Source organism: Nocardia abscessus (genome assembly GCF_015477775.1).
Classification (GTDB): Bacteria; Actinomycetota; Actinomycetes; order Mycobacteriales; family Mycobacteriaceae; genus Nocardia; species Nocardia abscessus_A.
Genome location: NZ_JADLQO010000008.1, coordinates 173,015 through 284,656 on the forward strand (window position 1 = coordinate 173,015; position 111,642 = coordinate 284,656).

The 111,642-nt window shown below is 68.5% G+C and carries 113 protein-coding genes, 2 tRNA genes and 2 pseudogenes; 67 read left to right on the forward strand and 50 right to left on the reverse strand.

All coding sequences use genetic code 11. The annotated features are described in order from the left end of the window. Nucleotides 1-149: 149 nt before the first annotated feature. Nucleotides 150-560 carry a VOC family protein gene (locus IU450_RS21355; protein WP_195151507.1) on the reverse strand — a complete coding sequence of 137 codons (411 nt, stop codon included), beginning with the start codon at nt 558-560 and terminating at the stop codon, nt 150-152. A gap of 97 nt (nt 561-657) precedes the next feature. Between IU450_RS21355 and IU450_RS21360 the strand changes: the two genes are divergently transcribed. Together IU450_RS21360 and IU450_RS40980 are read left to right on the forward strand one after the other, a co-directional pair. After that, nucleotides 658-1,626: a helix-turn-helix transcriptional regulator gene (locus IU450_RS21360; RefSeq protein ID WP_195151508.1), complete on the forward strand. Its 969-nt coding sequence runs from the start codon at nt 658-660 to the stop codon at nt 1,624-1,626. A 187-nt stretch (nt 1,627-1,813) separates the two neighbouring features. After that, entirely contained in the window at nt 1,814-2,146 is a 333-nt protein-coding gene (locus IU450_RS40980; RefSeq protein ID WP_324197764.1) for an FAD-dependent monooxygenase, read from the forward strand. Nucleotides 2,147-2,285: 139 nt separating this feature from the next. Here the strand turns inward: IU450_RS40980 and IU450_RS21370 are convergent, their stop codons facing one another. Both IU450_RS21370 and IU450_RS21375 read right to left on the reverse strand, forming a co-directional pair. Beyond that, on the reverse strand, nt 2,286-2,969 hold the full coding sequence (locus IU450_RS21370) for an SGNH/GDSL hydrolase family protein (protein ID WP_195151509.1): 684 nt from the start codon (nt 2,967-2,969) through the stop codon (nt 2,286-2,288). Nucleotides 2,970-2,977: 8 nt separating this feature from the next. After that, a complete protein-coding gene (locus IU450_RS21375) occupies nt 2,978-4,387 on the reverse strand; it encodes an MFS transporter (RefSeq protein WP_195151510.1) in 1,410 nt (469 codons plus the stop codon). 102 nt (nt 4,388-4,489) lie between these two features. On the opposite strand from IU450_RS21375, the gene IU450_RS21380 reads away from it, so the two are divergent. Beyond that, nucleotides 4,490-5,110 (forward strand): TetR/AcrR family transcriptional regulator, encoded by a 621-nt coding sequence (locus IU450_RS21380; RefSeq protein WP_195151511.1) that lies wholly within the window; start codon nt 4,490-4,492, stop codon nt 5,108-5,110. Between the two features lie 34 nt (nt 5,111-5,144). Here the strand turns inward: IU450_RS21380 and IU450_RS21385 are convergent, their stop codons facing one another. From IU450_RS21385 to IU450_RS41335, 9 genes are all read right to left on the reverse strand, one after another. Further along, nucleotides 5,145-6,617: an ABC transporter substrate-binding protein gene (locus IU450_RS21385; RefSeq protein ID WP_195151512.1), complete on the reverse strand. Its 1,473-nt coding sequence runs from the start codon at nt 6,615-6,617 to the stop codon at nt 5,145-5,147. Continuing rightward, nucleotides 6,617-8,638 carry a hypothetical protein gene (locus IU450_RS21390; RefSeq protein ID WP_195151513.1) on the reverse strand — a complete coding sequence of 674 codons (2,022 nt, stop codon included), beginning with the start codon at nt 8,636-8,638 and terminating at the stop codon, nt 6,617-6,619. The genes IU450_RS21385 and IU450_RS21390 overlap by 1 nt, the downstream gene beginning before the upstream one ends. A 367-nt stretch (nt 8,639-9,005) precedes the next feature. Then, nucleotides 9,006-9,692, reverse strand: a complete 687-nt coding sequence (locus IU450_RS21395; RefSeq protein WP_195151514.1) for a hypothetical protein — start codon at nt 9,690-9,692, stop codon at nt 9,006-9,008. Between the two features lie 87 nt (nt 9,693-9,779). Then, complete coding sequence (locus IU450_RS21400; protein ID WP_195151649.1) at nt 9,780-10,568, reverse strand: sirohydrochlorin chelatase; 789 nt, start codon at nt 10,566-10,568, stop codon at nt 9,780-9,782. A gap of 76 nt (nt 10,569-10,644) precedes the next feature. After that, nucleotides 10,645-11,940 carry a sulfate adenylyltransferase subunit 1 gene (locus IU450_RS21405; RefSeq protein WP_195151515.1) on the reverse strand — a complete coding sequence of 432 codons (1,296 nt, stop codon included), beginning with the start codon at nt 11,938-11,940 and terminating at the stop codon, nt 10,645-10,647. Between the two features lies 1 nt (nt 11,941). Next, nucleotides 11,942-12,874, reverse strand: a complete 933-nt coding sequence (cysD, locus tag IU450_RS21410) for a sulfate adenylyltransferase subunit CysD (protein WP_195151516.1) — start codon at nt 12,872-12,874, stop codon at nt 11,942-11,944. Between the two features lie 109 nt (nt 12,875-12,983). Further along, nucleotides 12,984-13,700, reverse strand: a complete 717-nt coding sequence (locus tag IU450_RS21415) for a phosphoadenylyl-sulfate reductase (protein ID WP_181721292.1) — start codon at nt 13,698-13,700, stop codon at nt 12,984-12,986. A gap of 20 nt (nt 13,701-13,720) precedes the next feature. After that, on the reverse strand, nt 13,721-15,535 hold the full coding sequence (locus IU450_RS21420; RefSeq protein WP_228834900.1) for a nitrite/sulfite reductase: 1,815 nt from the start codon (nt 15,533-15,535) through the stop codon (nt 13,721-13,723). 124 nt (nt 15,536-15,659) lie between these two features. Beyond that, nucleotides 15,660-15,752, reverse strand: coding sequence for an Ms4527A family Cys-rich leader peptide (locus IU450_RS41335; protein ID WP_368854281.1), 93 nt, complete (start codon nt 15,750-15,752; stop codon nt 15,660-15,662). Between the two features lie 213 nt (nt 15,753-15,965). Here IU450_RS41335 and IU450_RS21425 point away from each other — a divergent pair, with 213 nt between their 5' ends. From IU450_RS21425 to IU450_RS21465, 10 genes are all read left to right on the forward strand, one after another. Further along, nucleotides 15,966-16,373, forward strand: a complete 408-nt coding sequence (locus IU450_RS21425) for an SgcJ/EcaC family oxidoreductase (RefSeq protein ID WP_195151517.1) — start codon at nt 15,966-15,968, stop codon at nt 16,371-16,373. 181 nt (nt 16,374-16,554) lie between these two features. Continuing rightward, nucleotides 16,555-17,763, forward strand: coding sequence for a radical SAM family heme chaperone HemW (gene hemW, locus IU450_RS21430; protein WP_195151518.1), 1,209 nt, complete (start codon nt 16,555-16,557; stop codon nt 17,761-17,763). 221 nt (nt 17,764-17,984) lie between these two features. Then, on the forward strand, nt 17,985-18,200 hold the full coding sequence (locus IU450_RS21435) for a hypothetical protein (protein WP_195151519.1): 216 nt from the start codon (nt 17,985-17,987) through the stop codon (nt 18,198-18,200). Nucleotides 18,201-18,216: 16 nt separating this feature from the next. Then, nucleotides 18,217-18,465 (forward strand): hypothetical protein, encoded by a 249-nt coding sequence (locus tag IU450_RS39845; protein WP_228834901.1) that lies wholly within the window; start codon nt 18,217-18,219, stop codon nt 18,463-18,465. A 71-nt stretch (nt 18,466-18,536) separates the two neighbouring features. Continuing rightward, the gene (locus IU450_RS21445; protein ID WP_195151520.1) at nt 18,537-18,686 is read left to right on the forward strand and encodes a hypothetical protein; all 150 of its coding nucleotides are present in this window, start codon (nt 18,537-18,539) and stop codon (nt 18,684-18,686) included. A gap of 212 nt (nt 18,687-18,898) precedes the next feature. Continuing rightward, nucleotides 18,899-19,024: a hypothetical protein gene (locus tag IU450_RS40620; RefSeq protein ID WP_267470580.1), complete on the forward strand. Its 126-nt coding sequence runs from the start codon at nt 18,899-18,901 to the stop codon at nt 19,022-19,024. Nucleotides 19,025-19,126: 102 nt separating this feature from the next. Next, entirely contained in the window at nt 19,127-19,930 is an 804-nt protein-coding gene (locus tag IU450_RS21450; RefSeq protein ID WP_195151521.1) for an alpha/beta fold hydrolase, read from the forward strand. A 246-nt stretch (nt 19,931-20,176) separates the two neighbouring features. Further along, nucleotides 20,177-21,208, forward strand: a complete 1,032-nt coding sequence (gene hrcA, locus IU450_RS21455) for a heat-inducible transcriptional repressor HrcA (protein ID WP_195151522.1) — start codon at nt 20,177-20,179, stop codon at nt 21,206-21,208. Nucleotides 21,209-21,359: 151 nt separating this feature from the next. Next, nucleotides 21,360-22,511, forward strand: a complete 1,152-nt coding sequence (dnaJ, locus tag IU450_RS21460) for a molecular chaperone DnaJ (RefSeq protein WP_043721902.1) — start codon at nt 21,360-21,362, stop codon at nt 22,509-22,511. Beyond that, complete coding sequence (locus IU450_RS21465; protein ID WP_195151523.1) at nt 22,512-23,252, forward strand: 16S rRNA (uracil(1498)-N(3))-methyltransferase; 741 nt, start codon at nt 22,512-22,514, stop codon at nt 23,250-23,252. It begins immediately after the preceding gene. Nucleotides 23,253-23,297: 45 nt separating this feature from the next. On the opposite strand, the gene IU450_RS21470 is transcribed toward IU450_RS21465, so the two are convergent. Continuing rightward, nucleotides 23,298-24,539, reverse strand: coding sequence for an MFS transporter (locus tag IU450_RS21470; protein WP_195151524.1), 1,242 nt, complete (start codon nt 24,537-24,539; stop codon nt 23,298-23,300). A 100-nt stretch (nt 24,540-24,639) separates the two neighbouring features. Here IU450_RS21470 and IU450_RS21475 point away from each other — a divergent pair, with 100 nt between their 5' ends. From IU450_RS21475 to era, 6 genes are all read left to right on the forward strand, one after another. After that, on the forward strand, nt 24,640-25,542 hold the full coding sequence (locus tag IU450_RS21475; RefSeq protein ID WP_195151525.1) for a LysR family transcriptional regulator: 903 nt from the start codon (nt 24,640-24,642) through the stop codon (nt 25,540-25,542). A 152-nt stretch (nt 25,543-25,694) separates the two neighbouring features. Next, nucleotides 25,695-26,756 carry a PhoH family protein gene (locus IU450_RS21480; protein ID WP_195151651.1) on the forward strand — a complete coding sequence of 354 codons (1,062 nt, stop codon included), beginning with the start codon at nt 25,695-25,697 and terminating at the stop codon, nt 26,754-26,756. Between the two features lie 62 nt (nt 26,757-26,818). Further along, nucleotides 26,819-27,373 (forward strand): rRNA maturation RNase YbeY, encoded by a 555-nt coding sequence (gene ybeY / locus IU450_RS21485; protein ID WP_195151526.1) that lies wholly within the window; start codon nt 26,819-26,821, stop codon nt 27,371-27,373. Next, nucleotides 27,370-28,734, forward strand: coding sequence for a hemolysin family protein (locus IU450_RS21490; RefSeq protein ID WP_195151527.1), 1,365 nt, complete (start codon nt 27,370-27,372; stop codon nt 28,732-28,734). The genes ybeY and IU450_RS21490 overlap by 4 nt, the downstream gene beginning before the upstream one ends. Continuing rightward, nucleotides 28,731-29,117, forward strand: a complete 387-nt coding sequence (locus tag IU450_RS21495) for a cytidine deaminase (RefSeq protein WP_195151528.1) — start codon at nt 28,731-28,733, stop codon at nt 29,115-29,117. The genes IU450_RS21490 and IU450_RS21495 overlap by 4 nt, the downstream gene beginning before the upstream one ends. Beyond that, nucleotides 29,110-30,027, forward strand: coding sequence for a GTPase Era (era, locus tag IU450_RS21500; protein WP_195151529.1), 918 nt, complete (start codon nt 29,110-29,112; stop codon nt 30,025-30,027). Before IU450_RS21495 ends, era begins: the two co-directional genes overlap by 8 nt. A gap of 6 nt (nt 30,028-30,033) precedes the next feature. Here era and IU450_RS21505 read toward each other — a convergent pair whose 3' ends face one another. Then, nucleotides 30,034-31,464 (reverse strand): amidase, encoded by a 1,431-nt coding sequence (locus IU450_RS21505; protein ID WP_195151530.1) that lies wholly within the window; start codon nt 31,462-31,464, stop codon nt 30,034-30,036. Nucleotides 31,465-31,872: 408 nt separating this feature from the next. Between IU450_RS21505 and IU450_RS21510 the strand changes: the two genes are divergently transcribed. From IU450_RS21510 to recO, 8 genes are all read left to right on the forward strand, one after another. After that, nucleotides 31,873-33,354 (forward strand): hypothetical protein, encoded by a 1,482-nt coding sequence (locus tag IU450_RS21510; protein WP_195151531.1) that lies wholly within the window; start codon nt 31,873-31,875, stop codon nt 33,352-33,354. Further along, a complete protein-coding gene (locus IU450_RS21515; protein ID WP_195151532.1) occupies nt 33,351-33,737 on the forward strand; it encodes a DUF5955 family protein in 387 nt (128 codons plus the stop codon). The genes IU450_RS21510 and IU450_RS21515 overlap by 4 nt, the downstream gene beginning before the upstream one ends. Before the next feature lie 169 nt (nt 33,738-33,906). Continuing rightward, the gene (locus IU450_RS21520) at nt 33,907-34,494 is read left to right on the forward strand and encodes a hypothetical protein (protein WP_195151533.1); all 588 of its coding nucleotides are present in this window, start codon (nt 33,907-33,909) and stop codon (nt 34,492-34,494) included. A gap of 83 nt (nt 34,495-34,577) precedes the next feature. Beyond that, nucleotides 34,578-35,444 (forward strand): alpha/beta fold hydrolase, encoded by an 867-nt coding sequence (locus tag IU450_RS21525; RefSeq protein WP_195151534.1) that lies wholly within the window; start codon nt 34,578-34,580, stop codon nt 35,442-35,444. After that, nucleotides 35,431-36,036, forward strand: a complete 606-nt coding sequence (locus IU450_RS21530; RefSeq protein WP_195151535.1) for a TetR/AcrR family transcriptional regulator — start codon at nt 35,431-35,433, stop codon at nt 36,034-36,036. The genes IU450_RS21525 and IU450_RS21530 overlap by 14 nt, the downstream gene beginning before the upstream one ends. A 117-nt stretch (nt 36,037-36,153) precedes the next feature. Then, nucleotides 36,154-36,567 carry a hypothetical protein gene (locus IU450_RS21535; protein WP_195151536.1) on the forward strand — a complete coding sequence of 138 codons (414 nt, stop codon included), beginning with the start codon at nt 36,154-36,156 and terminating at the stop codon, nt 36,565-36,567. Further along, nucleotides 36,564-36,764 carry a DUF6186 family protein gene (locus tag IU450_RS21540; protein ID WP_195151537.1) on the forward strand — a complete coding sequence of 67 codons (201 nt, stop codon included), beginning with the start codon at nt 36,564-36,566 and terminating at the stop codon, nt 36,762-36,764. Before IU450_RS21535 ends, IU450_RS21540 begins: the two co-directional genes overlap by 4 nt. A 369-nt stretch (nt 36,765-37,133) precedes the next feature. After that, entirely contained in the window at nt 37,134-37,961 is an 828-nt protein-coding gene (gene recO, locus IU450_RS21545) for a DNA repair protein RecO (protein WP_324197758.1), read from the forward strand. Here the strand turns inward: recO and IU450_RS21550 are convergent. Beyond that, nucleotides 37,918-38,298, reverse strand: coding sequence for a DUF1870 family protein (locus tag IU450_RS21550; protein ID WP_195065370.1), 381 nt, complete (start codon nt 38,296-38,298; stop codon nt 37,918-37,920). The two genes, recO and IU450_RS21550, sit on opposite strands and share 44 nt — an antisense overlap. 122 nt (nt 38,299-38,420) lie before the next feature. Between IU450_RS21550 and IU450_RS21555 the strand changes: the two genes are divergently transcribed. Next, nucleotides 38,421-39,239, forward strand: coding sequence for an isoprenyl transferase (locus IU450_RS21555; RefSeq protein ID WP_043688759.1), 819 nt, complete (start codon nt 38,421-38,423; stop codon nt 39,237-39,239). Between the two features lie 14 nt (nt 39,240-39,253). Further along, nucleotides 39,254-39,667 (forward strand): YbjN domain-containing protein, encoded by a 414-nt coding sequence (locus IU450_RS21560; RefSeq protein ID WP_195151538.1) that lies wholly within the window; start codon nt 39,254-39,256, stop codon nt 39,665-39,667. A gap of 68 nt (nt 39,668-39,735) precedes the next feature. On the opposite strand, the gene IU450_RS21565 is transcribed toward IU450_RS21560, so the two are convergent. Continuing rightward, nucleotides 39,736-40,353, reverse strand: a complete 618-nt coding sequence (locus IU450_RS21565) for a TetR/AcrR family transcriptional regulator (protein ID WP_195151539.1) — start codon at nt 40,351-40,353, stop codon at nt 39,736-39,738. Between the two features lie 102 nt (nt 40,354-40,455). Here IU450_RS21565 and IU450_RS21570 point away from each other — a divergent pair, with 102 nt between their 5' ends. Continuing rightward, the gene (locus IU450_RS21570) at nt 40,456-41,427 is read left to right on the forward strand and encodes a hypothetical protein (protein WP_195151540.1); all 972 of its coding nucleotides are present in this window, start codon (nt 40,456-40,458) and stop codon (nt 41,425-41,427) included. Nucleotides 41,428-41,725: 298 nt separating this feature from the next. On the opposite strand, the gene IU450_RS21575 is transcribed toward IU450_RS21570, so the two are convergent. The 3 genes from IU450_RS21575 to IU450_RS21585 are packed head-to-tail and all read right to left on the reverse strand — an operon-like array spanning nt 41,726 to nt 42,651. Beyond that, nucleotides 41,726-41,893, reverse strand: coding sequence for a hypothetical protein (locus tag IU450_RS21575; protein ID WP_195151541.1), 168 nt, complete (start codon nt 41,891-41,893; stop codon nt 41,726-41,728). Then, entirely contained in the window at nt 41,863-42,297 is a 435-nt protein-coding gene (locus IU450_RS21580) for a Fur family transcriptional regulator (protein ID WP_043688762.1), read from the reverse strand. The genes IU450_RS21575 and IU450_RS21580 overlap by 31 nt, the downstream gene beginning before the upstream one ends. A gap of 3 nt (nt 42,298-42,300) precedes the next feature. Next, nucleotides 42,301-42,651, reverse strand: a complete 351-nt coding sequence (locus IU450_RS21585) for an ArsR/SmtB family transcription factor (protein ID WP_043688763.1) — start codon at nt 42,649-42,651, stop codon at nt 42,301-42,303. Between the two features lie 193 nt (nt 42,652-42,844). On the opposite strand from IU450_RS21585, the gene IU450_RS21590 reads away from it, so the two are divergent. Beyond that, nucleotides 42,845-44,236: a glycine--tRNA ligase gene (locus IU450_RS21590; protein ID WP_324197759.1), complete on the forward strand. Its 1,392-nt coding sequence runs from the start codon at nt 42,845-42,847 to the stop codon at nt 44,234-44,236. A gap of 155 nt (nt 44,237-44,391) precedes the next feature. Here IU450_RS21590 and IU450_RS21595 read toward each other — a convergent pair whose 3' ends face one another. Beyond that, nucleotides 44,392-45,042 carry a TenA family protein gene (locus IU450_RS21595; protein ID WP_195151543.1) on the reverse strand — a complete coding sequence of 217 codons (651 nt, stop codon included), beginning with the start codon at nt 45,040-45,042 and terminating at the stop codon, nt 44,392-44,394. A gap of 70 nt (nt 45,043-45,112) precedes the next feature. Between IU450_RS21595 and IU450_RS21600 the strand changes: the two genes are divergently transcribed. Further along, complete coding sequence (locus IU450_RS21600; RefSeq protein ID WP_195151544.1) at nt 45,113-46,375, forward strand: phthiocerol/phthiodiolone dimycocerosyl transferase family protein; 1,263 nt, start codon at nt 45,113-45,115, stop codon at nt 46,373-46,375. Nucleotides 46,376-46,427: 52 nt separating this feature from the next. On the opposite strand, the gene IU450_RS21605 is transcribed toward IU450_RS21600, so the two are convergent. Together IU450_RS21605 and IU450_RS21610 are read right to left on the reverse strand one after the other, a co-directional pair. Further along, nucleotides 46,428-47,246 (reverse strand): MerR family transcriptional regulator, encoded by an 819-nt coding sequence (locus IU450_RS21605; RefSeq protein WP_195151545.1) that lies wholly within the window; start codon nt 47,244-47,246, stop codon nt 46,428-46,430. A gap of 48 nt (nt 47,247-47,294) precedes the next feature. Further along, nucleotides 47,295-49,268 (reverse strand): TPM domain-containing protein, encoded by a 1,974-nt coding sequence (locus tag IU450_RS21610; protein ID WP_195151546.1) that lies wholly within the window; start codon nt 49,266-49,268, stop codon nt 47,295-47,297. Nucleotides 49,269-49,298: 30 nt separating this feature from the next. Here IU450_RS21610 and IU450_RS21615 point away from each other — a divergent pair, with 30 nt between their 5' ends. The 3 genes from IU450_RS21615 (at nt 49,299) to IU450_RS21625 (ending at nt 52,062) form a co-directional block, all read left to right on the forward strand. Further along, nucleotides 49,299-49,976, forward strand: a complete 678-nt coding sequence (locus IU450_RS21615; protein ID WP_324197760.1) for an MBL fold metallo-hydrolase — start codon at nt 49,299-49,301, stop codon at nt 49,974-49,976. Nucleotides 49,977-50,115: 139 nt separating this feature from the next. Beyond that, a complete protein-coding gene (locus tag IU450_RS21620; protein ID WP_195151547.1) occupies nt 50,116-50,796 on the forward strand; it encodes a YdcF family protein in 681 nt (226 codons plus the stop codon). A 6-nt stretch (nt 50,797-50,802) separates the two neighbouring features. Next, nucleotides 50,803-52,062, forward strand: coding sequence for a deoxyguanosinetriphosphate triphosphohydrolase (locus IU450_RS21625; protein WP_195151548.1), 1,260 nt, complete (start codon nt 50,803-50,805; stop codon nt 52,060-52,062). A 28-nt stretch (nt 52,063-52,090) separates the two neighbouring features. Here IU450_RS21625 and IU450_RS21630 read toward each other — a convergent pair whose 3' ends face one another. Next, nucleotides 52,091-55,621: a hypothetical protein gene (locus tag IU450_RS21630; RefSeq protein WP_195151549.1), complete on the reverse strand. Its 3,531-nt coding sequence runs from the start codon at nt 55,619-55,621 to the stop codon at nt 52,091-52,093. A gap of 374 nt (nt 55,622-55,995) precedes the next feature. On the opposite strand from IU450_RS21630, the gene IU450_RS21635 reads away from it, so the two are divergent. From IU450_RS21635 to dnaG, 3 genes are all read left to right on the forward strand, one after another. Continuing rightward, the gene (locus IU450_RS21635) at nt 55,996-57,150 is read left to right on the forward strand and encodes an FIST signal transduction protein (RefSeq protein WP_195151550.1); all 1,155 of its coding nucleotides are present in this window, start codon (nt 55,996-55,998) and stop codon (nt 57,148-57,150) included. Next, nucleotides 57,147-57,896: a Mut7-C RNAse domain-containing protein gene (locus tag IU450_RS21640; RefSeq protein WP_195151551.1), complete on the forward strand. Its 750-nt coding sequence runs from the start codon at nt 57,147-57,149 to the stop codon at nt 57,894-57,896. Before IU450_RS21635 ends, IU450_RS21640 begins: the two co-directional genes overlap by 4 nt. Nucleotides 57,897-58,021: 125 nt before the next feature. Continuing rightward, nucleotides 58,022-59,941, forward strand: coding sequence for a DNA primase (gene dnaG, locus IU450_RS21645; RefSeq protein WP_195151552.1), 1,920 nt, complete (start codon nt 58,022-58,024; stop codon nt 59,939-59,941). Nucleotides 59,942-60,026: 85 nt separating this feature from the next. Here the strand turns inward: dnaG and IU450_RS21650 are convergent, their stop codons facing one another. After that, entirely contained in the window at nt 60,027-60,272 is a 246-nt protein-coding gene (locus tag IU450_RS21650) for a hypothetical protein (RefSeq protein ID WP_195151553.1), read from the reverse strand. Between the two features lie 203 nt (nt 60,273-60,475). On the opposite strand from IU450_RS21650, the gene IU450_RS21655 reads away from it, so the two are divergent. After that, a tRNA-Asn gene (locus tag IU450_RS21655) sits at nt 60,476-60,548 on the forward strand. A 980-nt stretch (nt 60,549-61,528) separates the two neighbouring features. After that, nucleotides 61,529-62,434 (forward strand): DUF5655 domain-containing protein, encoded by a 906-nt coding sequence (locus IU450_RS21660; RefSeq protein ID WP_195151554.1) that lies wholly within the window; start codon nt 61,529-61,531, stop codon nt 62,432-62,434. 242 nt (nt 62,435-62,676) lie between these two features. Here the strand turns inward: IU450_RS21660 and IU450_RS21665 are convergent, their stop codons facing one another. Both IU450_RS21665 and IU450_RS39850 read right to left on the reverse strand, forming a co-directional pair. Next, complete coding sequence (locus IU450_RS21665) at nt 62,677-62,820, reverse strand: hypothetical protein (RefSeq protein WP_195151555.1); 144 nt, start codon at nt 62,818-62,820, stop codon at nt 62,677-62,679. Then, nucleotides 62,820-63,227: a hypothetical protein gene (locus IU450_RS39850; RefSeq protein WP_228834904.1), complete on the reverse strand. Its 408-nt coding sequence runs from the start codon at nt 63,225-63,227 to the stop codon at nt 62,820-62,822. Before IU450_RS39850 ends, IU450_RS21665 begins: the two co-directional genes overlap by 1 nt. A gap of 408 nt (nt 63,228-63,635) precedes the next feature. Here IU450_RS39850 and IU450_RS21675 point away from each other — a divergent pair, with 408 nt between their 5' ends. Further along, nucleotides 63,636-64,241, forward strand: coding sequence for a restriction endonuclease (locus IU450_RS21675; protein ID WP_195151556.1), 606 nt, complete (start codon nt 63,636-63,638; stop codon nt 64,239-64,241). Nucleotides 64,242-64,454: 213 nt separating this feature from the next. Here the strand turns inward: IU450_RS21675 and IU450_RS21680 are convergent, their stop codons facing one another. Beyond that, nucleotides 64,455-64,853, reverse strand: a complete 399-nt coding sequence (locus tag IU450_RS21680; protein WP_228834905.1) for a DUF6010 family protein — start codon at nt 64,851-64,853, stop codon at nt 64,455-64,457. A gap of 260 nt (nt 64,854-65,113) precedes the next feature. Here IU450_RS21680 and IU450_RS21685 point away from each other — a divergent pair, with 260 nt between their 5' ends. Next, entirely contained in the window at nt 65,114-65,365 is a 252-nt protein-coding gene (locus IU450_RS21685; RefSeq protein ID WP_043722032.1) for a CsbD family protein, read from the forward strand. On the opposite strand, the gene IU450_RS21690 is transcribed toward IU450_RS21685, so the two are convergent. Then, a complete protein-coding gene (locus IU450_RS21690) occupies nt 65,362-66,387 on the reverse strand; it encodes an FAD-dependent monooxygenase (RefSeq protein ID WP_195151557.1) in 1,026 nt (341 codons plus the stop codon). The genes IU450_RS21685 and IU450_RS21690 overlap by 4 nt on opposite strands. A gap of 277 nt (nt 66,388-66,664) precedes the next feature. Then, complete coding sequence (locus tag IU450_RS21695) at nt 66,665-67,873, reverse strand: lipase family protein (RefSeq protein WP_195151558.1); 1,209 nt, start codon at nt 67,871-67,873, stop codon at nt 66,665-66,667. A gap of 197 nt (nt 67,874-68,070) precedes the next feature. Between IU450_RS21695 and IU450_RS21700 the strand changes: the two genes are divergently transcribed. Beyond that, nucleotides 68,071-69,072 (forward strand): YdcF family protein, encoded by a 1,002-nt coding sequence (locus IU450_RS21700; protein ID WP_195151559.1) that lies wholly within the window; start codon nt 68,071-68,073, stop codon nt 69,070-69,072. A gap of 1 nt (nt 69,073) precedes the next feature. Here the strand turns inward: IU450_RS21700 and IU450_RS21705 are convergent, their stop codons facing one another. After that, complete coding sequence (locus IU450_RS21705; protein ID WP_195151560.1) at nt 69,074-69,820, reverse strand: glucose 1-dehydrogenase; 747 nt, start codon at nt 69,818-69,820, stop codon at nt 69,074-69,076. Between the two features lie 426 nt (nt 69,821-70,246). Here IU450_RS21705 and IU450_RS21710 point away from each other — a divergent pair, with 426 nt between their 5' ends. After that, entirely contained in the window at nt 70,247-71,143 is an 897-nt protein-coding gene (locus tag IU450_RS21710) for an alpha/beta fold hydrolase (protein WP_195151561.1), read from the forward strand. Nucleotides 71,144-71,189: 46 nt separating this feature from the next. Here the strand turns inward: IU450_RS21710 and IU450_RS21715 are convergent, their stop codons facing one another. Beyond that, nucleotides 71,190-72,581, reverse strand: a complete 1,392-nt coding sequence (locus tag IU450_RS21715; protein WP_195151562.1) for a WS/DGAT/MGAT family O-acyltransferase — start codon at nt 72,579-72,581, stop codon at nt 71,190-71,192. 196 nt (nt 72,582-72,777) lie between these two features. Between IU450_RS21715 and IU450_RS21720 the strand changes: the two genes are divergently transcribed. The 3 genes from IU450_RS21720 to IU450_RS21730 are packed head-to-tail and all read left to right on the forward strand — an operon-like array spanning nt 72,778 to nt 76,583. Further along, nucleotides 72,778-73,680 (forward strand): metal-dependent hydrolase, encoded by a 903-nt coding sequence (locus tag IU450_RS21720; RefSeq protein ID WP_195151563.1) that lies wholly within the window; start codon nt 72,778-72,780, stop codon nt 73,678-73,680. Nucleotides 73,681-73,682: 2 nt separating this feature from the next. Then, complete coding sequence (locus IU450_RS21725; protein ID WP_195151654.1) at nt 73,683-74,780, forward strand: PDR/VanB family oxidoreductase; 1,098 nt, start codon at nt 73,683-73,685, stop codon at nt 74,778-74,780. 30 nt (nt 74,781-74,810) lie between these two features. Further along, nucleotides 74,811-76,583 carry an SDR family oxidoreductase gene (locus IU450_RS21730; RefSeq protein ID WP_195151564.1) on the forward strand — a complete coding sequence of 591 codons (1,773 nt, stop codon included), beginning with the start codon at nt 74,811-74,813 and terminating at the stop codon, nt 76,581-76,583. Nucleotide 76,584: 1 nt separating this feature from the next. On the opposite strand, the gene IU450_RS21735 is transcribed toward IU450_RS21730, so the two are convergent. Next, complete coding sequence (locus IU450_RS21735) at nt 76,585-77,097, reverse strand: hypothetical protein (RefSeq protein ID WP_416382892.1); 513 nt, start codon at nt 77,095-77,097, stop codon at nt 76,585-76,587. Nucleotides 77,098-77,143: 46 nt separating this feature from the next. Between IU450_RS21735 and IU450_RS21740 the strand changes: the two genes are divergently transcribed. From IU450_RS21740 to IU450_RS21750, 3 genes are all read left to right on the forward strand, one after another. Further along, nucleotides 77,144-77,569, forward strand: coding sequence for a hypothetical protein (locus IU450_RS21740; protein WP_195151565.1), 426 nt, complete (start codon nt 77,144-77,146; stop codon nt 77,567-77,569). A gap of 80 nt (nt 77,570-77,649) precedes the next feature. After that, nucleotides 77,650-78,645 (forward strand): zinc-binding dehydrogenase, encoded by a 996-nt coding sequence (locus IU450_RS21745; RefSeq protein ID WP_195151566.1) that lies wholly within the window; start codon nt 77,650-77,652, stop codon nt 78,643-78,645. Between the two features lie 64 nt (nt 78,646-78,709). Then, a complete protein-coding gene (locus tag IU450_RS21750; protein WP_195036332.1) occupies nt 78,710-78,874 on the forward strand; it encodes a hypothetical protein in 165 nt (54 codons plus the stop codon). On the opposite strand, the gene IU450_RS21755 is transcribed toward IU450_RS21750, so the two are convergent. Continuing rightward, a complete protein-coding gene (locus IU450_RS21755) occupies nt 78,859-79,308 on the reverse strand; it encodes a nitroreductase/quinone reductase family protein (protein ID WP_195151567.1) in 450 nt (149 codons plus the stop codon). The genes IU450_RS21750 and IU450_RS21755 overlap by 16 nt on opposite strands. A gap of 113 nt (nt 79,309-79,421) precedes the next feature. On the opposite strand from IU450_RS21755, the gene IU450_RS21760 reads away from it, so the two are divergent. Together IU450_RS21760 and IU450_RS21765 are read left to right on the forward strand one after the other, a co-directional pair. Then, nucleotides 79,422-79,495, forward strand: a tRNA-Ile gene (locus tag IU450_RS21760). 266 nt (nt 79,496-79,761) lie between these two features. After that, entirely contained in the window at nt 79,762-80,370 is a 609-nt protein-coding gene (locus tag IU450_RS21765) for a VanZ family protein (protein ID WP_195151568.1), read from the forward strand. Between the two features lie 96 nt (nt 80,371-80,466). On the opposite strand, the pseudogene IU450_RS21770 reads toward IU450_RS21765, so the two are convergent. Beyond that, a pseudogene (locus tag IU450_RS21770) lies at nt 80,467-81,072 on the reverse strand (DUF3237 domain-containing protein). A gap of 320 nt (nt 81,073-81,392) precedes the next feature. Here IU450_RS21770 and IU450_RS21775 point away from each other — a divergent pair. Further along, entirely contained in the window at nt 81,393-81,719 is a 327-nt protein-coding gene (locus tag IU450_RS21775) for a hypothetical protein (protein ID WP_195151569.1), read from the forward strand. A 65-nt stretch (nt 81,720-81,784) separates the two neighbouring features. On the opposite strand, the gene IU450_RS21780 is transcribed toward IU450_RS21775, so the two are convergent. From IU450_RS21780 to IU450_RS21790, 3 genes are all read right to left on the reverse strand, one after another. Next, nucleotides 81,785-83,218, reverse strand: a complete 1,434-nt coding sequence (locus IU450_RS21780) for a gamma-aminobutyraldehyde dehydrogenase (RefSeq protein WP_195151570.1) — start codon at nt 83,216-83,218, stop codon at nt 81,785-81,787. Nucleotides 83,219-83,667: 449 nt separating this feature from the next. Beyond that, the gene (locus IU450_RS21785) at nt 83,668-83,862 is read right to left on the reverse strand and encodes a hypothetical protein (RefSeq protein ID WP_195151571.1); all 195 of its coding nucleotides are present in this window, start codon (nt 83,860-83,862) and stop codon (nt 83,668-83,670) included. Then, nucleotides 83,859-84,020 (reverse strand): hypothetical protein, encoded by a 162-nt coding sequence (locus IU450_RS21790; protein ID WP_195151572.1) that lies wholly within the window; start codon nt 84,018-84,020, stop codon nt 83,859-83,861. Before IU450_RS21790 ends, IU450_RS21785 begins: the two co-directional genes overlap by 4 nt. A gap of 141 nt (nt 84,021-84,161) precedes the next feature. Between IU450_RS21790 and IU450_RS21795 the strand changes: the two genes are divergently transcribed. After that, nucleotides 84,162-85,349 carry a helix-turn-helix domain-containing protein gene (locus IU450_RS21795; protein WP_195151573.1) on the forward strand — a complete coding sequence of 396 codons (1,188 nt, stop codon included), beginning with the start codon at nt 84,162-84,164 and terminating at the stop codon, nt 85,347-85,349. Nucleotides 85,350-85,476: 127 nt separating this feature from the next. Here IU450_RS21795 and IU450_RS21800 read toward each other — a convergent pair whose 3' ends face one another. The 6 genes from IU450_RS21800 to IU450_RS21825 all read right to left on the reverse strand — a co-directional run bounded on the left by IU450_RS21800 (nt 85,477) and on the right by IU450_RS21825 (nt 94,018). Beyond that, nucleotides 85,477-86,448 carry a hypothetical protein gene (locus IU450_RS21800; protein WP_195151574.1) on the reverse strand — a complete coding sequence of 324 codons (972 nt, stop codon included), beginning with the start codon at nt 86,446-86,448 and terminating at the stop codon, nt 85,477-85,479. Nucleotides 86,449-87,340: 892 nt separating this feature from the next. Next, nucleotides 87,341-89,056 (reverse strand): ABC transporter ATP-binding protein, encoded by a 1,716-nt coding sequence (locus IU450_RS21805; RefSeq protein ID WP_195151575.1) that lies wholly within the window; start codon nt 89,054-89,056, stop codon nt 87,341-87,343. Next, the gene (locus IU450_RS21810) at nt 89,053-90,954 is read right to left on the reverse strand and encodes an ABC transporter ATP-binding protein (RefSeq protein WP_195151576.1); all 1,902 of its coding nucleotides are present in this window, start codon (nt 90,952-90,954) and stop codon (nt 89,053-89,055) included. The genes IU450_RS21805 and IU450_RS21810 overlap by 4 nt, the downstream gene beginning before the upstream one ends. 30 nt (nt 90,955-90,984) lie before the next feature. Then, nucleotides 90,985-91,914: an alpha/beta hydrolase gene (locus IU450_RS21815; protein ID WP_195151577.1), complete on the reverse strand. Its 930-nt coding sequence runs from the start codon at nt 91,912-91,914 to the stop codon at nt 90,985-90,987. Nucleotides 91,915-92,120: 206 nt separating this feature from the next. Then, nucleotides 92,121-92,798 (reverse strand): response regulator transcription factor, encoded by a 678-nt coding sequence (locus IU450_RS21820; RefSeq protein WP_195151578.1) that lies wholly within the window; start codon nt 92,796-92,798, stop codon nt 92,121-92,123. After that, nucleotides 92,795-94,018 (reverse strand): histidine kinase, encoded by a 1,224-nt coding sequence (locus tag IU450_RS21825; RefSeq protein WP_195151579.1) that lies wholly within the window; start codon nt 94,016-94,018, stop codon nt 92,795-92,797. Before IU450_RS21825 ends, IU450_RS21820 begins: the two co-directional genes overlap by 4 nt. A 164-nt stretch (nt 94,019-94,182) precedes the next feature. On the opposite strand from IU450_RS21825, the gene IU450_RS21830 reads away from it, so the two are divergent. Together IU450_RS21830 and IU450_RS21835 are read left to right on the forward strand one after the other, a co-directional pair. After that, nucleotides 94,183-94,599 carry a DUF6220 domain-containing protein gene (locus IU450_RS21830; protein WP_195151580.1) on the forward strand — a complete coding sequence of 139 codons (417 nt, stop codon included), beginning with the start codon at nt 94,183-94,185 and terminating at the stop codon, nt 94,597-94,599. After that, nucleotides 94,596-96,551, forward strand: coding sequence for a multicopper oxidase family protein (locus IU450_RS21835; RefSeq protein WP_195151581.1), 1,956 nt, complete (start codon nt 94,596-94,598; stop codon nt 96,549-96,551). The genes IU450_RS21830 and IU450_RS21835 overlap by 4 nt, the downstream gene beginning before the upstream one ends. An 80-nt stretch (nt 96,552-96,631) precedes the next feature. Here the strand turns inward: IU450_RS21835 and IU450_RS41340 are convergent, their stop codons facing one another. After that, the gene (locus IU450_RS41340; RefSeq protein WP_416382895.1) at nt 96,632-96,862 is read right to left on the reverse strand and encodes a DUF6374 family protein; all 231 of its coding nucleotides are present in this window, start codon (nt 96,860-96,862) and stop codon (nt 96,632-96,634) included. 19 nt (nt 96,863-96,881) lie between these two features. Beyond that, entirely contained in the window at nt 96,882-97,484 is a 603-nt protein-coding gene (locus IU450_RS21840) for a TetR/AcrR family transcriptional regulator (RefSeq protein ID WP_195151582.1), read from the reverse strand. A 57-nt stretch (nt 97,485-97,541) separates the two neighbouring features. Here IU450_RS21840 and IU450_RS21845 point away from each other — a divergent pair, with 57 nt between their 5' ends. Both IU450_RS21845 and IU450_RS21850 read left to right on the forward strand, forming a co-directional pair. Further along, a complete protein-coding gene (locus IU450_RS21845; protein WP_195151583.1) occupies nt 97,542-98,468 on the forward strand; it encodes a DAPG hydrolase family protein in 927 nt (308 codons plus the stop codon). Nucleotides 98,469-98,808: 340 nt separating this feature from the next. After that, nucleotides 98,809-99,267 (forward strand): SRPBCC family protein, encoded by a 459-nt coding sequence (locus IU450_RS21850; RefSeq protein ID WP_195151584.1) that lies wholly within the window; start codon nt 98,809-98,811, stop codon nt 99,265-99,267. Between the two features lie 26 nt (nt 99,268-99,293). Here the strand turns inward: IU450_RS21850 and IU450_RS21855 are convergent, their stop codons facing one another. Continuing rightward, on the reverse strand, nt 99,294-101,150 hold the full coding sequence (locus IU450_RS21855; RefSeq protein WP_195151585.1) for a DNA/RNA non-specific endonuclease: 1,857 nt from the start codon (nt 101,148-101,150) through the stop codon (nt 99,294-99,296). A gap of 224 nt (nt 101,151-101,374) precedes the next feature. Here IU450_RS21855 and IU450_RS39855 point away from each other — a divergent pair. Next, nucleotides 101,375-101,509 (forward strand): annotated as a pseudogene (locus tag IU450_RS39855) (SDR family oxidoreductase); the annotation flags it as partial. A gap of 74 nt (nt 101,510-101,583) precedes the next feature. Here the strand turns inward: IU450_RS39855 and IU450_RS21860 are convergent. Further along, nucleotides 101,584-101,997 (reverse strand): DUF5994 family protein, encoded by a 414-nt coding sequence (locus tag IU450_RS21860; RefSeq protein ID WP_195151656.1) that lies wholly within the window; start codon nt 101,995-101,997, stop codon nt 101,584-101,586. A 60-nt stretch (nt 101,998-102,057) separates the two neighbouring features. Then, nucleotides 102,058-102,525, reverse strand: a complete 468-nt coding sequence (locus IU450_RS21865) for a DUF5994 family protein (RefSeq protein ID WP_195151586.1) — start codon at nt 102,523-102,525, stop codon at nt 102,058-102,060. Nucleotides 102,526-102,826: 301 nt separating this feature from the next. Here IU450_RS21865 and IU450_RS21870 point away from each other — a divergent pair, with 301 nt between their 5' ends. The 3 genes from IU450_RS21870 to IU450_RS21880 all read left to right on the forward strand — a co-directional run bounded on the left by IU450_RS21870 (nt 102,827) and on the right by IU450_RS21880 (nt 105,147). Next, a complete protein-coding gene (locus tag IU450_RS21870) occupies nt 102,827-103,549 on the forward strand; it encodes a TetR/AcrR family transcriptional regulator C-terminal domain-containing protein (RefSeq protein ID WP_195151587.1) in 723 nt (240 codons plus the stop codon). A gap of 146 nt (nt 103,550-103,695) precedes the next feature. Next, a complete protein-coding gene (locus tag IU450_RS21875) occupies nt 103,696-103,869 on the forward strand; it encodes a hypothetical protein (protein ID WP_181720651.1) in 174 nt (57 codons plus the stop codon). Between the two features lie 72 nt (nt 103,870-103,941). Then, the gene (locus tag IU450_RS21880) at nt 103,942-105,147 is read left to right on the forward strand and encodes a fatty acid desaturase family protein (RefSeq protein ID WP_195151588.1); all 1,206 of its coding nucleotides are present in this window, start codon (nt 103,942-103,944) and stop codon (nt 105,145-105,147) included. Nucleotides 105,148-105,212: 65 nt separating this feature from the next. Here IU450_RS21880 and IU450_RS21885 read toward each other — a convergent pair whose 3' ends face one another. Further along, the gene (locus tag IU450_RS21885; RefSeq protein ID WP_195151589.1) at nt 105,213-106,184 is read right to left on the reverse strand and encodes a GlxA family transcriptional regulator; all 972 of its coding nucleotides are present in this window, start codon (nt 106,182-106,184) and stop codon (nt 105,213-105,215) included. A gap of 152 nt (nt 106,185-106,336) precedes the next feature. Between IU450_RS21885 and IU450_RS21890 the strand changes: the two genes are divergently transcribed. The 4 genes from IU450_RS21890 (at nt 106,337) to IU450_RS21905 (ending at nt 108,844) form a co-directional block, all read left to right on the forward strand. Beyond that, entirely contained in the window at nt 106,337-106,762 is a 426-nt protein-coding gene (locus IU450_RS21890; protein ID WP_195151657.1) for a VOC family protein, read from the forward strand. A gap of 109 nt (nt 106,763-106,871) precedes the next feature. Further along, complete coding sequence (locus IU450_RS21895; protein ID WP_195151590.1) at nt 106,872-107,363, forward strand: DUF4254 domain-containing protein; 492 nt, start codon at nt 106,872-106,874, stop codon at nt 107,361-107,363. Between the two features lie 241 nt (nt 107,364-107,604). Next, entirely contained in the window at nt 107,605-108,042 is a 438-nt protein-coding gene (locus IU450_RS21900) for an ATP-binding protein (protein WP_043725884.1), read from the forward strand. After that, the gene (locus IU450_RS21905) at nt 108,035-108,844 is read left to right on the forward strand and encodes an RNA polymerase sigma factor SigF (protein WP_195151591.1); all 810 of its coding nucleotides are present in this window, start codon (nt 108,035-108,037) and stop codon (nt 108,842-108,844) included. Before IU450_RS21900 ends, IU450_RS21905 begins: the two co-directional genes overlap by 8 nt. A 31-nt stretch (nt 108,845-108,875) precedes the next feature. Here IU450_RS21905 and IU450_RS21910 read toward each other — a convergent pair whose 3' ends face one another. Next, a complete protein-coding gene (locus IU450_RS21910) occupies nt 108,876-109,385 on the reverse strand; it encodes a MarR family winged helix-turn-helix transcriptional regulator (RefSeq protein ID WP_228834906.1) in 510 nt (169 codons plus the stop codon). An 87-nt stretch (nt 109,386-109,472) separates the two neighbouring features. On the opposite strand from IU450_RS21910, the gene IU450_RS21915 reads away from it, so the two are divergent. Then, nucleotides 109,473-111,602, forward strand: coding sequence for an MMPL family transporter (locus IU450_RS21915; RefSeq protein WP_195151592.1), 2,130 nt, complete (start codon nt 109,473-109,475; stop codon nt 111,600-111,602). Nucleotides 111,603-111,642 lie beyond the last annotated feature (40 nt).

Consider the following 111,642-nt stretch of genomic DNA (forward strand, 5'->3'; position numbering starts at 1 on the left):
CCAGCATGGGCATCTTGCGCCCGAGGCGCCGGTAGCTCATCTTCGGGCGACCGCAGCATCGCCCGGAGTCGCGTGGCCGGTTTCCGCTGTGTGGCAAGGCGTCGGAGCTCTTCGGCATGCCCCGACGCCACGTAGTCCCACCTTTCCGGTTACGCGGGACCGGTTTTGGCGAGGACCTCCAGGTAGTGCGGGTTGGACATGAGACCGAGGACGTTGCCGAACGGGTCGACCACGGAGGCGGTGACGAAGCCCCCGCCGTTCCCCCTGGGAGTGACGGGGTCGTAGACCGTCGCGCCGAGCTCCAGCAGCCGGTCGAATGTCGCCTGCAGGTCGTCCACGTGCCAGTTGACGATCGCGCCGCCGGGTGCGTTGCGCGCGCCCGCCGGTGCGTAGGCGCGGTTCACGATGCCGAACTCGTGCTGGTAATCGCCGATGCGGAACTCGTAGTAGCCGCCTGCGACGTGGTAGTACGGCTCGATGCCGAAGAACTGGGTGTACCAGTCCTTGGCGGCCTCCAGGTCGTCGGCGTAGAAGGTGCTCGTCGCCATTCCTCGCAGCATTGTGGTTCTCCTTCGAGTTGTTCTCTCGTGCTTGTACAACCATCATCCGAGCAAAAGTGCGCACCGAATGAGCACTTTCCGCGGCAGAATTGTGCGCATGCGAGCGGACCGATTGGTAGCGATCCTGCTGATGATGCAGACCCGGGGGCGGGTAACGGCGGCGCAGGTCGCTGCGGAACTCGAGACCTCGGTGGCCACCGCGCGCCGGGATCTCGAGGCCCTCTCCGCCGCTGGTGTGCCGGTGTATCCGCAGCCGGGCCGCGGCGGCGGATGGTCGCTGGTGGGCGGCGCGCGCACCGATTTGAGCGGGCTGACGGCGGGGGAGGCGCGGGCGTTGTTCCTACTGGCGGGTCCCTCCGCGGGTGCGGTGCCGGAGGCGAGATCGGCGCTGCGCAAGCTGGTCAGGGCACTGCCGCAGACCTTCCGTGGCGACGCGCAGGCGGCCGCCGACGCCGTGGTGATCGACCCGGCGGGCTGGGGTGCGACCGATCGTGAGCTGCCGCCGGTGGTGGCGCTGCTGCAACGAGCTGTCGTGCAGCGCAACAAGGTGCGGCTGCGCTATGCGAACCGCACCGGCGCGCGGTCCGAGCGACTCGTGGATCCCTGGGGCCTGGTGGACAAGGACGCCGTCTGGTATTTGGTCGCCGGAACCGAGCGGGGGCAGCGGACGTTTCGCGTCGACCGGATCTCCGAGGCGTCGCTCACCGACGAACCGGCTCACCGCCCGGACGATTTCGATCTCGCCGCTGCTTGGGCGCAGGTGGTCGAGGAGATGGAGCAGCGGCGCTCGACCACCGCCGCCACCGTGTTGATCTCCGACCGCCTGTTGCCGATCCTGCGTGACCAGCAGGGCAGGAACTGCGTCGTGGACGGCCCCGCCGACGACGGTCGCATCCAGGTCCGGGTCACCGCGCCGACCGCCTGGATGCTCGCCCAGCAGTTGGCCGGTTGGGGCGGCTCGATCGAGGTCCTCGGTCCTGCCGAAGTCCGCGCCGAACTGGCCCGCCTCGCCGCCGAACTGCTCGAGCGCTATGGACCGGACGGTGGGCCCGGCGCGGCATCGTGACAATCCCTCGAGCGGTTCCGCCGCCCCTCGCGGCCGGTGCCGATGTCAGCCGGAGCGCAGGCCCATCCGCCGGTACGGAGCCTGGGTGACCTGCTGAGTACAGCGCTGGCCCGACCCCATACCGGCGCTGCTCGATGCCGCGCGCCCGGATGCTGTCCTGCAGCACGACACCTAGGAACTGCCGAAGCTGCCCACCTATGTCCACGGGCGGGTCGCGATCCTCGGTGACGCCGCGCACGCCATGGCTCCCAACCTGGGGCAGGGCGCCTGCCAGGCGCTCGAGGACGCGGTCACGCTGGCCGCCGCCGTGGACACCCTCGGCGTGGACGCGGGACCGGCGGAATACGATCGCCTCCGCAGGCCGCGCACCCAGATGATCGCCCGGCTTTCGCGCCGGGTCGGCGCTCCGGCGCACTGGCGGTCACCAGCGCTGGCGACGCTGCGCGACACCGCTCTACCGCTGCTGCCCAGCGCGCTCTCGGGCCGATCGATCACCCACGCCTACACCTGGACGATCTGACGGTCGTCGGCCTGCGCGAGGTGCGCCATCGGCCTCGGGTCGTGGTGGTGGGCCGGATCGTCTGCGCTCGATGCGTGACACTCGGCCGGACATGTGGTGGAGGCACCCGCCCGCCGGTGCCTCCACCACGCCGGTCCGGTCAGCGCGGCGCGGGAACGTGATCGGCCAAGGTGCGCACCATGTCCGAGGCGAGGACGGCGTGGCCACTCATGCTGAAGTGGATCAGGTCGGCGCTCATCAGATCGAGGCGCAGGCGCAGCGGGTGGTCCCAGAGTTCGAGCAGCAGCGCGTCGTAGCGGTCGGCCAGCTCACGGACCAAGTCGTTGAGCGCGGCCATTCGCTCGCGCATCGGACGCATCGGCGCCATGCGCTCGACTTCCCAGACGTCGGCGAGGGTGAAGGTGACGACCTGCGCTCCCGTGCGGGCCAGCGTCCCGAACAGTGTGTCCAGATTGGCCCGCAGTTCGGCGAGATCGCCGCCGGGCATGAACAGGTCGTTGCCACCGCAGCTGAGATGCACCAGGTCGGGTCGGAATTCGAGCACCGTCGGCAACTGCTCGGCCAGAACCTGGGCGGAGGTGGCGCCGATCCGGCCGGTGTTCAGGTAGGCCAGGCCCGGGCGCACCGCGGTGAGCACAGCGGCGACGCGGTCGGCCCAGCCCACCGGTTGGTAACCCGGGCTCGGGTCGCCGACGCCCTGCGCGATGGAGTCGCCGAGCACCGCGTAGCGCTGCCACGGGGCGTCGGCGAGCAGGCGTCGCTGTTCGGCGGGCGGCAGCAGCAGGGGATCGTTGGCTTCGGTGCGGACGGTGTTGTCGCTCACGGTGTTTCCTAGCTATCGATGGAGAAGGACGGGGTGCGGGCGGGTAGGGCGGCCAGGCAGGCGGCCACGGCGGCGATGCCCGCGCACACGGCGAAGAGGGTGTGGAACGCGACGAGCGGAGCGTCCGGCCGCGCCGCGAACACGGCGGCGAGGACGGCCACGCCGAGCGCACCGCCCACTTGCCGCGCCGTCAGATTCATGCCGGTACCGGCGGCGAACTGCTGCGGCGGAAGGGAACTGGCGGCCGCGGTGCCCAGCACCGTGACGACGAACCCGATGCCGCCACCGCCGAGCACGCCGGCCGGAATCCAGACCGACCACAGGGCAGCGGTGGAACCGAAGGCATCCGTGCTCATCCACACGGTGCACGCCACGAACATCAGCGCCCCGAGCACACCGAGCCATCGCCTGACCGTGGGTGAGCCGACCCGTCCCGCCACGGTGGCCGTCACCATCGAGGCCACCGCGCCGATGGTCATCGCGCCCGCCGAGCCGAGCACCGAGTAGCCCCAGACCGCGTCCAGGAACAGTGGTCCCGCCAGCAACCAGGCGAACATGGCGGCGCCGAAGACGAACGAGGTCGCGTTGGCCAGCGCGTACGACCTGCTACGCCAGAGGTCCACGGCGACGGCGGGATCGTGGTGCCGCGCCGAACGCGCGAGCGCGGCGACGACCAGCAGTCCGCCGCCGATCAGGGCGGCCAGTGTCCCCACCGAGGTCCAGCCCCAGCGCTGCCCCTCGGTGACGCCGGCGACCAGTCCGCCGAGACCGAGTGCCACCGCGATGGTGCCGATCGGGTCCGGTAGCGCACCGCCCGAAGGGCGAGCGTCCGCCGGAATGCGCGTCGCCGCCGCGATGAGCAGCAGCGCCACCGGCACGTTGATCACGAAAACCGCTCGCCAGTCGAATCCTTCGACCAGCGCGCCGCCGAGCGCGGGACCGACCACGGCGGCGAACCCGCCCGCAGCCGACCACGCCCCGATGGCCGCGCCGATCTTCTCGCGTGGCGTGGCGGCGAGCACCGAGCCGAGGGCGGACGGGACCATCAGCGCCGCCGTCGCGCCTTGCAGTATCCGGCCCGCGATGAGCCAGCCCGCTGTCGGCGCGAGCCCGCACAGCAGGGAGGTGAGGGCGAATCCGGCCAGCGCGCCGAGGAACAGCCTGCGCCGCCCGAGCGTGTCGGCGAAACGGCCTGCCGGAGTGAGCAGCGCGGCGAAAGCGACCGCGTATCCGCTGACGACCCAGGTCAGCGTGGTGGTGGCCGTGCCGGGGAAGTCCCGGGCGATGGAGGGGAAGGCGATGTTGACGACCGAGAGGTCGAGGAAGGCGATGAACGCCGCACCACAGGCGATCAGCAAGGTGCGGGTAGCCGCGGTCGCGGTCGGCGGGCTGTCGAGCCGCACGGACGCGTCGGTCATGGGAAGTCCTTCGGAGCAGGGAAACAAAACGCACGATCGTTCGTTCAGTTAAAGTACGACCATACGTTCGTATGTGCAACTGCGGAGTGAAAGAATGACGTCATGAGCGAGTCCGTCACCACAGGCCGGCCGCACGACACCGATCAGCGGTTGGCCAAAGGCGCCCGGGCGCGTGCGTCGATCGCCCGCCGCGCCGCCGACGTGGCATCGGTCGAAGGGCTCAACGGCCTCAGCATCGGCCGGTTGGCCGCCGACTTGGGCCTGAGCAAGAGCGGCATCGCGACCCTCTTCGGCAGCAAGGAGAGTTTGCAGCTCGCAGCGGTGAAGTGCGCGCGGCAGGTTTTCATCGATGAAGTCATCACTCCGAGCCGGGGTGAACCCGCCGGACTACCGCGTCTGCGCGCCCTGGTCGAGCGCTGGTTCGGTCAGGTCGCCCACCCGGCGTTTCCCGGCGGGTGCTTCCGTGTCGCGACCCTCGCGGAGTTCGACAGCAAGCCGGGACCGGTGCGCGATGCCATCGCCCAGGATCGCCGGGACTGGCTCGACTTCCTGGTCGAGGAGATTCGCCGCGCGCAGGACCAGGGCCATTTCGGTGCACGCAGCGCCGACGCGGTCGCATTCGAACTGGACGCGGTGATCGCCGCGGCGCACACCGCCCGGCAGATGGGGGACGAGCGGGGCGTCGCCACCGCCCGCGCCATAATCGACGACCTGCTCGGCTGAACCGAGACAGCTCGGGTCATGGTCGCCACGGATCTCAGCTGCCGGGCCAGGCCAGCCCCTCGAATTTCGGTGGCTGATCGGGAAGCAGTTTCAACATCGCGACCGGCTTGTCGACCGGGTTGCCGGACTCGTCGAACGACATCATGCCGCTGGCGCCTTGCACCGCGGTCTGGCCGCGCAGCCGGGGCAATGTCTGCAACACATCCCCTGCTGTCACCTTGTGGCCCTCGTTACCCGCGGCGCGGCGAATCGCCTGTACCGCCGTCAGCACCGAGTCGTACGCGATGATCGCGACGGCGTCGTCCAGCAGGTCCGCCGACAAATGGCGGTAGCACACCTCCCCTTCGCACTCGTCGCCGAACTGTTTGATCGAAGCCGGGTTGAATATGTTCGGGGGAGCCCCGTCCCACGCCTGCGGGTGCGCCAGTTCGGTGAAGAAGACCGAAACGCCGGTGGACAACGCCGTTCCCACCGCGTGGTCGGGAATCGGGGAGAACGTCATGTCGTCGCCGGTGAGCACCTTGATCGGCTTGTCCCGGCAGTTTCGGGCCGCCAATGCCTGGATGAACGTCGTCGCATGCCGTGCCCGCCCGGCGAAGAACACCACGTCGGGCGCGGCATGGCAGATATTGGGCATCATGTGGGGGAAGGTGTTGTCCACCCCGGAATTCAGCGAATTGTACGGCTCCGTGTGACCGGTGAATTCGTCTCCGAGATACTTCGCGAATTCGTCGCCGAGCGTCACCGAATAGTGATCGTGCGGGTTGCGGTCCCGCACCAGCACAACACGTTTCGCGCCCGTGCCGACGGCATAGTTGGCGGCCGCCTGCGCCAGCGCCGCATTGGTCGGCGCCACCCGCAGAAAGCCGCTGACGCCTGCCAGCGGATGCGCGGTCACCGTGGACCCGATCATCGGCATCGGCAACTGTGCCAGCCGTTGCATCGCGTGCACCGCGTTGTCGACACTGAGACCGATACCGGTCACGGTGACGATGCGTTCTTCGGCGCGACGCTGCTCGAGCTCTTCGAGCGCCGCACGCCACTGGGTCAGTCCGCTACCCGCGTTCGCCAGCAGCAGCCGGATCAACGGTGTGTTCCCCGTGCGCCGCTCCTTGTTGGCCGCGAGCTGGGCCAAGTGCGCGCCCTCCAGGTGATGGCGGACCCACGCCGCGGAGACCACATCGTCCTCGCGAACCGTCATCGGCAGCAGGACCACAACACTCACATAGTCCGCGCCTCGCTCGATGACATCGCTGTTCTCCTTGCGGATCCGCTCTTCGACATCGGCCAGCTCCGGCGCGAACACCACGCTGCCATCGGTCAGTCCGACACATTCGTCGTGCGGACCTACGCGCGAGACACCGTCACCGCAGCGTTCGGTCCACGCCACCACGTTGGGCACCACGACCAGCGCGGCCACCAGGCCGACGGCCACGGCGAAGACCACCCCGGCGGCCAGCACCCATCGCCGCCGCCGCGGTCGAGGCACCACGATCGGATCACTCATCAGTACCTCCCGGCTCGTTCGTGCAACAGGACAGAACCGGGGCCCCGGCCACGGGCCAACTCCCGGAACTGGCCGGCGATGGTCTCGTTCAACGTCTGCTCCGGATCACCGAGCGGGTCACTGCGCACCCAGAGGCTCGCGATCAGCCAGGCCAACGCGTCGTCCTTGCCGAACCCGCTGCCGCGCACGAGGTCGCGAACCTGGTCGATCGGCGCCCGCCCGGCGTCCGAGCGATTCGGCGCCGAGGTGATCAGATCCAGCTCCGTCAGCCAGATCCGCGCGCTCGGCACATCGATCTCGTCGTCGGCGCGGCGAAACGGCCGTCCCAGGTAGTCGACCACGGCGGTGAGATTCCCCAGCGCCAGCTCGTGATAGCACACCCCGACCTCCTGCCCGCCGCGGCGATAGACCTCCCGGCAGAGCTCATGTGTCCGCGCCCAGTCCCGCGGATCGGTATCGTCCCGGGCGGCCAGCTCACGCAGCAGGATCCGGCGCAACCAAGGATGGATCTCCAGCTCCGTCGGCGCGCCGTCACGCTCCCGGATCCACAAATGGTTACGCAGCGTCTCCAGCAGCCCCTCCCCGTTGGGCACCTCCGAGTCCAGCACCTCGGGCCGATACAGCATGTCCACGTTGCGTGCGGCGCTGGCGGTGACCAGATCGCGCCTGTCCGGCAGCACCGCGAAGTCCCGCAGGAACCGCTCGAGCATGTCTTCGTGCACGGTCCGCCGGGAATCGTCGGTCGCGGCGTCGGGTGGCCTCGGACGCGGCTGGTCGAGCACCCGGCGGGCCGTCGCCAACCGCGCCCGATAGTCGGTCCGGGCCAGCACGGCGAGAATCTCGGAGCTGCCACCCGGATGTCCCGCCGTCAAGCCGCGCACGAAATCGGCGATCCGCGGGGTGTCGTAGAGGCCGCGATCCGCCGCCAGCTGGGCGATGTCCTTGGCCGTGAGCCTGCTCAGATCCAGCAGGTACCACGGACTCCACGGACACTCCGCCGCGGGATCCCGCGGCCAGTCGCTCTCGATGTCCGACGGCCTGCGCGGCGCGGGAAAGCTCAGCGTTCCGGTCCGGTGCTCGGGCGGGCGTTCCTCGTCGCGGTCGAACCGATATCCACCGGGCCGGTGCCAACTATCGCTCCAATAGGGGATCCACGTGCGGCTGGCCGCGATCACCACCATCGGATCGAACGCCGTGCCCGCCCTACGCCGTGCCTCCTGCAGCGCCAGCAGAAACTTCCGCCCCGCCGGAGTGTGCACATTGTCCAGCAGGACAAGGCAATTCAGCGTGCGCCGTGCTCCCGCGGACCCGGTGTATGCGCGCCGGAGATCGCCGAGGAACGCCTCGCAGAACAGTGCGTCGGCCTCGGCGCGCAGGTCGGCGTTGCCATCGGCGTCCGTGTCGTTGTCGTGCGACCACATGGCCAGGTCGATGAGCGCGTCCTCGGGGCCTGCCTGCGCGCCCGGTGCACGTGGCACGCCTCGCAGTAACCGCCTGCGGTCCAATCGACCCAGGCCGCGCAGCAGCACGTCGACGGCAGCAGCCGTCCAAGGGGGCAGGCCCCCTGCGGTCCCGGTCAACGCCACCAGCTCGACGATGCTCTCGCGATTGCGTTCGATCGGCCGGGCCTCCAGCAGAATGCGGCGCAGTTGGCGCAGCGCTTCCCGGCGATCGTCGGCCTGCGTGTGCAGTGTGCTGCCCACCACCAGCAGGCACACCGACAGCTGGGGGAAAGCCGGCCTGCCGAACTGGCCCCACTGCTTGCTCAGCTCGAAGGCCAGCTTCCCGAGCACTTCTCGCGGCTCCCGCTGCCCGCTCTCGAAGTCCAGGTAGGCATGCGGGACCAGCTCGCACCGAGACTTCATCGCGCGCAACAGCTCCGTCTTACCGGTGCCACGCGGGCCGAGCGCGACGACGACCGGTAGCTTGCGGCTGCGCCCCTCCGGCCGCTGCAATAGATGCTCGAGCAGCCACCCGGTGACAGCGTGCAACCCGCTCAGACCCCACTCGTCTCTGGGCATCGCCCTCTATCCCGCGTTCGTCCGGCGCTACTACTGACTGGAGCGTTTCGTCGTGGAGACCGAATCACGCGGGTACTCGAGCGATTTCGCGGATTCGGCACTTGCCGTCGCCCCCACACGATGGCTGCCCTATTCCCACCGTAGGCAATACTCGTCGTGCATCGATCACTATAATCGGCCGCCGCTCCCATCGCGCGCGGCGGCGGCCGGGCCGCCGAACTATCGGAAGAATCTCGACAAATCCACGCGCGCACTGACATTCGACGAAAAGATCCGGACGCTACACGGTGAAGTTACGCGGACCATCGACTACGTTGTGGTCGCCGAGCGGGACACCGCCGTCGTTCCGGATCTGCCGGTCGGCCGACTAGTCCGCCGGCGACCCGTTGACCAGGTAGTCCAGGTAGGAGCCCGGGATGGGAGACAATTCGACGCCGTCGGCGTCCACGATGTGCGGCCGGATGGTGCCGGTGGGCGTGATCTCGGGGCTTTCGATCAGCACCGTGGTCGAAACGGGCAGCGCGAGGAACTGCACCGCGAACGGCATGGCGGCGGCCAGCTCGAGCAGCGTGGTGTAGTACGACGAGCGGTGCGTGTGCTCCTCGAAGCATTCCACCGACCAGCCGGAGAATTCGGGGTCGCCGGGCTCGGTGCGGGTCAGCACCAGCACCGGCGACTCGAGCCCGCACGACGAGACGATCGCCTGCTGGTCCTCGCCGGGGAAGTCGATACGGTCGGCGAGGCCGGCGCCGGCCGCCACTTCGCGCTGGAACCAGACGTCGCGCAGCGTGCGGTCGACCTGCTCGACCCAGGTCTGCGCGTCGGAGCGTTCGGCGAGCCCCAGTGTGCCGTCCGCGCGCTCACGCACCCGGACGAGGTTCCAGCCGATCCGGATCGTCTCGCCGGGGCGGTATCGCGTGCCCGCCGCGACCGACGACTCCAGGTAGGACAGCAGCCAGCTCGCCGTGCCCGGCAACTGAGCCTCCGCGAAGACCACGGTGAATTCGGGATGTCCGTGGTCGGCGCAGGAGGTGGTGCTGAACGTGTCGGCCATGGCACGTTCTTAGCACGACCGGTCGTCACCGGGACGCTCCCACGACGGGAGTCCGGCTCGCCGCAGCAGGCGAGGAGAACACTCCGATCAGGCCGAAAGGGCGCGCGTCTCCTCGTTGGCCGCGTGATAGCGATCCAGGACGACCTGGGTGAGTGCCGGATGCGCGCCGAGGACCCCGGCGTGGATCGCCTGCGGCGCCGCGTGGGCCAAGCGATCGGTCAGCAGACCGGGCGCGAGGAACCAGGGGGCCACCAGTACCTGTTCCGCACCGCGGGCGCGCAGTCGCGAAATCGCCTCGGTCACCGACGGTTCGGTGGTCGCGAAGCAGATCTCGGTGCGCCAGCCGGTGCGGGCCGCGAGCCGGGTGGCGACCTCGGCGGTGCGGGCGTTGCCCGCGACCGACGACGAGCCGACCGCCGCGACCGCGACGCCGAGGCGACGATCCGCCGAGGCGTCCCCGCCAACGGCGGCGAGGACACGGTCGCGGAGAGCGCCGATCAGCCCGGCGTCGGCGCCGAGCACGTCGGCCTGGGTCAGGCGCAGCCCGGGCCGGCGGGCGCGGGCGGCGGCGAGCAGGCCGGGCAGGTCGACCCTGGCATGGAAGGCGCTGCCGAGCAGCAGCGGTGTCACCACCGCGTGGGTATGTCCGTCGGCGGCAACGGCATCCACGACCTGTTCGACCGAAGGGGCGGTGAGATCGAGGAACGCCGTCCGGACGTCCAGGTCGGGCCGCGCGGCCGCGAGGGCGCCGACCACCTCCGCGACGGTCGCCGCCGACCGCGGATCACGACTGCCGTGGGCTACCGCGATCAGCGCGGGTGGCCGCGCCGCGCTCGCACCGAACAGGGCCGCGTGATGACCGGCTCCGGATGTCATCGGCCCCGAGCGACCCGCCAGGGCGCTCGCGCGCAGGACCGGCGGAGTGCCGAAAAGGGCTCGTGACACCGGCATGTCAGGCTCCGGTGCCGACCTCGACGGCGGTCAGCACGTCGCCGACCAGACCGGCCGCCAGCGTATTGCCGCCGGCCGGGTCGATCAGCAGGAAGCTGCCGGTGTACCGGTTCACCCGGTAGTCGTCGGCCGCGATCGGCTCGGCGACCCGCACCGAGATGCGCCCGATGTCGTTGAGTTCCAACGACTCCGGGTTCGGATCGGCGGCCAGGCGCTGCTCATCGAAGCGCTCCAGCAGCGCGCCGACGATCGCCTGAGTGGTCCGGGTGCCGTGCTTGAGCAGCAATCGCGCGCCGGGCCGCAGCGGCTTGTCGCCCAGCCAGCACACGGTGGCGTCGAAGGTGTCGACCGGCTCCGGTGCGTCGGCGGTCGAGGCGATGATGTCGCCGCGGGAGACGTCGACGTCGTCGACCAGGATCAAGGTGACGCTGCGCCCGGTCTGCGCCACCGCGAGTTCGCCGTCGGGGGTGTCGATCCGCTCGACGGTCGTGCGGACCCCCGAGGGCAGCACCACGACCTCGTCGCCCGGAGCGACCGCGCCCGCCGCGATCTGCCCGGCGTAGCCCCGGTAGTCCGGGTGTTCGGCGGTGCGCGGCCGGATCACGTACTGCACCGGGAACCGCAGGCCCAGCGCGTGATTGCCGGTGCTGTCGGCGTCGACCGGCACCGATTCCAGGTGCTCGATCAGCGAGGGGCCGTCGTAGTAGGGGGTGTTGTCCGACCGGGTGGCGATGTTGTCGCCGTGCAGCGCCGAGACCGGGATCTCCAGCACGTCCTCGCTCGACCAGCCCAGAGTGCTGGTGAGCTCGCTGAACTCCGCGGAGATCGCGGCGAAGACACTGGCCGCGTCGTCCACCAGATCGATCTTGTTCACCGCGAGCACCAGCTTCGGCACGCCGAGCAGCGCGAGGACGGCGGCATGCCTGCGGGTCTGCTCGATGACGCCCTTGCGCGCGTCGACGAGCAGGATCACCAGCTGCGCGGTGGACGCGCCGGACACGGTGTTGCGGGTGTACTGCACGTGCCCGGGGGTGTCCGCGAGCACGAAAGAGCGGCGCGGAGTGGCGAAGTAACGGTAGGCGACATCGATGGTGATGCCCTGTTCGCGTTCCGCGCGCAACCCGTCCACGAGCAGCGAGAGATCCGGGGTGGCGAGACCTTTGTCCACCGACGCGCGGGTGACGGCGTCGATCTGGTCGGCCAGAACGGATTTCGTGTCGTAGAGCAGGCGTCCGACCAGAGTGGACTTGCCGTCGTCGACAGAACCGGCGGTGGCCAGCCTCAATAGGTCGGACATGTCAGAAATAACCCTCTCGTTTGCGGTCTTCCATCGCGGCTTCGGAAACCCGGTCGTCGCCGCGGGTGGCGCCTCGTTCGGTCAGCCGGGACGCGGCGACCTCGGCGAGGATCGCCTCGTTGTCGGCGGCATCGGAAAGCACGGCGCCGGTGGAGGAGCCGTCGCCCACGGTGCGGTAGCGCACCGACCGGGTCTCCAGCACCTCGCCGTCGCGCGGGCCGCCCCACACGCCGGGCGTCATCCACATGCCGTCGCGCTGGTACACCGGACGCTGGTGCGCGTAGTAGATGCTCGCCAGATCGATGTCCTCGCGGGCGATGTAGCGCCAGATGTCCAGCTCGGTCCAGTTGCTCAGCGGGAACACGCGCACGTGCTCGCCCGGCGCGTGGCGCCCGTTGTAGAGGTTCCACAGCTCGGGACGCTGCCGCTTCGGGTCCCACTGGCCGAAGGCGTTGCGCAGCGAGAAGATCCGCTCCTTGGCGCGCGAGCGCTCCTCGTCGCGGCGGCCGCCGCCGAACACGGCGTCGAACCGGTGCTCGCTGATCGCGTCCAGCAGCGGGACGGTCTGCAGCGGATTGCGGATACCGTCGGGGCGCTCGGTGAGCCTGCCGTCGGCCAGGTAGTCCTCCACCTTCGCCACGTGCAGGCGCAGCCCGTAGCGCTCGACGACCTTGTCCCGGAACTCCAGCACTTCGGGCAGGTTGTGCCCGGTGTCCACGTGCAGCAGCGCGAACGGCAGCGGCGCGGGCCAGAACGCCTTGAGCGCCAGATGCAGCAGCACGGTGGAGTCCTTGCCGCCGGAGAACAGGATCACCGGCCGCTCGAACTCGCCCGCCACCTCGCGGAAGATGTGGATCGCCTCGGACTCCAGCGCGGCGAGGGTGTCGAAATCGCTGATGCCGAGCGAACGCTCGCCTCGAATGGTCTCGGTCATGCTGTGCCCTTCTCTGCATGCCCGAGGGGCCCTACGTGGTTACGCACGCTGCCTCCTTCGGGCCCTGACTCGGTCATGCTGTGCCCTTCGGTCATGCTGTGTCTCCGGGTCATGCGGTGTGCAACCCGCATTCGGTCTTGGCGAGGCCGGCCCAGCGGCCGCTGCGCGGATCGGATCCCGGCTCCGGCTTCCGGGTGCACGGAGCGCAGCCGATCGACGGATAACCCTCCTCGACCAGGGGATTGACGAGGATGCCGTGCTTTTCGATGTAGTCCTGCATCTCGTCGTCGGACCACGGGGCGATCGGGTTGATCTTCACCAGTCCGAATGCCTCGTCGAACGAGATCAGCGGCGCGTTCGCCCTGGTCGGCGCCTCCACACGGCGAATGCCGGTGACCCAGGCGTTGTATCCCGCCAGCGACTTCTGCAACGGGAGGACCTTGCGCAACCGGCAGCACTCGTTCGGCTCGCGGGCGAACAGATCCTTGCCCAGCAGTTGATCCTGTTCGGCCACCGTGTGTTCCGGCCGGACGTTGACCACGTTCACCCCGTACACGGCCTCCACCGCGTCCCGGGTGCCGATGGTCTCGGCGAAATGGTAGCCGGTGTCCAGGAACAGCACGTCCACGCCGGCCCGGATGCCCGCGGCCAGGTGCACCAGCACCCCGTCCTGCATGTTGGAGGCCACGATGTAGTTCGTGCCGAAGGTGTCCTCGGTCCACTGCAGGAGTTCGGTCGCCGAGGCGCCGTCCAGTTCGGCTGCGCCACGCGCGGCGATGGCGCGGAGCTCGTCCTCGGACAGCTTTTCCGCGAGTTCGGTTGTCACAGTTGATCTCCCGTCGACACTTATCTCAGGTCGGCCTCGTCGGCGCGGACCGCCCACTGGGCGAACCGTTCGCCGTCCGCACGGTGCTTGACGAAATTGCGCACCACCCGCTCGACGTAGTCGCCGAGTTCCTGGGTGGTCACTTTGTGCTGGCGCAGCTTGCGTCCGAAGGCGCTGTCGAAGCCGAGGCTGCCACCCAGGTGAACCTGGAAGCCCTCCACCTGATTCCCGGCGCCGTCGTCGACCAGCTGGCCCTTGAATCCGATGTCGGCGATCTGCGAACGGGCGCAGGAGTTCGGGCAACCGTTGATGTTGATCGTGATCGGAACGTCCAGCTGCGCGTTCAGATCCGCCAGCCGCTCCTCCAGCTCCGGCACCAGCGCCTGGGACCGCTTGCGGGTCTCGGCGAAGGAGAGCTTGCAGAACTCGATGCCGGTGCAGGCCATCAGATTGCGCCGCCACAGCGAGGGCCGCGCCTGCAGGCCGAGCGGCTCCAGCTCGTCGATCAGCGCGTCGACCTTGTCGTCGGGAACATCGAGCACGATCAGTTTCTGATACGGGGTGAACCGGATGCGATCGGAGCCGATCCGCTCGACCGCGGCGGCGACCTCGGTCAGGACGGTGCCCGAGACCCGGCCCGCGATGGGGGAGAAACCGACGGCGTTGAGCCCGTTGCGCAGCCGCTGCACGCCGACGTGGTCGATCGGCTTGGTCGGCTGCTCCGGCGCGGGGCCGTCGATCAGCTTGCGCTTCAGGTACTCGTCTTCCAGCACCTGGCGGAACTTCTCGATGCCCCAGTCCTTGATCAGGAACTTCAGGCGCGCTTTGGTGCGCAGGCGGCGGTAGCCGTAGTCGCGGAACACGGACACGACCGCTTCCCAGACGTCGGGCACCTCGTCCAGCGGCACCCAGACGCCCACCCGCTTGGCGAGCATGGGGTTGGTGGACAGGCCGCCGCCGACCCACAGGTCCAGACCGGGGCCGTGCTCGGGGTGCACCACACCGACGAACGCGACGTCGTTGATCTCGTGCACCACGTCCTGCTGGCCGGAGATCGCGGTCTTGAACTTGCGCGGCAGGTTGGAGTACTCCTTCTTGCCGATGTAGCGGCGCACGATCTCGTCGATCGCGGGCGTCGGGTCGATGATCTCGTTCAGCGACTCGCCGGCCAGCGGGGAGCCGAGCACCACGCGCGGGCAGTCGCCGCACGCCTCGGTGGTCTTCAGGCCGACCGCCTCGATCCGCTTCCAGATCTCGGGGACGTTCTCCACCTCGATCCAGTGGTACTGCACGTTCTCGCGGTCGGACAGGTCGGCGGTGTCGCGGGCGAACTCGGTGGAGATCTGGCCGAGCGTGCGCAGTTGGGCGACGTTCAGCGCACCGCCGTCGCAGCGGACGCGCATCATGAAGTACTTGGCCTCGAGCAGGTCGATGTTCTCGTCGCCGGTCCAGCTGCCGTCGTAGCCCTGCTCGCGCTGGGTGTACAGACCCCACCAGCGGAACCGGCCGCGCAGGTCGCCCTTGTCGATGCCGTCGAATCCGGTCTTCGAGTAGATGTTCTCGATCCGGGCGCGGACGTTGAGCGGGTTGTCGTCCTTCTTGGACTGCTCGTTCGGGTTCAGCGGCTCGCGGTAGCCCAGCGCCCACTGGCCCTCGGCCTTGCGGCGCACGGGCTTGCCGGTACGCACGCGCGGTCCCGTGGACGTCGCCTCGGGACGCGGGCGGTCCGGACGGACGCGGCGTTCGGAGGCCGGGCGTTCGGGGCGCGCGCGGTGGCCCGGCTGGGATTCGGGCGTTGGCTGATCGGTCGGACCGGCGTCGGTGCTCGACGTCATGGGGTCGCTCCTGCTGGGTGGGTGGTACATCCTGCTGAGGGCGCGAGGGGCTGACTCACGCCTACGGTGTCAGCGGGCCGATGAAGTCGGGATCGCCGGGGATCCGGGGATCGGGCGCGCTGAGCTACCGGAGGGAACCGGGCAGACAGCAGGCGCTGCAGACGCGCTTGTAATCGACGTGGCGACGTGCCACAAGTCGTACTCCGAAAGCGCGCATGCGGCCTATTGTGCCACGTCAGCCATGGCCTTCCGACCCCGCATTCGGTATTTCCCGCTGTTCGGCGGGAAATCCCCTGGACCGCGGACCAGGTTTGTGACGGCAGTCATAGTAAGGAGGCCTCGGGGGGCGGGTGATACGGCCGCATCGGCGGCTGTGATGCCTCGCACGCCGCTTGACCTCGAGCGCGGTCGAGGTAGCAAGCTCGTCGCCATGAGTACCACAGTTGCCGACACCGCCGCCGAGATCGAGGCCATCCGCGCGGTGGTCGCGCGCGTCCAGCACGTCCAGCAGAACGAACTCGTCGACGAATTCGCCGCGCTGTTCCGGGCGGACGCGATCTGGACCACCGGCCACGGCAAACGCCTCTTCGGACGCGCCGCCATCGCCGAGTTCACCGCCGGAGTGCTGCCGGGAGCGAGTGCGCACGGCACGGCGACCTACGAGATCGAGCACATCCTGTTCATCCGCCCCGATGTGGCCGCGGTCAAGGTGCGCCAGCGCTATTTCACCCCGGACGGCGCCTTGGCCAGCGAAGGCACCCCGATGTACGTGATGTCCAAGGAGGACGGCCGCTGGTTGCTCACCGCCAACCAGAACACCCCCGTCGTGGCGGACTGAAGCCGTCGTCGTTCGCCCCGACGGCCTGCCGGGCCCGCGATCCGGTGGGCCGTCGGGTGTCGTGATCGACAGACCACGACAGTTGTGGGCGCCATATGACCGGAACCGGCGATAGGAGGTTGTGGGGGCGCTGTGGAGTCCCGGGCGTCGGCGCGTTCCCGGCGGCGTTCACACTGGACAGGTGAGTTCTTCCGCCGCGTCTGCCAGCACCGACACCTCCGCGCCGGTGCTGCGCGATTTCGGCGCCGGGCCGTTCGGCATCTACGTGCACGTGCCGTTCTGCGCCACGCGCTGCGGTTACTGCGACTTCAACACCTACACCGCGGGGGAACTCGGCACGTCGGCCTCACCGCAGTCGTGGCTGGCCGCATTGCGGGGCGAGCTGGCCGCCGCCGCGCGGGAGTTCGCCGCGTTGCCGAGTTCCACGCCCGAGGTGGCCACCGTCTTCGTCGGCGGAGGGACGCCCTCGCTGCTCGGCGGCGACGGGCTCGCCGCGGTGCTGGACGCCGTGCGCACCGAGTTCACCCTCGCTGCCGGGGCCGAGGTCACCACCGAATCCAATCCGGAATCCACCTCGCCGGAATTCTTCGAGCGCATCCGGGCGGCCGGGTTCACCAGGGTGTCGCTGGGCATGCAGTCCGCCGCGCAGCACGTATTGCGGGTGCTCGACCGCACGCACACCCCCGGCCGTGCGGTGGCCGCCGCCCGAGAGGCGCGCGCCGCCGGCTTCGACCACGTCAACCTGGACCTGATCTACGGGACGCCGGGCGAGCGGGACGCCGACCTGGACGCCAGCCTGGACGCGGTGCTCGACGCGGGGGTAGACCACGTCTCGGCCTACTCGCTGATCGTGGAGGACGGCACCGCGCTGGCCCGGCGGGTGCGCCGCGGCGAACTGCCCGCGCCCGACGACGACGTGCTCGCCGCCCGGTACGAGCGCATCGACGCGCGCCTGCGTTCGGCGGGGCTCGGCTGGTACGAAGTGTCGAACTGGGCGGCGGGCGACGCCGCGGTGTGCAGGCACAACCTCGGCTACTGGGACGGCGGTGACTGGCTCGGCGCCGGGCCGGGTGCGCACAGTCATGTCGGCGGCGTGCGATGGTGGAACGTGAAGCACCCCGCGCGGTACGCGGATCGAGTCGGCGCGGGCGGCTTGCCCGCCGCGGGCTGGGAGGCGCTCGGCGCGGACGAGCGCTACATGGAGCGGATCATGCTCGCCGTCCGGCTGCGCAGCGGCCTGCCCCTGACCGACCTGGCGTCTTCCGCCGTCCCCGCGGTCGACCGCGTGGTCGCCGACGGCCTCGCCGTGCGTTCGGACGGCGATCGGCTCGTGCTCACCGACCGCGGCCGTCTCCTCGCCGACGGCGTCGTCCGCGAACTGCTCGGATGAACCACCCGGCGCGCGCGACACAACGCGATCGGACCTGGCGATTCGGGCACGACCCCTCCGGAAACAGCACTGGCGCAACCGGTGCCGCGGGCGGTCCCGCGCCCGGCCGCATCGGTCCGATTCCGGCCCGTGGCTTCGGTGGTTGCGCGAACCGCCCCTCCGATTCCGGTAACGCGGCGCCGACCGGCCGCGTAGTCTGCGACCAACCCCCAAGGAGACTCATGGCGTCGGCACGGCACATCACCCTTATCCATGAACCGGGCGAATTCGCGGAGGCGCGAGCGGCGGAGAAAGCGGAGAATGCGCGCCAGTGCGCCGTCGCCGCCCGCACCGTGGCCAGCTACGCGCAGAACGCCACCGACTGCGAGTCGCTGCTGGCGATGCTCGGCCTCGACGCCCTCGCGGGCAAACAGGCGAGAACCGCCGATCGCGGCTGACCGCTACGGCTCGTCCGTGGCGAGCGTGATCCTGCGCCATTCCGGGGCGAGAGTCCGTAGGCGGCGCGAAGCGCCGGGCGAAATGGCTCGGATCGCGAAAACCCCAGCGTCGCGCGATCATCGCGATCGTCCGGTGCTTCTGATCCGGTTGCGCCAGATCGCCGCGCACCTTCTCCAGCTGCTGGCTGATGATCCACTGTTCGAGGCTGTATCCCGCGTTCGCGCAGACCTCGGCAGCCGCCGGACCGACATGTTGTGCGCCTAGGCGATTTGTTCGTGCCGAGGTCGGGATCGGTCAGGTTGCGCCGGGCGTAGGCGCGGATCCGGGACAGCGGGATGTCGGTCGGGACGACGGGACCATTGCCGTCGTCGCTGCTCGCCGACGACAGCAGGCTCCGGATCAATTCGATGCCGGCGCAGCCGGACAGCGCGGCCGCCGGGTCGGCGTTGAGCGCGTCGGCGTCGGCGGTCAGCTGGACGATGTGACCGGCCACCAGCCGGTAGTGCGGTCTGTCCTGCACCCTGGTCACGGCGGTTGCCCGTCACACGCTGTCGAACGTCGATCGACAGGGTACGATCGCGGTTCTCCGCAGGCGGCAGCGGTGAAGCGGCGTCTGATGATAGTCGTGCACGGTCTGCGGAGACGCCGCAGTGGGATTGCACAGAGTTTGCTGTAGGTGGGATCGGGGATCCTTTCCATGCCCGGTTTTCGTCGCCGCGCTGCCGAGCATCGATATTGCTGGTCGCACGGCGACGAAGACCAGATCGTGCCGTTCGCCGCCGCGGGCGCCGAGACGGCGACGTTCTACCGCGAGCACTGCTGAGGATGTATCCCGGCGCTCCGCACGGCCTTTGTGGCGATTACGAGAAGGCGTTCGATGCCGATCTGCTGGACTTCGCGACGAACTGAGGAGGACAGACATCCGATGACGAACAAGCGCAGTCTGCGCGGCGCATTGGCGGCGCTCGCCGTCGCACTCGCCGCCACCGTCTCGGCCGGGTCCGCGCAGGCCCAGGCCCTGCCCACCATCGTGCTCGTGCACGGCGCCTTCGCCGACTCCACCAGCTGGGACGGCGTGGCCGCCGTGCTGCGCGAACGCGGCTATCGCGTGGTGACGCCGGAGAACCCGCTGCGCGGCCCCGCGTACGACGCCGCGGCCGTGCAGCGCACGCTGGACACGATCAGTGGTCCGGTCGTGCTGGCGGGGCATTCCTACGGGGGTTTCGTGATCAGCAACGTGCGCGATCCGAAGGTCGAATCCCTGGTCTACATCTCCGCTTTCGCGCCGGTGCAGGGCGAGGTGGCCCAGCAGGCGCTCGACCCGATCCGCTTCCCGGGCAGCCAGCTGCTGCCGCCCGCGCTGCAGGTGATGGTCGTCGACGACGCCACGGGGATCGCGGGGAGGAACGTGGACGGCTATCTCGCTCCCGCCAGCTTCAATGCCGTCTTCGCCCAGGACGTCGATCCGGCGACCGCTGCCGTTTTGCTCGCCCATCAGCACTCCATCGCCGTGAAGGCCAATCTCGAACCGTCCGGGCCGCCCTCGTGGTCCGGCACCCCGAGCTGGTATCTGGTCTCGGGGGCCGACCGGGTGATCCCCCCGTCCTCCCAACGCTTCATGGCCCAGCGCATGGGGGCGCGAACCAGCGAGATCGACGCCTCGCATGCCTCGCTGGTCTCCCGGCCCGACGCCGCGGTAGCGGTGCTCGAAGCCGCGGCTGCGCGCTGATCGCCGCACCGAGCGGGGTGATCGTGGGTCCACCGACCGCACGGTCACGTCCCACTCGGCGGTTTCCGGGCCGGTGCGTCACGGCCCTCCCGCCGTCCCGGGGAGCGTTGTGGGCGAGCGATTCGCCTTTCGACAATTAGACTGGATAAAGAGACGAACCGTGATTCGCCCGCATCGGGTCGTGGGCGCGGGGCGTCCTGCGCCGGGTACGGCGCGACCGGAGACGCAAGCGAGGAGGTGGGGCCGATGTCGAGCACCGAGGATCGGCGCTTCGAGGTCCTGCGCGCGATCGTCGCGGACTATGTCGCGACCAAGGAGCCGATCGGGTCGAAGACGCTGGTCGAGCGGCACAATCTGGGTGTTTCCAGCGCGACGGTGCGCAACGACATGGCGGTGCTCGAGGCCGAGGGCTACATCACGCAGCCGCACACCAGCTCCGGCCGCATTCCCACCGACAAGGGCTATCGGCAGTTCGTGGACCGGATCTCCGAGGTGAAGCCGCTGTCGCCGGCCGAGCGCAGGGCGATCATGGAGTTCCTGGAGTCGGGCGTCGACCTCGACGACGTGCTGCGCCGCGGCGTTCGCTTGCTGGCCCAGCTGACCAGGCAGGTCGCGGTGGTGCAGTACCCGACGGTGTCGGCGTCCACGGTGCGGCACATCGAGGTGGTGGCCCTCAATCCGGCGCGCCTGCTGCTGGTGGTGATCACCGACACCGGCCGGGTCGACCAGCGTCTGGTGGAACTCGGCGCGGTGATCGACGACGAGGATCTGGCCGCGCTGCGCGGCATGCTCGGCGGGGCGATGGACGGCAAACGGCTGGCCATGGCTTCGGCGGCGGTCGCGGAACTGCCCGAGCACGCGCCGGTGCGGCTGCGCGACGTGCTGGTGCGGGTGTCCACGGTGCTGGTGGAGACGCTGGTGGAGCACCCGGAGGAGCGGTTGGTGCTCGGCGGCACCGCCAACCTGACCCGCAACGCCGCCGACTTCGGTTTCCCCGGTTCGCTGCGCGCTGTCCTGGAGGCGCTGGAGGAGCAGGTGATCGTGCTCAAGTTGCTCGCCGCGGCGCAGCAGCCGGGAACGGTTACGGTGCGCATCGGCGAGGAGACGCAGGTCGAGCAGATGCGCGGCACCTCGGTGGTGTCGACCGGCTACGGCGCGGCGGGTGCGGTGCTCGGCGGTATGGGGGTGCTCGGCCCGACCCGGATGGACTACCCGGGCACGATCGCCTCGGTGGCGGCCGTGGCCCGCTATATCGGCGAGGTCCTCGCCGAGCGCTGACCGGAAACCCGGTCGGCGACGCCACTGCTACGCTCGACCCTTCGGGCGGATAAAGTTGAGTGCACGAGACTAATGCTGTTGTCGGCGCGCTTCCTACGCGGCGCGGCACCGGCGGCACCGTCGAGAACGACCAAGGACTAGAGAACTCAAAGTGGCACGGGACTACTACGGACTGCTCGGCGTCGCGAAGAACGCGACCGATCAGGAGATCAAGCGGGCCTACCGCAAGCTGGCGCGTGAGCTCCACCCCGACGTCAACCCCGACGAGGCGGCGCAGGCCAAGTTCAAGGAAGTATCGACCGCCTACGAGGTGCTGTCGGATCCGGAGAAGCGGCGCATCGTCGACATGGGTGGCGACCCGCTGGAATCGGGCGGCGGCGGAGCCGGCTTCAACGGCGCGGGCTTCGGCGGGCTCGGCGACGTCTTCGAGGCGTTCTTCGGCGGGATGAGCGGCACGACCGGCGCGCGCAAGCCGCGCGGTCGCGTCCAGCCGGGCGCAGACTCGCTGATCCGCACCCGGCTGAGCCTGGCCGAGTGCGCGGTCGGCGTGACCAAGCACCTGACCGTGGACACCGCGATCCTGTGCGACATCTGTCAGGGCTCGGGCACCAACGGCAACTCCAAGCCGGTGCGCTGCGAAACCTGCGGCGGCGCGGGCGAGGTCCAGTCCGTGCAGCGGTCCTTCCTCGGCCAGGTGCTGACCTCGCGCCCCTGCCCGACCTGCCGTGGCGCGGGCGAGACCATCCCGGACCCGTGCCACAAGTGCGGCGGCGACGGCCGGGTGCGGGCGCGCCGCGAGATCGCCGCGCCGATTCCGGCCGGTGTGGCGAACGGCATGCGGGTGCGGTTGGCCGCGCAGGGCGAGGTCGGCCCGGGCGGCGGTCACGCGGGTGACCTGTATGTCGAGATCGTGGAGCAGCCGCACGACGTGTTCGTCCGGGACGGCGACGACCTGCACTGCACCATCCGGGTGCCGATGGTCGACGCGGCGCTGGGCACCACCGTCGTGATCGACACCATCCTCGACGGTCCGACCGAGCTGACCATTCCGCCGGGCACCCAGCCCGGCGAGATCTCGGTGCTGCGCGGTCACGGTATGCCGCGGCTGCGCTCCGGCGCACGCGGTGACCTGCTCGCGCACCTGGACATCGTGATCCCGGCCAAGCTGGACAGCAAGCAGACCGAGCTGCTGCGCAAGTACAAGGGAATGCGCGAGCGCGAGCGCGCCGAGGTGATGTCGGCACAGTCCGAGCACAACAGCGGCTTGTTCGCGCGGCTGCGGGCCTCGTTCAGCGGGCGCTAGGTGGCCGCGACGGTCTTCTACCTCGACGAGGTGCCCGAGCCGGGCGGGGTCGCGGTGCTGGACGGCCCGGAGGGCAGGCACGCCGCCACGGTGCGCCGCATCCGGGTCGGCGAGCCGATCACCCTCTCCGATGGGCGCGGTGTGCTGGCCGAGTCGGAAGTCGTCGCCGCGCAACGCGACCGGCTCGAACTCGCGGTGCGCAACCGGGTGCTGGCGGCTCCGCAGGCGCCGCCGGTGACCGTCGTGCAGGCGCTGCCGAAATCCGATCGTTCCGAACTCGCGGTCGAGCTGATGACGGAGGCGGGCGCGGACACCATCATCCCGTGGCAGGCCGCGCGCTGCGTCGCGAACTGGGAGGGCAAAGCGGCCAAGGGGGTCGACAAGTGGCGAGCCGCGGCCCGCTCGGCCGCTCGGCAGTCCCGGCGGGCCTACATCCCGGCGGTCACCGATCTGCACCGCACGAAGGACCTGCTGGAGCTGGTCCGTACGGCGAAGGCCGACGGCGCGGTCATCGCGGCGCTGCACGAGTCCGGCTCCGCCCGCTTCGCGGGATTGCCCTTCGCCGAGGCCACCGCGATCGTCCTCGTGGTAGGCCCGGAAGGCGGGCTGGACGACGCGGAACTGGCCGCCTTGGCCGAGGCGGGTGCGGAAGTGACCCTGCTCGGCCCGACGGTTCTGCGTACCTCCACCGCGGCAACGGTCGCGCTCGGCGCGCTCGGCGCGCTGACCCCGCGTTGGTGAATGCCCCCGAGGGCGGGTCCACCCGGCGTCGGCAGGTGGACGCGGTCAGACCTCGACAGGAACCGCTACCGCGATGCTGCGGGTGTGCTCCGCGTGGCGCTGCGACCGATGCGATACCCACAGCAGCACCACCGCGATGACCAACAGGAATCCGATACCGCAGGCCAATCCGAGCCACCCCGCACGGGCGTAGGCGAGGCCCGCCGCGCCGCCGACCAGCGCGCTGCCGAGGTAGTAGGCGAACAGATACAGTGACGACGCCGCGCCCCGGTTGCCCCGGGCCATCGCGCCCACCCATGCGCTCGCCGCGGTGTGCGCCCCGAAGAATCCCGCGGTGTAGAGCAATACGCCGAGCAGCACGGTGCCGACATGGTCGGGAACGGTCACCACGAGCCCGATCGTCATCACGCCGAGCGACACCGTGAGCACCCGCGGCCTGCCGATCCGATCGGTCAGCCGCCCGGCCGCCGCCGATGCCGCCGTACCGGCCAGATACAGCACGAACACCAGCCCCACCAGCGCTTCCGGTAATGCGAACGGCGCCGTGGTGAGCCGGTAGCCGAGGTAGTTGTACATCGAGACGAACCCGCCCATCAGGACGAATGCCAGCCCGAACAGCGCGAGCAACCCGCGATGACGCAGCTGGCTCGCGAGATCGCCGAGCATCGTCTGGATACCGGCGGACCGCGGGACGAAGCCGCGAGACGGCGGCAGCCACCGGACGAACCACACCGTGCAGCCCGCGGCGGCGATCGCGGCTGCCGCCTGCGCCCAGCGCCAGGACGCCAGGTCCAAGGTGAACGCCGGAATCAACCGACCGGCCAGCCCGCCGATCGTGGTGCCCGCCACGTAGATGCCCATCGCGGCGCCCAGCCCTTCCCCGTCGATCTCCTCCGCCAGGTAGGCCATCGCCACCGCGGGCACGCCGGCCAGCGCGATGCCTTGCAGCGCTCGTCCGGCGAGCAGCAGTTCCAGCGACGGGCTCAGCGGCAGCAGCAGGCCGATCGCCGCCGACGCGACGGCGGAACCGGTCATCACCTCGGTCCGGCCGAGCCGCGCGGAGAGCGCGCTCACCGGGATGATGGCCAGCGCGAGGAAGCCGGTCGTGAGCGACACCGCCAGCGCCGCCTTCGCCGGCGCCACGCCGAACGCGGCCGAGAGACTCGGCAGCAGCGCCTGAGCGCTGTACATGGACGCGAAGGTCGTCAGACCCGCCGCGAACAGCGCGAGGGTGATCCTGCGCTCATGGGTGGCCCCCGCTGTCGGCGCGCTCTGTCTCGTGCTCATGGCTTCCTCCTTTGCTTCAGCGTCTGCGCCCGGGCTTAGGAAAGGAAATGAATAATGAGAGGTAAATTGATGCGGCAGACGCATATAGGGAGGTAGGGCAATGCTGGGCGAGGATCTGGAGTGGTTCACGACACTCGCCGAACTCGAACGGGTCGGCGCGGCCGCGGATCGGTTGCACCTCGCGCAGCCCACCCTGTCGCGCATGCTGGCCCGATTGGAGCGCAGGGTCGGCGTCGAACTGTTCGACCGGCACGGCAAGCGGATCAGCCTGAACGAGTTCGGCCGGATCTACTACGAACACGCCCGCCGCGCGCAGGCCGAGCTGGACGCGGCGGAACAGGCCATCGCCGATCGCTCCGATCCGGCCGGGGGCGTCGTGCGCCTGTCCTTCCAGCACTCCTTCGGCGGTTCGCTGGTGCCGCAGCTGATCAGCGGCTTCCGGCGCGTCTCCGGGCGGATCACGGTCACGCTGTGGCAAGGGGCGGCCGAGGCGGTGACCGAGCGGGTGCTGGCCGGGGATGCCGATCTCGGCCTCGTCTCGCCTCGTCCGGCCGTCACCGGCGTCGGCTGGCGCACCGTGCTGCGACAGCCGCTGGTCCTGGCGGTGCCGCCGGAACACCGTCTGGCCGGGCGGCGGCAGGTCCGGCTCGCCGAAGTGGCCGACGCGCAGTTCGTCACCATGCACCACGGATTCGGGATGCGGCGCATCTTCGACGAACTGTGCGCGGCCGCGGATATCCGGCCGAGAATCGCGTTCGAGTCGAGCGATCTGGTCACCGTGGCCGGGCTGGTGTCCGCGGGATTGGGGGTGGCGATCCTGCCGGGCGAAGACCCGCCGTCCACGGGGCCGCTGTCGGGCCCGGTGACGGTGCCGCTGACGGACGCGGGTGCCGCTCGCGCGGTAGGGCTGATCTGGCCCGCCTCGGCGACGCCGTCGGACGCGGTGCGCCGTTTTCGTGACTTCGTCGAGGATCGGGCGCGGCGACGTGATGGAATCCCGTGAGGAACCGGGCCGGTCGGCGGCATATTCACTGGGCGGTGTCGGTGGGGCGCGTTAAACTTCTCTCCATACAGCAGTCGAGACCGGAAAGCAGGCTATAGCCACTTTTGAGAACACAAGGCGAGATCGGCGACCCGGCCACCCCAGCGGCGGGCATCGGCGCCGGCGACAACGGTTCGGGTCCCGCAGCGCGCACCGTGCGCTCGAGTATCGAACTCGCTCCCGAATCCGTGTTCCCCTTCCTCGGTTCGGCCGACCAGAACCTCCGTGAACTGGAAACGCTGCTCGACGCGGACATTCACGTCCGCGGTAATTCCGTGACCCTCACCGGCAAGGCGGCCGACGTCGCGCTCGCCGAGCGGGTCATCGAGCAGTTGGTCGCGCTCACCGGCCGCAACCGCGTGGTGACTCCGGAGGCGGTGCGGCACACCGTCTCGATGCTCACCGAGGGCTCCAGCGAGTCTCCCGCGGAGGTGCTCAGCCTGGACATCCTGTCCCGGCGGGGCAAGACCATCCGGCCCAAGACGCTGAACCAGAAGCGCTACGTCGACGCGATCGACGCCAACACCATCGTGTTCGGCATCGGCCCCGCCGGTACCGGCAAGACCTATCTGGCCATGGCCAAGGCGGTCCAGGCGTTGCAGACCAAGTCGGTCAACCGGATCATCCTCACCCGTCCCGCGGTCGAGGCGGGGGAGCGGCTCGGATTCCTGCCGGGCACGCTGAACGAGAAGATCGATCCGTACCTGCGCCCGCTCTACGACGCGCTGCACGACATGATGGATCCGGAGGCCATTCCGAAGCTGATGGCGGCCGGCGTCATCGAGGTCGCGCCGCTGGCCTACATGCGCGGCCGCACGCTGAACGACTCGTTCATCATTCTCGACGAGGCGCAGAACACCACCGCCGAGCAGATGAAGATGTTCCTCACCCGTCTCGGGTTCGGATCGAAGATCGTGGTCACCGGTGACGTCACCCAGGTCGATCTGCCGACCGGCGCGCGGTCGGGTCTGCGCGCGGCCAGCGAGATCCTCACCGAGATCGATGACATCCACTTCGCGGAGCTGACCAGCAGTGACGTGGTCCGCCACCGGCTGGTCTCGGACATCGTCGACGCCTACGACCGCTTCGAATCGGAGACGCGGCCCCCGGTCGCCCCGCATTACGGCGGCAATCGGGCGCAGCGCCGCGCGGCGAGCCGGGCGGACCGGCGGTAATTCGTTTCGCCGGGCGGGGCTCCGCTCCGGCGACGCGATCGCCGGGATCGTAGTCTGTTCGGGTGAGCATCGAGATCGCCAACGAGTCGGGTATCGACGTGCCCGAAGAAGAGCTGGTCAGCGTCGCGCGGTTCGTGATCGCCCGGATGGACGTGCACCCGGCCGCGGAGCTGTCGATGGTGCTCGTCGATCTCGACACCATGGCCGACCTGCACATGCGCTGGATGGACCTGCCCGGTCCGACCGACGTCATGTCCTTTCCGATGGACGAGCTCGAGCCGGGCGGACGGCCCGACAGCCCGGAACCGGGCCCGTCCATGCTCGGCGACATCGTGTTGTGCCCGGAGTTCGCCGCCGGACAGGCGCGCAAGGCGGGGCACGCGCTGGACCACGAGCTCGCGCTGCTCACCGTGCACGGCGTCCTCCACCTGCTCGGCTACGACCACGCCGAGCCGGACGAGGAGAAGGAGATGTTCGCGCTGCAGGCCCGGCTGCTCGAGGAGTGGTACGAGAGCCTGCGCGAGGCACGGCGGCGCGCCGAACTCGCCGAGCGCGACGCACGGTTGCTGGGCAAGGCGGGCTTCACCACACCGGGTGACTCCCTGGGCTCCGCGTGAATTCCCTGACCCTCGTTCTGCTCGCCGTCCTGCTGGTCTCGGTGGGCGGGGTGTTCGCCGGTGTGGATTCCGCCCTGAACACCATCTCGCCCGCCCGCGTCGATGACCTGGTGCGTGCCGACCGGCCCGGGGCGATACGGCTGACCCGCATCGTCGCCGACCGGGCGCGCTACGTGAATCTCATGGTGCTGCTGCGGATTCTGTGCGAGATCGGCGCCACCGTGCTGCTGGCGGCAGGCCTGATGACGGTCTGGGGGAAGAACTGGGCGCTGCTGGTCACCGCGCTGGTGATGGCGCTGGTGTCCTACGTGGTGATCGGCGTCGGCCCGCGCACTCTGGGTCGTCAGCACGCGTACTCGATCGCGCTGGCCGCGGCGCTGCCGCTGCAGTTCATCGGCGCACTGCTCGGTCCGTTGAGCAGGCTGCTGATCCTCGTCGGCAACGCGATCACCCCGGGTAAGGGTTTCCGCAACGGCCCCTTCGCTTCCGAGATCGAGCTGCGCGAAGTGGTCGAGATGGCCGGTGAGCGCGGCGTGGTGGCCGACGACGAACGGCGCATGATCCAGTCGGTCTTCGAACTGGGCGACACACCGGCGCGTGCCGTGATGGTGCCGCGCACCGAGATGGTCTGGATCGAGGCGGACAAGACCGCGGCGCAGGCGATGTCGCTCGCGGTGCGGTCGGGGCATTCCAGGATCCCGGTGATCGGCGAGAACGTCGACGACATCCTCGGCGTGGTCTATCTGAAAGACCTTGTGCCGTATGCCGATCGCAGCCGCAAGGTGCGGGTGCGCGAGGTGATGCGGCACGCGGTGTTCATGCCCGACTCCAAACCGCTGGACAGCCTGCTGGACGAGATGCAGCGCAGGCGCAACCACATGGCGCTGCTGGTGGACGAGTACGGCGGAATCGCGGGTCTGGTGACCATCGAGGACGTGCTCGAGGAGATCGTCGGTGAGATCGCCGACGAGTACGACACCGACGAGACCCCGCCGATCGAGGATCTCGGCGACGGTCGCTACCGGGTTTCGGCCCGGCTGCCGGTGGAGGATCTCGGCGAGCTGTACGGGCTGGAGATCGAGGAGGAGGACGTGGACACCGTGGGCGGCCTGCTCGCCCACGAGCTGGGCCGGGTGCCGCTGCCGGGGTCGAAGGTCGTGGTCCACGGGCTGGTGCTGCGCGGCGAAGGCGGAGCCGACGCGCGGGGCCGGATGCGGGTGAACACCGTAGTTGTACGCAAAGCGCGCGAGAAGGTCCCCGCCGGGAAGACCAACGGCGACAATCCCAATGGCAAGCGCAAGGCCAACGGATCGGAACGGGAGATCCCGGCCGATCGCGACGAGGACGGAGACACCGAATGACCGAACTGGACGCCGAGGACAACAAACTGGTCGTGCTGGCCCGCGGTGCGCTGAGCCGCACCGGCGGGGCCAGCGGAGCGGCGATCCGTGACACCGACGGCCGCACCTACGCCGCTGGCGAGGTCACGCTGACCGCGCTGCGGCTGACGGCGCTGCAAGCCGCGGTGGCCGCCGCGTTGTCCAGCGGCGCCGAGGGATTCGAGGCGGCCGTGGTGGTCGGCGGGCGCTTGTCCGACTTCGGTGTCACCGCGGTGCGTGAGGTCTCGGCCGAGGCGCGGATCATCTTCACCGACCGCGACGGCGCGGTGTTCGAGATCGTCGACGACTCCGCCGACGCGGTGGACGCGGTGAGCGCCGACGCGGGCGAGGTCCGCGGTGGCTGACGCGCGGGAGAAGGGCGAATTCCGTTCCGGGTTCGTCTGTTTCGTCGGTCGCCCGAACACCGGCAAGTCGACGCTGACCAACGCGCTGGTGGGCGCGAAGATCGCGATCACCTCCTCGCGTCCGCAGACCACACGGCACACGATTCGCGGCATCGTGCACCGCGAGCACACGCAGCTGATCCTGGTCGACACCCCCGGCCTGCACCGCCCGCGCACCCTGCTCGGGCAGCGCCTCAACGACCTCGTCCGCGACACGTATTCGGAAGTCGACGTGATCGCGCTGTGCATCCCGGCCGACGAGAAGATCGGTCCGGGTGACCGCTGGATCGTGCAGCAGATCAAGCAGATGGCGCCGAAGACGACGCTGCTCGGCGTGGTCACCAAGATCGACAAGGTGAGCCGCGACCAGGTCGCCGAGCAACTGCTGGCCGTCTCCCAACTGCTCGGCCCGGAGGCCGACGTGGTGCCGGTGTCGGCGGTCAAGGGCGAGCAGGTCGAGGTCCTCGTCGACGTCATCGCCTCGAAGATGCCGGAGGGACCGGCGTTCTACCCCGACGGCGAGCTCACCGACGAGCCCGAGGAAACGCTGATGGCCGAGCTCATCCGCGAAGCCGCGCTGGAGGGCGTGCGCGACGAACTGCCGCACTCGCTGGCCGTCGTCATCGAGGAGGTCCTGCCCTACGAGGAGCGTGAGGACATGCTCGACGTGCACGCCCTGCTCTACGTCGAGCGCCCCAGCCAGAAGGCCATCGTCATCGGCAAGGGCGGCTCCCGGCTGAAGGAAGTCGGCACCAACGCCCGCAACCAGATCGAGCACATCCTCGGCACCCGCATCTACCTGAACCTGCACGTGAAGGTGGCCAAGGACTGGCAGCGCGACCCGAAGCAACTCGGCAAACTCGGCTTCTGACCGCGCTCACCACCACGGGGTGGGGCGGTGGCGCTGCCACTGGAGTTCGGATTCGAGCTGGGCGGCCAAGGAGATCAGCAGGGGTTCGGAGTTCGCCGTGCCCATCAGCTGGGCGCCGACGGGGAGGCCGGCGTCGGTGAACCCGGCGGGGACGTTGACGCTCGGCCAGCCGAGGACGTTCCACGGCCAGGTGTAGGGGCAGGCCGCGGTGATGAGGTTGTTGGTGGCGTTGACGCCGATGCCGTCGATCTCCTCGGCCCGCGGCGGCGCGGTCGCGGTGGTCGGTGCGAGGACGACGTCGTAGTCACGGAAGAAGTGGCCGATTCGCCTGTGCAGCAAGGGTTCCAGCTGCCGTGCCGCGTAGAGGGCGGGGCCGTCGAGCACCCGCCCGATCCGGGCGTTGGCGGCGGTACGAGGATCGACCCGCAGGCCGGGCGTCCGGTGGTACACCCGCCGGATCCCGGCGAGCGAACGCGGCAGGAACGAGGCGCCGATCATCACGCCGTAGTGCAGGTCGGCCACGGTCACGGTGTGCCCGAGACCGCGCAGCGTGTCGGCGGTGCGCCGCACCGCTTGCTCGACTTCGGGATCGAGCGCGGTTCTGGTCGCGGTGAACGGAATCCGCAGCGACAGGGCGATGCGCAATCTGCCAGGGTCACGGCCGACAGCGTCCGAGGCGGTGATCGGGGCCGGTGTGTGCAGGTCACCGGGGTGCGGCCCGGCCGCCGCGTCCAGCAGCAGCGCGGCGTCCGCGACGGTGCGCGCCAGCGGCCCGTTCACCGTGAGCCCGTAGAACGCCTCGGCCTCCGGCCAGGTGGAGATCCGTCCGCGCTGTGGCTTGATGCCGACCAGGTTCGTCCACGCCGCGGGGATGCGGATGGAGCCCGCGCCGTCGGAACCCAGGGCGGCGGGGACCAATCCGGCCGCGACGGCCGCCGAAGCCCCGCCGGAGGAGCCGCCCGGCGTCCTGGTGCGGTCCCAGGGGTTGCGGGTGTGCCCGAACCACGCGGCGCTGGTGAACGGCCACTGCCCGAGCTCGCAGGTATTGGTCTTCCCGACGATCACCGCGCCCGCGGCGCGCAGGCGGCGGACCGATTCGGCGTCCTCGGTCTTCGGCGCGAAGTCGCCGCCGCACCCGAACGCGGTCGGCTCGCCCGCGATATCGGTGTCGTCCTTCACCGCGACGGGCACGCCCAGCAGCGGCAGCCGTTCCCCAGCGGCCAGCCGCCGGTCGGCGTCGGCGGCCTCCGCCAGCGCACGTTCCCGTCGCACGACCCGGAAGGCGTTGAGCGTGTCCTGTGCGGCGTCGATCCGGTCCAGTGCGCCGCCGACGGCCGCGGCCGACGTGATCGCGCCGCCCGCGATCGCGGCCGCCGATTCGGCCAGCCCCAGCTCGCGGGTGTCGGGCGGCAGCCGGGTCGGATCGGACACGGTCATGTCAACTCCCTGTCGTTCGATTTCGATCAACCGTAGCGGCCAACTGGTCAAGCGTCCATAATGTGTCTCAAACGCGGATGCGGGCCCGGTCCGTCGATTCCGTGGGCGAACAGCCCCGTGCGCACCCGCGAGTTGGCGGGAACTCGATTGCCCGCCGTGCAAGATCTTGCTCACCGAGGTCGGGTCGAGGTGTGAATTGCACTCATCCGGCGTGGTGTGGATCAGAGTTGGTACAGCGCAGGCATTTTCGTAGACCGGATGCTGACCGAATGCTTGGCTCGTCCTGTGCGATGCCCAGAATGCGAACAATCGAATCCCGAAGACGCCACGTTCTGTGGGAACTGTGGTGCGCGGTCGCGCGGAACGGAGTCAGCGGAAGCGTCGAGGGAGACCGGTGAAACCGGTGCGGTGCGCGGGGAAGAAGCGACCCGCTATCTCTGCGCCGCGGTTCATTTCGACAGCGCGCTGGCCTCCGAGGTCGTCGAGAAGGTGCTCGAGGAACCGTTGCGATCGGTGGCCCGGTCGCCGGGTGTCGATCTCGTCGCGGTGGCGAAGCACGCGGTGGCCGCCCGGGAGCGGCAGCTCGCGCGCAATCTGGTGATGATCGCGACGATGGTGGTCGTCGTCGGGAACCAGCTTGCCGCAGCCGATTTCGACGCCGGGCCGCTGGGCCTGCTCATGGTCCTCGATCCGACCCGCTTGCTGTCGCCGCTGTCGTTGGGGGCTCTGTTCGTCGGGTGGCTCGCCGTCTGGGGCGAAGGGTGCATCGCGCGCTGGGGCGGGGCGGCGAATTCGTTGCGGCGCGGCACGTTTCGCTCCTCGGCGGCTCCGACACCGCGCAAGGCCTCGGTCCGGCAACAGATCGAGCACGTGGCGGCCTATTCCGACGGCAATGTGACGGCGTATCACGGCTACCAGCCGTTCCTCGGTCACGGCTGGCCGCTGTCGGCGTGGTCGATGGCATTGGACATCACCAGGCCGGGATCGGATCAGGAGCCGGTCCGGCCGTTCACCGCGGTCGAGTTGAACGAACGTCTCCGCAAGGAGATCACACAGCTCGACATGCGGCTGAACGTCTACAACCGGCTGTTCGTCAACGGCGGGGATATCCACCACGACGGGCGATTCCTGCCGGATCCCACCGGCAGGCCGGTGGATCGCGTCCCGGAGACGACGATCGAGGCGTTGATGACGTCCCCAGAGGACCGGGCGCGTCCCTATCTGACCGCGGAGATGGTCGGCTGGGGCGGGGAGGTGGTGTGGACCGCGTTCGTCCGCCTCGCCGTGAGCACGTCATCGCTGTTCGTGGAGGCGAACTACTGCGCCCTGCCGCCGTTGCGGCAGGTTTACCACGAGATCGATGATCTGCTGCTGCGCCCGCAACCGTCACAGGTGCTGCGCCTGGCCTGGCGCAGCCTCCGGAGCCTGCCCCGGACCTACTGGCACGCGGTGCCGGACGCCGTCCGGCAACTGCTCGGCGATTTCCGCAGGGAACGCAAGCACGCCCGTCAAGTGAGTGAGATCAGCCAGGTGTTCACGTTCGATCACGGCGCGCTCATCAGCGTCCGCGAGGCGGCGGGCGATCTGCGGGTCGACCGGCGTGGCCGCTCGATCCGCTACCACCGCTACTTCCAGCTGCTCGACCAGGAGATGTTCACCAAGACGGTCGAGAAGAAGATCTTCGAGACGCTGGCGGAGTTCCTGACCGAACGAAATGTCGATCCGGACGAACTGATTCGCCGTGGCGAGCAGATCATCAACAGCAGCGTAACGATCAACGGCGACGCCAATCTGCTGAATTCCGCTATCGGCGGCGCTTCCGCGCGGGTCGCTTCCGCACCCGCCGAATCATCGAGAAATAGTCCACTGCGCAGAAGGGAAAGCGAATGAACAAGAATGTCGGCAGTAATACCGGAGTTTCCATCGGTGGGGGCGCGAATCTGAGCGGGTCCGTCGTCGCGGGCCGTGACGGCACGGTGTCGAACACCACCGCCGGGGCAGCCGCGATCCCGGTTCCGCAAACCGTGGCCGAATTGCGTTCCGCCCTGGACGATCTGCTCGATCGGATCAGCCGGTACGACGCGGAATTGCCGGACCGGCAGTTGGTCGAGGACACGACGCGGCAGGCGGTGGCCGAGGCGGCGAAAGAACGGCCGAACCGGCTGGTGCTCTCGGGTTTCCTGCACGCGGTCGGGCGGTCGGTCGCTGGCATCGCCTCGCTCGCCGCTGTGGTGAGCGCGCTGGAAATCGCGGTCAAGGCCGTCCTCGGCTGAGCACTGCGTGGTGCGAGGGTCATCCATGGCGAACTGCTGGAGATGCCGGGAACCGCTGGCCGGCGGGCGGCAGCGGCACTGCACCGCGTGCGGCGCGGGCGTGTGCTGGAGCTGTGGGCACGAGCCGGGCGGCGGGGCGGGGCGATTCTGCACCAGGTGCGGCGCGAGCGTGGCCGCGCTGGTGCGGCCGCCGAATCGGACGCCGCCGGTCGAGGGCGCCCCACCTCGCCGGAACCCCGCCGTCATCACGGGCGGAGTTCTGCTCGCCGCCGCCGTAGCGGTGGCGGTGGTGCTGGTCGTGGCTCCCGGGGACAAGCCGACGGCCGAGCAGGGGCCGTCGGCGGTCGGACTCGCGCTGACGACCACAGGCGCCCGCACCGTGACGACCACGCCGTCGCGCACGGGCGCCCGCGCCGCCGCGACAACGCCCTCGCGCAGCAGCGCGCGCTCTACGACGACGACCACGCAGGCCCCGGCGAGCGGTCCGGCGCGGACCGTCACGGCGTACTTCGACGCCATCAATCGGCGGGACTACGGCCGCGCGTGGGAACTGGGCGGTCGGAACCTGGATACGAGCTACGAGCACTTCGTGGCAGGTCTTTCGACGACCGCGCACGAGACGGTGCGGATCACTTCGGAGAGTGGGGACATCGTGCATATCGAGCTGTCGGCCCGCCAGACCGACGGATCGGTGCGGATGTTTTCCGGCTACTACATCGTCCGCAACGACGTCATCGTCGACGCGGTCATCCGCTAGGGCCGGGCGAAACGTCCACCTATAGACATACATACCGTATGTATGTAAGGGTGGATGTATTCGTTCGGGACCGGGAGGACCTCATGGCAACAAGCACATCACTCGGGCGCACTCGCGAGGTGGACCTGCCCGGCGGCCGCATTCGCTACCACGAGACGGGGGAGGGCGCTCCGGTCGTCTTCGTGCACGGCCTGCTCGTCAACGCGGATCTCTGGCGCAAGGTGGTGCCCGCCGTCGCGGCAGCCGGATACCGCTGCTTGGCGCCGGACCTGCCGCTCGGCTCGCACGAGATCCCGGTGCCGGACGCGGAGCTGACTCCGGTCGGCGTGGCGGACCTGATCACCGCGTTCCTCGAGCGTCTCGACCTCAGCGACGTCACCCTGGTCGCCAACGACACCGGCGGCGCGATCACCCAGGTGCTGCTCACTCGCGACCGGTCCAGGATCGGCCGCGTCGTCCTCGCCTCGGTGGACAGCTACGAGGGCTTCCTGCCGCAGCCGTTCGCCATGCTGCCACTGCTGGCCGAGGTTCCCGGCTCGCTGCGGCCGGTGACCGAGTTGCTGCGCATCCGGGCGCTGCACCGGCTGCCGTTGGCCTTCGGCTGGGTCACCAAGCGGCCCGTCCCGCCGGAGATCGTCGACTCCTACCTGCTGCCGAGCCGGAACTCCTCCGCGATCCGCAAAGATCTGCGGCGCTTCCTGAAGTCGGCGCATCGCCGGTACACGCTGGAGGCCGCGCGCCACTTCGGCGAGGTCGACATCCCGGTGCTGCTGGCCTGGGCGCGTGAGGATCGGCTGTTCCCGGTGTCGTTCGCCGAACGCCTGGCTCGTGATCTGCCGAACGCGACACTGAAACTCATCGACGACTCCTACACCTTCCTTCCGGAAGACCAGCCCGAGTTGCTCACCGAATCGATTCTGGAGTTCACTCGGCTGCATGCCACGCCGTAGCCAGGAAGACCGCTCTCGGGCGACCAGAGCCGCGCTCGAACAGGCGGGACGCCGCCTGTTCACCGAGCGCGGCTTCGCGGGAACCTCGGCCGAAGAGCTGGTCACCGAGGCCGGGGTCACCCGGGGCGCGCTGCACCACCACTACGGCGACAAGCGCGGCCTGTTCCTCGCGGTGCTGGAGCAGATCGAAGTCGAGACCACCGAGGAGATCGAAAAGGCCATCGCCGCGGTCGACTCCGATGACGTGATGGCAGGCATGACCGCGGGGCTCGGCCTGTTCCTGGAGATCTGCCAGCGCCCCGCGATGCTGCGGATCGCCCTCACCGACGCTCCCGCCGTGCTCGGCTGGCAGGCCTGGCGCGAATTCGAGTCCGCCCACGGCCTCGGCTTGATCACCGCACAGCTCGAGCGCGCCCGCGCCGCGGGGTTGATCGCCGACGCCCCCGTTCCCGTCCTCGCCCAACTCGTGGTCAGCGTGGTCAGCGAGGCAGCCCTGATCGTCGCGCACGCGACCGACCGCGACCTCGCGCGTGCGCAGACCCAGCAGTCGGTGCTGCTGTTGATCTCCGGCCTCCTGCGCACCAGCGGCTGACGGCTCGCCTGCGCCGGGCGCGCGTCGACTTCGGCGACGGATCGATAGCGCCGCTCGATCGGATGTTGCGGTGCCTGCCTGCCCGGCTCCGGCCATTCAGGGCCTTATCCTGCGCATATGACGGAGCAATCGGCATGGTCGGCAGGTCGATTTCGGTGGCGCGTGACGCTGCTGACCGTGGGTCTCGTGCTGGCGGTGTCCGGTGCCGCGACCCGGCCGTTCAGCTGGCCGGCGACCGCGATCGTGGCGGTAGCGGCGCTGGGCGCGCTGGTGCTGGCCTTCCGCGTGCGAATCGAGCGGCCTGCGCGCACCACCCGGCTCGGGCACGGGGTCGCTGTGTGGTCGGCGCTGCTGGTCGCGGCATCGGCATGGGAGGTCTACGCACTGCTGCGGCAGCCCGCCCTGAACCAGCCGAGCCGAGAACACCCGAGCTTGTCCACGCTGCTGGATCCGGCGCTCGAACAGTGGCCGCTGCGTTTCGCCGGATGGCTCATGTGGCTGGGCGCCGGGTGGTGGCTGGTGTCGAAATGAGCGACCGGGCCATAGTCATCACCGGGTTCTGCCTGCTCTTGGCAGTTGCGCTGGCCGCGGCCGCGGTCACACGGTTGCGCCGGGATCAGGTCGCGTCTCTGGGGGAGACGATCGTGTACCTGACCAGCACCCGGACCACGAAGATCACCGCCGTGCTGGTGTGGGCGTGGCTCGGCTGGCACTTCTTGGCGCGGTGACCCCGCACACCGAACCGCCCTCACGTTGCGCGGTCTGCCGCTGCTGCCCGGCGATGAAGCCCACTCGGCCACGCCGAACCGCGTGTCGCGTGCCCCATGCCCCATGCCCCATGCCCCATGCAGTATGCCCGGAGCCCGGAGCCCAGGCCCCAGGGCCCGGACACCAACGCGCCGGCTCACAACGCCCCCGGCTCACCCCAACCCCAGGTTTCGAGCGAAGCGAGACCGAGCATGCGCCGTTCGCGGCCCGGCTCGCGTTTGCGCGGCCGCCGCGTACGCGACGAAGGAGCAAGCGGCGGCCGCGCAAACGCGAGCCACAAAGGGGCCGCGAACACGCCGCGACGAAGTCGCGGCATTTAAGCTGAGCACGTGCGTTTGTATCGGGACGAGGCGGTAGTGGTGCGCCAGCACAAGCTGGGTGAGGCGGATCGCATCGTCACGCTGCTCACACGGCAGCACGGTCTGGTGCGCGCGGTCGCCAAGGGGGTGCGGCGCACCAAGTCGAGGTTCGGGGCCCGGTTGGAGCCGTTCTCCTACATCGACGTGCAGCTGTATCCGGGGCGCACGCTGGAGACCGTCACCCAGGTGCACACGATGGAGGCGTTCGCCGCCGACATCATCGACGACTACGGGCGCTACACCACCGCGTGCGCCGTGCTGGAGACCGCCGAACGCCTGGCAGGCGAGGAACACGCGCCCGCGCCCCGGCTGCACGCGCTCACCGCGAGCGCCCTGCGCGCGATCGCGGCCAAGCAGCGGCCGCACGAACTGATCCTGGACGCGTTCCTGTTGCGCGCCATGGGTTTCGCGGGCTGGGCGCCCGCTTTGGACGAATGCGCCAAGTGCGCGACGCCGGGTCCGCATCGGGCTTTCCATGTCGCGGCTGGTGGCGCGGTGTGCGTGCATTGCCGCCCACCCGGCGCGGCGACGCCCGGCCCCGGAGTGCTCGAACTGCTGGTCGCGTTGTTGCGCGGGGACTGGGAGCGCGTCGAGACGACGCCGGACACGGTGCGCAGGCAGGCCAGCGGGCTGGTCGCGGCGCATTTGCAGTGGCATCTGGAACGTCAGCTGCGCACCCTGCCGTTGATCGAGCGGTCCGGGGCGCCGCAGGAAAGGGCGCGTCCGGAGGAAGTCCGTCCCCAGCCCGCGCCGCCTACTCCACGAATTGCAGCTCTACCTGGGGCAGCTCGCTCATGACGCGGGCGCACACCGCGCGGTGCCAGGTGGCCGGGTAGCGAGTGTCCGGCTCGTGCTTGGCGTAGTCGTCGTTGGTGCGGTAGGTGTGCAGGCGGGGTGAGATCTCCCCGGCGTCGATGGCCTCGACCATCGCCTCGACCACCTGCTCGGTCTCGTCGGCCAGCGCGGCGAGTTCACGAGCCACGCTGTCGGGAATCTGGAAGGCCCCTTTCTCCCATCGCTCGACAGTGCGCTCCGCGACCGCGAAGAATCGCGCGCACCAAGGAACCGGGAGGCCGAGTAATTCGCGAGTGGCCCGGAAACCTGCCGCCGTTCCGGTGCCTGGTAAATCGGTCACGTCCGAGAAACCCCTCCCCAGTATCACGATTAGGAAAAAGAATAAGTCACCGGCGCCGGTGGGAACTGGGGAATTCCTCAGGAAGCAACGCGGCGGCAGGGCAGCGGCGGCGATCGGGCAGTATGGAGGCCGTGATCCTCCGCCGAGACTCCGCTACCGCGACCGAGCTCAAGCCCGCGGGCGCCGTCCGCCCGCCCTCGCCGCATCCGTCGGGAGCTCGACCGCCGCAATTGCCGCCGGAACTGGTGCCCAGCCATGTGGCGCTCGTCATGGACGGCAACGGGCGCTGGGCTCAGGAACGCGGATTGCCCCGCACCGCCGGGCACGAGCGCGGCGAGGCGGTGCTGATGGACACCGTCGAGGGCTGCATCGAGATCGGCGTGAAGTGGCTGTCGGCCTACGCCTTCTCCACCGAGAACTGGCGGCGCAGCCCCGAGGAAGTGCGCTTCCTCATGGGCTTCAACCGTGACGTGATCCGCCGCCGCCGCGACGAGATGCACGAGATGGGCGTGCGGGTGCGCTGGGCGGGTCGCCGCCCGCGCCTGTGGCGCAGTGTGATCAAGGAACTGGAGATCGCCGAGGAACTCACCAAGGACAACACGGTGATGACGCTGACCATGTGCGTCAACTACGGCGGCCGCGCCGAAATCGCCGACGCGGCAAGGGAGATCGCGCGCCGGGTGGCGGCGGGGGAGATCGATCCGGAGAAGGTCACCGAGGCGACGGTGGCGAAGTACCTGGACGAACCGGACATGCCGGATGTGGATCTGTTCCTGCGCCCCTCGGGCGAATTCCGCAGCTCCAACTTCCTCATCTGGCAGTCGGCCTACGCCGAATTCGTCTACCAGGACACGCTTTTCCCCGATTTCGATCGGCGCAACCTGTGGGAGGCATGTCTGCAGTACGCTTCGCGGGACCGCCGTTTCGGCGGCACCAAGTGAACGGCGGCACGGACATGGACGCAGCGGTGACCCCGGATCAGGAGCTGCAGGCACGGGCCGGAGCCTGCCTGTCGAGCTACGGCATCGACGTGCGCGTCGACCCCGAAGGGTCACTGGGATTCGAGTACGAGGGCGCGCTGTGCTCGCTGCGCGCGGTGAACCTGGCGCCCGGCTTGGACGTGGTGAGCCTCACCTGTGTGCTGGCCTGGGACCGTCCGCTGAAGCCGCAGCTGCACAAGCGTGTGGCCGAGCGCAACAACGCGCTGCAATTCGGTTCGCTGACCGTGATCGGCCGTGGCCGGCTCGCCGACGTCATCCTGCGCTACACCTTCCCCGCCGCGGGCTTGGACGACCAGGCCCTCACCACGATGCTGCTGCTCGTGCTGTCCAACGCGGGCCGAGCCAGGCAAGGGCTGCTACTGCCCTGACTTCGGCGACCACCACCGCGTCGGTCCCGAGTCCGGCCCGCGTGCGCAGGCCTGCTGTGACGGCCGGATCAGCCGATGTCCGTGTGAGTCGTTTCACCGTAGGGGAGCAGGGTGCGCACGCCGCGCGCCAGCGTCTGCGGGTCGAGGTCGCCGAGGATGAGGTGCTGGAGGATGAACCCCGGTAGCAGCCCGATGATCGCTTTGGCCACGGCGTCGACGTCGGCGTCTTCGGGTAGCCAGCCTTTGTCGCGCATGCGTTCGGCGTAGGTCACCCACAGCGCGCGCATCGCGATCATCGTCTCGCGGACCATCACCGCCGCGCCGGGATGCACCAGGGCCAGCGCCCAGGCTTGCGGCGCCAGCCGCACCGGCCCGTCGGGCCCGCTGCGCCGCACCACCTCCTCGGCGATCATGGTGATCAGTTCGGCGGGCGTGGGGAGCGGGTCGCGACTTATCGCCTGGTCCATGGCGATGCGCAGCGACACCGTCGTCTCCGTGGCGAGCGCGGTGACCAGCTCGTCCTTGCTCTTGAAGTAGCGGTACACCGCCCCGGCCGAGAGTCCGGATTCCGCGAACACGTCCTGCATGGAGGTCTCGTAGAACCCCTTGCGGGTGAAGCAGCGCCGCGCGCCGTCCAGGATCTGTTGCCTGCGGCGTTCGAGGTGCTCTTCGCTGACTCGGGGCATGGTCCAAAAATAAAACGAATATCCGTTCTTGACAACCGAGAGGTCGCGTGCGACGGTAGGCGCAACTAAAAAGAACGAGCATTCGATTTTTAGGAGTAGGCCATGAACACCACGCAGCGGGCGTTCGCTCTCGGTCTCGGCGCCGCCCTGCTTCAGGCGCTGATGCTGATCGCGTTCGCCTGGCCGGCCGCCAACATCGAACCCCGTGACCTGCCGCTGGCCGTCACCGGTCCGCAGGCCGCGATGGTCACCGGCAAGCTCGCCGAGCACAGTCCGGGCGCCTTCGAGATCAGCACCCCCGCGGACGAGGCCGCCGCCCGCGTCGCGATCGAGGACCGGGAGGTCTACGGGGCCATCGTCACCGGCGACGGGCCCCCGCGCGTGCTGGTCGCCTCCGGCGCGAGTCCCGCTGTGGCGCAACAGCTCACCCAGATCGGGCAGCAGCTCTCCGGCGCGCCCGCCGCCCGGGTCGAGGACGTGGTGGCGGCCGACTCGGACGATCCGCGCGGCGCCGCGTTCGGTGCGATGGTGCTGCCGCTGGTGATGTCCGGTATCGCCGCCGGGGTGCTGCTGGCCCTGTTGATTCCCGCGATCGGCGGCAGGGTGATCGGGCTGGTCACCTTCGGTGTCGTCGGCGGATTGCTCAGCATGGCGATCATTCAGGGCTGGATGTCGGTGGTGCCCGGGTCGTACCTGGTGCTCGCGTCGGTCGCCGGACTGGTGTCGTTCGCGGTCGCAGGCGCGGTCGTCGGGTTCGCCGCCGTGCTCGGGCGACCCGGCATCGGCATCGCCGCGCTCACCATGCTGCTGATCGGCAATCCGTTCTCGGCGGCCACCTCGGCGCCCGAGCTGTTGCCGCAGCCGTGGGGCGCCGTCGGACAGCTGCTGCCGCCTGGAGCCGCTGGGTCGCTGCTGCGCTCGGTCGCGTTCTTCGACGGCGCCGCCGCGACCGGCCCGCTGGTGGTGCTGCTGGTCTGGAGCGCCGCCGCGCTCGCACTGCTCGGCGCGGGCGCGCTGCGCGGTCGTCCGGCCGACACTCCGGCTCCGACGCGGAACCCGGTGCCGGTCAGCTGAATTCGGTCACCGCGGCGGCCCGCCCTCGGAAGAGCGCGGGCCGCCGTCGGTGTGGAAGGCGACCCACATCCGCCGCCTGTGAGCGACCCGGCCGCCGTGCGGCGCCGGGTCGCTCTCACGTGCCGCGATGGCGAACTCCGCGGCACGGTTCGGCCGACCACGGGCCGCGTCGCGGCGTCGAGCAACGCCGCCTGCTCCGCCTCCTCGGGCCCGCGGGCAGGTCGCCGGACTTGGAAGGACTCGGTCGGCATCGCAGACGTTTCGTCGTCGCGATGCCCGGCGAAAGGCTCAGGGGGATTCAGCCGATGGTGAACGTCAGGGTGGGTGCGGTCGCGGCGCCCTCCTGCTTCTGGGCGTTGTAGGTCACCGTGTAGGGGCCGGTGCCGGGGGAGGGGACCACTCCGCGTTGACCGGATGCGCCGGGCAGCGGAGCGATCACCCGTTGCGTCGGCGCGCCGTCCCGCATGTCGTGCAGGTGCCGAACACCTCGAGGGTGTGGCTGATCTCGGTGAAGCCGTGCTCGTGCGCGATCGCCTCGGCCCACGCCTCCACAGTCGGACCCTCCACCTCCACGGTGCGGCCACAATGCCTGCACACCAAGTGGTGATGGTGGCCGGTGGAGCACTGCCGGTAGACCGACTCGCCGGAGTCGGTGCGCAGCACATCCACCATGCCCGCGTCGGCCAGCGACTGCAGCGTCCGGTAGACCGTGGTCAGCCCGATTCCCTCGCCACGTTTGCGCAGCTCGTCGTGTAAGTCCTGGGCGGAGCGGAACTCATCGATGTCACCGAGCAGCGCGGCGATGGCGCTGCGCTGCCTGGTGCTGCGGATACCGACCGGTTTCTGCGGAGCGGCCGTGTTGTCTGGCACGAATCACCCTTCCTCGGCGTGCGCGACGGCGTCGACGACGATGTGCGCCAGATGGTCGTCGACGAGTTCGTAGAGCACCTCGCGACCCGAACGCTCACCGTGCACGACACCGGCGGCCTTGAGGATACGCAGATGCTGACTGACCAGTGGTTGCGTGACCCCGAGCGCGTCGACCAATTCGTGGACGCAGCGCGGCGACTCGCGCAACTGCAGCACGATAGCAATCCGCACCGGCGCGGCCAGTGCCCGCAACAACTCACCCGCGTCCTCCAGCACGGTGCGGGCGGGCACCGGCGCCGGGCCGGGCGACCGATACGGGTTGTGCGGCGGAGCCGCGGCGGTCTCGGCGGTCATGTCACCAACTCCTTAATGGAAAGCATTACCAGTTTGCGTATGCACAGGTGCGCATGTCAAACGGGCGCGCCGAACCGTGCGGTTGAAACCGGCGCCGGGCCTGCCGATAGGCTTGGCACAATCGCAGCCTCGACGCAAAACTATCGTGTCGAGGCGACACGAATCCGACTCGCAGTGGATGGAGAATTCTCGCGTGGCACCCAAGTCGAAGGTGGACACCGTTGCCAACCTCGCCAAGCGCCGGGGTCTGGTGTACCCGTGCGGTGAGATCTACGGAGGCACCAAGTCGGCGTGGGATTACGGTCCGCTGGGTGTCGAGCTCAAGGAGAACATCAAGAAGCAGTGGTGGCGCGCCATGGTCACCAGCCGTGAGGACGTCGTCGGCCTCGACTCCTCGGTGATCCTGCCCCGCCAGGTGTGGGTGGCCTCCGGCCATGTCGGCGTGTTCAACGACCCGCTGGTCGAGTGCCTGAACTGCCACCACCGCTTCCGGCAGGACCACCTGCAGGAGGCGTACGCGTTGAAGAACAAGATCGATGACCCGGACACGGTCTCGATGGAACTGCTCGCGTGCCCGAACTGCGGCACCGTCGGCCGCTGGACCGAGCCGCGCGACTTCAACATGATGCTCAAGACCTACCTCGGCCCGATCGAGTCCGAGGAGGGCCTGCACTACCTGCGCCCGGAGACCGCCCAGGGCATCTTCGTCAACTTCGCCAATGTGATGACGACCGCGCGCAAGAAGCCGCCGTTCGGCATCGCGCAGATCGGCAAGAGCTTCCGCAACGAGATCACCCCGGGCAACTTCATCTTCCGCACCCGCGAGTTCGAGCAGATGGAGATGGAGTACTTCGTCAAGCCGGGCGAGGACGTGGAGTGGCACAAGTACTGGATCGAGACCCGGTTCTCCTGGTACACCGATCTCGGCATCGCCGCGGAGAACCTGCGGCTGTTCGAGCACCCGAAGGACAAGCTCTCGCACTACTCGGCGGGCACCACCGACATCGAGTACCGCTTCGGCTTCCAGGGCAACGAGTGGGGTGAGCTGGAAGGCATCGCCAACCGCACCGACTTCGACCTGAAGACGCACTCCGAGCACTCCGGCACCGAGCTGAGCTTCTTCGACCAGTCCACCAACGAGCGCTACATCCCGTACGTGATCGAGCCCGCGGCGGGCCTCACCCGCTCGCTGATGGCCTTCCTGGTCGACGCCTACGCCGAGGACGAGGCGCCCAACGCCAAGGGCGGCGTGGACACCCGCACGGTGCTGCGCCTGGATCGCCGCCTCGCGCCGGTGAAGGCGGCGGTGCTTCCGCTCTCGCGCAACGCCGATCTCACGCCGAAGGCGAAGGATCTGGCCGCGCAGCTGCGCAAGAACTGGAACGTCGAGTTCGACGACGCGGGCGCCATCGGCCGCCGCTACCGCCGCCAGGACGAGATCGGCACGCCGTTCTGCATCACCGTCGACTTCGAGACGCTCGAGGATCAAGCGGTGACCATCCGCGAGCGCGACACCATGACCCAGGAGCGCATCGCGCTGGACAAGGTGGAGGGCTACCTCGCCCAGCACCTGATCGGCGCCTGAGTTCGCCGTCGCGTCCCGTGGTCGTAACCGGCCGCGGGACGCTGTCGTTCAGCAGCTCTTCTTGCGCGTGGTGATGCCGATCGTGGTCGGAATGAGCAGCGCGAGCCCCCAGGGCACGGCGACCCAGAACGGCCAGAAGTAGCCCGCGCCGGTGTTCACTCGGCCGATGGCGCGGGGTGACCTTGTGTGCCAGAGGGATTCAGCGGAACGTCCCAGAACGCCAGCTCGTGCCGCAGCCCTTCGCGGAACAGATCTTCCGCGCGTGCCGGGTCGGCGCCGGACTCGTCGATCATCTGGGCGCAGCGGCGGGTGAGGGCGGCGAATCCCGGATCGGCATAGGTGTCGACCCAGCGGCGGTAGCGCGGTTCGCCGGGCGGGCGCTGGGCCAGCCGCGCGCCGAGCGTCGAGTACCCCCACATGCACGGGTAGAGGGCGGCGAGGCCCTCGCCGTAGGACGCGGCCGAGTCCAGGAGAAACGCCGTGTACGCCGCGCACGGCGCGCCTTTGGCGGCGCCGTCGAGGTCGGCGCCGAATTCGGCGGCCAGCGAGCGGTGCAGTGACAGTTCCTCGTGGTAGGTGGCGTGCGCGAGGTCGACCAGGTCGCCCAGATGGGCCGCCGGAGCCTGCCACGCGAGACGGGCGAACACGCGGACGTAGTCGAGCAGGAACAGATAGTCCTGCTCCAACCAGGACCGGAAGACCGGCTCGGGCAGGGTGCCCTCGGCGATACCGGCCACGGTGGGGTGGGCCAGCTGTTCCTCCACCGAAGGCAGACCGATCTTCTCCAGATGTGCCGCGAGACTCATACCGGCAGTCTTCCGCATCCGTCCGCCCGGTCGGTTTGCACCCGTGCCGGTGGTGCCGCACTCTTGCGGAATGTTGTGGGATGAGGACGCTCCGATCCGGCCGTTGGCGCCGTCGGAGCAGCGGTTCGTGCGGCACGGCACCTACACGGGCCGGTCGGTGTCGGTGCGCGGCGTGCTCGACGTGACCGCGATGGGGGAGGCATTCACGGCGTTGCGCCGCGCGTATCCGGTGATCGGCTGTCGCATCGCGGAAGACGCTGCGGGACAGGGTTATCTGCTCGAAGCGGACGAGGGCGCATGGGTACCGGCTTCGGTGCGGGAAGGTGACGTGGCGGCGATCGTCATCCCCGCTGTGGATCCCGCGGTTCAACTGGCCTATCTGGACGCGGTGGGCACGGGCGCGGACGAATGGCGGGTCACCCTGTTCGCTCACCACAGCGTCGCCGATGCGGGGCATTGCGTCGAACTGCTGGCGAGACTGTGGGACTGCTACACCGGCATTGTCGAGGATCAGCGTAGAAGCCTTGTCCCGCAGGCGATTCCGCAATCCCTGGAGTGGTATGTCGCCGCGCGGGGCATCGCAAGGGCCGCGGTCTCCGGATTCGAGGACGTGACCGAGCCGCTTCCGTCCGAGGAGACGACAGCGCCGCCCGACAGCGCGCAGCCCGCGCAGAGCACGCTCGCCCGCCCCCCGCGCGTGCGGCTGGACCGAGACGCGACCGCACGGATCGTGGATCTGGGCCGCAAGACCGGCGTGACGGTGAACGGCCTGCTCACCGCGGCGCTGTTGCGGGCGTACGCACGGGCCGCCGTCGGCGGCGCGACCGAGCTGGGCTGCCTGTACCCCGTGGATCTGCGCACCCGGCTGGAGCCTCCGGTCGCCGCCGCGGCGGGCACCAACATGGCCGGGCTGGCTTCGTTCGCGGCGGAGGTGGATCCCGGGGCGAACGTTCTCGAACTGGCACAGCGCGTTTCATCCCGGTTGACGCACGATCTGGCCGAAGGGGTCGTGCAGCAGTCGGTGTTGCATTTCCCGGACTACTACGGTGTGACGAGGATCCACTCACTGGCCGGGCATGTCGCGGTGACCAACACCGGAGTGGTGCCCGCGTTCCGCATGCCCGCCGGTCTCGAACCGACCGATTACGAGATCGTCTATCTCTCCGCGCATCCCCGCCCCTCCGCGGGCGCGTCGGCCGCGGTCACCTATCTCGTCTACACCTTCACGGGCAAGCTGACCGTCGGCGTGCTCGGTGGCGGCGTGCACACCGAAGACCTGCTCGAGGAGGTACGGGCCGAGCTGACCGCGTTGTCGGCAGTGTGCGCGAGCTGATCCGCCTGGGCAGGCCGTGGCAGCCGAGCTTCGCGGCAGCCACGGCCTGGTCTCATTTCGGCTGGACTGGCTCTTGCAACTCGGTGACCCAGCCCGCGGTGTCCTCGGTGTAGACCAGGGTCACCTCGCGGCTGGGCCCGGTGATGCGGTAGCCGTTGTCGTCGATCCAGCGTCCGAGCGCCTGCCAAGGTTCCAGGACCAGGTCCATGCTGCCGCGATGCACCACGGTGGCGGCCCGGTCGATCGCGGGCAGATCCACCACCGCGAAATCGTGTCCGCCGTCCGGATCGAGGTCGACGGGCATCGCGGCGTGGGCGAGAACCGTGCCGTCGTCGCGCTGTTCGTAGTACGCGATGCCGGGACCGACCGGCGTGACCTCGGCCCGCGCCAGCCGCGCGCACAGGTCCTCGAACAACGGACCGATCACCGGCCCGATCGACCCGGGTTCGAAGTCGCCCGCGACACCGGTCAACTCGGCTACTCGGACGGCGGGGACGGATTTGATCACCACATCGTGGGCAGGCATGAAGCCCTCCTTCTCGATGACGCGGAGCCTCGTCTCGACCTGGGTCAGGCGTGCGCGGTCGCTGGTGATGCGCTGCTCGAGCTCGGCGCGGCGGAGCATGAGCATGCCGCGCAGTTCGGCGCCGCCCACCCGCTCGTCCAGGATCCGGCGCACCTGTTCGAGGGTGAAGCCGAGATCCTTCAGCGCGACGATGCGATTGAGCCGTGCCAGCTGTCCCGCTTCGTAATAGCGGTAACCACTGGCGGCGTCGACCCGCGCGGGCCGCAGCAGCCCGATCGCGTCGTAATGGCGCAGCATGCGCACCGACACCTGTCCGTGCCTGGCGAAGTCTCCGATACTCAACATGACGGGTCCCGGTCTACGTTCTCACACGGTGTCAGGGTCAAGACGTGGTCAGAATCTTCCGCCGCGACCGATCCGCCGGGAGCCCGACGAACCGCCGAACGAGCCCGGGCTCCAGCCGCCCCCGGATCGCCGTCCGCCACCCGCCGCCCCGCGTAGCAGCCCTTCTAGCAGGATGCCGCCCAGCACCGCCCCGGCCTGCGCGCCGCCGGACGGCCCCTGGCTCGCCTCCCAGGCGCGCACGCCGGCCTGCGCCGCCTGCAGTGCGCGCCCGGCCAGATCCGCCGCCGCCTGCGCGTGCCGCAGTGCCGCGGCCGGATCGCTCACGCTCAGCCGCCGCGCCTCGTCGAGATTGCGCTGTGCCTCCGAGAGCCGCGTGCGCGCTTCGGCGTCGACGCCGCCGCGACGAGTGGCGAGGAAGTCGGCGGCCGAACCGATCCGCGCGCCCGCGTCGGTGAGCGCGTGATCGAGCCTGCGCGCGAGGTCCTCGGCAGCGAGTTTGCGGTCGGTGGCGGCGGCGAGAGCGCGGTCGAGGGCGGCGTCGGCGGTGACCGCGTCGTGGAAGGCGCTCAGCGGGTCGGTGTCCGCCGAAGCGGACGCCTTGTCCCACACGGACTGCGCGGCGGTGCGGGCATCCGATAATTCCGGCCCACCGTAGCCGGAGAGCTCGGCGGCGGAGGCGATGTCGCGGCGCAGCTCGTCCAGCACGGCGGGCAGGCCGTCGCGGGCCTGCCGGATGGCGCCGGAGGCGTTGTCCACCGCGTCGAGCAGAGCACGCGCCTGACCGATCGCCGCTTCGGCCGACCGGATGGCGGCGACCGCGCCGCCCTGCTCGCCGACCGGCTCGGTGAGGGCGGCCCGTCCCGCGTCGATGTTCTGCTCCGCGAAGGCGATTCGCTCCCGCGCCATCCGCACGTTGTCCTCGATCGGCGCGAGCACACTCGCCGGATGGGTGGCGGCGAGCCGGTTCAGCTCGGCCTCCGAATCAGGGATCCGGGCGGTGAACTCGACAATGTCCCTGGTCAGAGCGTCCAACCGGATCGGAGCGTCGAGCAGCAGATCACGCATGGCGTCGAAGGCGGCGACCTGTGCGTCGAGTTCCCGGTCGGCGCGCCCCACCGTGCCGATCAGCTCGACCAGCAGTGCGCGCTGGTCGTCCGGAGTCTCGGGGATGGCGTCGTCGAGGCGCTGGCGGATCGCGAATGCCTCGGTGGCAGCGGCTTTCGCGCTGTCGAGGGCCGTGCGGAAGGGGGCGGTCGCGGTGGCGCCGAACTCACCCGCGGCGAGGTCGAGTTCCTCGCCGCTGGTGCGCACCGCGTTGTCGATCTCCACGAGCGCCTCACGCGAGCGGGCGTGCAGCGCGTCCAACGGCAACGCCGACAGCGCCGTGGCGTTCTCCGGGTCCACCTGCCGCGCCGCCGCCAGCTCGGCCTCGGACCGGTCACGCCGCCGTTTGCGCGCGTACCACAGGAGACCGCCCGCCCCGAGGACGACGAGCAGACCGAGGACGAGCAGTGCGCGGACGCTCACCCCGCCGCCGCGCATCGCCGCGTCCAGTCCGTCGGCCGTCGCGACCCCGGCATCGGCCCAGCGGCCGTCGCGCAGGGCGGGCTCGACCTCCCGGATCACGAGGCCGTCGAGCTCGGAATCGCTGACGCCGCTGGGCAGTTCGCCTACCAACCAGTACGCGCGGTCTTCGGTGGCGACCGCCAGCAGGAGGTCCCGCTCGCCGAACCCGGACATCGACGCGGTGCGCGCGGACCAGTCCTGCGGGGTGAGTCCGTCGAAGTCGCGCACGTACACGACCCACAGCCGGACCTGCTGGTCGGCGTAGAGCTGGTCCACCGCGTTGCGAACCTGGTCGCGCTGACTACCGTCGAGCGCGCCGGCCGGGTCCTCCACATAGGTGTCCATCCGCAGCGGTGGTTCCGCCCCGGCCGTCGCAGTCCCGGACAGGGCGATCGCGGCGAGCAGAACGCTGATCGCGAGCATGCGAGCTTGGCGGAACCGCGGCGGCGATGACATGGCACGAATCTAACTCGCTAGCATCGTTTCGTGATCACCATCGATCGCCCGTACAGCGGCCACGTGTCCCCGGATTCGAACCCGCAGCAGCGCGATGTCCCCGGCGCCCGCATCGTCAAGATGTCCGTCGGCGGCATGGACAACAACTGTTACCTGGTGCAGTGCGCCGCCACCGGCGCCGCCCTGCTCGTCGATGCCGCCAACGAGGCTCCGCGCATCGCCGCCCTCATCGAGCAGGAGGCGCCGGGACAGGTCGAGCTGATCGTCACCACGCATCAGCACCGTGACCACTGGATGGCGCTGCGGGAGATCGCCGCCGCCACCGGCGCGCCCACCGCGGCCCATCCGCTCGACGCCGACCCGCTCCCGGTCCGCCCCGACCGGCTGCTCGCCGAAGGCGACACCGTCTCGGTCGGCGACCTCGTGTTCGAGGTCATCCACCTGCGCGGCCACACGCCGGGCTCGATCACCCTCGCGCTCGCCGACGGGGCGGGCCGGACCCACCTGTTCACCGGCGACTCGCTGTTCCCCGGCGGCGTCGGGCGCACCACCTCCCCGGCGGACTTCACCTCCCTGTTCACCGACGTGTCGACCAAGCTCTTCGACCGATACCCCGACGACACCGTCGTGTACCCCGGTCACGGTGACGACACCACCCTCGGTACCGAACGCTCCGACCTTCGGGACTGGCAGGCCCGCGGCTGGTAACCGGCCTGCTCGCCGGGGCAGTCGACGCTCGGAAGGCGTTCGCCCCGCGCGAGGAGCCGGTAACCCTTCGGAGCCCGAACCGACGGTTACCGGACCGTGATGCCGCTCCTGGCAGACTTGGGGAGTGGATTTGCCAACGATGCGCACTCGAGCTCTCCCGGCTCCCGACCCGGCCCGGCCGCACGGCTTCGGCGCGGGGTTGCTGCGCTGGGCACGGCGACTGGTCGTCGGTTCGGTGGTGATGGGGGCGGTGCTGGTCGGCGGGACCGCGTTCCGCGTGTGGCAGGTCGCGCGCATCGAGGACTACACGAAGGCCGACGCGATCGTTGTGCTCGGCGCGGCGCAGTACTCCGGAACGCCGTCCTCGGTGTTCGAAGCGCGACTCGACCAGGCGTACAAGCTGTTCCGGGCCGGTGTTGCGCCGCGGGTCATCACCGTGGGCGGCAAGCAGGAGGGCGATCTGTTCACCGAAGCCGCTTCGGGCAAGAACTACCTGCAGGCGCGCGGCGTGCCCGGCGACAAGATCCTCGCCGTCGAGACCGGTTCGGACACCCTGCGCAGCGTCGAGGCCGTGGCGACGGCGATGCGGGCGCGGGACATGTCCTCGGCGGTGCTGGTCAGCGATCCCTGGCACTCGCTGCGCACCCGCACCATGGCCAGGGACGAGGGTCTGGCGGCGTGGACCGCGCCGACCAGGACCGGGCCCGCCGTCTACACGCGCGAATCCCAGGCGCACGGCATCGCCCGGGAGACCGGCGCTCTGCTCTGGTACCAGCTCACCCACTTCTCCGCGGACTTCACCTACACGGCGGGGCAGTGAGACGCGATGAGCGCCCTATACACCGATCACGACACCGAGCGCCTCGTCCTAGAGGGCGCCAAGACCGCGGGGCTCGGCCCGCCGCGCAGTGAGTTCGAAACCGGCCATCGCACCGAGTTCGCGCGTGACCGCGCCCGCGTGCTGCACTCCGCGGCCCTGCGCAGGTTGGCCGACAAAACGCAGGTCATGGGTCCCCGCGACGGGGACACCCCGCGCACCCGGCTCACCCATTCCCTGGAAGTCGCCCAGATCGGCCGCAGCATCGCCGACGGCCTCGGGTGCGACCCGGACGTGGTCGACCTGGCCGGGCTCGCTCACGACATCGGCCACCCGCCCTACGGCCACAACGGGGAGAAAGCCCTCGACACCTTCGCCGACGCATACGGCGGGTTCGAAGGCAACGCGCAGAACCTCCGCATCCTCACCCGCCTCGAACCCAAAGTGCTCGAGCCCGACGCCACCAGCGCGGGCCTGAACCTCACCCGTGCCGCACTCGACGCGGCGATCAAATACCCGTGGGGCCGAACGGGTCCCGGCACCAAGTTCGGCGCCTACGAGGTCGACATCGAGCGCCTGGAGTGGATCCGCAAGGGCGCGCCGGACCGTCGCCGCAGCCTCGAATGCCAGATCATGGACTGGTCCGACGACGTCGCCTACTCGGTGCACGACGTCGAGGACGGCGTCATCGCGGGCCGGATCGACCTGCGCGCGCTGGCCGACCCCACCGAGCAGGACGCGCTGGCGGCGCTGGGTCAGTTCCAGCACTCGCTGGCGGCCGACGAACTGATCGCCGCCGCACAACGGCTGTCGGAGCTGCCGGTGGTCGCGGCGGCGTCCGGCTACGACGGCACGTTCACCGCCTCGGTCGCGCTGAAGCGTCTCACCAGCGAGCTGGTCGGCCGCTTCGCCACGGCGGCGATCATGGCGACCAGGGAAGTGGCCGGGCCGGAACCCGTGTCCCGATACGCCGCCGACCTGGAGGTGCCGCGCATCGTCGCCGCCGAGGTGGCACTGCTGAAAACCGTCGCGTTGCGCTACGTGATGTCCGACTCGGCGCACCAGTTACGGCAGGCCGCGCAGCGTGAACGCATCCTCGCTGTGGCCGAGCGATTGCTGGCGACCGCGCCGGACAGTCTCGATCCGGTGCTGCTGCCGTTCTGGGATGCCGCGCGCGACGACACCGCCCGCGTGCGCGTCGTGGTGGACCAGATCGCCTCCTACACCGAAAGCCGCTTGGAGCGAGTGGCGGTCCACCTGAACGCCTAGATCGGAGGATGCGCGGCGGCACCGAGGGTCACGCCGACAGATCGGTGGACTCCGGTAGGTCCGTCGGCTGCGGCTCGTCGGCGGGCTCCGGCAGGTCGGTGGACTCCGCGCGCGCCATTTTCACCAGTGCCGCATGCAGTTCCTTCGCCGAGGCCCCCGCGCGATCTCCACGCAGGACCACCTCGGTGAAGCCCTCCACCAGAGCGCGGCCGGGGTCCAGCAGACCGGCCCCACTGCCGCCGCGGAGAAGGGACTCGTTGATCAACGTCCGCAACGCTTCTTGTCGAGCCCGGAAACCACCCGCGACGTCCAATGCCCTCGCGAATTCACGGACGACCGTCGAATACACCGGCCGCTCGACAGGCCCGCGCCTACGAAATATTCTTCGCGTTTGCTGCGGAGCTGCCCCGCCCGGCGTAGGTGGGGCAGCTTTATCCAGGACGATCCACACCTCGGCCGGTCCCTCCGACATCGTTGTGGGTGTCGGCCTCGGACGCGATTCCGGATCGTCGGTGAGTTCAACGCCCCGCAGCGGAATCGGGTATTTCGCCAGCAGGTCATCGATGGCGGAAGCAATCTCACGGACCGCCTGCACGTCGACATCCGCGGCATCGAACCCTACGAGTTTCAAGCCGTGCCGCGCCGACATCTCCCGGGCGATCCGACTCACCTCGGAAGCGTCGGTGGTGTCGGTCTGCGGTGTGAGTGGGGGGCGGTGCTTGGTTTCTGCGCGCTCGCTGGGTGTGGGGGCGGGTCGTTGTTCGGGTGTGGCGTGGTGGGTGCGGTTGTGTTGCGGTGCGGGGGCGGCGGTGGCCTTCCGATCTGATGCCTGGGCGGCTGCGTCAGCGGTCCGCTGCATGCGTGCCCGCTGGGCGGGAGGATCGCTCGGGTCGATTGATGCGGGGTCGGTCTGCGGTGTGGGGGCGAAGTTGCCTGTGCTGCCGGGTTGCCGGTGAGGTCCGGGATTGTTCCCGTGGGCCGAGGGGGCGTTCTCCGATCCATCCACCGGTGGGATGGGCTCCCTATGGGGCGATAGGCCAGTCCATGGAATGTCGACCGAGTCGGGGGCGGTGTCCATCAGGGGCCGAGAAGGTACGGGGCCGCCTGCGTCCGCCTGCTCGACGCGTCCGGGATGGTCGGCGGTCGCGGTGTGTTCGGGCGCCACGAATTGGTTTGTGGCTCCGGTCCGTTGGCTGAGCTCGGGGTCATCGGTGAAATCGCCCTGCTGGATATGCGAGTCTTTCGGCTGCCCGGCCGCGGAGGGGTGTATGGGGTCGGTCTGCTGGATGGTGGTCGTGCCGTCGCTCTGCTCGCCCGGTGCGGGGGCCGTCCGCAGGTCGGGCGCGAAGTCGTCGGTGTCGTCGTTTGGCGGGGCGGGGGCGGCCGTGGTCGGGGCCTGCGGACCAGGCGCCGGTTCGGCCGAAATCTGGGTCCGCTGGATGGGCGCCGGGTGATCCGGAGTGTCGCTCTCGTCGCTCGATGCGGGGTCGCTCGGCTGGATGGGGGTGGGGTCTTCGGTCCTCCCACCAGCTGCGATGCCGTCCGTGGCCTCGAACGGCCGGGCGGGTGCGGATTTGTGTGTGGTGTCAGGCTGTCGGATGGGTGCTGGGCCCCAGGGTGTGGCGAACTCGCTAGGTCTGGGGTCGGTCTGCTGGATGACGGTGGGGTCGTCGGTCCTTCTGTCGGCTGCCGTCTCGTTTGCGGCTTCGAACTGCTGGGTGAGTGCCGAATCGTGGGTGCCGGGTCGCTGGGTGGGTGCCGGATGCCATGGGGTGGCGGACTCGGTGGATCGGGGAACGGTTCGCTGGACCGACGCGAGGCAGTTCGCCAGGTCGATCGGTGAGATCAGCTCGGGGCGGCGCTCGTTATCGGCTCGTGCCCGGGAGTCGTCCGCGATGGTTCGTGCTGCGCGGCTTGAGGTGTCGGTCCGCTCGACAGCCACCGGTTCGTCGGCGGCGTCGATCGGGGGGACGGGCTCGGCGCCATGCGCGGTATCGATCTCTGGGACGGATGGCGAGGCGTCTGCGGTATCGAGCTTCCCCGAGTCGGCCTGGGGGACAGCTGAGCTGGAGTCTTTCGGCCTCGGCTCGAGGTGCTGTGCGGTGTTGGTCCGTTGTGCTGACGTGCCCTGTAGGTGTTCGGTCCTCTGGCCGGGCGTCCGGTGATGTGGAGTAGCGCTCTCTTCGACGGGCACGGCGGCGGTGCGCATGATGGGCGGGAAGCCGTCTGCCGTCTGCGGGACGGGCTCGTGGCGCGGTGCGGTATCGGTCTCTGCCGAGGCGTCAGCATTACGGCTAGGTCGGCGTGGTGTGACTTCGTCTGGATTCGTCTGTTGGACGGGCGGCTGGTGATGTGGAGTGTCGCCGTCTTCGACGGGCGCGGCTGGGGTGCGTTGATCGGGGACGAAGTCGTGGGTTGGTGGGACGGGCTCGGGGCGGGGCGCGGTTTTGCTCCCTGCTGGGTCGTCGGCAGTGTGGCTAGGGCGCGGTGTGAATCCGTCCGAATCGGTCTGCTGGGACGGTTCACGGCCGGGTGCAACACCGGTCCGTGAGACGGTCCCGATGTGGTCGACGACGCCGGTCTGTCGCGCCGCCGCCCGCTGGTGTGCGTCGTCGAGCTGGGAAGCGGGCGAGGAGTCGATCTCGGCTCGCGCGGACTCGTCGGCGAAATCGGCCTGTCGGATCGGCGCGGAGTCGCTCGGCCGGACGGGTGTGGTGAGCGCTGGGTAGCCGGTCTTCCGGATCGGTATCGAATCGTCGGCAGCAACGATCTTCCGGCGCGCTGCGAGACCGTCGGCCTGGGTGCTCCGCGCTGCGGCTTCGAGGTTTTGCGCAGTGCCGGTCTCTCGCGTGGACGCGGGGCCCGGGGTGATGGAGGTCCGTCCGGCCGACCGGGGCTCATGGAGATTGTCGATCTGTGAGATCGGTGCTCCGCCGGTGCGCCGGATCGGTGCGGAGGCGACGACATCGGTCGGTTGGATGGCTGCGGCATCGTCCTGCTGGACGGGTGCGGGGTTGTCCGCGTAATCGGTTCTCCGAATCGGCGCCGAGTCGGCTGTGACGGCGACCTGTGGGATGGACGGGGCGTCGTCGTTGTCGCTTCGCCGGACGAAGCCGGAGTCGCCGGTTCGCCCACGGGTGAACTCGAATTCCGAGCGACGCGGCGCGGCCGGTTGCCATGCGGGCGCGGGCAGTTCTGCGATCGGGACGCCTGTCGCGCGGGGCGCGGACACTCGAACCGGTGTGCTGGGCACGGTCGGGCACGGCCTGACGACGCGCCTCGACCAGGGCGTCGCCGGAGGCCGTCGCGACCACGGAGTGGGCATCACCGCGCGATCGGATTCGGCAGGCGATTCGGTGGCGGCCTCCTGGGCGATGACCGCTTCGGCTCGCGCCACAACCGGCTGTACGTCGTGCTGGTCGCCGCTGACGAGCGCCTCCGCGGACGCGATGGTCGCCTTCAACTCGCTGACCGTGCGCCCGGCCTCCGCGATGAGCCGCTCCAGTGTCGACACCATCGCGCGCAGTTCGCCCGTGTCGATCCGCGACGGCTGGCTCACGATGTCTCCCGCTTGTCCTCATCAGGTCTTGCCGCGGTGCGCTGGCCTGCGCCGACACTCTGATCTCGGATCGCCGAAAGCAGACTGTGGTGCCGGTTATTGTCACCCGAATCCACGGGACCTCTCGGGGTTGGGAAGATCGATGACGGTCGCGAGTCGCCGAGCAGCTACCGGATCGCAACATGCGCCGCGCGTCGTTGCCCGGTCGAAACCGAGGAGGCTCCAAGCGATCACGATGTGGACACGTATCCGCCGGCCGACCACTCCACCAACGGCCCTATCGCCGCGTCATCACTACCTCGCCCGGCATCGACACCGAAATGCCTTGCGCGGCAACATCATCCCCGTCGCCCCAGGTTGGCTACCATGGAAGGGTGCGGATCGGAGTAGGGCTCTCCACCGCGACCGGCGCGCGGCAGGCGGGCATGGAGGCCGCAGCGCTCGCCCGTGATCAGCTCGCGGGTGCGGCGCCGTCCCTCGCCGTGCTGCTCGCCTCCCGGGCGCATACCGACGAGGCCGTGGAGGTGCTGTCCGGCGTCCACCGCACGGTCCGGGTGCCCGCTCTGGTCGGGTGCGTGGCGCAGGCGATCGTAGCCGGTCGCCGCGAGATAGAGGACGAGCCCGCGGTGGCGGTGTGGCTGGCTTCCGGGCTGCCCGCCGCCGAGACCTTCCAATTGGAATTCCTCCGGACGGCGAGCGGCGGGCTGCTCGCCGGTTACCGCTTCGACAAGGCCGCACGCGACTTCCACTTGCTGCTGCCCGACCCCTACTCGTTCCCCGCCGACCTGCTGCTGGAGTACGTGAACACGGATCTGCCCGGCACCGTGGTGATGGGCGGGCTGGTGAGCGGCGGCCGAGGGCCGGAGGGCAGCCGACTGTTCCGCGACCACGCGGTGGTGACCTCCGGCGCGGTCGGGGTGCGTCTGCCGGGCTTGCACCATGTGCCGATCGTCTCGCAGGGTTGCCGCCCGATCGGCTACCCGTACACCATCACCGGCGCGGACGGCACCGTCATCACGGGGCTCGGCGGGCAGCCGCCGATCGAGCGGTTGCGCGAGATCGTCGCCGTGCTGCCGCCCGACCAGCAGGAACAGCTCGCCCGCGGCCTGCAGATCGGCTTCGTGGTCGACGAGCACCTGGCCGAGCCCGGTCAAGGCGACTTCCTCATCCGCGGCCTGCTCGGCGCCGATCCGTCCAGTGGCGCGATCGAGGTGGGCGAGGTCGTCGAGGTCGGTACGACCGTGCAATTCCAGGTCCGCGACGCGGTCGGAGCGGATCAGGACCTGCGGGCCGCCCTGGCACGGGCGCGGACGGATCTTTCCGGCCGGCCGGCCGGTGCGTTGCTCTTCACCTGCAACGGCCGCGGCCGCCGGATGTTCGGGGTGGCCGATCACGACGCCACAACCATCGAGGACGTGCTCGACGGCATTCCGCTCGCCGGTTTCTTCGCCGCGGGCGAGATCGGGCCCATCGCGGGCCGCAACGCGCTGCACGGATTCACCGCGTCGATGGCGCTGTTCGTCGAATGAGCGTCGAGCTGAGGGTCTACGCCGAGCTGAACGACTTCCTGCGACCCGAGGAGCGGTACGCCGTGCTGCGGCGGCCGTTCCGCCCGCACCAGACCGTCAAGGACGTCATCGAAGCCGCGGGCATCCCGCACACCGAGGTCGACCTGGTCTTGGTCGACGGACAACCGGTCGACTTCGATCACCAGCCGCCCACCGGCGGGCGGGTCACCGCGTATCCCGTGTTCGAGACACTCGACATCGGGTCCGTGACCAGGGTGCGCCCGCACCCGTTGCGCGCACCCCGGTTCCTCGCGGACGTGAATCTCGGGGGCCTCGCCAAGCTGATGCGGTTGCTGGGCCTGGACGTGCACTGCCGGTGGGACGCCGAGGACGCCGAACTCGCCGAGGTGTCGGCGGCCGAGCACCGGATCCTGCTCACCCGTGATCGCGGGCTGCTCAAGCGCCGCAACGTCACACACGGCGTCTACATCCGGTCGAACCAGCCGGTGGAGCAGGTGGTGGAGGTGATCCGGCGGCTCGATCTCGGCGCGTGCCTGGCGCCGTTCACCCGCTGCCTGCGCTGTGGCGGCGTCGTGGCCGAGGTAGCCAAAGCAGAGGTCGAAGATCGGCTGGAACCGCTCACCCGGCGTTACTACGACACGTTCCGGCAGTGCCACGAGTGCGGCCGCGTCTACTGGCAGGGCTCGCACCAGGCCCGGCTGGCCGAGACGGTCGCGGCGATCCGCGCGGAGCTGGACCGATCCTGATCGACCAGGCGAGCGGATTCCGGCGGGGTCGCCCCCGCCGCACCGGTCGGGGACAGGTCCGGCGGGAACGCGCTGTGTGGAGCCGCCCGGGCGCGTCGGCCCCGCGTTCGCCTAGACTCACTGCCGTGGCCGGACGACTTCCAGATCGCGATATCGCGGCGATACGCGAACGCGTCCGGATCGAAGACGTGGTGGGGGAGTACGTCGCGCTCAAGCGCGCAGGCGCGGATTCCATGAAGGGTCTGTGCCCGTTCCACGACGAGAAGTCGCCGTCGTTCCATGTGCGCCCCAACCACGGCCTGTTCCACTGCTTCGGCTGCGGTGAGGGCGGCGACGTATTCGCCTTCCTGCAGAAGATCGAGCACGTCGGGTTCGTCGAGTCGGTCGAGCAGCTGGCCGACCGGATCGGGTACCAGATCAACTACGAGGGCGGCGGCACCTCGGTGCAGCGCGACCGCGGCACCCGGTCCCGGCTGGTCGCGGCGAACGCGGCCGCGCACGAGTTCTACATGGCCCAGCTACGCGAGCCGGGCGCCGAAGCCGCGCGCAACTATCTCACCGAGCGCAACTTCGACGCGGCGGCCGCTCACCATTTCGGCTGCGGCTACGCCCCCGCGGGATGGGACGTGCTCACCAAGCACCTGCTCCGTAAGGGGTTCGACTTCAAGGAGCTGGAGGCGGCCGGGCTGTCCCGGCAAGGTCAGCGCGGCCCGATCGACCGTTTCCACCGGCGTCTGCTCTGGCCGATCCGCAACCTGTCCGGTGACGTCATCGGCTTCGGCGCCCGCAAGCTCTTCGACGACGACACCATGCCCGGCAAGTACATCAACACACCGGAAACCTTGCTGTACAAGAAATCCCAGGTGCTCTTCGGCCTCGACCACGCCAAGCGCGAGATCGCCAAGGGCCACCAGGCGGTCGTGGTCGAGGGCTACACCGACGTCATGGCGATGCACCTGGCCGGAGTGAAAACCGCCGTCGCGGCCTGTGGCACCGCCTTCGGCGACGAGCACCTCGCCCTGTTGCGCCGCCTGCTGATGGACGACAACTTCTGGCGCGGCGAGATCATCTACACCTTCGACGGTGACGCGGCGGGCCAGGCAGCGGCGCTGAAAGCCTTCTCGGGCGATCAGAAGCTCGCCGGTCAGACCTACATCGCGATCGCACCCGACGGTCAGGACCCCTGCGAGCTGCGGCAGCATTCCGGCGACGCGGCCGTGCGCGATCTGGTCGCCCGCCGAACGCCGCTGTACGAGTTCGTGATTCGCGGACTGCTGGCCGACCACAACCTGGACACCGCGGAGGGGCAGGTGGAGGCGCTGCGCCGCGCGGTGCCGGTGGTCGCCCAGATCAAGGACAACGCCCTGCGCAAGGCTTACGCCACCAAACTGGCCGGCTGGGTCGGCTGGGACGACATCCAGACCGTGGTGCGCCGGGTCGGCGAGGAAGCCAAGCGCCATCGCAACGGCGGCGGGCGCCCGGGCGTGCCGCGTGCGTCCGCGCCGCGCGACGTGGTCGCCGAACATCCTGCGGCACGGCCGAATCCGAACGATCCCACGCTCCTGCCGCAACGCCAGGTGCTGGCGGCCGCGCTCCAGTACCCGGCGATGGCGGGGGCGGGTTTCGACGCGCTCGAGTCCGAAGCCTTCACCCACCCCGCCTACGCGGTCGTGCGCATGCTGATCGCCGAGGCGGGCGGTACGGCGGCCGGGCTGGGTGGCGCGGAGTGGGTCAACGCCGTCGCGGACCGCACCGACGACCTGACCGTGCGCGCCATGCTGTCGGAGCTGGCCAACGAGCCGCTGCCGGTGAAAACGGAGGCCGACATCCCGCGCTTCGTCGCCGGTGTCCTGGCACGCACTCAGGAGGCCTGGGTCGGCAGGCAGATCGCCGAACTCAAGTCCAAGCTGCAGCGGGTCTCCTCGACCGAACAGCCGGAGGCCTACTTCGCCCTGTTCGGCGACCTCGTCGCCCTGGAGCAGTACCGCAAGAGTCTGCTCACCCAGGCGATGGGCAATCACGGCGATTTCGCCACCGGAGCTTAGAAGGCTTCTTCGCACGAATGCGTGATTCCTCGCACAGCGTTCGACGTGTGCGAGGAATCAGTTCGTTGTGCGGTTGAACTCCAGGTCAGCGGCGGAGTTGGTCGTGCGGGACCAGGACGGTGGTCCGCTCGTCGAGCGGCTCCATCGGCTCCAGACGGGGACGGGTGCTGAGCTTGTCCGCTAGTTTCTGCCTGCCGATGAGCACGAGCTTGCGGGTCACCGGGCTCTCGGTCAGCGCGCGCGTCGCGGCGCTGATCTGTTCGTAGCGAGCCCGCCCGGCCTTGCTGCCGAGTACGTAGCCGGCCGCCACGCCGATGATCAACCGCAGCATCTCGATGTGCTCCTCCCAGTTGCCAGTTCGCCGCCCCCATCCTGCCCGACGCCCCACACGCCTGTCGATCCGGATACCCGGTAGCAAGCCACCCGTCCCCACCGACAAGGCAGCAGGTAGCGGCGCGATTTGGGCTCCCGCCCAGCGATACGCTAGAGTTTCTCCTCGGCCCGCCCGATACCAACCGGACGAGCCAAGGGCAATCCCCTATAGCTCAATTGGCAGAGCAGCCGACTGTTAATCGGCAGGTTTCTGGTTCGAGTCCAGATGGGGGAGCATAACCAGCAGGTCAGGCATGTTCATCGTGTCTGACCTGCTTTAGTCTGCGGGCTGCGATCAAGAATACGCCAAGAATTCAGGTCCAAACGTTCTTGCGTTGCGCCGTTTCGCCTGTGGGTAGGGCCCATTGGCTTGTCGCTTCCGGCTTGACGGGTGAACGTCGCAGACTCGTGCCCTCGGTGGGGCACATCGAAGATGGCAACGGGGACGACCTGCGGTTTCGCGCGGTCAGTTGAGGATCGAAGCCGACTACCAACTGTAGGCTGGCCCAGCGGTGATATGAGATACCCGAGCCGCTGAGTGGGGGGTCAGGGTTTCGAGTCCCTTAGCTCCACGGAAATAGCAGGTCAGGCCGGTTATGGACCGGGCCTGACCTGTCTTGTTACGTCAGACCCTACGTTTAACCCCCACGTTTTGATTCCGCTTTCCGCCGTCACGCGCCAAGGGGCGCGGGACCGCACCGAGTGGTGTGCCGGTTGCCGAACAAAGTACGGCCGAGCGTCCGCACAACCTTTTCCTATCCGGTGCGGCCAGCGACCGTGATCTCGCCACAGCTGCGGAGCATGATGCCGTTGCCCTCGAAGGCGTGCACGTCAGCCACAGCCACGTCATATACATGCTCGTGCCCTTCGGGCTCGACGCTGGCCACAGTCGCCAAGTACGGCTTCCCGTAGAAGCCGCGTCGCATGTTGCTGGTGAGGGCCACCCACTTACTACGGTCAACAACCACCACGCCGAACGGCGCCGGCCTGAAACTGAAGCCGGTCGCTTACCCGTGACGGTTTACGATTCCGCCGCCTACCACGCAGGTGGTACTCGGCTGGCCCTAGACGGTGGTTGGGTCGCACGGGCCAGGTCTCGCGGGCATAGCTCCGGCCAAGCGTCTACGAGTGGGGCTCATCCACCGGCACCGGCAACTGCTGTCCATAGCCGGGCTCCTGCGGGTCAGAGGTCGCGCGGGGAGGATCATGTTGTCCATGAGTGATCTCAAGCTGTTCCGGCTTGTGGACGGCCACGCGACCGAGTTGTCGGGTAGTTCAGTTGCTTTGGAGCGTCACCTGCAGAGTGCCATCGAGGCCAATATGGAAGTTCTCTTCGGCGTCCGGTTTTTGGCTTCGGAGTACTCCACGGGACCTAAGCATCGTGGTCGGATCGACTCGTTGGGGATCGATGACACGGGTTCGCCGGTGATCTTCGAGTATAAGCGGGCACGCGACGAGAATGTGATCAACCAGGGTCTGTTCTATATGGACTGGTTGCTCGATCATCAAGCGGAGTTCAAACTGCTCGTGATGGATCGTCTCGGCACCGAGGTGGCGAAGCAGATCGACTGGACCAGTCCGCGGCTTGTCTGTATCGCTGGAGACTTCACGCGCTATGACGAGCACGCGGTGGAGCAGAACAACCACAACATCGAGCTCGTCCGCTACCGCGACTTCGACGGTGAGCTCCTGGCACTGGAGCTGTTGACCGCTGTGAACAGCAGACCAGTGTCGCACACGACCTCGACGGGATCTCCGGCAAACGAGCCGACGATGGACGACCGGCTGGCGAAGGCCCCCGAATCGCTCAAGAACCTGTACGCGGACCTCGACGCACAGCTGATGTCGTTCGGCGACGATGTTCAAAAGACTACCCGCAAGCTTTATTTCGCCTACAAACGCCTGAAGAATTTCGCCTGCGTCGAGGTCCATCCGCACAACCGGACATTGCTGGTGTACTTGAAGGTCGACCCGGACTCCGTGCAACTGGAGCCAGGGTTCTCCCGGGACGTGCGCAGCATCGGGCACTTCGGCACCGGCAGTCTCGAACTTCGCCTGAAGAACTCGGACGATCTCGCAAAGGCGGAGAAACTGCTGCGCGCGAGCTACGACGCGAGCTGAGTCGAATCGACCGGCGGAGCCGCTTCGCGGGCCGTCGGGCAGTGGCTCCGTTCAAAGGTGTGAACGCCAAGACAAAGCTGATCAGGCGGCAGATGCGCACGAGTGGGCCTAGATGTCCAACGCTGGTGACAGGGCCACGGGAATCGGTTCAGCCTGCGCGTAAGTCGATTATCGGCTGAGGCAATGCCTGGTCGATACTCGACCTTCTCGTTAGAAGGCTTCGATCGAGCGGACTCCTCGTGTCAGTCGCTGGAATATCGGTCCAATAATGCGACAATTCTTTCGAAATCGCGTACTGAACGACGGCAGAACTCCAGATCCGTCTTGACCAAGAGGTCCGCGGCCTGTGCTTCGGTTGCCAGTCCTTGCCGTTCTTTCTCGGTCATTACGCGTGAAGGTACGAGTACCCAGTTTCGTCGAGTGGTGTCGAACAACCAGTCGATCTCTCGATTGTCGGCGATAACGGCCTCGTGCAAGAGTTCGGCAAGACGAGTCGGGCGGGTTCGGGAAATCGCCAGACAACAAGTGGCGGAGCGGTGATTCGGGCAGGGGCGCCAGTGATGGTGGGGTGTTCGGCGAAGGTCTTCCAGGTGGATGCGGCCTCGGCGAGCTTGTCCTTGTTGCCGTTGGGTAGCTTGCTGCCGAATTCGTCCTGGATCTTGCCGACCAGGGCGTCGTAGAAGCCGGGGATGCTGCCGTTGCCCTCGGTGACCCCGTCACCGTTGCTTCCCACTGCGGTGGGGATCGACACCTTGTGTTCCGACATGGCTGTGGCGGTGGGGCGGTCGGGCATCGGCCGATCGGTATGCCCGTGTGGCCTGATGGATGCGTTCCGGCTCACCAGCCTGCGTGGGGCCACATCGGCGCGGGTCGTCCGATCCGAGAGAAGTCGACGCGCAAGAGCATCATGATGCACCCGACCGCGCCACTATATGCGCTGAGAAGTAGCCCGGTCGGTTCACGGGAGCATCGTTGCGGGCCGTGCGGCGCTCGACGAAATCGCTGACGCGCTCAAAAGGTTGAGCTTCTGTCCGACGAATGGATGCGAGTGTCGCGGATGGCACCACCACGACGGACCGTGATCCAGTGAATCGGCACCGTTGATTGATGACGTGCGATCCGTCTCGGGCAAAATTGTCGGTCGTTTGCGCTACGGTTCTGTTCGCTGACAATCGATCGGCACTGTGAAGCAGGGGGAGAGATGGCAAGACGGCGTCGCGATTCCGGCAACGTGGCTCTGCTGCTGATGTTCGGAATCGCGGGGTTCGTGGTTCTGGGCCCAGCGGTGCGATTCGCCAGAGGCAATCTCGTCGCGGTGATCGCGGCGATCGTTGGGCTCGTGGCAGCGGCCGTAGCCTTGGCGGTGTTGTGGAAGTCGCGCATCCGACGGCGTCGAGAACTCGAGGACAAGCGCCTACGCGCCGTGCTGCCGTTCCACAACATGAACGACAAGCAATTCGAGCACGCTCTGGCTTCGCTGTGTCGTGACAGTGGTTGCCGCCAGGTGGAGGTCTCGGGCGGTTCGGGGGACCACGGCGCGGACGTTGTGGCGTTGACTCCGGACGGGCGCAGATTGATCTTGCAGGCCAAGCGGTACAACATCACACGCCGGGTCGGAGACAAAGAGATGCAGCAACTCGTCGGGGGGTTGATGACCTGGCACCAATTCGACATCGCTGCCCTGGTCGCGACAGCGTCGTTCACCGCGCCCGCTCGTGCAACAGCTGCCCGGAACGGCATCCGACTCATCGACAACCGTGCGTTGGCCGCATGGAACTCCGGGACGGGTCCTGCTCCCTGGGATTGAGGTTTCAGTTCGCGGCTGATGATCCGAGCTCGGAAGCCGTGGTGCACTCCGGCCGACTGGCAGGTCTAGTCCGACTGAACAAGCGTGAAGACTTCGAAACGGATGGTGAACATGGCAGCAGTGGTTTCGAACACCTGGCCAGAACGCGGAATGAGTATGAGCTGACCTGCGATTCGTGACCAGACCGAGCTCCTCCATGCGGCACAACCGGACTCAGGAAACTACGGCATTGCGACGGACGTGGAACAGCGACCGTCCCCCGGACAAGCACCACACGGCGATCACCGGATCGCAGATCGCACATCCCAGGGACGAGTCGTGGGCGAACGGGATGATCGGGTTGCCTTTGAAGTGGTGCAGCAGGTCCCAAGCGGTGTGTAGGAGCCACGCGATACCGATGAACGTCCAGGATTCGAGGCCGCGGTAGGCGCAGTAGGTGGCGACGGCGGTGAAGGCGAATTCCCAGCCGCCGAAGCCGCCGCCGCTGAGGTATGCGGCGCCCGCGCCGGCGACCATGACGGCGTTGAATCGGCGGCGCTGTGGTTCGGGGATCAGGGACATCGCCAGCGCGTACAGAATGCCGATCAGCACTGGTGCGATGTAGGTGATCATGGGTGACTCCTCGTGCGGTCGGGCACTTTCGCAGACCGAAACTATCCAGTCGAACGAGCGTCTCCTAGTGGCATTTACGACACGTCCCGACGGAAACTCGCCAATTCTTCGGTAGCGGTGCGAATGTGGACCACCGCGAGTTTTGGAGAGAGCGCGGGCCGATCGGGTGAACCGCCGGTGGCGACGATCACAGGGTGATTGATCCTCCCGGACCCGGGTATGCGGCGGATGTCAGCCGACTACTGATTGGGAGGTATGTGATGCCGGAGCATCAGAGCGGACCGAGGGAAGCTGTCGAGGGTGTCGTCGAGGACATCAAGGGCAAGGCGAAGGAAACCGCCGGCGTCATCACCGGTGACGAGGACCTGAAGAAAGAGGGTCGCGCGCAGCAGGACAAGGCCGAATCCCAGCGGGAGGCTGCGCAGAAGGAAGCCGAGGCCGCGAAGGCGCGTTCGGAGGCCGACCTCGATGAGGCGCGGCAGAGCGCGTACGAGAGCAGCAAGGACGCCTAGTTACCGGTGCGGCGGTAGGGTGGCACGACCCGTTCCCGGTCGGCGGCGATCTGCCGCCGCCGGGCCGCCATCGCCTCCGCGGGCGAGGAGTCCACGGTCAAGGCCCGAAAAATGGCTGCCGCGTCCTCGATCGCGTCGCGCGCGCCGACTCCTTCGGCAGGCGTGATGGCGTGATCGGCGTCGCCGCACAGGATGACCGGGAGCCGTGGGGGAGCAGCGGCGGCGAAAGGCACGTTGCGCGCGTTCGAGATGTGCACGGTCTGCGTCTGCGCGAGCAGGAGATCTACCACATCGGAGATTCCCGGGGCGACAGTACGAATGAGTTCGGCCCACTGCGCCACCGGATGGAATCCGATGCTCTCCGGGGGAAGGGGCGGCCGGGTGACCCTGGCGAACCAGACGGAAATCGTTTCGTCCCAGAAGTGGCCGAACGCACCGGTCGGGCGGCCGTCTTCGCCGATCCGTCCGTCGAAATGCAGCACCGTGCTTTTGGTGCGCAAGGCTTGCGGCTGCTCGGTGCGGCCGTAGAAGACGACCTGACCGGTGTACTCGGGGATGCGTCCCGGTTCTGTGCGCTGTCGTACGAGGGAGTCGATGCCGTCGGCTGCGATGACGAGATCGTCGGTCGGTAGCCGGGTGGTGCCGCTCGACAACACGCCGTCGTCGATGTCGGTCACCGGAGTGTCGTAATGGAATTCCGCCGCTGTGGCAGTCGCGAATTCGGTCAGCACCGCCATGAGATCGGCGCGCAAGTACAGCCGATGGCCGCGGCTCGGCCCGAAACGTGCTTCGCCCGGCTGGTATTCGACCCGTAAAGCGTCCACCGGATGGGCGACTTCGTCCAGCCGGTCGGCAGGCACGCCGAGGGTGGTGAGCGCGGTGTGCGCGCGGTCGTCCAGCACCAAGAACGCACCGGCGCCGACGGACCGCTGGCTTTCGTAGACCCGTGCCGGAATGCCCGCGCGCCCGAGAGCCCCGGCGAGAACGGTTCCGGCGATTCCTCCACCGATGATGGTGACCATGTAGTCCAGCGTAGAGCGACGTGCGAGGGTAGCGCCGCCGGATCCGAGCCCTGATAGTGCGAATGAAGCACTGCGACAGCGATGTTCCCGCCGAACGGCCGGGCCGGGCAGCTCGAGGACCGGGCGATGCGTCCACCCGAAGTCGCAGTCGCGCTGATGGGTCAGCAGCGCTGGGCAGGCCGGGGTGAACTCAGAAGGATGGATTTCCGCCGTGGCGGTTCACCAACCGCGCAGCGCCCTCGATGGGCGGGCAGCCCGCCCGCCGAATCGAGCCCACTCAGCAAGTACTCGGCGCAGGCACACCATTGAACCGAGCCTCCAACCATCCGAGCGCCGACGGTACCCCGAGCACCGCGGTGGACAGATGGTCCGGGCTCAGGAACTTCTCGTATTGGACCCGCACCCCCGCCCGGCAGTAGCGCCGCACCGTCGTGTCGATCGACTCCACCGGTATCAGAGCGTCCTGCTCCGCGCGCCACTGATAGAGCGGCGCGGTCGGGATGCCCTCGTAGAGTTCCAGGCTGTTCTCCTCGAGCACCCCGCGTGCGCGCTCGTCCTCGGCGAGCGAATTCGAGGCCGCGACGTCCACGATGCCGCGGCCCGCGCCGGCCAGCAGGATCTCGTTGGTGCAACTGTCGGCGATCCGGTCGCGGAACGACAATCCGACCGAGTTCAGGTTGTCGCTCACCGGCAGCCGCGCCGGGTACTCCCGCTCCAGCCCGATGGCGGCGGCGAAGGCGAGGCCGAATGCGGCGTGCGGCGCGTAGCCGAGGCCCTCGATCATCTTGACCAGGTTCATCGGCACCCCGCCCGCGGCGGCGCCGATGATCGGCAGTTCCGGCGCGTAGGTCGGCGCCAGCGCGGCCGCCCACGTGGTCGCCATGCCGCCGCCGGAGTAACCCAGCATGGCGACCCGGCTGTCGGCCAGGCCCAGTTCGGTGACCCGCCGTGCGGCGCGGATGCCGTCCAGGGTGATCATGCCGCCGAGCCTCGCCGCGCCGTAGGCGCTGGTGGGCCCGAGATGATCGGGGAGAGCGACCGACCAGCCGCGCAGCAGCAGGCCGTTGAGCGCGGGTGCTTCGCGCACCGCCAGGTTGGGGTCGCTGGTGTAGAGCACGCGAGAGACCGAGCACTGGGTGCCGAGTGCGTTGATGATGTGCTGATAGGACAGCAGCGGCCCACCCGGGGTGGGGTTCGGTGGGGTCAGCACGGTGGTGGTGGCCGCGATCGGCTGGCCCGCCGAGTTCGTCGAGCGGAACTTGATCATCGTGACCGTCGCGCCGGGGAACGCGAGTAGTCCCGGCATCGGCCGTACCGCGAGGATGTCCCCCGGCGCGGCGCGGTCCAGATCGGCCGGAGTGGCGTAGAACGGGTCGGGATCAGGTTCGGGGTAGATCGGCTGCGCCGCGGCCTGCGGTGTGATCAGACCCTGCGGTGTGATCAGACAGAGCGCGGCCGCGGCGGTGGCGATGACCAATCGAAGCATGGCTTTCGTCGACTCCCATTCGTCACGATGTGTTGTTCCGAAACGCTGGTCTGCTGAAGTCGAATACTGCGGACACCGGTCGCCTGCGGCCGATGCCCGGACCTGCACACTTTAGGGGACGATCGGAAAAGGCCGAGGTAGCCGCGCCGCCGGGTGACGGCCGGGCGCGCTGCTCGCCCGTCGGCTACCGTGACCCGGTGCTTCTGCTGGTCGTCGGCGTGATCCTGCTCGGTGTGTTCGGAGTGCGATTCCGCAGGGACCGCAGGCGGTTGGGGCACGGCGTGTATCTGCTACTCGGGACGGCGTTCGTCGGCGCGGGGGCGGTCGGCCTGGTCGCCGACGGTGATCTGCCGGTGGTGCTCGCCCCGCTGCTCGTGCTCTTGTCGCCGCTGCTGGTGCTGGTGCTGGCCGGGTTGTCGATCGCGAACGGCGCGCAGTTGGTGCGCCGGGAGGGCTGGCGTCTTCCGAACCTGCTGCCGCTCGGGCTCGGCCTCGCGCTGCTGGTGCCGTATGTCGTGCTCGCCCTCGCCCTGCTGACCGAAAACCTCTGGTTCGTGGTCCTTTTGGCCTCGCTGACGATGGCGATCAGCTACATCGGGTTCCTGTTCGCGGCATTCCTTGTGTATTCGCTGTGCTATGGCTCACTGCCCTACCGTCCCGGGATGGACGCGATCGTGGTGCACGGCGCCGGCTTGGTCGACGGCGACGTGCCGCCGCTGCTGGCGGCGCGCCTGGATCGGGCGATCGAGGTCTATCGCGGCGAAGCCGTGCGCGGACACGCCCCGCTGCTGATCGCCAGTGGCGGTAGGGGATCCGACGAGGAGGTCTCCGAGGCGGCGGCGATGGCGGATTACCTGATCGACCACGGTGTGCCCGACGACCACGTGATCCTGGAGGACCGGTCGGGCACCACCGAGGAGAATCTGTTGTTCACCAAGCGGCTGCTCGGCGAGCGCGGCCAGACAACCCGAATGGTGCTGGTGACCAGCAATTTCCACATTCTGCGCACGGCGATCCTGGCGCGTCGCCTCGATCTCGACGCCGAGGTGACCGGCGCCAGGACCGCCTTCTACTACCTGCCGAGCGCGTTCCTGCGCGAATTCGCCGCGCTGCTGGTGGCCTACAAATGGAGCACCGTGATCGCGTGCGTCGCGCTGGTGTCGCTGCCGCCGCTCGCCCTGCTGGCCACCCGCGGCTGACTCAGTTGCCGAAGCTCTTGTGCGGAATCCCCACGGTCAAGCCGCCGTCGATGACGAACTCCGCTCCGGTGGAATACGACGATTCGTCGCTGGCCAGGAATGTCACCAGGGCGGAGACCTCGGCCGGGTCGGCGGCGCGACCGAGCGGGATCTGCAGGAAGTCCTCCGGGATGTTCTCCGTCATCGGGGTCCGGATCAGGCCGGGATGCACGGAATTCACCCGGATCCTGTACTGCGCCAGCTCGAGCGCGGTGGACTTGGTGAGCCCGCGCACGGCGAACTTGGTGGCCGTGTAGCCGTGCAGGCCGGGGCTGCCGCGCATGCCCTCGACGGAGGAGATGTTGATGATCGAGCCGCCGCCCGCCTCGATCATCGCGGGCGTCGCGGCCTGCATGCCGAGGAACGTGCCGGTCAGGTTGATGTCGATGATCCGCTGCCATTCGGCCAGCTCGAAAGCGACGAGCAGGTTGCCGTTCGCGATGCCCGCGTTGTTCACCAGCACGCTCAGCGAGCCGAACCGCTCCACCGCCTCGCCGACGGCTTTGCGCCAGTCGTCCGGCTCGCGCACGTCGAGGTGCACGTAGACCGCGTTGTCGCCGAGCTCCGCGGCGACCGCGGCGCCCTCGTCGTCGAGCACGTCGCCCAGCACCACACGCGCGTCCTCGGCGACCAGCGCCCTGGCGTGGGCCGCGCCCATGCCGCGCGCTCCGCCGCTGATCAACGCCACCTTGCCGGTCAACCGCCCCATCCGGGGTACCTCCGTCTCTCGAACGTCGTCTGCAACGCGTTGCAGAAACGCGCCAGTGTGGGCGCGTCTCGCGACAGTAACCCAGGGTGGAGCTCGGCGGTTGTCGGTGACGATGTGGTCGCTGCGTCCGGCGAGTGGGTGGACGTCGCGGCCGGGCTGGTGAACTTGTCCCGCCTATCGCGAGAGCCGAGAGCAGCTACTGCGTGAACCGGCTCCATGCTTCGCCCTGGGGGGTGCTCGGGAGCGGGTGCGCGAATGTCCGGGGTTGGTGGGCGGCGGTCGCGCTGACCGTCGAACGCGACGGTGGCGGACAGGCTGGTGTGCATCGCCGGTGCGGCCGCGGGTCCGTCCTGTGCGCAGCTGTGTCATGATCGTATAGAACGCGTTCTAATTATGTCCCCGATGTGACCGCTCGGGAGGTGCGCCATGACGAACTCCGGCCGAAGCGTGACGCGGTTCGGCGGACGTTTCCGGGTGCCGGACATCGCCGAAGTGCCCGGTGGCCGCCTGGTCGAGCTGCCGGGGCGGGGCCGGACCTACGTGGTCGACATCCCGGGGCCGGAACACGCACCCGCGCTGGTGCTCCTGCACGCCACTGCCTGCACCGCCTACCTCACCTGGTTCCCGTCGCTGGCGGCGCTGGCTCAGCGGTACCGGGTGATCCTGTTCGATCAGCGGTGGCACGGGCGCGGCATCCGCTCCGAGCGTTTCACCCTGGAGGACTGCGCCGATGACGTGGTGGCGGTCCTCGACGCGCTGCACGTCGACCGGGCCATGTGCGCGGGGTTCTCGCTCGGTGGAATCGTCAGCCTGCTGGCCGGGCGTCGTCATCCGGATCGGGTGAGCGGGCTGGTGCTCTGCGCGACGCCCTATCGATTCCGGGAGAAATGGCGCGAGCACGCTTTTCACCGGACGTTCGGTGTCTTCGCCGCCGCGGTGGGGCCGTATTCCTACCGTCGTGCCGAGAAGCTCGCGGGCCGTCTGCCCGAGCTTCCGCAGGTCGCCTGGACCCGGGGGCGATTGGATCGCTGGGCGCTGGACGAGTTCCGCAGCACCAGCGGGTGGGCGCTCACCCAGGTTCTCGCCGCGGTCGGGCGCTTCGACGCGACCGCATGGCTGCCGGATCTGACGATGCCGACGGCTGTGGTGATCACGACCCGGGATCGGGCGATTCCGGTCTATCGACAGGTGGAGATGGCGACCATGATCCCGGGAGCGAGCACGCACCTGGTCGCGGCCGGGCACGCGTCCTGCGTGCTGGAGGCCGATCGTTTCGTGCCCGTGTTGCTCGAAGCCTGCGAGACCGTCGCCGCGAAGATTTGAATCGCGCGGTCCTGTCCGGCGGCGGTGGCGGACAGGGCGCCGGCGCTCAGCCCGATTTCCGCGCCGCGGAGAGCAATTCGGCGACCTCGCCGGGCACGGCGTCGGCGAGCGCCGCGATATCGGGCACCAGTTCCTTGCAGGCGATGAAGCCGAAGTTGAGCTTGTCGTTGTTGGACAGCACGGTGACCGTCAGGCCCGCGCCGTGGAACACCGGCCCGAACGGATACATCCCGTCCACCCGGACGCCGAGGAAGTACAGCGGCATCGGAGGGCCGGGCACGTTCGACACCACCAGGTTGTGCACCACCGGGTGCATCTCGGCCAGCTTGAGCGAGGAGTACATCCGCGCGGCGAGCCGGAAGGTGTTCGGCGGGGCGTATTTCGACCAGTCCTGCAGGAAGTCCGCACCCATCGCTTCGTGTTCTTCCTTCGCCCCGCGGTTGTTCTCGGCCACCTCACGCAGGCGTTGCACCGGGTCGGCGACGTCGGTGCCGAGCCGCGCGAACAGCGTGGACACCTTGTTGACCCCCGCGGTGTGCCGGGTCGACTCGTGCACCGACACCGGAACCGACGCGATGAGCGAGCGGTCCGGCAATTCGTCGCGCTCCGCCAGATAGGCGCGCAACGCGCCGGCGACCACAGTGAGTACGACGTCGTTCACCTTGACGCCGAACGCGGAGCGGATCTCCTTGACGGCGTCCAGTTCGGCGTCGGTGAACGCGACCGCGCGGTGCGGCGTGATGGCGAGATTGAACGGCGTGCGCGGAGCGGAGAACGGTATCGCCATGCCCGCCTTGTTCTCGCGGCGGCGTTGCGCGAATCCGGCGACCACGCCGACCGTCTTCGGCAGCATGCCGACGATGCCCGCTCTGGTCGGGAACTTCACCACCGCTTCGGCCAGCATTTGCCAGTCGCTAGGTATGGGTTCGGGGCGCCACTCGTCGTCGGGCACCGTCTTCGTGACGCCCGGCTCCGGGTCGCACAGGTGCATCATCAGGTTGGCGCCGGTGATGCCGTCCACGGCGGCGTGGTGGTATTTGCAGATCACCGCGACCTTCCCGTCATCGAGACCTTCCACCACGGACATTTCCCACAGCGGGCGATCGCGGTCCATGGGACGGCTGGCGATATCCCCGACGAGTTCGGCGAGTTCGCGGCGCCCGGCCGGCGCCGCGATCGCGATGCGGCGGACGTGGTAGTCGAGGTCGAAATTCTCGTCCTCCACCCAGACGGGATGGTCGAGGTTGAGTGGCACCTCGTACACGCGGCGGCGCATCTGCGGAATCAGGGGAAGTCGCCGGGCTAGTTCGGCTTTGAATCCCTCGAACGAGTAGTCACCCGCCGCCGGGTCGAGGATCAGCAGCGCGCAGACGTGCAGATGCTGGGTCCCGGTTTCGAGGTAGAGAAAGCTGGCATCCAATCCGGTCAATCGTTCCATAGCAAAAGCCTACTAGAACGCGTTCTAGTTTTGTGCCGGAAACGCCCGGTGTGACGACTGTAGCGAAGTTGTGTCACCGTACAGCGCCCGGCGGCGCTTTTGTGTGTTACCGAAAGTTCTACATATGTGTATAGTCCTTGCTACGGACATGTAGGAATCGCGCGCGGTGGCGGCGAGCGAGGATCGAGGAGTATCGATGAAGCTACTTCGCAGGGCTGGGCGGCGGCCCGATACGGACCCCGGCGCCGTGGCGCTGCACGCCCGCAACGTGCGCTTCGACTGGGCGGACACGCCGCTGCACTGGATGCCCGCCGAGCCCATCGCCTCGCACCTGATCAATTCGCTGAATCTGCTTCTGCCCGAAGGGGAGCGGATGTTCTGCACCGCGTATGCCGAAGCGCTGCCGTACGTGCGGGACGAGAAACTCCGCGAGGCGATGCTCGGGTTCATCGGCCAGGAATCGATGCACGCCGAGACGCACGACAAAGTGCTGCACGAGGTGCTCGCCGTGCACGGCATCGATCCCGGGCCCTACCTGCGACAGGCCGAATACCTGTTCCGCCGGACGCTCGGGCCGAGGAATGTCGAAGGCGTCGCCGAACGGCAGGTGATGGTCGAGCGGCTGGCCTTCATCGCATGCCTGGAGCACTTCTTCGCCTATCTCGGCGACTGGGTGCTCAACGCGGATCTGGAACGGTTCGGCGCCGACCCGCGCATGGCGGACCTGTTCCGCTGGCACGGGGCGGAAGAAGTCGAGCACCGGCACGTCGCGCATGACGTAGCGGTCTATTTCGGCGCCGGATACGTGCGGCGAGCGGGACTGATGCTGCTGGTGTTCCCGATCTTCCTGACCTTGGTGGTGCGCGGCACCAAGTTCATGGTCCACCAGGACCGCGACCTGTCCGACCTCGGCTATTTCCGGTTGCTCGCGCGGGTCTTCGGCGCCATGTGGCGCGGCGCGTTGCCCGGGATCCCCTCGTTGCTGTGGAGTGCGCTGAGCACTTTCAAACCGGGCTACGATCCGGAGACGGTCGGCTCCACCGCGCAGGCGGTGGCCTACCTGGCCAAATCCCCGGCGGCGCGGGCGATCGCCTCGTGAGGCTGCCCGTTCCCGACCGGCTGCCCTCGGACCTGTTCGGCAAGCGCGATCACGACCGCGCCGTACGGGTGCTCGACGCGGTGGCCTCGGCGCGACTGCGCTGGACCACACTGGTCAACCGGCGCGATCCACGCCCGAGGGTGGACGACCGGCGGCTCGCGCTGGTGGTCACCGAGCGGCGGATCGAGGCGCGCGACCAGGACGTGGTGAGCCTGCGACTGGCCGCCCCGGACGGGCGCGTGCTGCCGCCCTGGCGCCCCGGCGCCCACCTCGACCTCGAGCTGCCGTCCGGCCGGCTGCGGCAGTACTCGCTGTGCGGCGACCCCGCGGACATTCGGGCCTACCGAGTGGCGGTGCGCCGCATCCCGGAAGGCGGCGGTGGTTCCGTGGAGGTGCACGACGCACTCCCGGTGGGGTCACCGATCGTGGTACGCGGGCCGCGTAACGCGTTCCCGTTCGCCGTGCCCGGCCACGGATCTCCGGCCGCGCGTTTGCATTTCGTCGCGGGCGGCATCGGAATCACGCCGATCCTGCCGATGGCGCGGCTGGCGCACCGGCTCGGGATCGAATGGTCGATGGTGTACACCGGGCGCAGCCGCGATACCTTGCCGTTCCTCGACGAGATCGCGGGATTCGGCGACCGCGTCGTCGTGCGCACCGACGACGAGCACGGGCTTCCCGACGCAGCCGCCCTGCTGCCCGGCGTCGGCCCCGACACCGCGGTCTACTGCTGCGGCCCGGTGCCGATGATCACCGTCATCGCCGACACTGTGCGCGAGATGCCCTATGTGGAACTGCATTCCGAACGGTTCTCGCCGCCGCCGATCGTGAACGGCAAGCCGTTCGAGATCCAACTCGCCTCCACCGGGGACGTTCTCGAGGTCGGTGCGGACCGCAGCGCGCTCGACACGATCCTCGGCGCCCGGCCCGACCGCCCGTACTCGTGCAGGCAGGGCTTCTGCCGCACATGCAAGGTCCGGGTCCTGGCCGGCGAACCCGACCACCGCGACACCGTGCTCACCGCCGCCGAACGCGAGGCGGGCGAGATGCTCGTCTGCGTCTCGCGCGCCGACGGTGGGCGACTCGTGCTCGATCTGTGACCCGACCCCGGTCAGTCAAGGAGAAACCCGATGACCACCGCCGAACCGCTCCCCGCGGTCGAACGCACCGTGCGCAGCGGAGAATTCGACCTCGCCGTCTACGAATACGGTGACCCCGCCGCGGAAACCGTCGTGCTGGTGCACGGCTGGCCCGATACCCACCACCTCTGGGACGCGGTGGTGCCGCTCCTGGCTCGCCGGTTCCATGTGGTCGCCTACGACACCCGCGGGCACGGTCGCTCTACCCGTACCCGGCGCACGGAAGACTTCCGGCTCGACCGTCTGGCCGCGGACTTCTACGCCGTCGCCGACGCCGTGAGCCCCGACCGGCCCGTGCACGTCCTCGCGCACGACTGGGGTTCGGTGCAGGTGTGGGAAGCGGTGTGTGAGCCGCGTGCGGCCACCCGGGTCGCGTCGTTCACCTCGGTGTCGGGGCCGAACCTGGACCACGTCGGCAAGTGGATTCGCAACCGGCTCTCGCGTCCGACGCCGCGCAACGTGTGGCAGCCGTTCACCCAGCTGCTGTCCTCGGCGTACACCTTCTTCTTCATGACCCCCGTGCTGCCGCGCGCCGCGTTCGGCCTGATCGGTACCGAGCGCTTCTGGCGGCGGGTCGTCTCGATCATGAACGAGACCGCCCCGTCGAACGTGCGTCTCGGCCCGAGTTTCCGCGCCGACGTCGTCGACGGTCTGCTGATCTACCGCGCGAACATCGTGCAGCGCATGCTCGCGCCACGCGAGCGGCACACCGAGGTGCCGGTGCAGCTGATCGTCGCGGGCCGTGACGTCGCGGTCCGTCCCGCGGGATTCGATGACGAACACCGGTGGACCGGGCGGCTGTGGCGGCGGGACGTGCCCGCCGGGCACTGGATGCCGTTCTCGCATCCGGAACTGCTGGCCACCGCGACCACCGAACTGATCGACACGCTGGGCGGCGCGGCGCCGCCCAGCACGTTGCGCCGGGCCGAAACAGGACGGACCGCAAGGCCGTTCGGTGATCAGCTGGTCGTCATCACCGGTGCCGGCAGCGGCATCGGCCGTGCTACCGCGCTCGCCCTGGCCCGCCGCGGCGCCGAGATCGTGCTCTCCGACATCGATCTCGCGGCGGCGAAGGAGACCGCCGAGTTGATCGCCGCCGAACACGGCGTCGCGCACGCCTATCAACTCGACGTCGCCGAGGAAGGCGAGATGCAGGCGCACGCCGCGACGGTGCTGGACAACCACGGCGTCCCCGACATCCTGATCAACAACGCCGGGATCGGCCAGGCCGGTGGATTCTTCGAGACCTCGGCGGCGGACTTCGACCGCGTGCTGCGGATCAACCTCGGCGGCGTGGTGAACGGCTGCCGTGCCTTCGGGCCCGCCATGGCCGAGCGGGGCCTCGGCGGTCACATCGTGAATCTCTCCAGCATGGCGGCCTACAGCCCGCAGCAGGGCTTCAGCGCGTATTCCACCAGCAAGTCGGCGGTGTTCATGTTCTCCGACTGCGTGCGCGCCGAACTGGCCGCGCGCGGGATCTCGGTGCACACCATCTGCCCGGGCATCGTGCACACCAATATCGTGGCGCGCACCCGCTTCTCCGGCGTCAGCGCGGAAGAGGAGAAGCGCAAACAGGAGCGCTACGACAACCTGTACCGGATGCGGCGTTACGGCCCGGAGAAGGTGGCCGAGCAGATCGTGCGCGCCCTCCAGCGGAATCGCAGCATCGTGCCCGTGACGCCGGAGGCTCACCTGCAGTATCACTTCGGGCGGCTCGCGCCCGCCGTCGTGCGGTTCCTGGCGGCGCGGGTGAAGCTGACCTGACTCAGGAGGCGAGGGTTCGGGCGAGTTCGGCCTCGACGGCCACGACTCGCTCGGGCCCGATGCCCCACGGGTGCTCGACACCCACCCGCCGGTCCAGATCCCAGAGCACGCACTCCTCGCCCGGGGCCGCCACGAACGACCACGCCACCACGGTGCGGCCGAGTTGCTCGGCCATCGTTCCGTGCGAGTCGACCGGCGGCCCGGCGCCTTCCGGGAAGTGGTGCAGGAAGCGGCCGTAGGCGCGCGCGCAGAAATCGGCGTATCGCTTGGTGCACAGGATGAACCCGTGCCATGCCTCGTCCACCGCGTGCGACGGCATGCCGATCACCTGGTCGTCGCGCATGGCGGCGCCGCAGCAGAGCAACCACTGCCGCAATCCCTTGTCCACCAGCTCTCGTGGCTGCCAGGGGCAGGTCTTGTAGACGGCCTCGGGCAGTTCCAGGGCGTCGACGGCGGCGCGCACGGCCGCGAGGTCGATGTCACCGGCCGGAGATCTGCGGAACCTGAAGTTCACCACAGTTCACTGTACGTGCGTGCCGATCGGCCGCTACCGTCGTGACATGAGCGCACTCATCGTTCTTTTCATCCTGTTGATGGTGCTGCTCCTCGTGGCGGTTCCGATCATCGTCGTAGTCGTCATCATCCGCTCGCAACGCAATCGGTTCTTACCGCCGCCGCCCTATGGTCCGTGGCGCGGCGGGAACCGGAGCGGCGGATATTACGAGGGGGGATCCACCGACCCGTTCTGGGCAGCCGGCGGCGCCGGTTTGATCGGCGGGTTCGACCAACCGCACGGCGGTGGGGGCGGGCATCATCATCACGACCATCACCACCATGGCAGCGGCTGCGGCGGTGGCAGCGGTAGTAGCTGCGGTGGAGGAAGCAGCTCCAGCTGTAGTGGCGGCAGCAGCTCCAGTTGCGGCGGCGGCAGCAGTTCCAGCTGTGGCGGGGGCAGCAGTTCCAGCTGTGGCGGCGGCGGTTCCTGACGCAGGATTTGACCTCAACCCTTCTCGAGGTTCCATGCTGATCTTCGTCCGAAACGGCAAGGAACAACGAAGGGTGTGTCATGCGGGCTGTGCAAGCCGATGAGTTCGGTGGACCGGAAGTACTCGTGGTACGTGAACTACCGGATCCGGTGGCCGGACCGGGAGAGGTGGTCGTCGACGTGGCGGCCGCGGATGTGATGTTCCTGGACACCCGGCTGCGCAGCGGCTGGGGCACCGACTTCTTCGCGATCGAACTGCCCTATGTGCCCGGTGGGGCCGTCGCCGGTGTGGTGGCGTCGGTCGGCCCCGACGTCGACCCCGGCTGGGTGGGCAAGCGGGTATCGACGCCGACCGCGGCCAGCGGCATCGGCGGTGGCCTGCCGATCGGCGGATACGCCGAGAAGGCGCTGGCCAAGGCGGACACTCTCGTCGCTTTGCCCGACGGGCTCACCGCGACGCAGGCCGTCGCGCTCGCCCACGACGGCAGGACGGCGCTCGCAGTCTTCGACCGTGCCGCCGTGCAGCCGGGCGAATGGGTCCTGATCACCGCCGCGGGCGGCGGACTGGGCATCCTGCTGATCCAGCTCGCCCGTGCGGCGGGCGCGAACGTCGTCGCCGCCGCGCGCGGCGCCGCGAAGCTGGAACTCGCCGAGCGGCTCGGCGCGAACGCGGTGGTCGACTACTCCGCCCCCGACTGGGTGGAGAAGGCGCGCGCCGCGACCGGGGGAGCGGGCGCGCACGTCGTGTTCGACGGCGCGGGCGGCGCGCTCGGCGAGGCCGCGCTCACTGCCGTTGCGGACGGAGGGCGTTTCCTCGGATACGGCGCTGCCGCAGGGGAATTCGCCGCTCTGGACCGGGAGGCCGCGGCGGCGCGCGGCGTCACCGTCTACGGGCTGTTCGATATCACCGGCGCCGACATCGATTGGCAGGCGCTGGCCCGGCGGGCCCAGGAAGAGGTCGCGGCGGGGCGCTTGCAGGTGGTCATCGGCCAGACCTTCCCGCTCGACGGAGCTGATCGGGCACACGCCGCCATCGAGTCCAGGGCCGCGCTGGGGCGCACTTTGTTAACAGTGTGAATAAAGCGGCGAACTGGACAATTGACGTAGTGCGCTGCCCGGACGACGGCGCTAGGGTGCCGGGGTGGAAACTCTGCTCGTCGTCGGTATCGTCATCGTGGTCCTCGGCTTCGTCGTCGCCGTAGTGCAGTTCGCCAGCCGGCCACCGAAGGACGCCGAGCCGTGGGACGACCGGGACGACGCCGAGGACTACGAGGACGACTGGGACGAGGACTATCGCGACGACTGACCCCGCCCGGCCGGGGTCAGCACCACGACCGCGATGGGCCGCTTGGTCAGCTTTTGATAGGCGCTGTAGCGACCCTGATTCACCTTGTCGACGACCGCCCACCGCCGGGCGTAATCGGGATCATCCGGCAGCGTCGCCCGGGCCCGCACCGTCAGTTTCCGCCGCCCGACCTGGATCTCGCACTCCGGTCGCGCCTTCAGGTTCGCCAGCCACCCCGGCGGCCGCGGCGACCCGCCGTTGGACGCCGTCACCAAATAGTCCGCACCGTCGCGCGCGTACGTCAGCGCCGAAGTCCGCTCCTGGCCGGACTTGCGCCCCACCGTCCGCAGCAACAGCGTCGGATTCCCCAGCAGCAGCCGATGCCCCACCAGCCCACCACTGTTCTCGTACACCCACTGATGCGCCTTCAGTACCTTCGTGAACAGCCCGGCCATACCTGACCCTCCAGTAAGTTTCCGACCCACCCACCCTAGGTCATCCCCCTCCGACTGGTCCCCGACCCACCGCACCCGGTAGCATCCCCAACGCTCGCGGTTCCCCGCAGCACGGGGCGGTAGCTCAGTCGGTTAGAGCCGTGGACTCATAATCCATTGGTCGCGGGTTCGAGCCCCGCCCGCCCCACTAAGCGCCTCTGAGCTGCGGAAACGCTGAACTTTACAGCTGAGTTGATCTAGAACAGCGCTCCGGCAGCAATGGATTTTGCCGATGAAATTCGGGCTTGGGGCTGGAACCTGTACGGCATCCGAGAGCTTGCGGAGGACTTCGCGACGGAACTGCGTCGCAACAACCGGAGCAAGCAGGCCATTCCGACGCCTGGCTGGTGTGGGTCGTGTGGATGGTCTGGGGAGCCGACCTGTGGCGCAGATGATTTGGGTGATACTGGCGATGTGAACGGGACATGGGAGGCGTGGGGTGGGGTCGCGATCGCCGCGATTACCTCGATACCGCTAGCCGGTCTCGCGGCCTGGTGGCTGGCTGGGCGGCGCGGGTGGCGCGCCGCGCTATGCGATGTCGGGATGGTGACGGGTACCGCGCCGTGGGTGTGGATGATCCTCACGCCGACGGGAACGGGCCGTTCGGTGAATCTCGTGCCGCTGCGTGATCTGGCCGAGGTCCTGGCCGACGACCGGGTGATCGAGCAGTTCGGTGGGAATCTGCTGGTCTTCGCCGCACTCGGCTTCCTGTTGCCGGTGCGCCGACCCTGGTTCGCCCGCTCGTACCGCATCCTGTTGGCGGGAGCAGCGGCTTCGATCGCGGTGGAGACCGTGCAGTTCGCCCTCGCTATCGGCCGTCACTCATCCGTCGACGACGTGCTGGTGAACGCGGCCGGTGCATACCTGGCGGGCCTGCTCTCACGACAGTTGTGGGCGCCGCGCGCAGTGACCGACCGGTCCGAGCCGGCGCTACCTGAAGAGTCGAAAGGGGCATCGTCTCCGAGCAGGGCGGTCTCGGCCGGCTCCGCGGTCGTTCGCGGACACGGGTTGCCGCGGCGGTGAGGTCGCCAACCCTCGGCCGCGTGGCTCGAATCGGTCTGAGGGCATGCACGAGTCGCCACGTCATAGCGGTCGCCGTGCCCCGCGGGCGAAGTGCTGCTACAGAATCCGATACATCCGGTGGTCGATGCGGCCTTGGCCGTATTCGCCGTAGCCGACCACGACCAGACCGCACAGCCACGAGTAGCGCTCGTCGGAGGTCTCGAACCTCGGTGTCGGTCGCACGTAGCTCTCGTCGACCGACAGCCGCTGCCCGTCGGCCAGACGTTGACGACCATCGGGCGGGAATCGGAGCACTCCGTTCGACTCGTAGTGGATGAGCACACCGTCGTCGGTGCGCAGGGTCGCGCGAACGTCCATACGACTGATCCAGTCGGCTCCCAACCACACTCAGTCACCGCCCCCGGGCAGCATTTCGCCCCGGAAGCCGGGCCCGTGGAAGCGACCGCCCTTGGTCACGAAAGTCATACGGGTACCGAGCGGGGTCGAGATCATCTGGGCCGGCTCCAGGTCGATGCTGAGATCGCAGAGATGCTCGGCCGGCAACGCATCGAGCAACGCCCGTTCGAAAATTGGCGTGGTCTTGTCGACGGTGCTCATCGCCGCCGATTGGTTCGGCGCGAAAGCAGATGGAGAACTCCACCGAATCCACCGGCGGCGGGACGTGCCTTCCTCCTGGCTTCGACATGCCGGAGCCATTCCCATCACTGGCGGATGTCGTCGGTGAATACATACTCGGCAGTGCCGATCGAGGTCCTTGATTGCAGGAGCGCTGGATGTGGAAGAGCCTGAAACGAGCGGTCGCGGGGCCGGAGTTACCCTCCGAGCCGACGCTACGGTCGGTTCCGACTCATAGCCGGTTCGGTACCGCACGATTCATCGAGCTGTGGTATCCCCGAAGCGTCACGGTCGAAGTCGCCGGCGCACCGCGGCTCACTGTGCGGGACGAAGGCCTGCCGCGCCGACTCGCGACGAGTGTGGTACCACCGAGGATCCTTGCGACCAACCGACGCAGCGTGACGCTCATGGTCGAGAACGATCCGGCGGTCATCTCGGCGGGCAAGCGCGGGATGCGACGACGCACATACCGATGCGACGCGCTCGTGCGAGGAGTCACTTACCGACTGATCCCAACTGGACCCAAGCGCGCCACACTTTTCGCGGGGGAGTTCCCTGTCGGTCAGTTCAGGACGTCGAAGGTCAATCACCCACCCGAAACCATCTTCTGGGAACCGACGGCCACGCCGCAGGACGTCGTCGTCGGAATGCTGCTCGGCTCGGCACTCGGCATCGGCGCCAACGGATTCTTCCGAAACCTCCTCCGCGACCTCGACTTCGTACCCACCCCTTGAATCAGGGGAGTAGAGCCTCGAATTTGTTCCCGATGATCCGGGGCCCGGGCCCGTTCTGAGCTAGTTCAGTCGATCTTGGCCATCACATGCTTGACGCGGGTGTAGTCCTCCAGCCCGTACATCGACAGGTCCTTGCCGTGTCCGGACGACTTGAACCCGCCGTGCGGCATCTCGGCTATCAGCGCGGTGTGGGTGTTGATCCATACACAGCCGAAGTCGAGCGCGGCCGACACGCGGAGTGCCCTGGACAAGTCCTTGGTCCATACCGAGGACGCCAGCCCGTATTCGACGCCGTTGGCCCATCGGATCGCCTCGTCTTCGTCGGTGAACGCCTGCACGGTGATCACCGGGCCGAAGATCTCGTCCTGGCTCAGCCGGTCGTGCTGGAGCAGCCCGCCGATGACCGTCGGCTCGACGTAGTATCCGCGGTCGCCCTGTCGGTGCCCGCCGGCCATGACCGAAGCGTGATCGGGCACCTCATCGAGGAAGGCGAGGACCCGCTGTAGTTGGTTGGCGTTGTTGACCGGTGGAACCCAGGCTTCCTCGTCATCGGCGGCCTTGCCGAAAGTCGTCGTCGCACTGCTGGCCTGCTCTGCCAGCGCCGCGGTCAAATCGTCGGTCACCGACGCGTGACCGAGCACCCGGGTGGCTGCCGTGCAATCCTGACCGGCGTTGAAATAGCCCGAGGCGGCGATGCTTTTGGCGGCAACAGTGATGTCGGCGTCGGGGAACACGATCACCGGCGCCTTGCCGCCCAACTCCAGATGCGTGCGCTTCAGTCGGCCGCCTGCCGATTCCGCGACCGCGCGGCCCGCGGCCACCGAACCGGTGATCGACACCATCTTCGGGGTCGGATGCGCCACCACCGCAGCGCCGGTCACCCGGTCACCGGTGACAACGTTGAGCACGCCTGGCGGTAGGTGCTCGGAGGCTAGTTCGGCCAGCATCACCGTGGTCACCGGGGTGGTGTCGCTCGGCTTGATCACCACGGTGTTGCCCGCCGCGATCGCGGGAACGAACTTCCAGATCGCCATCATCATCGGGTAATTCCATGGCGTCACCTGCCCGATGACGCCGATCGGCTCCCGGCGGATCCACGATGTATGGCCCGCGAGATACTCGCCGGCCGACTTACCCTCGAGAACCCGTGCCGCTCCCGCGAAGAACCGGGTCTGGTCCAGCATCTGCGGGATTTCCGCGGCCGAGGTGAGGTGGTTCGGCTTGCCGGTGTTTCGGCCCTCTGCCTCGACAAGCGCGTCGGCGACATTCTCCAGCTCGTCGGCGAAATCGAGCAGCGCCTGCTGGCGTTGCGACGGCGTCGTGCGCTTCCAGTCGTGGAACGCCCTGTCCGCCGCTGCGTACGCGTTGTCGATGTCCTGTTCGTTGGACGCCGGGGCGGTGCCGTACTGATCGCCGGTAGTGGGATCGATGAGCGCCATCGTCGCACCGCTGACCGAGTCGACGAGCTTGCCGTCGATGAAGTTCTGAACCACTGTCATGATGGTGCTCCTCGGTTGCTTCTTCAGTCCGTAATCCGCTGGCGCGGGGCGTTCGGTCACCTTGGTATCTGGTCGTCGTCTGCTATTTCCTGTTCAGTCGCATTTCGGTGTTATCGATCACCGATAAGGATTGATTTTACTCCTTTGTCACTGCCGCGACGATGCGTCGGAGAATGGCTTATTTGCGATAGTCGCATTATTCATTCTCTCCTTTCGGCGACCTTTGTTTTCGCTGCAATATAATTCTAGTCTTCGAAAAAGGTCGTGGGCCAGAGTCTTTGCGAGTGATGTGTCGTGGCAGAACCATCTGTGCACGACCGAGGACATCTCGATAGGGCATTCGGGCATATCGACCAGTGGGCCGTCCAAGGCCGGTGTTCATCAGTAACGAGTGCCCGTTCCCGGCGCTCCTGAGACGCCGCTTGTAGCCACGTTGCGTAACCGGACAGCTACTCCTTGCTCGTCCCGTCCGTGGCTTCGCTGCCCGCATCGCGCTCGCGGAGGTACCGCTCAGCAGAAAGCTTGCGCGGGCACGCCGGGGTGCAGGTCGCGTGGAGCTTCAGCAGGCCCTGCGCGTGCTGCCCGTCGGCGGGCCGATTGCTGTCCTCGCAGTAATCCTGGACCCATGAACGCCGTGTCGTCATCGCTGCTCGTCCTTCAACCGCGCGAAGATCTCACGCGCCGGTATCGACTCCGGATCGTCGCCCAGTTCGAGTAGCCAGGGCAGAACCCAGAACATAAGGATGAGCAGTCCGCCGACAGCGGCGATGACGATCAAAACGGTTGCGAGTTCCGCGGTCATTCGGTGGCCCTTCAGCGCGTTATGGTGGTTGGCTGGCGCCCGGTGTCGGGGATTCGGGGGTCAACCCGACGCCGGGGCCTGCGAATACCTTGTCCTGGGTGAACCCATGCGAAGCGGCACATCGTGTGTCACCGTGGAGGGATGGACGACGCCGGGATCGGGGAACGTAGCGCCAGGGCGCGCAAACTCGCTCGGCTCAAACAGCTACAGCTTGCGCAGAAGGCGAACGTGTCGATGTCGCTGCTGCGCAAGGTCGAGCGAGGCACACGCCCCGCCTCGCCCGCGTTCATCGCTGCGGTGGCCGGTGCCCTCGGTGTGAACATCGAGGACCTGACCGGACAGCCCTACACCCCGGCGCGCGACGATGCCGGGGCTCACGCCACCATCCGCGAGCTGCGTCGAAAGATTCTGGCGTTCAACGACGAACCGCTGAGCGCGCCGACCACCTTGGAAGAGTTGACCGCGGCACTGCATCGGGTCCAGGAGAGCAGGCGCCGGGGCCGGTACGGCGACCACACCGCCGAATTGCCTGACGTGATCCACGGTTTGCACGTACTCGCGAGCGACGAACCTCCCGGACATCGGCTGGAGACTATCTATTCGACGCTCGCCTACGCCTACAACAGCGCCTCGTCGATCGCCTACCGGTACGGCTACCTCGACCTCGCCGGGTTGGCCGCCGAGCGCTGCGTGTGGGCAGCTGAACGCAGTGGTGACCCGGCGTGGCCGATCGCGGCGGAATACCATCGCGCGCTCATCCTGCTGTACTCCGGCGCGTACGCCGGTGGGCTGCGGATCATCGCGCGCGCACACGCCGCAAGCGAAAATCTGCCCACCACACCGGAAGTTCTCGCGGTACGAGGCGCGTTGCATCTGCGGGGGGCGATACTGTCGGCCCGTGCGCTCGACGCCGAGACCGCCGACGCGCATCTTCGGGAAGCGCGCCGGATCGGACAGGTGATCGGCTCCGACCAGTATCAGGAGTACGGCACCGGGTTCCATCTGCCGAACGTCGCAATCCACTCCGTCGCGGTGCCCGTCGAGTTGTCCGATGGCACGACCGCGGTCGCACGTGCCGAGCAGATTCGGCTACCGGCATCCGTATCGCCCTCCCGCGCCGGGCATCACTGGATCGACGTGTCACGCGCGTGGTTGCTACACGGGGACAAACAGCGTGCCCTCACCAGCCTCGACCAGGCGCGTCGGCTCGCGCCGGGGCTGACGCGCAACCATCCCCAAGTCCACGAGACCGTGCGCGTGCTCGCCCACGCCCGCCGCGGAACCGGCGACCTGGCCCGATTCGCGAAGTGGGCCGACGTCAAGATTTGAGCTGTCCGGTACCCCGGGTGTGCCCGGCTCATCGTTCGACCGATAAATAGACGAGATTCGATGAGATCAAAATCCGACTTTGTAGGCATGACACTGCGCCGCTGCCGTATTCACGCCACGGAGGGTGTCAGGGGGCCGGTGCACGTTCTGGGCACTGCCATGGCACAGTTTGGGGTTGGGGATTGTCTTCGGCGAATTTCTTGAAGGCGCTCGATCGTGAGACGCTGACGATGGAGGAGTCGGCTGGAACGATGACCGCGAATCCGTTGTCCTGGGACCATTTTGCGGGCACAAGTACCCATAGGTCGCCTCGGGCTACGAGGGCGCGGAAACACTGGTAGCGGAATCGTGGAGGCTGTTGCGGTTGGGTCTCGACCAATGTCTCCGCGATCAGGTTTCTCGGCACGTCCAAGCGTTCGTCCGTCACGACGGAGACGACGGACTCCCTCGTCCAGAGTTCGTGGGCGGCGGTTTGGGCGGCGTTGTCGCCGAGTCGGGTGGCGAAGGAATTCATCACGGCGAAGAGGGCCAGGAGGCTGACTGCGATCGCGATGGTTTGGTTGACTCGTGTGGTCGGTGTCGGTCCACGCGTACTGGGCTCGGTCGTCGAGGTGGACAGGACCCAATAGCCGACCACAATGAGAAGGCCGCCCGATCCGAGCGTGGTGGGTGAAAACGCCCAGGAAATGGCGGGGGACTCGGGCGTGAGCCAGGGCACCACTACGCCTGTGATACCGGTGGTGATGAAGACTGCTCCGAGCGTGAGGACGGTGCGGCCGATGGTGCGAACCAGGCGTGGTCGTTGTCCGCTCCGGATGAAACGTCCCGCGTAGGTGCCCACCCAGGCAGCTGAGAACCACCCGACCAGCAGTAGCAGCAGTGGTGCGTACAGCACGCTGACGCTCCCCACTACGTAGTCGCTGGAGGTGAAGCCGAGGGCGTCGCAGTCGACGCCGAAATGGGCCAGTTTCTTGCGGGTGTAGACGTAGCCGAAGTAGTAACACAGCGCTGTGATGATCGTGGTCGGAGCGACGACTGCCCCGATGAAGCCGACCCATCGTTGGAGCATCGCCGGGGACGCGGCCGACTGGTCGGTCATCTCACGAACCTTCTGGCGTGCCGTTGGGTGCGGGCGTCGGCCCATTGGGTATGACCTGCGAGGTCGGCGGAGTGCCCGTTTCGGCCGGTTCCGGTGACCTGGTCCCTGGCAGCGGTGGAGTGGAAGGGCGTACGTTGCCTCCCGGAGTAGGTGGTCGCCCACCTGGTGCACGGGTACCGAGCGGTTCCGCAGTCGGGAACGAGTTTCCGTCAGGTATCGGCACTCGAGACGACGGAGACGCTGGAACAGAATCTGCGGGCGAAACCGTCACTCCGGGCTGCGACGCGGCCGACGTAGATGTCACCGAAGGGGAGGCCGACTCGGGCGGCGGGGGTATGTCGGTGTTGTTGCTTTCGCAAGCCATGAAAACGGTCGCTGAGAATCCGAGCGCCGAGACTTTCGCGGCAAACCAAGCGGCTCTCGCGGGCCTCGAGCTATGGCTACTTGGAGATCGCATCGAAACTCCTGGTTCGACTACTCGTGCTCGAGGAGAACCCTGCCAGTGGAAGCTAGATTGCTCACGGGTAGCCGACTACCTGTACTTCGGCTTCATGGACGAAGGGTCGGTTGTAGCTGGATCTGCGGACGCACGGGGAGACGTCACACTCGTGCAGCGCACGATCCTTGCGGTGTGAACCTGCCGGGAGAATCCTGGTCTGGACTCGACAATGAGCAGTTGAGGAGGGCGCTCGGCGGTGACGCCGACCTGGACAGCAGAGGTGAGGCGTGTACATGAGGGTCCCAACCACCTCAGCGAGAAGCCGAACTGCTATTTCGTTCCACATCGGGCCGGTTGGTCGGCGGTAAGTGCCGGACTACGCCTGACCGGCTGCGCCAGCGGTTCAGGCGTCGCCGATCAGGTCCATGTCGACCCGGCGCAGCGCCATATGGCTCATTCAAACGCTACCGGCACCCGGGACACTTCCCAGAAGTCGGCGTAGTGCCCGCCGTGGCGCAGCAGCTCTTCGTGACTGCCCTGCTCCACGACCCGGCCGCCGTCCAGGAAGACGATGCGGTCGGCGCGTTGGACGGTGCGCAGCCGGTGCGCCACCATCACCACCGTCCGGCCCGCCATCAGGCGCTCGATGCCCTCGTGGACGGCTGCCTCGTTCATCGGGTCCAGTGCGGAGGTCACCTCGTCCAGCAGCACGATGGGGGCGTCCTTCAGCAGCGCTCGCGCGATCGAGACACGCTGACGCTCGCCACCGGACAGGAGTGCGCCGCCCTCGCCGACAGTCGTGGCCCATCCGTCGGGCAGGCGCTCGATCACTTCGTCCAAGCGCGCCGCGGTCGCTGCCGCTCGGACTTCGGCGTCGGTGGCGTCGGGACGGCCGAGGCGCACGTTCTCCTCGATGGTGCCGTCGAAGAGGTAGACGCCCTGGAAGACGATGGCGTACTGCGCCATCAGTGTTTCGGTGCCGATCGAGCGGACGTCCACACCTCCCACGCGCACCGCACCCTCGTCCACGTCGTAGAACCGAGCGAGCAGTTGCAGCAAGGTGCTCTTACCGGCCCCCGACGGCCCGACAACGGCGAGTCGCTGGCCCTCCGGCACGGACAGCGACACGTTGTCGATCACTGTGCGGCCGCCATGCTGGAAGGTAACGGACTCGAACTCCAGAGCATGACCTACCGGCTGGATCGGTTCAGGAGCTTCCGGCAGGGGCGCGGTGCGCAACACCTTGTCGAGTCCAGCCAGCCCCACCCGCGCGCCGCGCAGTTGGCCACCGATTTCCGACAGCGACAGCAGCGGATCCGCGCAGCGGGCGGCCAGCACCAGGATCGCCAAAACCTCTGCTGCACCGATGTTCCCGCCGAGCGCGAGGTAGGCGCCCAACGCGAGCAGTGCGGTGAACACGGCCTGCACGGTGAGCGTCAGGCCCACTATGCCGGGCAGTGCCGACAGCATGGAACGGCGGGCCGCGCGCTCGAGTCCCGACAGCGAGTCGTCGAGCAGTCGGAAGCGTTCGGCGGTGCGGCCGCCGGCGCGCAGCACCGGCTGGGCCTGGAGATATTCGATGACTCTCCCCGTGGCCTCCGTGGTGCGTTCGGTGCGCTCCGCATCGGCGGCGGCCATCGCACGTCCCGTCCAGATCTGGATCGCCGCCACGATCGGCACGGCGGCCAGCGCGGCCGATCCCATCTTCCAGTCGAAGGCGAGCATCACGAGGAGGATCGTCAGCGGAGTCGCCACTGCGGAGATCAAAGGGGCCAGCAGATGGGCGATCACGCTCATTGCCTGCAATACACCCTCGCTGGCGAGGACCGACACCTCCCCGACGCGACCGGCGGTGAACCAGCCGAGGGGCAATCGAGCCAGGCGATCGCCGAAACGATGATAGACACCGCGCAACAGCGTGGTCCCGACGCGGAATCCGGAGAGATCGCTGCGATAGCGCAGCGCCGCGTAGCCGGCGACAGCCGTCCCGAACGCGATCAGCCAAGGCCGGGCGTCCGTGGGCGTGCTTCCGAACAGTGCCCGCAACACCGGAACGAGCAGTGCGTAGGACAAACCTTCGACTACGGCGGTTGCCGTCATCAGGGCCACAGTGCGGCGCACGGGCTGGGCGTACTCGTCTCCGAGCACGCGCAATAGCATTCGAATCATCGGGGCTCGTCTCCTTGCAGTGTCTGATCGTTCGCAGGACCGTGCGCGGCTACGATCCGCCTCCATGGCCCGAGCTCACGTCGCAGCACGCCACCGAGGGTTTCGGCTCCATCGGTGAACGCGACTCGGTGGGATTGCCAGAATTCGGCGAACTTGCCTTTCCCCGCCAGCAATTCGGCGGGTTTGCCGCGCTCGACGATCGACCCGTTCTCCAGCAGCACGACGGCATCGGCCTCGGCGATCGTCTCGAGGCGATGGGCGATGACCAGAATGGTCCGATCGCCCGCCATCGTCGCCAGTGCCCGGCGCACCGCCTGTTCGGTGTGCGGGTCGGCGAAGGCGGTCGCCTCGTCGAGCACGAGAACCGGCGCGTCGGCAAGCAGAGCCCGCGCGAGTGAAATGCGTTGCGATTCACCGCCGGACAATTGAACGCCCGCACCGAGGACGGTGTCGTAGCCGTGCGGCAGTTGGAGGATTCGCTCGTGGATGTTCGCCAACCGGGCGGCGCGCACTACGTCGTCGCGGTCGGCATGCGGCACCGCCAGCGCGATGTTGTCCGCGACCGATGCGCGCAGCAGGCGAACGTCTTGGAATACGAAGGAAACCATCCGGTAGAGCTCACGGCCGGCGAGTTCGCGCAGATCGACTCCGCCCAGGGTCACCGAGCCGTGGGTCGGGTCGAAGAATCGCGGCAACAACTGCACCAGTGTGGATTTGCCGCTTCCCGACGGTCCGACGATCGCGGTGACCGTGCCCGGTTCGAGCACCAGGTCGATCCCACGCAATACCTCCCGACCGGCGTCGTACCCGAAGCGCACGTCACGCAGTTCCACCCGGTGGCCCTGTGGCGCGACCGGGCGCGCGGGCTCCGGCAGCGAGGGCACGGCGAGCACGTCGCGGATGCGCTCGACGGCGCGGCGGGCGGCCTGCAGATCGTCGAATCCGTGGCCGAGTGCGGCGATCGGAGCGGTGAGGCCGAGGCCCAGCAGCAGGAACGGCAGCAGGTCGGCCGGGGCGAGGGAACCGTCCGTGATCAGGACCGTCCCACCGATCAGGACGACCAGCAGCACGAACGGCGGCGACAGAACCACCTGCATCCCCGCGGCGATCCCGGCGAGACCGTGCACCATGCGCAGGAACGAGTCCGCGAAATCGTCCGCGGCCGTGCGGAATTTGCGGTGGGCGCGCTCGCCGGAGCCGAACGCTTTGATCACCGAGATGCCCTGCACGAACTCGACGGCAGCGTTCGCGATCCGGCTCATCCCCGCATCGAACTCCTTCTGCTCGCGCAGCCGGGCCGGGGTCATCATCAGTGGGACCAGCGCCACTGCCGGCACCACCGGAATGAGCGTGATCAACGTGAGCCGCCAGTCGATGCTGAACAGGTAGATCAGCGACACCAGCGGCACCACGAACGCGGCGACGAGATCGCCGGGAGTGTGGGCGATGAGCGGGTGCACGGCACTCACGTCCTTACCGACGATCTTCGCCAGCTCGCCGGAGCTGCGCCGGGCGAACCAGCCGATCGGCACCCGCCCCAGCCGCGCGGCCAGTTGCCGGCGAAACGACAGCTGCACCTGGCTGTCGAGCAGGTGCCCGATGCCGGACGACGCGGCCGTGAACAGCAACCGGACGAACAAGCCGACCGCCCCCGCGATCACGACCATCCAGACCTGACCGTGATCCATCGGCCCAGGCGACAACAGAGTTCGACCCAATTCGGCCACCGCGAGCAACGGCGCCAGACCGGCGACAGCGCCGATGATCTGCAGGACGACAACGGCGGCGAAGCCGCCCAGGTGAGGGCGCAGCAATCCGGCCACGCTCGGTTCCGCCGAGGTATCCGCGGAGGGCGGTGCGGACCGCTCCCTCGAATCGGCAACGTCGATGGTGGTCATCGTTCTCCCGTCTTCGTCGATCTCGCCGCGCTAAGCCGTTTTCGAGCTGGCGGCGGTATCCCCGGCCAAGGCGCGACGCAGGGCCGCGGCGAGTTCGGCGGTCTGGCGCTGGGACACCTGGGCGGACAGGATCGCCTGCGAGCCGTGGAACGTGCCGGGCCACTGATGCAGCTCGACCGGCACGCCCGCCCGCAACAGGCGCAGTGCGTAGTCGATGTCTTCGTCGCGGTTCGGACAGAACTCCGCGGTGGCGATGTAGGCAGGTGGCAGACCGGACAGGTCGGTGGCCCGCGCCGGGGCAGCGTATGGCGTGGCGGGCGTGGAATCCAGGTAATGCCCCCACATCTGGGCGACTTTGCCGCGAGTCACGAAGGGCGTATCGGTGAAATTCCGCGCCGACCAGGACTGCTGCCGGTCATCGAGGACCGGTTGATTGAGCAGTTGGAAGCGGATCGGCGGCCCCTGCTGGTCCCGCGCCCGCAATGCCACCGCGGCCGCGAGTCCCGCGCCGGCGCTGTGGCCGCCGATCGCGATCCGCGCCGGGTCGATGCCGAGCTCGGCGGCGTGCTCGGCCGTCCAGGTCAGCACCGTGTAGATGTCATCGTGCGCGGCGGGAAACGGGTGCTCGGGGGCCAAGCGGTAGCCCACCGAGATGACCGTGGCGCCGGAGCCGGTGGCGAGCAGCGCGCCCCACGGATGCTCGGTGTCCAGATCGCCCATGACGAATCCGCCGCCGTGCAGCCACAAGATAGCCCCCTGTGCCCGGTGCGGCCGATAGATCCGGATCGGCACATCGGAATCGCCAGGCACGGTGCGATTTTCGATCTCCAGCTCCGCCGTCTCCGGTACGGCGATCGCGGCGGCCAGCTCGGCGAGGTTCTCGCGGGCGGTGACCGGGTCGCTCAGGTCGGCCGGGGGGAACAGCGGGATGAATGCTTCGAGTTCGGGATCGATGATCATGCCGACGATCGTCGCGTCCGCCGGGTATGCTCCGCTTCCGGCGACGGGAGTCGCTGTCTACGTGAATGCGCGTACGAAGATGACTGTCAGCTGCGTCGTTCGTCGTACCGGCGGTGGTCGAACGAACACCGGGCGTACCGAAATATGCGCAGCGGCAAGGTGTGTTCGCGGCGCTGCCCCGCCAGAGACGGGCGAACCGCCGACAGCTACGAGGTGAAGTCGCTCAGCCCGGTCTGGTAGGCGATCACGACCAGCTGCGCGCGGTCGCGCGCACCCAGTTTCACCATCGCGCGGCTGACATGGGTGCGCGCGGTGGCGGGACTGAGGAACAACGCGGCGCCGATCTCGTCATTGCTCATGCCCTGCCCCACCAATGCCAGCACTTCGCGCTCACGGTCGGTCAGCACCGCGAGCCGGTCTTCGGCGGACTTGGCAGCTCTGCGCTGCGCGGTGAACTGGCTGATGAGGCGGCGGGTGACCCGAGGCGCGAGCAGCGCCTCACCGGCGGCGACCACCCGGATGGCGTGCAAGAGTTCGGCGGGACCCGCGTCCTTGAGCAGGAATCCGCTCGCACCCGCTTGCAGGGCGTCGAAGACGTTCTCGTCGGTGTCGTAGGTCGTCAGGATCAGGACCTTGACCCGTTCCAACCCGTTGGCCTCGGCGATCTGTGCGGTGGCCCGTATTCCGTCCAGCCGTGGCATGCGGATGTCCATGAGGACGACGTCGGGGCGGCGGGCGCGGGCGAGTTCGACGGCTTCCGCGCCGTTGGTGGCTTCACCGACCACCGTGATGTCGTCCTCCAGGTCGAGCAGAACCTTGAAGCCGGAGCGGACCAGACGTTCGTCGTCGGCGAGCAGCACCTTGATCGGCGGTGTGGAGTTCACAGGTGCGATCCGACCGGGGTGAGGGGAAGGCGGGCACTGACCTCGAACCCGCCGTCGGGACGTGACGTCGCGTCGAGTTCGCCGCCGAGCAGCTGACAGCGTTCCCGCATTCCGACGATGCCGCGGCCGGTCGTGGGTGAGCTGCCGGTGCGGGGCGGAACGTGAGCGGTGTCGCGGCGGCGGCCCGCATCGATCACCCGTATCCGCAAGGCGTCGATGCCGGGTTCGAGCGCCACGGTCACCCGGGTCGGGCCGACGTGGCGGATCACGTTGGTGATCGATTCCTGCACGATGCGGTACGCGGCGCTGCCTACCGCGCTCGGGAGCGGTGTCACCGGGGCGGTCTGCTCGAAAGCGATGTCGAGCCCGGCATCGCGGGCCTTGCCGACGAGTTCATCGATCTGACCGAGACCGGGGTAGGGCTCGCGCTCGTCGCCATCGCGCAGAACACCGAGAATGGCACGCATCTCGTGCAGGGCCCGCGAACTGGTCTGCTCGATGGTGCGCAATGCTTCGCGGGCCTGTTCCGGTCGCTTGTCGAGCACGTGTGCGGTGACACCGGCCTGCACGTTGATGATGGCGATGGCGTGAGCGACGGTGTCGTGGACTTCGCGGGCGATCCGCAGCCGTTCGGCGTCGACTCGCGCCCTGGCTTCTTCGTCGCGGGACCGTTCCGCCAGCTCTGCCCGCTCTTGCGCATCGGCGGCGATGACCCGGCGGGATCGGACGGACTCGCCGAGCGTCGTGCTGATCACGGACGCGCCGATCCGGAAGAACACCCATCCGATTGCCACGATCGGCTCGACATCCGCCGCGGCGATCAACCAGCCGATGGCGAGCACCGTGATGCCGCCACCGGCGATCATCAGCGAGCGCCACCCGTCGCCATAGGCGGCGAGGGTGTACAGGGCGACGAAGAGCGCGAGATAGGACAGTCGATCGGGGAAGTCGAAACCGAAATAGATCAGGCTGGCCAGCGCCGTGACCAGGAATACCGGGACCGGCCACCGGCGGCGCGCGGCGACGGCCACGCCGCTGACGAGCAGCAGGGCGTATCCGATGCCAGAGACCGGCGTCGAGACCGGCTCGAGCGGCACCGGGATCGCGGCACTCAGAACCTGGATCACGGTGACGAACAGCGCCAGCGCGATATCCGAGAACCAGACGGGCCGAGGTGAGGACCGGGCAGACAGTTGTCGCGTCACCGCCCGCAGAACCATGCCGTGAGAGTACGGCATCCGCGAGTGCACGCACTTCGCTCCGGGCGCGCGATCGGCTACGACGACCGACGCAGCCGATCGCGCTGTTCCTACGCGTATTCACGTAGACGGCGACTCCCGTCGCCGGAAGCCGGGCATGCCCGGCCGCCACGACGATCGACGGCATGAAAAGAGCCTTCACCGGCCTGGCGGCCCTGCTGCTGCTCGCCGTCATCGCCCAGTTCTATCTGGCCGCCAGCGGTGCGTTCGACACCGCGCCCGTCGATGAATCCTTCCAGCCGCATCGCACGCTCGGATACGGGATCCTCGTCTTCGCGTTCGTGATCACGATCGCCGCCGCCGTCGCCCGGATGCCGCGACGGCTCATCGGGCTGGCCGGTCTGGTCACCGGGTTGGTGATCGGTCAGTCGGTGATCCGGGAAGTCGCCAGATCGGTCGGTGACGGCTCGAGCGGCGGCCATCTCGTCTTCGGCCTGCACGCCATCAACGGGCTGGTCATCATCGGCGTGATCGGGATGATCGTGCGGCAGTCGCGGAAGGCAGCGTGGAAACCGGCCGAACCCGTGCGAACGGCGTCATGACCACAGCCACTTGGATCATCGTGGACCATGCCCTCGCGCTGCTGAGTGTCGTCGCGTGGTTCGCGGCAGGCGGCACCATGGCGCTGCGGCGCGCCGGGCTCGCCCTGGCTCTCCTGGTCGTGGCGCTGCTGGTGACGTCGGCCAGGGCGGTGCCTGTCGCGGTGCTGGCCGGTCGAGGCTGGTGGTTCGTCCAAGAGAAGGTGCTCTTCGGGCTGCCGATGCTCGTGGTGGCCGCATCGGTCGCCACGGTGGTCGCTGGATCTCGGCTGCTCGCGCAGGCCAGGGGTAGCCGATGGCCGCGAACCCACGATGCGGCAGGCGTCGTCGCGCTGCTCACCGCGGCTTATGCCGCGTTGGCGGGTTTCGTGGTGAGCTTCCTCGTCGGATACCCCCTCAGCTTCGGCATCGTGCTGATCACGATTGCCCTGGTGTCGGCGGCCGTGCTGCTGACCGCGCGAGTGCTGGAGACACCGAGCGAAGAACCCGATACCGATGACCGGCCTGAGGTTTCGCGCCGCCGCTTCCTCGGCGTTGCCGGTGGTGTGGTCGTGGTCGGGGCGGCCGGTACCGGCGTCGGCCTGTCGGTGCGGTCCGCCGCGTCGGCGACCGACGGAGGCGGTCCCGGTCCGGCATCGCATGCGGCCGTACCCGTGACCGAACTGCGGGGCGCCGAAACCCCGGCGCCGGGCGGTGTCCGGCGCGAACACGTACTGGTCGCCCGAAAAGCCACCGTGCGCACTGAGTCCGGACGCGACATCGACGCCTGGACCTTCGACGGCACGGTGCCCGGCCCGCAGCTCACGGCCACCCAAGGAGATCTGATCGAGGTCAGGCTGATCAACCACGATCTCGGCGACGGAGTGACCCTGCACTGGCACGGCTACGACGTGCCGTGCGGGGAGGACGGTGCCGCGGGCCTCACCCAGGATGCCGTGGCACCCGGCGGCGAATTCGTCTACCGGTTCCGCGCCGACCAAGTGGGAACCTACTGGTATCACACCCATCACGCGTCGCACATCGGCGTACGCCGGGGGCTCTACGGCGCCCTCGTCGTGAAACCTCGCGCGGAAGACAACACCGAACAACTGGATCTGACTCTGCTCGTGCACACCTTCGACGGCAAGGCCACCATCGCGGGCGGCGCCGAACGAATCGCACCGCCGGGCACCGCGGTCCGGCTGCGGCTGATCAATACCGACTCCGATCCGCACATGTTCGCGCTGGCGGGCACCTCGTTCCGGGTGGCGGCCGTCGACGGCCGCGACCTGGAGCAGCCGGGCGAGATCATCCGGACCACGCTGCGGCTGCCCGCGGGCGGGCGTTACGACCTCGTGTTCGTCATGCCGAGCACATCCGTGGCGCTGGCAGTCGACGACCGCGCTGCCACCGTGTGGTTGCGGCCCCGGTCCGGCGCCCCCGACGGCGAGCCGTCCACACAGGACATCGCCGGATGGCCCGAACTCGACCTGCTGACGTACGGAACTCCGGTTCCCGCCGCGTTGCGCACCGACGCCGTCGACCGGCACTTCACCCTGGTTCTCGACCGTGGGCCGGCCATGGTCGACGGTTCACCGGCGTACGCGCACACCGTCAACGGCCGTGGACACCCAACGATCCCCGATCAGCTCGTCGCCGAAGGCGACATCGTCCGGTTCACCGTGGTCAACCGCAGCCGTGAGACCCACCCCTGGCATCTGCACGGCCATCCGGTGCTGATCCTGTCCAGAGACGGAGCGCCGTCGACGGGCAGCCCACTGTGGGTCGATACCTTCGACGTTCGTCCTGGCCAGGTATGGGAGGTCGCGTTCCGCGCCTCGAATCCGGGCATCTGGATGAATCACTGCCACAACCTGCCTCACGCGCACCAAGGGATGATGCTGCGTCTGCGCTACGACGGCTTCACCACCCCGTTCAGCGGTATGCACACCGTCGGATCGAGCCACCACCGCTGACGACCGCGCGATCGCCGACGAACCTCCTCGGTTTCATCGGCTCGCAGAAGCCGACTCGCGGGTGGGTGGCGTCCCGAGAATCACCCTCCGCGGGAGCGGTTACGGAAATCGAGGCAGGCGCGGCCGTCGGCGGGTGGTTGGGAGGCCGCCATGGCTTCCGTGTATGCGCGCAAGCCCTCGGCCGGCTTGCCCGCCATGTTCTCGAGCTGTTCCGGCCGCAGGTGCTTTCCGAATGCGGCGGCGTCCAGCAGTTGTCTGCGCGAGCGGCGGCTGCATTGCCGGTAGCCGAGACGGGTGACCCGGGAACGTATTGGCGAAAGTGGCTCGCTTTCAGTCGAATTGGGTTTCGATCGTGTGTGCGGCTGCCTCGACGACGGTGCGGATCCGTGTCGCGGGCAGGGCGGAGTCGGGGAAGAAGATCTGGCGGTTGACCAGTCCGTCGATGACGGTGACGCAGAATTCGGCGGCCGTGGCGTCCACTGGGTGGCCCGCTTCCTCGTACCGGTCGCGGACCAGTTGGACGAAAGCGGCTCGTGCCGTCTCGAAGTGGCGGTGCAACTCGGGGTTGGTGCGTGCTTCGGCGAGTAGATGATGCCTGGCGAGCACCCGGTACCGGGCATGCGGTCCGGTCATCTCGAGGACGAAGTTCACGGCGAGGTCGGCGAGGGTCGGTGTCGACGCCGCCGGGGTGTGGAAGTGGCGCGCGGCGACGGCCATGTCCTGCGCGAACAGTTCGTCGGAAGCCATCTCGAGCAGCCGTTGCCGGGTCGGCGCGTGATAGTTGACCGAGCCGGGTGGCAGCTGTGCGGCCGCGTCGACCGCGCGATGGGTGAGACCGCGCGGACCGTGGTCACCGAGCACGCGCAGTGCGGCGGCGGCGATCTCGGCGCGCCGCCGTGCTGAGTCCGTCCGCTGCCGCCTCGGTTGTGTCATGTCACGAAACCTACCGAGCGCGGGTCGCGGCGCGGCGGTCCGAGATAGTCTCAACACATGTTGAGACTATCTGGCATGCCGCGTCGGCGCGCGCTGGCGATCGCGGCTGTCGCGACGGGCGCGTTCACCGTCGCGACGACCAGCGCTTTCGCCCGCGCGCAGCATTACGGGGACAACATCCGCTACGCGGGATACTCACCGGAGGACAAGGCCGAGCCGTACGCGCGATTCATGGCCGAGCGCACGGCGCCGCCGCAACCCGCTGTCACGGCCGCCTGTGCGGGAGCGGCCACGCCCCGCGAGCGGATCCCCGCCTTCTCGTCCCTGGTGACCGATCTCGCGCCGACGGGATACTCGCCGGTCGAGACCGGGTACGGGCAAACCGACGCGGGGACGGTGTGGGTCGCGGTACGCACCGAGATGCCGCGCGTGACGGCGGCGATGTGGGACTGGTGGTTCGGCTGGCACATGGTCGAGTCCGCGCGGTACAAGCTGTGGCATCCGGACGCGCACCTGTACAGCGAAGTGGCCGCCGACCGGCTCGCCCGGCCGATGCCCGACCGGGACAGGTACGTCGGAAACATCTCCTATGTGGACGAGTACATCGGCCCGAAGCTGCAGCAACTCGCCATCGCGTTCCATGACCCGAAGGCATACGGGTTCACCGTACCCGACGATCACACTGTGATCCTGGGCCGCGTCGGCAGCAGCGTGGCGCCGGTGGACCTGGGCTGGCTGGCCCACCAAGTGCGGCCCATCCCCGGAGGCTGCGAGATGCGCAGCCGCTTCTATCTCCGGCTGTACGGCATGCACGCACCCGACCCGCTGCGCACCGCACGCGCGATCCAGCGGGGGGCCGCCGCCGATGTGGGAGATCTGCTCCCCGGCATGGACCTCGCCCGCGACCTGCTGATGCACTGCGGTCAGGAAATGAACCATCTCGCCCAGTTCCTGCCGGAGTTGTACAACGAATTCAAGGAGTGATCACTGCCGGTCATCCGACGCGAGTCGAATCATTCGGAGGTGGGCTGGACGCTCATCGCGGGTGAGTCGGAACGGGAAGGAGCTCTCCCGGTCGGATTCGCGCTGGTACTTCGCGTAGCGGGGCTGAGCTGTGACCCGGTGGCGCTGGCTTCGGCTCCTCGACCGGTGCTTCTCGATTCTGATCGGTCCGTGGACTCGCATAGCTGCCGCCCCGAAATAGCCCATGAGTAGCCGACCGCGAGATTCGCGCGAAGCCGGTGTGTGAAGGGCAAGAGCATGTTGACGGATGAAAGGCGTGCCGGGCAGAATCGGCCGCGTTGGTACGGGGGGTGGAGGAGTTATGCGCGTAAAAACCGATATACATTTCGCCGTCGCCGTCGATCCTGCACAGGTCTTCGATGCGCTCGCGGCGATCGAATTGCTTCCTGAATGGTCGGTGTATTCGGATGCGCGCGTGGCCTCTCGCGACGAATCCGGCAGGCCGCAGCGGGTCTACGTCACCGCGGACACGTTCCTCGGCAGGTCCGATCTGCAGGTGCTGGAATACGAGTGGACCGCTGACCGCGTGTCGTGGCAGGTCGTGGACAGTTGCAACGGGCTCGGCGGCGGTGGCTGGTTCGAGGTGTCGCGGGAGGGTGCGGATACCCAGGTCTGGTACCACACCGAGATGCACTCCTCCCTGTTGCTCCCAGGACTTCTGCTCAAACGCAGTGTTCGACGAGAGAGCGAAACCGTCGTGCAGAACTTCATCGAATTCGCCGAGGGATTCAGCGAACCCCCGAATTCTCGCGCGGTATAGCGATCACGTATCGCACCCGGTCGGCCTCACCACCGGATGTCCGCGAGCGAGTCCAACGGGGTGGCCACTTCTTCCGGCGCCAATCGCAGATCCGCGTTCCGCAGCACCGGCGGGAAGTGGAAGCGGGCCCGCTGTTCGATCTCGGCCAGCGGGACCTGGAACACACGGAACTCGTCGAGTTCGAGCGCTTCGAGCTGCTCGAGGTTCTGGCTCAGCAGGAAACCGCGGGCCTTCAGCTCACCGTTCTCTTCGAACACGATGACTTTCCAGAACTCGCGCGGGATCTTGACCTGCCGGAATTCCCGGTCGTCCTCGGTGAAGACCGGGCCGCCGAACACACTGACCTTGAACTCGTCGACGGTGACGTCGGCGAAGACGGCGTCCTCGAGCCGCCCCCAGACCCCATCCCGCATGCTCTGGTTGAAATCGTCCATCTGCGGGGTGATGTTGGTGTAGAAGAACGAGTCCTTGTTGGCTTTCGCCGCTTCGGGCAGGCTGCCCCACAGCAGGTCCGCGCGACGCGCGAGGTGACCGCGATCGAGCCGGTTGTCGCGGTACAACTCGTTGCCGACCTGGGCATCCGCGTCCAGGCGCGGGTCCTTGACGAAGTCGATCTTCTTCCGCGACAGCTTCTTCATCGACGCGCCATCGATGTTCCAGGCCACCCAGATGGCGAATCGGCGCGAGCGGCGCATCGCGAGGGAGAAGTGCGTGTAGTGCAGGACGTCCGCGCCGTCGAGTGCGGTCGCCACATCGGGGCGGACCTCCGCGTCCACCTCGGGCAGCGGTACCGGTGAGGTCAGGAAACGTGGGTCGTAGCCCGCGACGACCGCGACTTCCTCCGCGACGGGCGGGGCGAGGGTGATACCGAGCTTCTCGAACACCGATTGCGGCAGGCAGGCCAGCGCGTGCTCGTCGGTGTTCGGCCGCATCTCGCCGCCGAAATGCAGTCCGGCCAGTACCGTGCTGGTCTCGCCGTCGGCAGACTTGAACATCCACGCCGAGCCCGAGTCGCCCCCGCTGCTGATCTCGCCGTCGACCGGCGGGTTCGCCGGGTCCGGTCCGATCTCGAAGCCGCCGATGCTCTTCGGTCCGATGCCGGGGTAGCTGAGCTTCGCGATGACGTCCACGCGTCGCACGATGCCGTGGGTGATCTGCGTCGTGCGGCCGCTCTTGATCACCTTGTCGCCGAGCTCGGGTTCGCCGAGCCGGTCCGGGGTGACGTCGAGCCCGCTGATCTCGGCGCTGAACTGCCGGTTCTCGATGGCCGCGACGGCGCAGTCGCCTGCCGTGCCGAGATGGGAGCGGACGAGCTCGCCGAGCCGATTGCGGTCGATCCGGTTGTCGTCGCGCGGGCCCGGCTGCACGACGTCGTCGCCGAGCGCTCCCTCCGCGGTATGCAGTACGTGCCAATTGCTCAGCACGTACGGTGTGCCGTCGTCTCGGTCGTAGACGACGCAACCGATCGTCCCCGCCGTGCTGGTGGGATGGCCGACGCTGACTCCGGGAACGATCGGATCCAGGCGCGTCTTACGTTGCGGCGCAACCGCTTCGCCGACCACTCGAAAGGCGGGCTCGAATTTGCGCGGTAGGACATCGGTGGGCACCTCGATCCCGTCGACGGTGACGGTTTCCGGAATGGTCTTCGTGCCAAGCGATTCGAGTGCCTCCGGTTCGGAAACCTTCTCGTTCACCGTGAACTGCACCGCGATCTCACCGGTCGTTTTCCCGTCGACCTGCTTGTAGCCGACGCCGATCGAGGAAATATTGGGGTCTTCGAGGAAATCTTCCCCTTTGGTGCGGATGAATGTGCGCAGTGCGTCGAGCAGGTGGTCGTTCTCGGCGTGCGACCGGCCGGTTGGCGAGTTCTTTTTCGCGGGCATGGCTGACTCCGTCTTCGAGGTGAGCATGGCGGCGACAACGTTGTCGCACCAGCTATTGCCATCATCGGATCGCCGTGCGGGCCGTACACGAGTAGAGAACTACTCGAACCAGGGCAGGTAGGAATGCCGCGAAAAGTTTGTTCGGATAATCAATACAGTAGGAAATCCGGTCGAAGCGCTGTCGGATTCAGCGACGTTCGGCGCGCGGTGGGCAGCGCTCACCGGTGTTCTGCGAGAGCCGTAGCAGTCGCGGTCACGAGGGTGACCAATCCGTCGAGCAGCTTGTCCGGGTGCTGGCCAGGGAACTCGGCCCGCGCGGCATCACAGCCAACAGCGTGCTGCCCGGCGCTGTGCAGACCGACGCGCTCGCGGTGTCTCGGCCGGGGCGAGCGTGCCTGCCGGTGGGGGAGCGTTCTGAGCCCGGCGCCGTTCGTCAGGATTTCCCTGCCGCTTGCCGCAGCAGCTTGTCCGCTTCCGCGGGTGGCGTGGCGGCGGGGATGACGAGCAGCGTCGCCTGGGCGTCGTTCGTACCGATCAGATGCATGACGCCGGGCGGTTGACCGGAATCGGGTCCGTGCACTTCGATGCCGTCCTGGCGGTCGATGCGGCGCTGGGTGAGGCTGACGGCGTTCCAGTCGAAGCTGACGCGTGCGGTGTGTCCGAGGCGTGGCGTGAGAGCGCTGATCAGGTCGTGCAGTTCGGCGGTGAGGTTGTCGGTCCATGGCCACCAGCCGCCGTCGACCTCCTCGGGCCCGGTTCCGGATTCGCGCAGCAGCAGGCGTGGGGTGCGAGTAGGGGCCTGGAAGGGTTGCCCGCCGGCCGGTGGCGGGCCGGTGGCGGAGGACATGTCGAAGTGGTTGGTGATCGGGCGGCGAATTCTGATTCGGGGCATGGTGTGTTCCTCTGGTCAGCCGGTCGGGGTGGTCGCGGCTTCGGGTGCGACGGCGGCCATCAGGGCCGTGTGGGCGATGTCGTCGTCGGTGGCCGATGGGATGACGCGGAGCACGAGCAGGTCGTTGTCGCGGCCGAAGACGTACATCGTGTTCCACAGTTCGAAGGGATAGGAGTCCAGCCGGACGGTCTGACCACCGTGGACGGTGGTCTGCCGGGGTGTGTCCGACCAGCAGGTGGGGTCGTAGACGACTCGCCAGATGGGGCCGAGCCGCACGGTCAGGACTGCGAGCAGGTCGGGCAGCTCGGCGGTCAGTTCACTGGAGCGGGGCCACCATGCGCCGTCGATGTATCCGCCGCGTTCCGCTTTCGGCTTCAACCTCAGTCGAGGGGTGTAGTCCGGCGGAACGCAATGCCGCGCGGAGGACGGATGCGTCTGTTCGGATGTGGTTACTGCGCCGCTGTTTCGGTTGCGGAATCGCATGTCGTTCCTTTCGCGGGGAGCGTCGCGTCGTCGGCCGATGGCGGCGCGATGGCTCGGGATCGCCCGGGCGGTGCGGACGCCGGTCGGGCGGCCTCGTCGGCGGGCCTGAGGCGGCTGAAGTCGGGCGCATAGACCGATGGCGGCCGCGATGACCTCCGGAAGCCGTTTTCGGTCCCGATCGGCGAAGTGACCCGGAGCAGTTGCCGTGTACCTCCAGTAGACGCCTGATCCGTCGCGATGTCAACGTTGTAGGTCTACACTCGTGACATCACGTGGTTCTATGGCGTTGGAGGCATGGAAGATGGCCGAACCGAACGATCGCACGAGTTCTCGCTCGGGAAATCGCCGTCCGCAGCGTGGGGATGGTGCGGTCACGAGGGCGGTCGTCCTGTCCGCGGCGCTCGAGATCATCGATCGGGACGGTGTCGAGGCGCTGTCGATGCGGCGGTTGGCCGAGGCGGTCGGGCGGGACCCGATGGTGATCTACCGGCATGTGCCGAACAAGGCGGCTGTGCTCGACGGTGTGACCGAACTGGTGCTGGCGCAATTGTCGGTCGATCCCGCCGCCCCGGACTGGGTCGCGCAACTGCGCGCCCTCGCCCGGGATTTCCGGGGGCTGGCGCTGGCGCATCCGCGGGTGGTGCCGTTGCTGGTGACCCGGCCGTTGGCCACACCGTTGGGGCTGCGGCCGTATGCGGTGATCCGTCCCTTGGAGGACATCCTCCAGTTGCTCACCCGTGCCGGGTTCTCCGGCGCCGACGCCCTGCACGTCTACCGTGCGGTGTTCGGCTTCCTGTATGGGCACGTTCTCAACGAGTTGCAGGAGATCGTGGAGCGTCCCGAGGAGACCGACGACGTACTGCGGCTCGGTCTGTACCGGCTACCGATAGCGGAGTTCCCACTGCTGCGCGAACTCGCGCCCGTCCTGGCCGCCTACGACGGCGGAGCCGAGCTCGAACGTGGTCTCGACATTTTGCTCACCGGCCTGAGCGTCACTTTGCTCCAGCCAGGTCAGGCGCGGTGAGACTTGCTGTCACCAACGTACGTCTACGATGTAGACGTACGTTGTAGCCAGCCCGTAGACTGGCGACAACCGGTTCACGCATCCGCTGTCGGCCGATCGGAAGAGTCCGTGGCCGAGCCGCGCAACCGGAAGACGGGAACTCTCCGATGACCATCAGGGACAAGATCGCGCACCAGGTCCGGGCAGGCCGCTCGAGCTTACGGACGCTGCTGGCCAAGACCGACGAAGACAGCCGTCGCAGAACGGACGTCGGCGGCAGACGTCCCGGCGGCACCATCGCACTGGCCGGGCGCAAGCTGAAGCAGGCGTTCACACGCTGACTCCGATCTCGACGGTCCGGAAACGTCAGCCCTCATCGCGGCAAGTGCTCCACAGACTCGAGGAAGTAACGAATGGCAATCACGCAGGTCGCGGCCTACGCGCATTTGAGCGAGACGGACATCGAAGCGATGGGGCGGGAGTTCGATGCGATCCGCCTCGACATCTTGGATCGGCGCGGCGCCGAGGACGCCGCCTATATCCGCCGGACGATCGCGTTCCAGCGAATATTGGAAGCCACGTCCCGGCTGGTGATCGCCGGTACCCGAACCAGAGCAGGCTGGCTACTGGGGACGACGGCGCTGGCGGCGGCGAAGAGCATCGAGAACATGGAGATCGGCCACAATGTGTGCCACGGCCAATGGGATTGGATGAACGACCCGGAAATTCATTCCACGACATGGGAATGGGATATGGCGGGTGTGTCCTCCCAGTGGCGCTATTCGCACAACTATCGCCATCACATGTACACCAATGTGATCGGTATAGACGACGACATCGGCTTCGGCGTGATGCGGGTGACCCGAGACCAGCAGTGGAGGCCGCGGTTGCTGTTGCAACCGTTGCAGAACCTGTTCCTGGCGATGACTTTCGAATGGGGCATCGCCCTGCACGACTTGTACTCCGAGCACGCTCGCCTGCCTGCGCCGGCGGAGAAGGCCGCCCAGACCAGAGCGCTGATCCGGAAGATTACGCGGCAGGTCACCAAGGACTATGTGCTCTTTCCGGCGCTGAGCGGGCGGCGTTGGCGTCGCACGCTCGCCGCGACCGTCGCCGCCAACGTACTGCGTAACCTCTGGGCGTATGTGGTGATCTTCTGTGGTCATTTCCCGGACGGCGCGGAGAAATTCACCGCGGACGGAGTGGAGCACGAGACGAAGGCGGAGTGGTATCTGCGGCAGATGCTCGGCAGCGCGAACTTCGACGCCGGACCGGTACTGGCGTTCATGAGCGGGAATCTGTGCCATCAGATCGAGCACCACTTGTTCCCGGACCTGCCCAGCAACCGGTACGCCGAGATAGCCGTGCGAGTGCGCGGGATATGTGACAAGTACGACCTGCCCTACACCACCGGGCCGCTGATCCGGCAGTACCTGCTGACCTTGCGCACCATCCACAAGCTGGCCCTCCCGGACAGGTTCCTGACCGCGACCTCCGACGACGCTCCGGAGACCGCCTCGGAACGGAAGTTCCACGCCCGCCCGGTGCCCGGAGCCGACGCGTTTCCCCGGCGCGGCCTGCGTACCGCGTTGCTGCTCACCGGTCGACTCCGTCCCTAGTGCGCGGTCCGATCCGGCTCGGCGGCCGGGGCGCCGCGGCACCGGACAACGGCGTGGCACTCGGCTCAGTAGGAGACGCGCGCCATGCGGATTTCGGAGATCGACATCCCGCGGCGGCGGAACAGCCCGCGCAGGGTCCCGGCGTTGAGGTAGCCCACCCTGGCCGCCACCGCGTCCACCGTGAGCGGAGTGCTGCGCAGCAGATGCACGGCGCGTTCCAAGCGGATGTCGTGCACGAAGTCGGTCGGTGACATGCCGAGTTCGGCGTGCGTGGCGCGCTGCAGGCTGCGTTCGGTGACGCCGATGGCACGGGCGGCCTGGGCGATCCGGAAATTTTCGCCGAGGTGTTCGCGGACCCAGCGTTCGAAGGCGGCGGTAACGGAATCGCCTCGGGCGATGATCTCGGGAACGATGAACTCGCGTTGCGGTCGGCCGGCGCCGACCGCGAGGTAGCGCATCGCGCGCTCGGCCAGCGCCGGGCTCTTGGCGGCGATCAGCGACAGGGCGAGGTCCATGTGCGACAGCGCCGCACCGGCGGTGGTGACGCCGTGGCCGCGGCACAGCGTCCGGCCCTCGTTCAGTTCGACGCGCGGATAGCGGCGCCGGAAGCTGGGCCCGAGCCACCAGCTCGTCGTCGCGGGTGAACCGTCCAGCACGCCTGCCTCGGCCAGGAAGAACGTCCCCGTGCAGGCGCCGGCGAGATGGGCTCCCCGTTCGCGCGCGGCGACCAGGCGGTCCAGGACGGGACGGCTGGCCGGTGCGGAGATGAGCTCGATCAGCGCCGTGGCCTCCAGGACGTTCACCGCGGGCACGATCATCAGCTCGAATTCGTCGCCCAGTTCGTCGAGCGGGACTGTCGGCACGGTGTTCCCGTTGCCCGATCGCACCGTGGTGCCGAACGACGCGCTGTGGACTCGCCACGGCTGCGGCGGGTCGGCGAGTTCGCTGCGCACGCTGTTGGCGGTGTTGAAGGTCTCCAGCAAAGCGGCGTACCCGAAGTCGGCCACGCCGTCCACTACGAAGACAGCGACGTCCATGTCGGGAACAGTACCGAAGATGTCGTTTCCGACACTCGGTTCCGCCGGAATTCTGTCCTACTGTCATCGCGAGACGGCTCGCCTCCGGCGGCACCGCCCCGGGGCGTCGATCGAGCCGCCGTACCTCTTCGCACCTGGGAGTTCGCGTGACCATGATCGAAACGACCGGGACCCACCACATCCGGTTGACTGTGACCGACATCGCCCGGTCCCGTGCCTTCTACCAGGATGTGCTCGGCTTCCCGATCGCCGCCGAATCGCCGGGCAGCCCGGACGATCCTGCGGTGCGCACCGACCCGATGCGCCTGTTCGGCGGGGTGGTGTTCCAGGCCAACGGCATGTTGCTCGGCCTGCGGCCGGTGGCGGCGGCGACGGATCGATTCGATTCCGAGCGTGTGGGTTTGGACCACCTCAGCTTCGCCGTCCCGGCGCGCGAGGATCTGGTGGCCGCGGCCGCTCGTCTGGCCGAAGCGGGCATCGAACACGGTGAGATCACGGAAATGGCCGATTTCGGGATCGCGATCCTGTCGTTCTCCGATCCGGACGGAATCCACCTCGAACTCACTGCGCCACTGTGAGTTTGGATGTGGCCCACGCGGGCATGCCCGATCCGGAATGAACGCTGTCCTGATGAAGGCGTCGACGACCGGTCGCGGATCGGTGTGGTCGTGCCGAGGAGGTAGGCCGATGCTGGTCCAGCGTGCGCGCCCGCGGAAGGTGTACGAGGGTTCGGTGCTACCGAGTCCGAGCAGTTTGCTGTGCGCACTGGGCGGTCAGCATGTGCAGGGGCCGGTGAGCCGGTGGGCGCGCGAGCTGACCGAACTGCACCGGCGCAGGCGGGAGGACCCGGAGAGTTCGGCCGAGATCGACGGGCGCCGGGCCGAGGCGGTCGACCGGATCGACACGTGGGCGACGCTGCACCTGCCGTCCGCCACGACGGCCGCGCGCCTGCACGACGCGAGCTTGGGCGAAGTGATCGACCGGATGGCCGCCGTCGCGGAGAAGGCGTTCCATCTGCTCATGCACGACGACCCTGGGGGCGAGCGTATGCACGCGGCATGGACCCGGCTGGCCGAATTGGAGATCGCCTACGCGGATCTGGTGCACGCGGTCACCGACGGCCGCCGCCGCCTCCCGCCGAAGCGGACACAACCGGCGGCGGCGCCGGTGCCGCGGTGATCATGAGCGGCTCGCGGGCCCGGGTACCGGTTCGGCCGCCCAGTGCGGCCGGGCCGGGCAAATGCGCTGGTCAGCTTCATGATCGGCGGTCGTGCGGAGCGGCCGTGCCCGCGTCGGGGCGCCGGGTGACCCGCCGCGGCGAGCGGAAATGCGCGTGCTGGGCGGTGGCCGATCGCGGCGCGTTGACGAGAGGGCGTAGGCTGAGCGCTCCGAAGGACGGCGCGACTTCTGGGAGCGGTGCATGAGCAAGGCTGAGGGGACTCCTCCCGCCACGACGCGGACCGGCACGATCAGCGTGCGGGTGCCCGCGGTGTCCGAACAGCTGGCCATGTTGCGTGCCTTGGCCGAGACCGTCATGCTCATGGCCGATTTCGGCATCGATGAGGTGACCGATATCCGGCTGGCGCTCGACGAGGTGGCCAGCGCGCTGGTGCTGGACGCGGTGGACGGTGCGGAGCTCGAGTGCGCGTTCGGCTTCGACGGCGACGCGGTGGACGTGCGTGTGTCCACCGTCACGGTGTCGGACGCCAGCCCGGACGAGTCGAGTTTCGGCTGGCACATCGTGGCGACGTTGACGAACTCGGTCTCGTCCTCGCGAGGCGCGCACGACTCCGCCGCGGGCGGCTACCCGACTGTCGTCGACTTCCGTTGGGTGCGCGGCGGCTCGAATAATGAGTAGCGAGTCGAATCCGGCCGCTCCCAAGCGTAAAGCCCGGGGAGACAGCTACGACAATATCGAGCCGCTCTTCGCTGAACTGGCAGCGCTGGCCCAGGACGACCCGCGCAGGGAAGCCGTGCGCGCGGAGGTGATCGAGCGCTGTCTGCCGCTGGCCGAGCACATCGCCCGCAAGTTCAGCGGTCGCGGCGAGAGTTTCGAGGACCTGCTGCAGATCGCCCGGGTGGGCATGCTCGCCGCCGTCGACCGCTTCGATCCCGGACACGGCGCGACCTTCCTGTCGTTCGCGGTGCCGACGATCATGGGCGAGGTGCGCAGGCATTTTCGCGACTACGCCTGGTCGGTGCGTGTGCCGCGGCGGCTCAAGGAAATTCAGTCAACCATCGGCCCGACGGTGGAGATCCTGTCGCAGCGGCTGGGCCGGATGCCGCGGGCCAGGGAGATCGCCGAGGAACTCGGCGCGGACCTGAACGAGGTGACCCAGGCGCTCATCGCGCGCAACGCCTATCAGACCTCCTCGATCGATGCCGCTTCCGACACCGACGACGCGGAGTCCGGCGGTCCCTCGCTGCTGGACTCCCTCGGCGCCGAGGACCCCGACTTCGGCACCGTCGAGAACTACCTGGCGGTGAAGCCGCTGCTGGCGGCGTTGCCGGAACGCGAGAAGCAGGTCCTGGTGATGCGCTTCTTCGATTCGATGTCCCAGGAACAGATCGCCCAGCGGATCGGCTGTTCCCAGATGCAGGTCTCGCGCATTCTGTCCAAGACCCTGAAATCGCTGCGCGAGCAGGCTCTGCGCGACTGACGCGGGGTACCGCCGCCCCGCCGTCGGGCGCTCACTCGCCGGTCAGGTCGGCGTGATAGTCGCGCATCGCCTCCACGACGGCGACCAGGACGCGGTGCGCGGCGCGCAGGTCTTCGTCGGGCAGTCCGGCCATCGCCGCGCGGGTCTGCCGCCCGAGCGGAGTGAAGAAGCCGCGGGCTACGTCCATGCCGTGCTCGTCGTAGTGCAGGATGACCCGCCTGCGATCGGACGGGTCCGTCGCCCGGCGCAGGTGACCGGACTCGATCATGCGCTCGACCAGATAGGTCACCGCGGACGACGAGATGCCCATCAGTTTGCCGAGTCCGCCCGCGGTCAGCGGCGCGCCCTCGAGCTCGGCGGTCGCGACGTGCATCAGTGCGCGGAAATCGTTGGCGCGCAGCTCGTTGGACCGCGCGAAGACCTGTCCGATCTGCTCGGAGATCGCGGTGAGCGCGCGGATGTCGGCGGCGATGTCGGATTCCAATCCATCACGGTCCGGCTCGTCCGCGTTTGATTCCTCGATGTTTGATTCACCGATCAACGGCGCATCCTTTTCCACACGGGACGTCAGCGTAGTTCAGCGGATGTCTCGATTGCTTAATATTTAAGTTTCTGAGAGAGTTGCCGGGTGAGCGCTTGGGATCGCTATGCATCGTTGGTCACCGCCCGGACCTCCTGGGTGCTGCTTCTGGTCCTCGCCGCGGCCTCGATAGGCCTGATCGGCGCGGTGGGGGAGAACGAGACCGCCGGGCAGGCGCCGACCGCGCTACCGTCGTCGGCGGAGTCGGCGCGGGTCGAACAGGCGCTGGACGAGTTCCCGGATGCGGGAACTGCCGCGGCCATCATCGTCGTCGCGCGCGCCGATGGAGGCGAGCTGACCGAGGACGACCGCGCCGCCACTGCCGCGGCGGTGGCCCGCGCCTCGGGACGCACGCCGGGGCCCGGTGACCTGCTCGCCGCACCGGACCGCAAAGCGGCGATCGGACAGGTACCCGTCAACGCCGACCTGAGCGGATTCGCGCTGACCGATCGCATCCAGGAGATCCGCGCCGCCGCCAGGGAGGGCCTGCCCGAGGGGCTGAGCCTGCAGGTGACCGGGGGCCCGGCGTTCGGCGCCGACATCGCCGACTCGTTCTCCGGCGCCAACGTCACCCTGCTGGCGGTGACCGCGGTGGTCGTGGCGGTGCTGCTGATCGCGACGTATCGCTCCCCGGTGTTGTGGCTGGTGCCGCTGCTGGTGGTCGGGGCGGCCGACCGAGTGGCCACCAGCGCCGGAACCGCCTTGGCGCGGCTGACCCCGCTGACCTTCGACGGCTCGACTTCCGGCGTCACCAGCGTGCTGGTCTTCGGTGCGGGCACCAACTACGCGCTGCTGCTGGTGTCGCGCTATCGCGACGAACTGCACCGTGAGCCGGATCACCGCGCGGCGTTGCGGCAGGCGGTGCGGCGTGCCGGGCCCGCGATCCTGGCGAGCAACGTGACGGTGGTGGCCGCGCTGCTCGTGCTGCTGCTCGCGTCGGTGCCGAGCACCCGCAGTCTCGGCGTGATGGCCGCGCTCGGGTTGCTGGTGGCGGTGGTGTTCGTCCTGCTGGCGCTGCCGTCCGCGCTCGCGCTGTGCGGGCGCAATGTGTTCTGGCCCTTCGTGCCGCAAGCCGATGACCGCGACACGGCCGACGAGGGCGTGTGGCACGCGATCGCCGCACGAGTGGTGCGCAAGCCCGCGCTGATCGCCGGAAGCGCGATCACGGTTCTCGCGGTCTGCGCGACCGGGTTGCTGTCGACGCAGGTGGGGCTTTCGCAGACCGAGCAGTTCCGGGTGCGCGCGGAGTCGGTCGATGGGTTCGACGCACTCGCCGCGCATTTCCCGTCCGGCTCTTCCGATCCCGCTATCGTTCTCGCGCGCAGCACGGGGGCGGCGGGGATCGAGGAGGCGTTCCGGCGCACCGAGGGCGTGGTGCTGACCTGGCAGACGGGCGCCTCGCCGACCGGGCTGACCCGGTGGTCGGTCGTGATCGACGCGCCACCGTCGTCGGCCCGCGCCTTCGAGACGATCGAGGCGCTGCGCGCGTCGGTCGCGCAGGTGCCGGGAGCCGAGGCGCTGGTCGGTGGCACCGACGCTCAGGCCTTGGACGTCCAGAGCGCCGCGAGCCGGGACCGCAAGCTGATCATCCCGCTCATCCTGGTCGTGGTGCTCGTGGTGCTGCTCGTACTGCTGCGCGCGGTGCCCGCCGCGCTGCTGCTGGTCGCCGTCACGGTGCTGAGCGCGCTGGCCGCGCTCGGATTGGGCAGTTGGATGAGCGAGCACGTGTTCGGGTTCCCGGCGCTGGACATCAGCGTGCCGCTGTTCGCGTTCCTGTTCCTGGTCGCGCTCGGCGTGGACTACACGATCTTCCTCGTCACCAGGGCCCGCGAGGAGACGCCGCGATACGGCACCACGCACGGCATGGTGCGCGCGGTGGCGGTGACCGGCGCGGTGATCACCAGCGCGGGCATCGTCCTGGCCGCGGTGTTCTGTGTGCTCGGGGTGCTTCCGCTGATCACGCTCACCCAGGTGGGCATCGTGGTCGGTCTCGGCATCATGCTCGACACGTTCGTCGTGCGCACCGTGGTGATCCCTGCGCTGTTCAGCCTGATCGGGCGCGGGATCTGGTGGCCGAGCGAACTGCGGCTCGTCGAGGAGGACGGCGATCGTCCCGGCGCTCCCGCTTCCCGCGCCGATCAGTCGGCCGGTGACCAGCCGGGGCCGCGGAACAAGTAGCCGCCCCGGGCGCGCCGCGAGGGCGCGCCGCGCAGATCGC

Coding starts and splice junctions, on each gene's coding strand:
- IU450_RS21355 (WP_195151507.1), bottom strand. CDS start 560: ATGCTGCGAGGAATGGCGACGAGCACCTTCTACGCCGACGACCTGGAG.
- IU450_RS21360 (WP_195151508.1), top strand. CDS start 658: ATGCGAGCGGACCGATTGGTAGCGATCCTGCTGATGATGCAGACCCGG.
- IU450_RS21375 (WP_195151510.1), bottom strand. CDS start 4,387: ATGACCGACGCGTCCGTGCGGCTCGACAGCCCGCCGACCGCGACCGCG.
- IU450_RS21380 (WP_195151511.1), top strand. CDS start 4,490: ATGAGCGAGTCCGTCACCACAGGCCGGCCGCACGACACCGATCAGCGG.
- IU450_RS21385 (WP_195151512.1), bottom strand. CDS start 6,617: ATGAGTGATCCGATCGTGGTGCCTCGACCGCGGCGGCGGCGATGGGTG.
- IU450_RS21390 (WP_195151513.1), bottom strand. CDS start 8,638: ATGCCCAGAGACGAGTGGGGTCTGAGCGGGTTGCACGCTGTCACCGGG.
- IU450_RS21395 (WP_195151514.1), bottom strand. CDS start 9,692: ATGGCCGACACGTTCAGCACCACCTCCTGCGCCGACCACGGACATCCC.
- IU450_RS21400 (WP_195151649.1), bottom strand. CDS start 10,568: ATGACATCCGGAGCCGGTCATCACGCGGCCCTGTTCGGTGCGAGCGCG.
- IU450_RS21405 (WP_195151515.1), bottom strand. CDS start 11,940: ATGTCCGACCTATTGAGGCTGGCCACCGCCGGTTCTGTCGACGACGGC.
- cysD (WP_195151516.1), bottom strand. CDS start 12,874: ATGACCGAGACCATTCGAGGCGAGCGTTCGCTCGGCATCAGCGATTTC.
- IU450_RS21420 (WP_228834900.1), bottom strand. CDS start 15,535: ATGACGTCGAGCACCGACGCCGGTCCGACCGATCAGCCAACGCCCGAA.
- IU450_RS41335 (WP_368854281.1), bottom strand. CDS start 15,752: ATGCGCGCTTTCGGAGTACGACTTGTGGCACGTCGCCACGTCGATTAC.
- IU450_RS21425 (WP_195151517.1), top strand. CDS start 15,966: ATGAGTACCACAGTTGCCGACACCGCCGCCGAGATCGAGGCCATCCGC.
- IU450_RS21435 (WP_195151519.1), top strand. CDS start 17,985: ATGGCGTCGGCACGGCACATCACCCTTATCCATGAACCGGGCGAATTC.
- IU450_RS21445 (WP_195151520.1), top strand. CDS start 18,537: ATGTCGGTCGGGACGACGGGACCATTGCCGTCGTCGCTGCTCGCCGAC.
- IU450_RS40620 (WP_267470580.1), top strand. CDS start 18,899: ATGCCCGGTTTTCGTCGCCGCGCTGCCGAGCATCGATATTGCTGGTCG.
- IU450_RS21450 (WP_195151521.1), top strand. CDS start 19,127: ATGACGAACAAGCGCAGTCTGCGCGGCGCATTGGCGGCGCTCGCCGTC.
- hrcA (WP_195151522.1), top strand. CDS start 20,177: ATGTCGAGCACCGAGGATCGGCGCTTCGAGGTCCTGCGCGCGATCGTC.
- IU450_RS21470 (WP_195151524.1), bottom strand. CDS start 24,539: ATGAGCACGAGACAGAGCGCGCCGACAGCGGGGGCCACCCATGAGCGC.
- IU450_RS21475 (WP_195151525.1), top strand. CDS start 24,640: ATGCTGGGCGAGGATCTGGAGTGGTTCACGACACTCGCCGAACTCGAA.
- IU450_RS21495 (WP_195151528.1), top strand. CDS start 28,731: ATGACCGAACTGGACGCCGAGGACAACAAACTGGTCGTGCTGGCCCGC.
- IU450_RS21505 (WP_195151530.1), bottom strand. CDS start 31,464: ATGACCGTGTCCGATCCGACCCGGCTGCCGCCCGACACCCGCGAGCTG.
- IU450_RS21515 (WP_195151532.1), top strand. CDS start 33,351: ATGAACAAGAATGTCGGCAGTAATACCGGAGTTTCCATCGGTGGGGGC.
- IU450_RS21525 (WP_195151534.1), top strand. CDS start 34,578: ATGGCAACAAGCACATCACTCGGGCGCACTCGCGAGGTGGACCTGCCC.
- IU450_RS21530 (WP_195151535.1), top strand. CDS start 35,431: ATGCCACGCCGTAGCCAGGAAGACCGCTCTCGGGCGACCAGAGCCGCG.
- IU450_RS21535 (WP_195151536.1), top strand. CDS start 36,154: ATGACGGAGCAATCGGCATGGTCGGCAGGTCGATTTCGGTGGCGCGTG.
- IU450_RS21540 (WP_195151537.1), top strand. CDS start 36,564: ATGAGCGACCGGGCCATAGTCATCACCGGGTTCTGCCTGCTCTTGGCA.
- IU450_RS21555 (WP_043688759.1), top strand. CDS start 38,421: ATGGAGGCCGTGATCCTCCGCCGAGACTCCGCTACCGCGACCGAGCTC.
- IU450_RS21560 (WP_195151538.1), top strand. CDS start 39,254: ATGGACGCAGCGGTGACCCCGGATCAGGAGCTGCAGGCACGGGCCGGA.
- IU450_RS21565 (WP_195151539.1), bottom strand. CDS start 40,353: ATGCCCCGAGTCAGCGAAGAGCACCTCGAACGCCGCAGGCAACAGATC.
- IU450_RS21570 (WP_195151540.1), top strand. CDS start 40,456: ATGAACACCACGCAGCGGGCGTTCGCTCTCGGTCTCGGCGCCGCCCTG.
- IU450_RS21575 (WP_195151541.1), bottom strand. CDS start 41,893: ATGCGGGACGGCGCGCCGACGCAACGGGTGATCGCTCCGCTGCCCGGC.
- IU450_RS21585 (WP_043688763.1), bottom strand. CDS start 42,651: ATGACCGCCGAGACCGCCGCGGCTCCGCCGCACAACCCGTATCGGTCG.
- IU450_RS21595 (WP_195151543.1), bottom strand. CDS start 45,042: ATGAGTCTCGCGGCACATCTGGAGAAGATCGGTCTGCCTTCGGTGGAG.
- IU450_RS21600 (WP_195151544.1), top strand. CDS start 45,113: ATGTTGTGGGATGAGGACGCTCCGATCCGGCCGTTGGCGCCGTCGGAG.
- IU450_RS21605 (WP_195151545.1), bottom strand. CDS start 47,246: ATGTTGAGTATCGGAGACTTCGCCAGGCACGGACAGGTGTCGGTGCGC.
- IU450_RS21610 (WP_195151546.1), bottom strand. CDS start 49,268: ATGTCATCGCCGCCGCGGTTCCGCCAAGCTCGCATGCTCGCGATCAGC.
- IU450_RS21620 (WP_195151547.1), top strand. CDS start 50,116: ATGCGCACTCGAGCTCTCCCGGCTCCCGACCCGGCCCGGCCGCACGGC.
- IU450_RS21625 (WP_195151548.1), top strand. CDS start 50,803: ATGAGCGCCCTATACACCGATCACGACACCGAGCGCCTCGTCCTAGAG.
- IU450_RS21640 (WP_195151551.1), top strand. CDS start 57,147: ATGAGCGTCGAGCTGAGGGTCTACGCCGAGCTGAACGACTTCCTGCGA.
- IU450_RS21650 (WP_195151553.1), bottom strand. CDS start 60,272: ATGCTGCGGTTGATCATCGGCGTGGCGGCCGGCTACGTACTCGGCAGC.
- IU450_RS21660 (WP_195151554.1), top strand. CDS start 61,529: ATGAGTGATCTCAAGCTGTTCCGGCTTGTGGACGGCCACGCGACCGAG.
- IU450_RS21665 (WP_195151555.1), bottom strand. CDS start 62,820: ATGACCGAGAAAGAACGGCAAGGACTGGCAACCGAAGCACAGGCCGCG.
- IU450_RS39850 (WP_228834904.1), bottom strand. CDS start 63,227: ATGCCCGACCGCCCCACCGCCACAGCCATGTCGGAACACAAGGTGTCG.
- IU450_RS21675 (WP_195151556.1), top strand. CDS start 63,636: ATGGCAAGACGGCGTCGCGATTCCGGCAACGTGGCTCTGCTGCTGATG.
- IU450_RS21680 (WP_228834905.1), bottom strand. CDS start 64,853: ATGATCACCTACATCGCACCAGTGCTGATCGGCATTCTGTACGCGCTG.
- IU450_RS21685 (WP_043722032.1), top strand. CDS start 65,114: ATGCCGGAGCATCAGAGCGGACCGAGGGAAGCTGTCGAGGGTGTCGTC.
- IU450_RS21690 (WP_195151557.1), bottom strand. CDS start 66,387: ATGGTCACCATCATCGGTGGAGGAATCGCCGGAACCGTTCTCGCCGGG.
- IU450_RS21695 (WP_195151558.1), bottom strand. CDS start 67,873: ATGCTTCGATTGGTCATCGCCACCGCCGCGGCCGCGCTCTGTCTGATC.
- IU450_RS21705 (WP_195151560.1), bottom strand. CDS start 69,820: ATGGGGCGGTTGACCGGCAAGGTGGCGTTGATCAGCGGCGGAGCGCGC.
- IU450_RS21710 (WP_195151561.1), top strand. CDS start 70,247: ATGACGAACTCCGGCCGAAGCGTGACGCGGTTCGGCGGACGTTTCCGG.
- IU450_RS21715 (WP_195151562.1), bottom strand. CDS start 72,581: ATGGAACGATTGACCGGATTGGATGCCAGCTTTCTCTACCTCGAAACC.
- IU450_RS21720 (WP_195151563.1), top strand. CDS start 72,778: ATGAAGCTACTTCGCAGGGCTGGGCGGCGGCCCGATACGGACCCCGGC.
- IU450_RS21730 (WP_195151564.1), top strand. CDS start 74,811: ATGACCACCGCCGAACCGCTCCCCGCGGTCGAACGCACCGTGCGCAGC.
- IU450_RS21740 (WP_195151565.1), top strand. CDS start 77,144: ATGAGCGCACTCATCGTTCTTTTCATCCTGTTGATGGTGCTGCTCCTC.
- IU450_RS21745 (WP_195151566.1), top strand. CDS start 77,650: ATGCGGGCTGTGCAAGCCGATGAGTTCGGTGGACCGGAAGTACTCGTG.
- IU450_RS21755 (WP_195151567.1), bottom strand. CDS start 79,308: ATGGCCGGGCTGTTCACGAAGGTACTGAAGGCGCATCAGTGGGTGTAC.
- IU450_RS21775 (WP_195151569.1), top strand. CDS start 81,393: ATGGTCGAGAACGATCCGGCGGTCATCTCGGCGGGCAAGCGCGGGATG.
- IU450_RS21780 (WP_195151570.1), bottom strand. CDS start 83,218: ATGACAGTGGTTCAGAACTTCATCGACGGCAAGCTCGTCGACTCGGTC.
- IU450_RS21785 (WP_195151571.1), bottom strand. CDS start 83,862: ATGACGACACGGCGTTCATGGGTCCAGGATTACTGCGAGGACAGCAAT.
- IU450_RS21790 (WP_195151572.1), bottom strand. CDS start 84,020: ATGACCGCGGAACTCGCAACCGTTTTGATCGTCATCGCCGCTGTCGGC.
- IU450_RS21795 (WP_195151573.1), top strand. CDS start 84,162: ATGGACGACGCCGGGATCGGGGAACGTAGCGCCAGGGCGCGCAAACTC.
- IU450_RS21800 (WP_195151574.1), bottom strand. CDS start 86,448: ATGACCGACCAGTCGGCCGCGTCCCCGGCGATGCTCCAACGATGGGTC.
- IU450_RS21805 (WP_195151575.1), bottom strand. CDS start 89,056: ATGATTCGAATGCTATTGCGCGTGCTCGGAGACGAGTACGCCCAGCCC.
- IU450_RS21810 (WP_195151576.1), bottom strand. CDS start 90,954: ATGACCACCATCGACGTTGCCGATTCGAGGGAGCGGTCCGCACCGCCC.
- IU450_RS21815 (WP_195151577.1), bottom strand. CDS start 91,914: ATGATCATCGATCCCGAACTCGAAGCATTCATCCCGCTGTTCCCCCCG.
- IU450_RS21825 (WP_195151579.1), bottom strand. CDS start 94,018: ATGGTTCTGCGGGCGGTGACGCGACAACTGTCTGCCCGGTCCTCACCT.
- IU450_RS21830 (WP_195151580.1), top strand. CDS start 94,183: ATGAAAAGAGCCTTCACCGGCCTGGCGGCCCTGCTGCTGCTCGCCGTC.
- IU450_RS21835 (WP_195151581.1), top strand. CDS start 94,596: ATGACCACAGCCACTTGGATCATCGTGGACCATGCCCTCGCGCTGCTG.
- IU450_RS21840 (WP_195151582.1), bottom strand. CDS start 97,484: ATGACACAACCGAGGCGGCAGCGGACGGACTCAGCACGGCGGCGCGCC.
- IU450_RS21845 (WP_195151583.1), top strand. CDS start 97,542: ATGTTGAGACTATCTGGCATGCCGCGTCGGCGCGCGCTGGCGATCGCG.
- IU450_RS21850 (WP_195151584.1), top strand. CDS start 98,809: ATGCGCGTAAAAACCGATATACATTTCGCCGTCGCCGTCGATCCTGCA.
- IU450_RS21855 (WP_195151585.1), bottom strand. CDS start 101,150: ATGCCCGCGAAAAAGAACTCGCCAACCGGCCGGTCGCACGCCGAGAAC.
- IU450_RS21860 (WP_195151656.1), bottom strand. CDS start 101,997: ATGTCCTCCGCCACCGGCCCGCCACCGGCCGGCGGGCAACCCTTCCAG.
- IU450_RS21865 (WP_195151586.1), bottom strand. CDS start 102,525: ATGCGATTCCGCAACCGAAACAGCGGCGCAGTAACCACATCCGAACAG.
- IU450_RS21870 (WP_195151587.1), top strand. CDS start 102,827: ATGGCCGAACCGAACGATCGCACGAGTTCTCGCTCGGGAAATCGCCGT.
- IU450_RS21875 (WP_181720651.1), top strand. CDS start 103,696: ATGACCATCAGGGACAAGATCGCGCACCAGGTCCGGGCAGGCCGCTCG.
- IU450_RS21880 (WP_195151588.1), top strand. CDS start 103,942: ATGGCAATCACGCAGGTCGCGGCCTACGCGCATTTGAGCGAGACGGAC.
- IU450_RS21885 (WP_195151589.1), bottom strand. CDS start 106,184: ATGGACGTCGCTGTCTTCGTAGTGGACGGCGTGGCCGACTTCGGGTAC.
- IU450_RS21890 (WP_195151657.1), top strand. CDS start 106,337: ATGATCGAAACGACCGGGACCCACCACATCCGGTTGACTGTGACCGAC.
- IU450_RS21895 (WP_195151590.1), top strand. CDS start 106,872: ATGCTGGTCCAGCGTGCGCGCCCGCGGAAGGTGTACGAGGGTTCGGTG.
- IU450_RS21900 (WP_043725884.1), top strand. CDS start 107,605: ATGAGCAAGGCTGAGGGGACTCCTCCCGCCACGACGCGGACCGGCACG.
- IU450_RS21905 (WP_195151591.1), top strand. CDS start 108,035: ATGAGTAGCGAGTCGAATCCGGCCGCTCCCAAGCGTAAAGCCCGGGGA.